A 115343-nucleotide genomic window follows, 5' to 3' on the forward strand; every position below is an offset into this window, starting at 1 on the left:
TTTCGTCCGGAAAAACGATTTTTGGTTGGAAGTCTTTGGCTTCCTCAGGAGTCATCTGTGCGTAGGCAATGATAATGATAGTGTCGTTTTTCTGGACTTTTCTCGCAGCAGGACCATTGAGACAGATTTCGCCAGACTTTCTTTTTCCTTTGATAACATAAGTGTCAAAACGCTCACCATTGTTAACATTTACAATGTAAACTCTTTCGCCTACTATCAAACCAGCAGCCTCAATAAGGTCTTCGTCAATAGTAATACTTCCGATGTAGTCAAGATCCGATGCAGTTACACGGACTCTGTGAATTTTCGATTTAAAAACTTCGATTAACATAGGTGCAAATTTACGCTAATAAATAAAATTGGAAAAGAAGATTTTATTTTAATTAATGTTTTTTCAAAAAAACAGATTGGTTTTCGGTATTATTAATTGTTTTAAAATTGAGTTATGTTTTTATGAAATTACAAATTTGGCACGATTTTGTATAAATTGTTTGTAGTTGATGATGGATATTAGATTATTTTGAAATATTATCATCTTTAAATCGACTATTTTCGTCAAAAGTCAATTTGTTAAAAAAACAATGTTTTTGAAAAAAAGATAAACACTTCGCTATTTTTTTTAAATTTATTTGCATGATATCAAAATTGTCTTATATTTGCTATAACAACATAACTTTAATTAATAAATATTATGAACAAGTCCGAATTAATCGACGCTATTGCGAAAGATGCAGAAATCACAAAGGCTGCTGCAAAAAAAGCTTTGGAATCATTTGTTGCTAACGTAACAGAAACACTTAAGAAAAAAGACGGTAAAGTATCTCTAGTAGGATTCGGTACTTTCTCAGTGTCTGAAAGAGCTGCTAGACAAGGTATCAACCCTGCAACTAAGAAGCCAATCAAAATTGAGGCTAAAACTGTTGCTAAGTTCAAGGCTGGAGCAGATTTAGCTACTGCTGTATCTGGAGCTAAGAAAAAATAATTTGATTTGAGTTTATTCAAATAAAAAACCGTCATAAGACGGTTTTTTTGTTTTTTATTATTTAAGACTTAATCATTTTCATCATCCAATAGATGTCCAAAGTAGCTCTTTTTGGTTTTTAAGTAACCAAGGCTAGAGTCATTAGATTTGATTTGTAAAGGTATCCGGGAATTGAACTGAATCTTACTATCTTTTATGATCTGGATTTTTTCTGGATTATTGGTCATTAGATTTAGAGACTTTACATTCAATTGCTCCAACATTTCTATAGCTATTCCAAAATCTCGATCATCTGCAGGTAAACCTAGTTCTAGATTAGCTTGTACAGTATCCAAGCCTCTTTCCTGCAAAGCATAGGCTTTCAGTTTATTAATAATTCCGATATTCCTTCCTTCCTGTCTCAGGTATATGATTATACCTCCATTTTCTTGCATATATTGCATTGCAGAATTTAGTTGTTGTCCACACTCACATTTTTGTGAATGAAAAACTTCTCCAGTAATACATTCTGAATGGATTCTTACATTGACTGGTTGGCTGAGATCTGTGTTTTTAGCAATCAAAGCTATGTGAGGCATCCAGTCTTTTTCGTTTTCAGAAAAAGCCATCATTCTAAATTCCCCGAAATCTGTGGCAACGTTTGATTCTGCTTGTATTTGTAACATGAAGTGAGCGGTCGTGAAGATTAATTAGATGACATAGAAGTACCTTCTGTTCTTGATTGAGATGCTTCTAGAAGATTGATATTAGTTTTAATCTTAACCATGTATCTGTTCAAGACCTCGTCATCATCTTTTATCATAAATTTTCTCAATTTTTGAATCTTTTTATAATATCTTTCAAAAGCTTCTAAAGATTTGTGCTTGGATGATTGGTTGAAGTCGCGAACCGCACCCAGATAATCTGAAAGTGAAACTTTCAATGAAGAAACTTCTCTGTTGACCGCATCATTCCTGAATTTTGGAAATGTTGCAATCAAATTGGAAATAGAAGAGGCGTAAACTATAGCTTCCGGAGAAAGATATGCATAAGTATCTGAAACAGCACCATAATGTAACTCATCTGATGCTGCCGAACTTGTAGAACAAGAATCTATAACCGTAATTATTGTTAATATTGCTAAAAGTTTACTGAAACTTTTCATTTTTTCTGCATTTTTTGATACAGGATTGGGTTAAGACTTTCGTCGTTATACATTTTCATTTGCTTATAAAGCTTCATCTTAACTTTACCGTTTTCAATGTCAGAAAGCAATTGGTCTATTGCTGTAGAGAGATCTTTTTTCTGTTCCAAAAGTACATTTAGCTTTTGGGTACATTGTGATTTATGTTCTTCTGAAGCGTCTTCACGAGATGCCTCTATAGACATGTGATATATTTTCAAAGATAAAATCGAAAATCTATCTATACACCAAGCTGGAGTTTCGCTATTGATTCTTGCGTCTTTATTAGGAGTAATATTTTCGAAGCTTTTATAAAACCAAAAATCAATTTGTTCTACCAAATCTGTTCTTTTTTGATTCAGTTTGTCAATTCTTCTTTTGATTTTTAAAGCTTCTGAAGGATCTATATCTTCTTCTCTGATAATATCTTCCAAGTGCCATTGAACGGTATCAATCCAATTCTTAGAATACAAAATCCATTCCAAACTATTAGCTTGGAATGGATTGATTTCTTCAGAATTAACATCGTCATTAATATGATAATCATTAACCGATTGGTTAAAAATTTCCCAAGATTTTTCTGTTAAGCTCATTAATAATTCTTATTGGTTTTGGTCATTAGTTGTAGAAGAATTATCTTTCTTCTTGTTGTCATCTTCTTTTACAGCGTCTTTAAACTCTTTGATGCCAGAACCTAGACCCTTCATTAATTCAGGTATTTTTTTTCCTCCGAATAATAAAAGCAAAATCAAAGCAACGATTAATATATGTTGCCAAGATAGACTTAATATAACTGTTGATATTATCATCTTAATTTTTTTGCAAAGTTAAATTATTTTTTAATACGAAACCCAACCTAATGGATCTACTGGGGTTTGTCCATTCCATATCTGGAAGTCTAAAGTTACAGAATCATCAAAATCTGTTCCTACTTCTCCTATAAGAGTTCCAGCAGATACTTGTTGATTAGCTTTAACAAGCGTACTAGACAAATTTGAATAGATTGTAAAATAATTTCCATGTTTTACAAAAACAGTACGGCTGCCATTGATTACTTGGATAGTAGATACTACACCAGGGAAAACACATCTTGCTTTTGTTCCCGGTGATACCGCAATTTTAATTCCGGAATTATCCTCAATAATATTTTTGAAAACAGGGTGTGGTTGTCTACCAAACTTATGCGTTACTGTTCCTCTTTCAACAGGAAAACTAATCCTTCCTTTATTTTCTGCAAAATTATTACCTACAACCGATCCTACACCATAACTTTTCATTACCTTTTTCTCTGCTTCTTCTTTTGCATCTTCGTTCTTTTTGTTTATAGCATCTTCATTAGCTTTTGCTGTAGCCAATCTATCAGCTTTTTCTTTTGCTAATGCAGCTGCTTCTCTTGATGCTTTTTCCGCAGCCGATTTTCTCTCAGCCGTTTTGTTGGATTCTGCTAATTTTCTTTCTTCTTCAGCTCTTCTAGCAGAAAGTTCTGCTGCTTTTTTAGCTTCTGCTTCCGCCCTTTTTCTTTCTGCTTCAGCCGCCGCTATTTTAGCTCTATTTTCTGCTTCTATTCTTTCTTTTTCTTTTTTAGCAGCAATCTCCGCTAACCTTTTTCTTTCCGCTTCCGCTTTTTTCTCAGCTTCTTCTTTTGCTTTAGCAAGTCGTATTTCTTCAGCAATAATATTGGCAATCTGTCTTTGGAGTTCTTTCTGCTGAGTTTGCTTTTGTCTTAGTTCAGCAGTTAGTTTAGATTCATTTTTCTTGAACTCATTCAACAGATCCTGTTTTTGTTGTCTCTCGATTTCTATTGTAGCAAGATCTTTTTTCTGGGAAATTAGAAGGTTGTCCTTTTCTGAAACAGATCTTTTCTTGAGAGCAATGTTTTTCTTGATTTCGTTAGCTTTATTGGATATCTCAGCCGCTTTTTTGTCTTGATATTCTGAGTATCTTTTCAAATATTCTATCCTAGTCAAAGCTTCTCCCATATTTTTGGAAGAAAGAATGAAAGTTACTTTGTTTTGAACGCCTTTTGTTTTGTAAGCTTTTACAAGAATTTCAGCATAATTTTTTCTAAGAACTTCCAGCTCGCGATTGTTTTTATTGATTTCCAACTGACGTTTGTATATATCGTCTTCTATATATCTTTTTTCTTTCTGAGTGTTGTTGTAAACCTTCTCACGCAGTGTGAGTTTTAGATTTACAGCATTAAGATATGCAATGGAAAGTTTGGATTCTTTTTTGGTTTGGCTCAAAGTCGTATTGAGGGAAGAAATTTGCTTCTTCAAATCAGCATTTTGTTTTTGCAAAACCTCTTTGTCTTTCTGAGGGTTTTGTCCAAATACGCTTCCGAAAAGGATGATACTTATAAAAAAACTTAATTTCTTAATCATTTAATCTCTGTCTTTTTGTAATTGGCAGGAACGGAATAAGTAGTTTCCATCCGGGAAAAATCAAATTTCGTATTTTCTAATAATATTTCGTCTGTTTTATCGGCTTTTATAATTATTTTAACACTTTTTGGAAAGCTTTCATTATTGAGAATTTCTCGGTTAGAATAAGTAATATCAAGCTGATTGTTATTGCCAATGTTTGTTAATAAAACATGATTCAAATTCAACTCTTGGTCGTAATCCAATGATATCTTGTACTCGGTAGTTTTTCCATTTTCGGTGATTTTTTGAGTTTGTTTTGAAGTCAAATTAAAACCGTTGGCGTTTTGTGTCAAATAGTAATCATTATCTGAAACTGGGATGAATGTCTTTCCTAAAAGAAGATTCTGCAAAGCATTATAATCGATAAAATTAACATTCAAAAGCTTGTTGAGATAGCCAAAATCAGAATCGATGTAAGTTTTATCCAATTTATAATAACCTTTGATCCCTTCTGGAGTTGCAACACCTCTTGCAGCAGGGATAAATACTGCTACAAGATTCATCCATACTTTTTTACCATTTTCTATATAAATAACAGCATCTAAAGTTGGGATGAAAGAACCTGTTTTTGCATCTATTTTACTATTGATTTTAACAGCATCAAAATTGGATTTTTTTTCTATTGATGAGAAAAATTGGGCGTTGTTATCAATTGCTTTAGTCGTACTGACTGTATTATTTTGAGTCGTTTTCTTTTGAACACTACAAGAAGTGAAAGCTAGTGCAGAAAGTATAGTTAAAATATATGGTTTCATAAACTCTTTTTAAGGAAAGTCTAACAATATTAACGCCAAAAATAGGCTAATATTTTCAGATTGGTATCTAAAAAAAACTTTGCCAAAGTAATATACCTTGACAAAGCTGATATGTTATTAATTAGAAATTAATCTTTAGAAACGAAATCTAAAACTGAATAATCTCCCAAAGAAATCTCTCTTGCAACACCAAAGTACTTTGCAGAGTTTCCGATCATAGAATTACTTAAGTTTCCGTGGTCTATGATTGTGTTTTCCTGGATCAAAGAGTTATCAATATTTGAATTAATAATAACTGTGTTATTTCCAAGAGAAACATTTGGACCTATTTTGGAATTTAAAATTTTCACATTTTCACCAATGAAACAAGGTGGGATAATCATACAGTTTTCAATTACTGCAGACTCAGGATATTTTGCCATGCATTCCTTTTCGTACTCCAAGATTTTGCTATTGGTCTCAACTGTTGCTGTTTTGTTTCCACAGTCCATCCAATCGTCAACTTTCCCAAGAGAGAATTTAGCACCTTTAGCTCGAAGGTTTTCCAAAGCTGTTGTTAATTGATATTCGCCACCATCAGTAATATTATTTTCCATAATATAATCAATCTCGGCCATCAATTTTTCAGCAGAATTGAAGTAATAGATTCCTATAATCGCAAGGTCAGATACAAACTCTTTTGGTTTTTCTACAAAATCTGTAATGAAACCATAATCATCCAATTTTACAACACCGAAAGCAGATGGGTCATCTACTTTCTTAACCCAAATCACACCATCAGCATTGGTGTCAAGATGAAAATCTGCACGGAATAATGTGTCAGCAAATGCAATGATTACACGACCACTCATACTTTCTCTTGCACAATTGATTGCGTGAGCCGTTCCTAGTGGCTCGGTCTGAGCATAGATGGTTCCTTTTGCACCAAGGTTTTCAGCTACTTTTATTAGAGAAGCTTCTACTTCTGGCCCGAAATCACCAATGATGAAAGCAATTTCTTCGATTGGTTCATTTGCAACCTTTGCGATGTCTTCTACCAATCTTTGGACAATTGGTTTTCCGGCAATAGGAATGAGAGGTTTGGGAACTGTTAATGTGTGTGGTCTTAGTCTGGATCCGCGTCCAGCCATTGGAACTATTATTTTCATAACTTTTAGTTTGTATGTTGGTCGTTAGTTTGGTTTATAATTAGTTTGAGTTGTTATTTTATTCCAATTTTATTAAGGATTTTCTTAGGAATTAACTTTTCCTTTCTTAGCAAGAAGGTTGCCAAAATTAGAAATATAAGATTACCCAACCAAATGTTTTCTTTTAAATATTGATAACACACAAGCGATATCAACATAGTTATCAGAATAACAAGAGAATTTTTGTAAATATTGTAAGGAACTGGATATTTACATTGTCCCCAAATGTAGGATATCACCATCATTGTGAAATAACTCGCAATAGTCGCCCAAGTTGAAGCCCAATATCCATATTTTGGTATAAAATAAAAATTAATCAGAATTGTAATCAATACTCCAATTGCTGAAATATATGCTCCGATAATCGTTTTATCCGTCAACTTATACCAAATAGAAAGATTGAGATAAATTCCCAAAAATAAACTGGCGAAGAATAAAATCGGAAGGATTCCAATGCCTTCATAATATTCAGGATTGTTGATGTAAACTTTTGCAATCCAATCGAGATTGACTGATAAGAATAGAACTATTAAACAATTGATAGCAATGAAAATATCCATTAATTTGACATACATTTCTTTAGCATTTTCCTTTTTAGAATTACTGAAGAAAAATGGTTCTATTCCCAATGAATAGGCTTGTCTAAACAATATTACAAAAGTCACAACTTTGGCAACGCCTCCATAGATTCCTAATTGATGTCTTGCAATTTCTTCTGGTAAAAGGAATTTCAAAAATTGTCTGTCAAATGTTTCATTAATGATTCCAGCCAAACCTGCAATGGTAATCGGCCAGGAATATTTTATCATTTTTTTCCAAAGTTCCAAAGAGAAATATTTGATTCTTGCTATGAAAAGCTCTTTTGACAACATCAAAAAGGTAATTAAACTTGCAACCAGATTCGCTACAAAAACATAACCAATTCCAAATTCTGAACTGTATTTTAAACCGAAAAGTCCATCTGGATATTTTGGAAGAATAATGATGAAAAATACAACCAAAAGGAAGTTAACAATTCCGTTTGTAATTCTGATACCTGCATATTTTAACGGTCTCTCATTTTTTCTCAGCATTACAAAAGGCATCGCGCAAAAAGCATCCAAAGCCAAAGTCACAGTTAAGATTGCCAACAAGTCAACTTGATCTGGTGTTTTGAAAGCTTCCGCCAATGGTTGTCTATAAAATAATGTGAAAAATAGATAAACCAAAGTCACCGCCAAAACACTGAAAAATGAGGTTGAAATCAGCTTTCTATCATCTTTTTCGTCCAATGCAAAACGGAAGAAGGTGGTTTCCATTCCGTGAGTTAAAAGCACAGCGATAACACCTGCTACAGAATAAAAATCAGCAAAAGGAGAATAGGCTGTTGGTCCAAAAGTTCTCGTAATAATTGGATTGATAACGAATGGGAAAAGTCTGATAATCACAGTCGTTAATCCATAAAGAGCGGTTTGTCCGAGAAGTTTCTTCATTTTGATTTCAGTTCGAAAATTTTTGCAAAATTAATTGATTCTGTCAAAATCCAATTTTATTTCTTCGGTTTGTTGGTCATATAGAAGGTCAGTTTTCCACCATTCATAATATCCTGATGTTTGATAGTAAAATCTTTTAGTGCTTGTCCATTCAGTTCGATTTTTTCGATATAAACATTTTTATCAGACTGATTTTTAGCTTCGATTTCAAATGACTTTCCGTTTTCAAGATTCAAAGTTGCATTCTTCACACTTGGACTTCCAATCGAATATTCATCAGAACCCGGCGAAACAGGATAGAAACCTAAACTACTGAAAATATACCACGCACTCATTTGTCCGCAGTCATCATTTCCACCTAATCCATCAGGTTTTGCTTTGTATTGCATTGTCAGGATTTTTCGGATTTGAGCCTGAGTTTTCCAAGGTTGTCCTGCAAAATTGTAAAGATAAGCAACGTGATGCGCAGGTTCGTTTCCGTGAACATAACCGCCGATAATTCCTTCACGAGTAATGTCTTCCGTATCCGCAAAAAATTCGTCAGGCAAATGCATTGTGAATAATTGGTCAAGATTGTCTCCAAATTTCTTTTTTCCGCCCATTGCATCAATCAAACCATTTGGATTGTGAGGAACGAAGAAACTGTAATTCCAAGAATTTCCTTCAATAAAACCTTGTCCGTGCGTACTCAGCAAATCAAATTCTTTTTTGAAACTTCCATCAGACAATCTCGGTCTCATAAAACCAATTGATTTATCGAAGACATTTTTCCAGTTTTCTGAACGTTTTATATATTCATTATAGATTTCAGTTTTGCCTAATTTCTTAGCGATTTGAGCAATTGCCCAATCATCATAAGCATATTCTAAAGTGTTGGAAACTGATGTTCCATTTTTTTCTGCGGAGATGTAGCCTTTGTCAACATATTCGCCGATTCCTTCGTAGTTTCGTTTGTTGGAAGTTGCGATACAAGCTTGCAAAGCTTCTTCGGGATTTCCTGTAAATGTGTTTTTAATAATGGCGTCAGCAATCAAAGAAACCGAATGATAACCGCTCATACACCAGTTTTCATTAGCATAATGCGACCAAACCGGCAACATTTTCAAACTGAATTGGTCATAATGTGCTAACATAGATTTTACCATATCATCATTCCTTTTTGGTTGGATGATATTGAAAAACGGATGCAAAGCTCGATAAGTATCCCAAAGTGAAAATGTGGTGTAATTAGTAAAATCTTTAGCTTGATGAATATTCTGGTCAAGACCTTTATACTCGCCATTGCTATCCATATAAGTTGTCGGATTGATGAAAGTGTGATACATTGCTGTGTAAAAATTCACTTTATCATCTTCATTTAATGTATTGACAACTATTTTATTAAGTTCTTTATTCCAATCATTTTGAGCCTGATTTTTTACACTTTCAAAATTCCAATCTGGCGTTTCTTTTTGTAAATTTTCCAAAGCATTGGCTTGACTAACAGGCGAAAGTGCAAATTTGATTTGAACTTTTTCATTTTCTTGAGTATCGAAATCAAAATGCATTCTGATTTTCTTTCCTGCAATTTCCGGGAAATTCTCATCCTGATTCCATTTTCTCCAGAAACCTCTGTAAGCTTGTTTGGTATCAAAGTTTTTCTGGCCATAAGATTTGAAAGGCTTCGAAAATTCCATTGCAAAATAAACCGTTCTGGTTCTTGCCCAGCCGTTGGTTTGTCTGTAGCCTGTGATCCTGTGGTCGTTTTCAATCCTCACGTAAGTCCAGACATTCTTGTCGTTATAATTGTAAATTCCGGACATCAAATCCAAAATAATATGTGCGTCATCAGCTTTTGGAAAAGTATATTGATGAAATCCAACTCTTGTTGTTGCTGTTAATTCTGCTAAAATATTAGAATCATCGAGTTTCACTCTATAATATCCCGCTTCTGCTTTTTCGTTTTGATGAGAAAATCTAGAACGGAATCCACTTTCAGGATTTTGCGCAGTTCCGGGATTTAATTTTACTTTTCCAACTGTTGGCATTATCAAAAAATCTCCCAAATCCGAATGTCCTGTTCCACTGAAATGTGTGTGTGAAAATCCGACAATGGTTTTGTCTTCATAACGATAACCTGCACAATATTTATAAACATCGGGATTGTATTTTCCATTGATCTCGTAAGATAAAGTATCGGTTTCAGGACTCAATTGAACAGCTCCAAAAGGAACAGTCGCACCGGGAAAAGTATGTCCCATTTTTTCGGTTCCGATAATTGGGTTGACATATTTTGCAAGGTTCTGTATTTTTTGAGAATTGAATAATGAAGTAAATAGAACAAATAAAATCGCAATGTGGTTTTTCGAAAACATTCTAGGAATTTTGAAGCAATTTAATCAAATATTAATTATGATTGTATTAATCTCAACCACATAGATACATAGAAATATTTTAAATTTTAATTAGAAAAAATAGAATTAGAAAAAATAGAATTTGAAACTTTTTAATCTATGTGCCTACGTGGTTTAATTTTATCGATTCAAAAACTTAATTTTGTTTCTATCTAAAAAAGTAAAATGAAAATCCTAATAAAAAATGCCCAAATCGTCAATGAAGGAAAGATTATCCAAAGCGATATTCTCATCGAAAACGATTTGATTTCTAAAATTCAATCCAATATTTCCGAAGAAGCAGACCAGATTATAGATGCTTCCGGAAAATATCTTTTGCCAGGAGTGATTGATGATCAGGTTCATTTTCGCGAACCAGGTTTAACTCATAAAGGCGACATCGAATCTGAATCCCGTTCTGCAATCGCGGGTGGAACGACAAGTTTTATTGAACAGCCAAACACAGTTCCAAATGCAGTAACTCAGGAATTGTTGGCTGATAAATATGAAATCGCTTCCAAAAAATCATTTGCCAATTACGGTTTTATGATGGGTGGAACCAATGATAATCTTGAAGAAGTTTTAAAAACAAACCCAAGAAATGTTCCCGGAATTAAACTGTTTTTAGGTTCATCAACAGGAAATATGCTGGTTGATAATCCAGAAACTTTGGAAAATATTTTCAGTAATACCAAAATGTTAATTGCCGTTCATTGCGAAGATGAAGCTACAATCAGAGCCAATACCCAAAAATATCTGGATGAATATGGCGAAGATATTCCGGTGAAATTCCATCATTTAATAAGAAGCGAAGAAGCTTGTTATAAATCTTCCTCAAAAGCCATTGAATTAGCAAAGAAAACAGGAGCGAGACTTCACGTTTTCCATTTGTCGACGGCAATTGAAACGGAGCTTTTCAGAAATGACATTCCTTTAAAAGACAAAAAAATAACGGCGGAAGTTTGTGTTCATCATTTGACATTTACAAATGAAGATTACGAAACAAAAAGCGGATTAATCAAATGGAATCCAGCCGTAAAAACGCAAAAAGACAAAGACGGACTTTGGGAAGCGTTGTTGGATGACAGAATCGATGTGATTGCGACCGACCACGCACCACATACTTGGGAGGAAAAACAAAATGTTTACACAAAATGTCCTTCTGGAGCACCTTTGGTACAGCATTCTTTGGTAGTGATGTTGGAGAACTTTAAAAACGGGAAAATTTCATTGGAAAGAATCGTTGAAAAAATGGCTCACAATCCTGCGATTTTGTTCAGAATTGAAAAAAGAGGCTTCATTAGAGAAGGTTATAAAGCTGATTTGGTTTTGGTTGATTTAAATCAAAACTGGACAGTTGAAAAAGAAAATATCCTTTACAAATGTGGTTGGAGTCCGCTCGAAGGAACTGAATTTCATTCAAAAGTCACTCATACTTTTGTCAACGGAAATTTGGTTTACGAAAACGGAAAAATCAATGAAGAAAAATTCGGAGAGCGTTTGCTTTTTGAAGTGGAAGAATAAATGATAAGAAAGCGGACTTCGATTCGCTTTTTATTTTAAAATAATGTGTTCGTATTTCTCGCATAACTTTTGTTAATCCTCAACACAAAAAAAAATCTAAATTTACCACAAGCACAAATCCATAAAATTTAATTATGAATTTATATACACAACCAATGTTGCGTGAAGACGCACTAAAAGATAAAGTCGCTATCGTTACGGGTGGTGGAAGTGGTCTTGGAAAGGCAATGACCAGATATTTTCTCCAGTTGGGAGCAAAAGTCGTTATCACTTCCAGAAACTTGGAAAAACTTCAGGGAACGGCTAAAGAATTAGAAGATGAAACTGGTGGAAAAGTACTTTGCGTTGCTTGCGATGTGCGAAATTGGGAAGAAGTGGAAGCGATGAAAGAAGCGGCTTTGAAAGAATTCGGGAGAATTGACATTCTTTTGAATAATGCGGCAGGAAATTTTATTTCACCAACCGAAAGATTGACGCATTCTGCTTTTGATTCAATCTTAGATATTGTTTTGAAGGGAACTAAAAACTGTACATTGTCCATTGGTAAATATTGGATTGATAATAAAGTTCAAGGAACAGTTCTCAATATCGTAACGACTTATGCTTGGACAGGTTCTGCTTATGTTGTTCCATCGGCTTGTGCAAAAGCGGGTGTTTTGGCAATGACAAGAAGTTTGGCTGTAGAATGGGCAAAATACGGAATCCGTTTCAACGCCATTGCGCCGGGACCATTTCCAACAAAAGGAGCTTGGGACAGATTACTACCGGGGGATTTGCAGGAGAAATTTGATATGAGAAAAAAAGTACCGTTGAGAAGAGTAGGAGAACACCAGGAATTAGCGAATCTTGCAGCTTATTTGGTTTCTGATTATTCAGCTTATATGAATGGCGAAGTCGTAACTATTGATGGTGGAGAGTGGCTTCAAGGCGCTGGCGAATTCAATATGCTGGAAGATATTCCTCAGGAAATGTGGGATATGTTGGAAGCAATGATTAAGGCAAAGAAATCGAATTGATTTAAAAATAAACAATAATTAGTCTCAAGTTTGTAACAAATTTGAGATTTTTTTTACCTATTTTTAAATGTTATAAATCTTTTTACCTAATGAAATTGAAATTCCCTAATTTGATTTCTGCTATTGCGATATTTGCTTTTGTAGGCAATTCATACGCGCAGGAATCTCCAAAGTATGATTACACAGAAGCCTTTAAACCGTTTTTCTATCCGCAAACCGGAACCGAAACCCGTTCTGCAAGCGGACAACCAGGACACAAATATTGGCAGAATTCGGCAGATTATCAATTGAATGTCAGCCTTAATGAAGCAAACAATGAATTGACAGGTTCAGCAGAAATTACTTACACGAATAACAGTCCTGACCAGTTGAGTTTTCTTTGGCTTCAACTCGACCAAAATCTTTTTGCTAAGGATTCCAGAGGTAATGCAGTTGTTCCATTATCCGGAAGCAGAAATGGAGCTCACGGAGAAACTTTTGACGGTGGTTATAAAATCAAATCTGTAAAATATGACGGGAAAGATGTAAAATATACTGTTACCGATACAAGAATGCAGATTGACCTTCCAAATGATTTGAAAGCTAACGGAGGTGTTGCAAAATTGAAAATTGAATATTCTTTCTTATCTCCAAAATATGGTTCTGACAGAATGGGAGTTGAAGATACCAAGAATGGGAAAATCTTTACATTGGCGCAATGGTATCCGAGAATGTGTGTGTATGATGATGTAATGGGATGGAATACACTTCCTTATCTTGGAGCTTCAGAATTTTATTTAGAATACGGAACTTTATCAGCTAATATTACTGTTCCGGCTAATCATTACGTTGTGGCTTCAGGGGAATTATTAAACGAGAAAGAAGTTTATTCTAAAGAAGAAATCAACCGTTGGAACTCTGCAAGAAGCAGTGAAAAAACAGTGATGATTCATCCGGAATCTGAATTAGGTAAAGGAAATAATTCAGGTACAAAAACTTGGAAATTTAAAATTGAAAAAGCGAGAGATTTTGCTTGGGCTTCTTCGGCAGCTTTCATTATTGACGCAGCGAGAATCAATCTTCCAAGTGGTAAAAAATCTTTAGCAATCTCCGCTTACCCTGTGGAAAGTGCAGGTGACAAAGCTTGGGGGCGCTCAACTGAATATACAAAAGCCTCCATCGAACATTACTCAGGAAAATGGTTCGAATATCCTTATCCTGCTGCAACCAATGTTGCCGGAAATGAAGGTGGAATGGAATATCCTGGAATTGTTTTCTGCCACAGAAATTCTAAAGGAGAAAGTCTTTGGGGGGTGACTGACCACGAATTCGGACACACTTGGTTCCCAATGATTGTTGGTTCTAATGAAAGAGTTTTTGCTTGGATGGACGAAGGTTTTAATACATTTATTAATGAACTTTCGACGGAAGCTTTCAACAAAGGTGAGTATTACAAAAAACAAGATATTGGCAAAATTGGACCATTTGTTCAGAGTGATAATTTTGAGCAAATAATGGTTGGTCCGGACAATATGAAGGAAAGAAGTATTGGAGTTTTGGCTTATTTCAAACCGGGAGTTGGATTGGGAATCTTGAGAGAAACGATTCTTGGACCTGAAAAATTTGATAAAGCTTTTAAAACTTATGTTCACAGATGGGCTTTCAAACATCCTACGCCTTGGGATTTCTTCCACACAATGGAAAATGTTTCCGGTGAAGAGCTGAACTGGTTCTGGAGAGGTTGGTTTATGAACAAATGGAAAGTTGACCAAGCGGTGAAAAACGTAAAACCTGTGAATGGAGATTTCAAAAATGGAACTCAAATCACAGTTGAAAACATTGGACAATTACCAATGCCAACAACGGTTCTTGTAACCTTTAAAGATGGAACTACTCAAACGATGAAATTACCGGTTGAAGTTTGGAAACGTAATACAGAATGGACTTTCCAAATCGATTCTACAAAAGAAGTGACTAATGTAAAATTGGACCCGCAATCCATTGTTCCAGATATCAATCCTAAGAATAATGCTTGGCCTAATTAAGACTATTTAAGATAATAGACTAATAGATAATAGAAAAACGCTCCCGATTATTGGAGCGTTTTTTTATGTTTATTAAACAACAGATAAGATAATCTTTCATCTATCCGTCTATTATCTTTAAGTCTATTTCAAACAAATCATCTCAGTTACTTCCACATCGTAACCAGAAAGAATCGGTTTGATATTAGGATTTTGAGTAATGACTTTAAATTTATTAATGCCAAGATCTTTCAAGATTTGAGTTCCAATTCCATAATCACGGAAGTTAGGAGCGATCGTTGGTTGTTCGCTAGTTCCGTCTTGGAAATTAAGGAAATGTTTGATTCTACTCAATGTATTTTCTTTGTTAGAAACATTATTGATAAAAACTACAGCGCCTTTTCCTTCTGCATTGATGAGGTCAGTGATTTGTTGCATCAATGGGTGTTCACCATTCGATAATCTGCTGAAAACATCAAAATAAGTTCCCGTTGACTGAACTCTCACAAGCACAGATTCGTCTGCTGACCAAGTTCCCTTTGTCAAGGCATAATGGATTTGTTCCGTCGGTTTTTCTTCGAAAACGTAAAATTTAAAATCTCCATAATGCGTTTTGATATCACGCTCTTCGATTCTTTCCACAAGATCACCTTGTCTCATTCTGTAGTTGATAAGATCTTCGATAGAAATCACTTTCAAGTCGTGTTTTTCTCCGAATTTTAGAAGGTCAGGCAATCTAGACATACTTCCGTCCTCATTTAGGATTTCGCATATCACGCCACCTTCTTTCAACCCTGCTAATCTTGTTAAATCAATTGCAGCTTCTGTATGTCCCGCTCTTTTCAGAACACCGCCTTCTCTTGCACGAAGCGGGAAGATATGTCCGGGTCTCATCAAGTCGCCAGGCTTTGTTTCCTCATCCATTATTGCTTGGATAGTTTTTGCACGGTCACTTGCAGAGATTCCGGTAGTTGCACCTTTTCCAAGAAGATCAACAGAAATTGTAAAAGCTGTTTCTTTCGGATCGGTAGAATTAGCCACCATCGAGTGAAGTTCCAATTCGTCACATCTTTTCTCGGTAAGAGGCATACAAATTAAACCTCTTGCGTGCGTTACCATAAAATTGACAATCTCAGGCGTTGTCAGTTCAGCAGCTGCTAAAAGATCCCCTTCGTTTTCACGGTCTTCATCATCTACAACGATGACCATTTTACCATTTTTAAGGTCTTCTAGCGCTTCTTCTATTGTATTAAGTTGGAAATTATCCATTGTTTCAAAAAAATTTTTGCAAAGATACTTATTTAGAACCTAAATAAAGATTGTAATAATCAATTAAAAATATGCAGAAAATGTATTTTCAGGAGCCGGGAACCTGCTTTCCGCTACAATCTTTTTTGCAAGACGTTTTGTTTTCAAATATTATGAGTTTTCCGCAAAAAAGGATTTCCACTGCAATCAGGGCTATGACGCATTTGGTCATCAAATCAAGCTTTTACAATTCTAATTTACTTTTTTTGAAAAATAAAATCAGATAAAATTTGAATTCTAAAAAAAAACACTAAATTTGCAAACCAAACAAAACGGTGCTTTGGCCGAGTGGCTAGGCAGTGGTCTGCAACACCATCTACAGCGGTTCGAATCCGCTAGGCACCTCACTGGTAAACCCTAATTCATTGATAAGTAATGTTTTAGGGTTTTTTGTTATCTGTGTTTCTCGATAATTTGATAAAACCTTTTTATTTTCCTTTTTTCACACGTTCGAACATATAGTACAGAAGTATATTTTTATGAGTAAGAAATACTTAATCATTCAATAAAATATTTTCACTCTCATCAAATTATCACAAGTTCAAAACCTTTGACGGAAATATTGGGCTTGATCCATAATTACTTTATTTTAATGTTAATTTAGTGTCAAGTTGGCAAACGTTTTGTTAAGTAAGTTTTACACTCATCACAACTCATAAATCACAATTAATATGGAAGCGACAGAACTTAGACTCAACAATCTGCTTATGTATGAAGACTCGATTGTGCCAATTATCGGAATGGAAAATATTAATGAAGAAATCCTTGTGAAAATTGATTCGGAAACCGCTATTGATTCTAGAAAACTAAAACCAATTGCGTTAACTGCCGAATGGTTTTCAAAACTGGGGTTTAAGGAGGCTTATCGTTCTCAAAGCAGAATAAGATTCGACCTTCCAAACTATTGCCGATATGATTTTGATCTCAATTCTAATAAAATTTTAGAAGGTTTTTTGTTTTTCGGAAACTATATCAAATGTAGTTATCTTCACCAATTGCAGAATATCTACTTTACATTAACAGGCGAAGAACTGAAAATAGAATACGAACGTCCCAAGCTCCAAACCACTTTATCATAAATATCCTCGGAACCTGATTGTAAAAAATCAGGTTTTTTATTTCCAAAAATCTGGCTTCTAACTTCTGACATCTCACATCTTTCCTTACTTTTGTGTAAAATTATATTGAATTGAAAACCCATTTCATTGCCATTGGCGGTTCTGCGATGCACAATCTTGCCATTGCTCTCAAAGATAAAGGCTATCAGGTGACTGGTTCCGATGATGCTATTTTTGAACCTTCAAAATCCAGATTAGAAAGAAAAGGAATTCTTCCTGCAGAGTTAGGTTGGTTTCCCGAAAAACTGACTTCGGATATTGATGCGGTAATTCTCGGGATGCACGCACACGCAGACAATCCGGAATTGGCAAGAGCGAAAGAATTGGGATTGAAAATCTATTCTTATCCTGAGTTCCTTTACGAACAATCCAAAGAGAAAACGAGAGTGGTAATTGGAGGTTCTCACGGAAAAACGACGATTACATCAATGATTCTTCACGTTCTAAATTTCCATCAGAAAGACATCGATTATATGGTCGGCGCACAATTGGAAGGTTTTGATTGTATGGTGAAAATCACGAATGATAATGATTTTATGATTCTTGAAGGCGACGAATATCTGTCTTCTCCAATTGATTTACGTTCAAAATTTCTACTTTATCAACCGAATATTGCTTTGATTTCTGGAATTGCTTGGGACCACATTAATGTCTTTAAAACCTTTGATGATTATGTTGAGCAATTTAGAAAATTTGTGGCAAGTATAAAACCGGGCGGAGTTTTGGTTTATAACGAAGAAGATACTGAGGTTGTAAAAGTGGTTTTAAGTGCTGAAAATTATTTCAGAAAAATCCCTTACAAAACACCGGAATACGAAATCGTAAACGGAATTGTAAACTTGAAAACCGATATGGGAGATATTCCTTTATCCGTTTTCGGAAAACATAACCTTCTGAATATGGAAGGCGCAAGATTCATCTGTTCTCAGCTGGGAATTATGGAAGAGGAATTCTATGAGGCGATTATGAGTTTCAAAGGTGCTTCCAAAAGATTGGAAAAAGTGGAGAGGAAAGACGGCGGTTTGCTTTACAAAGATTTTGCTCACGCACCAAGTAAAGTGAAAGCGACTGTTTCCGCTTTTGCAGAACAATTTTCAAAGACGGAAACTTTTGGATTTTTAGAATTGCATACTTATTCCAGTCTCAATCCGGTTTTCTTAGAACAATATGACCTCGCAATGGACGGTTTGGATAATGCGGTTGTTTTCTATTCGGAAGATGCTTTGAAGATTAAAAGGATGGAACCGATTTCTCCAGAATTAATCAAAGAAAAATTCAAGAATGAAAATCTGAAAGTCTTTACCAATGCAGAAGATTTGCATAAATATTGGGAGAGTCTTGATAAAACCAAAGGCGCATTTGTAATGATGAGTTCCGGTAATTTCGGAGGTTTGGACTTGACGATTTAAAATAATATTCAATACAAATATTTATCAGAAATAATTTGCAACCACATAGACACATAGATTTTTAGAAATAAAGAATAAATAGAGTTGTAACTATTTTCCCTTTTTGAAACAAATAATCAATTTTCTTTGTGCCTATGTGGTTTTATTAATTTTAGCCATACTCTAACAATCCTTTTGAGAAATCGAGAGGATTTTATTTTCGGCTAATTTATTTGTTAGATTAATCTAACATTTATATATTTGTCAATGAAAATATTTGTTTTTATGATTGTTAAGTCTTCTTTATTCGTTTTTATCTTCCTTTTGACAGGTTTTGTTTTTATTAAATCTCAGGAAATAAAAGTGGACACAATTAATGTTAAAAAATCAGACAGCATCAGTTTTGAAGAAAAACAATCTAAAACTTCTAATATTGATGAAGTCGTTATTTCCGGAACAATGAAAGAAGTGAATCGATTGGAAAGTCCTGTTCCGGTTGAAGTTTATACACCAAAATTTTTCAGGAAAAACCCAACGCCAAGTATTTTTGACGCTTTACAAAATATCAATGGTGTTCGTCCTCAGCTCAATTGTAATATTTGTAACACGGGCGATATTCACATCAACGGTTTGGAAGGACCTTATACAATGGTTTTGATTGACGGAATGCCCATCGTGAGTTCATTGGGAACTGTTTACGGACTTTCCGGAATCCCCAATTCTCTGGTAGAAAGAATTGAAATTGTAAAAGGTCCGGCTTCATCACTTTACGGAAGTGAGGCTGTTGGCGGACTCATTAATATTATTACTAAAAAACCTCAAAATGCACCATTGGCAACGGCAGATTTGATGTCCACAACTTGGGGCGAATATAATGTGGATTTAGGTTTCAAATTCAATGTAGGGAAAAAAGCGAGTGTTTTGACGGGAATTAATTACTTTAATTTTCAGAATAAAATTGATAATAACCACGACAATTTCACAGACGTCACTTTACAAAACCGAATCTCCGTTTTCCAAAAATGGAATTTTGAAAGAAAAGAAAATCGTCTATTCACAATTGCAGGGCGATATATGTACGAAGACCGTTGGGGTGGCGACATCCGTTGGAACAAAACTTTCCGAGGAGGCGACCAAATCTATGGCGAAAGTATCAACACCAATCGAGCAGAGATTTTAGGGAATTACCAACTTCCTGTGAGTGAGAAAATGTTCTTTGCTTTTTCATTGATTAATCACGACCAAGACAGCCGTTACGGAATGACCTCTTACATTGCTAATCAGAAAATTGCTTTTGGACAACTGACTTGGGACAAGAAACTAGGTAATCACGATTTGTTGGCAGGAACAGCTTTGCGATATACTTATTATGATGACAACACGCCAGCAACACAATTCGAAGCTGAAAAAACTTGGCTTCCTGGGATTTTTATTCAGGATGAGATTACGTTGGCGGAGAAGCATAAACTTTTGCTAGGTTTCAGATATGACCATAATAATATACACGGGAATATTTTCACACCTAGATTGGCTTACAAATGGTCTGTAAATGATAATAATATTTTGAGATTCAATGCAGGAACAGGTTTTCGGGTGGTTAATCTTTTCACGGAAGACCACGCGGCTTTGACAGGTGCGAGAGATGTGATTATCCTTAATGATTTAAAACCTGAAAAATCCTACAATGCCAATTTGAATTTTGTTAAAAAAATCTATTTTGATTCAGGAAGTTTTATGGGATTGGAAGCTTCTGCTTTTTACACGTATTTCACCAACAGGATTGTTCCGGATTACAAAACAGATACCAATAAAATCATTTATGACAATTTAGACGGACACGCCGTGAGCAAAGGTATCAGCCTGAACGCAGATTTGACTTTCACCAACGGTTTGAAATTCATTCTCGGAGGAACTTTAATGGAAAATACGTTGACGGAAAACGGAATCACAGAACAACAAATGTTGACCGAAAAATTCACAGGAACTTGGACGGTTTCTTATAAAGTAAAACCTTTGAATTTATCAGTTGATTACACGGGGAATATTTACAGTACGATGCATTTGCCTTTGTTGGGAGAACTTGACCCGCGAAAACCGACGTCGCCTTGGTGGAGCATTCAGAATATTCAATTCACTTATGATGGTTTCAAGAAATTTGAAATTTATGCTGGTGTAAAAAACTTACTCAATTGGACCCCGAACAAAGGAAATCCATTTATTATTTCAAGGTCAAATGACCCTTTTGGAGAACCGACATCGGACAATCCTTTACCTTTTGATACTTCTTATGTTTATGCACCAAATCAAGGAATCAGAGGTTTTTTAGGAATTCGATTTAATTTTAATTAAAGTGAAAATTCTGAATACCATATTTAGATTTGCAATTCTGGGAAGTGTTTTACTTTCCGGAATTTGCTTTTCGCAGATTAAAAATCATCAGTTTGAGGAACTAGAAAATTTACAAAAATCGGAACTTCGAAATGTCATAATTTTCATCAAAACCGATTGGTGCAACTACTGCAAAGCAATGGAGAATACGACTTTCAAAAATCAAAAAGTTACCGAACCCGTTAACCAAAATTTCTATTTTATTAATTTCAATGCAGAAGAAAAAAGAGATATTAATTTCGTAGGAAAAACATTTCATTACAAACCAACAGGAATCAATACAGGAGTCCACGAGTTGGCAGAAACATTGACAGAAGGAAAAACAACTTATCCAAGCCTAATCATTTTAAATCCTCAAAACGAAATCATTTTTCAATATAACGGTTATTTAAAATCCTCGGAACTTTTAGAAATGATAAACAAATAAAACCACTTTTATAAGCAAAGCGCCTTTGTAAACCTAAAATATTTTCAATAATTAAATAAAAACCTTTGTAGACTTTGTGTTAAAATAATATAATAAAAAAGTGCCCAGATAATTCCGAACACTTCTATAATAATTGATATTGATTAAAACTTAATCTCTTCTGCTTAAGAAAATTCTCAAAATATACCAGAACAAAAGCATTATCGATGCAAACATCTGCAACGCCGCGCCAACATATTGTTCCTTGTTGTAGATATTTTTGATGTTGTAAGTCTCATAAAGAATACTCGCACTCGCTAATCCAACCATTGCCAGAGAGAACCAAAGTCCAAGATTGAAACCGAAAATCACACCTACAATAATAATTCCCAACGCAACAAATCCGCCAATCACGATGATATTTCTAAGAAAAGAAAAATCTTTGTTGGTAAAAAACACGGTTGCTGTTAATCCGGCGAACATAAATAACGTTACCAAACCAGCTTGAGTAATCACTTGTGGAGCGTACACACTTGCGATTCCCAACATTGGAAGGAAAATCACGGCTTCTATCAAAACGTATAATCCTAAACCAAGATATTGTGTATTTCTGGAAAGCGAGAATGATAATTTAGTAGCTAACATAGATGCCAACCAAAAAACGCCAATCACGGCTAACCAAATATATTTTCCGGTCAACATCGATAAAACCGTTTCCAAAGGAATCGTTTTCAATAAAAGATATTCCACCGCTCCGAAAGCCAAGATTGCCACCGCAACGTGCATATATGTTTTTCTGTAAAATTCTGCTTTTTCGATTTCTGACAACTGAGAAACCATTAATGAATCATTCATTTGTTGTAAAATTAGTTATTCTCAAAGATAACATTTTCTATTAAAAACACATCTTAAGGATTTCATAATTCTTGTTTAGGAGCCGGGAACCTGCTGTCCACTATATCTTTTTTGTTTTTCAGACGTTCTGTCATTTCGAACAAAGTAAGGAATCCAAAAAACAAAAAAGGATGCCGTTCCCATCAGGGCTAGGGTTTTCCACATCCAAACAACTTTCCACATCAAATATAATTTTTACCAATCCTTTTGCTGAGCGAAGCGTCTTTGTGAACCTTAAAATGTTTTCAATAATTAATAAAAATCTTTGCGGACTTTGCGTTCAAATAAAAAATATTACATTTGAGAAAAGCCAAATCTAATAAAATGAGATACGTTCAACTAGGGAAAGTTCCTCAAAAAAGACACACGATTTTCAAATCCGAAGATGACCAATTCTACTACGAGCAACTCTTTGGAACCGAAGGTTTTCACGGAATTGCGTCGTTGTTGTATCATACACATCGCCCGACTCAAATCAAATCGATTGGTAATGTAAAAGACATTACACCAAAAATTGCGGTAGAAAAAAACGTCACACCAAGAATGATAAAAGGTGCAAAAGTGACTGCTGAAGATGACTTTTTGGAAAGTAGAAAAATTTTGATGCTAAACAATGATTTGAAAATGGGTTTAGCAAAACCAAGAAAATCAACAGATTATTTCTACAAAAATGCAGAATGTGACGAGTTACTTTTCGTCCACGCTGGAAAAGGAACTCTAAAAACAATGCTTGGTAATATTGATTTCTCAGTCGGCGATTATCTTATCATTCCAAGAGGAACCATTTATCAGTTGGAAGTTGCATCGGAACAAAATGTTTTCTTTTTCATAGAAGCGCATTCACCAATTTATACTCCAAAACGTTACCGAAATGAATTTGGACAATTGTTGGAACATTCACCATTTTGTGAGAGAGATATTATTCCACCAACTTTTGTTGAACCTAAAAATGAAAAAGGCGATTTTCTTATCAAAGTTAAAAAAGAAAACCAAATCACGGATTTCGTTTACGACACACATCCATTTGATGTCGTTGGTTGGGACGGTTATTTTTATCCTTATAAATTCAATATCAAAAACTTTGAACCAATTACTGGTCGGGTTCACCAACCGCCTCCGGTTCATCAGAACTTTGAAGCGCACAATTTTGTAGTTTGTTCGTTCTGTGCAAGGATGTATGATTATCATCCACAAGCCATTCCGGCGCCTTACAATCATTCCAACATCGATTCTGATGAGGTTTTGTTTTACACAGAAGGAGATTTTATGAGCAGAAATCACGTGGATTTAATGGATTTTTCACTTCATCCTGGAGGCATTGTTCACGGTCCGCATCCAGGTGCAATGGAACGCAGTATCGGTAAAAAATTCACTGAAGAATATGCAGTAATGGTTGATCCTTTCCGTCCTTTGAAGCTTACAGAAGAAGCGATTAAAGTAGAAGACCCAACTTATAAAACGAGTTGGCTGGAATAAAAAATCAAAGCTAGCAAAAATGTTAGCTTTTTAATTTAGTTTCAATGTCAAATCATCAGCGTCCTGCAAACGGACTTCCAAAAATCCCAACCGCCAGTTCTACCCAAACTAACAACAGAATTACTAAAGTTTTTCCTATCAAAATCAATCTACTTTTTGTGGTTGTGAATTTTTTCAAAATCAAATTAATTGTAAATGCTGCTCCGAAAAGTATAAATCCTGCAATTGTAAAATCAAATAGTGACCAATTGACTTCTTTAGAAAACTGCATGGCAATAAACGGAATACTTAGTAACAAAACTGGAACTGAAAACAGGATCGTGCTTCTTTGGTTTTTAGTAATCATAATTTTAAACTTCAATCATAAAGAACTTTGAATTGCAAAGTAAAATATAATTTTTTAAATCTCAAAGAAAATCTGTGATTTTTATCATTTTGATTACAAAATAAAAGATATGTGATAATCATCATTAATTATAAGGTTGATTTTTAATTAAATTTGTGTGAGTTAAATAATCAGTTTTAGCACTGCCTTAAAATTGGTTTGTAAGTTCGGGAAAGATTGTTGTCATTGGGTTTTTATAGGGTTTATGGCAACAATTATATTATTAATGATTCTAAAAGTCTTTTAGTTTTGAGGTTGTAATTGTATTTTCTAAATTTAGATGTGCTAAAATCAGTGTTTAACACGTGTTTTAAAAGAAAATAAAAACTTTATATCTTCATGAAAATTGAGATTTAGGATTTATGTTATTGCATTCTTAAAGTCCAATTATAAAATTGATATTAAAAAAATTAAAATTAAATGTTAGAAAGAATACGATTAGAAAGTCTACGCCAAAAAGTGACTAGTGTTGAAAATGCTGTTAGCATTATAAAGGACGGAATGGTTGTAGGGTCCAGCGGTTTTACAAAAGCTGGGGATAGTAAAGCTATTTTACCTGCTTTGGCTGAGAGAGGAAAAAATGAAAATTTCAAGATCACATTAATGACCGGCGCTTCTTTGGGGCATGGAACAGATGGTAAATTAGCGGAAGCTAATGTTTTGAAAAAAAGGATGCCTTTCCAAGTAGACCCGATTTTACGAAATAAAATAAACACTGGAGAGATTCTATTCATAGACCAGCACTTAAGTGAAAGTGCAGAACTCTTACATACCAAAAACTTACTTAGTCTGGATGTAGCTGTTATAGAAGCGGCTTATATAGAGCGAGATGGAAGTATAGTTCCTACAACTTCTGTGGGTAACTCCGTTACTTTTGCAACAATGGCAAAAAAAGTCATAATAGAGATCAATACAGAAGTTCCAGAATCTGTTTATGGTATTCATGATATTTACCAAGCCGAAGATTATCCTTTCAGAAATGTAATTCCAATTGTTGCGCCATGGAACAAAATTGGAAGAAAAAGTATTCCGGTAGATCCCAATAAGATAGAAGCCATTGTTTTTACAAACCTGAAAGATAGCCCTGCTGATATTGCTGAGCCAGACGCTAAAACTACAGCAATTGCTGACCATCTTCTTAGGTTCTTTGAAAATGAGGTGCAGCTGGGAAGACTTACAGATCGTTTGTTGCCCCTGCAAGCTGGGATTGGCAAAGTTGCAAATGCTGTTCTTACAGGATTTAAGAAAAGTAATTTTTATGATTTGACCATGTTTTCCGAAGTGCTACAAGATAGTACCTTCGATTTGATAGATGCCGGGAAATTAAGTTTTGCTTCTGCATCATCTATAACAGTGTCTAAAGAATGCTATGATCGGGTTTTTGACAATTTGGCACATTACAAAGATAAGTTTGTTCTTAGACCTCAGAATATTTCCAATACACCAGGGCTGATAAGACGTCTAGGGGTTATTGCTATTAATACGGCGATAGAATTCGATATTTATGGAAATGTTAATTCAACACATATTTCTGGTACCAAGATTATGAATGGAATTGGAGGTTCGGGAGACTTTGCACGTAATGCTTACCTAAGTATTTTTGTAACGCAGGCAGCTTCCAAAGAAAATAAAATTTCTCATGTTTTGCCAATGGTTTCTCATACAGATCATACAGAACATGATGTGGATATTTTAGTTACAGATATTGGGTTGGCAGATTTAAGAGGTCTTGCTCCAAGAGAGAGGGCTCAGAAAATAATAGATAATTGTGTTCATCCGGATTATAGAGAGGAGCTTCAATCTTATTTTGATAGGGCTTGTGAGAGAGGAGGGCATACTCCACATCTATTAGAAGAGAGTTTTAGCTGGCATTTGAGACTTTCGGAAATTGGAAGTATGAAAAAATAGCTACATTGATTTTGCGACAATGACACGAAAAAACCACTAAACCGAATATGATTAAGTGGTTTTTTTATGTTTAGCTATTTAAATAGTCATAATTTGGAATTGGAAAATTAAAAACTTATTTAATTTTTGTATATAGCGAATACGGCTTTTTTCGTTATTTGTGTTTTTAAAATCGTGACAATTCTTTAACAAAAGTAACAATAGAAAATCAATGAAAATAAACTTAAGTGTACTTAAAAATTATCATTAATTAGGTTATGGAATTGTTTGCATTTTGTGAATTTTAATTACTTAAACATTTTGAATTACAATTTTGAATCGCAATAAAACTAACAATCGTTAGTTTATTTCCGAAAAAATATTATCTTGGCAAAACAGATAATAAAAAAAAAAGTAAAATGTCAACACTCACTTTTGCCGAGAAAATCGCACAAGCCGAGAATTTTCTCCCAATCAATGGAACCGATTTTATAGAGTTTTATGTCGGAAATGCCAAGCAAGCCGCCCATTTTTACAAAACAGCGTTCGGTTTTCAATCTGTTGCTTATGCTGGACCAGAAACTGGTGTTAGAGATAGAGCGTCTTATGTTCTTCAGCAAGGTAAAATCAGATTAGTTTTAACATCTGGACTCAAATCCGATTCTCCTATTTGTGAACATCAGAGAAAACACGGTGATGGTGTTAAGATTTTGGCGCTTTGGGTAGATGACGCTTACAAAGCTTTTGAAGAAACTACAAAACGTGGAGGAAAACCTTACTTAGAACCTCAAACTTTGACGGATGAATACGGAGAATTGAAAATGTCCGGTGTTTATACTTACGGCGAAACTGTTCATATGTTCATAGAACGCAAAAATTACAATGGTGCTTTTATGCCGGGTTACGAAAAGTGGGAAAGCGACTATAATCCTTCTGATGTTGGATTGTTATACGTTGATCATTGCGTAGGAAATGTCGGTTGGGATAGAATGATTCCCACAGTTGAGTGGTACGAAAAAGTAATGGGATTTGTTAATATTCTTTCATTCGATGATAAGCAAATTAATACAGAATATTCTGCATTGATGTCAAAAGTAATGTCCAATGGAAACGGCTATGCTAAATTCCCAATCAACGAACCAGCAGAAGGTCAGAAAAAATCTCAAGTAGAAGAATATCTGGATTTTTATGAAGGTGAAGGCGTTCAGCACATTGCAGTGGCGACAAAAGATATTGTAAAAACCGTGACAGAACTTAAAAAAAGAGGCGTGGAATTTCTTTCTCCACCACCGGAAGCCTATTACGAGATGATTCCGGAAAGAGTAGGAGATATTGATGAAGATATCAAAAAACTTCAGAATCTTGGGATTCTTGTGGATTGTGATGAAGAAGGTTACTTGCTTCAGATTTTCACAAAACCTGTTGAAGACAGACCAACTTTGTTCTACGAAATCATCGAGAGACACGGAGGTCAGAGCTTCGGAGCTGGGAATTTTAAAGCGCTTTTCGAAGCTTTGGAAAGAGAGCAGGAAAAACGTGGAAACCTATAAACCCAAATTATTTTCTTATATTTTTACAATTAAAGCATTATTTTTAATGCTTTAATTTTTTAATCTAATTCTAAATTCAAAAAATGAAATCCTTCATCAATCATCCTTCAGATTCCGATTTTTCAATTCATAATATTCCGTTTGGAGTTTGTGTTTTTAACAAAGAGTTTATTGCCTGTGCCACAAGAATTGGCGATATCGTCATCGATTTGGCAACTTTATTTGACCTTGGCTATTTTGAAGATATCAAAGGTTTTGAAGAGAATGTTTTCGAAGGCTATACAATCAATGAATTCATAGAACTCGGAAAATCGATTACGAATAAAGTTCGTGAAAGGATTCAGGAATTATTGTTAGAGGATTCATTGCTATCGAAAGACGAAAGAGCTTTGGAAGAATGTTTCTACAATCTGGATGAGATTCAAATGATGATGCCTTTGCATATCCCGAATTACACAGATTTTTATAGTAGTATTCAACACGCAACCAATGTTGGAATGATGTTCCGTGACCCTGCAAATGCATTGTTACCAAACTGGAGACATTTGCCGGTTGGTTATCACGGTCGTGCTTCGTCCATTGTTTTGGCTGGAATTGATATTACAAGACCTTGCGGACAAATCAAACCTGTTGATTCAGATCAACCAATTTTCAGTGCTTCAAAACAATTGGATTTCGAATTGGAAATGGCGTTTGTCGTTAATAAAAATACAGATTTGGGAGAACGGATTTCTGTTGCAGAAGCAGAAGATGCAATTTTCGGAATGATGATTTTCAACGATTGGTCAGCAAGAGATATCCAAAGTTGGGAATATGTTCCGTTGGGGCCATTTTTAGGTAAGAATTTTGGTTCATCTATCTCGCCTTGGATTGTGACTTTGGAGGCTTTAAAACCATTCAAAACTGAATCTCCAAAACAAGAACCAGAAGTTTTAGATTATCTAAAATTCGACGGCGATAAAAATTATGATATCAATCTTCAGGTTTATCTTAAGCCAGAAAATTCTGAAGAAAATCTAATTTCTGAAAGTAATTACAAGTTTATGTATTGGAATATGTTTCAGCAATTAGCACATCACACAATCGGAGGTTGTAATATAGAAGTTGGCGATGTTTATGCCAGCGGAACAATTTCTGGCGAGGATGAAAAATCTTACGGTTCTATGTTGGAATTGACTTGGAGGGGAACAAAACCTTTGCAACTCAAAAATGGAATCGAAAGAAAATTTATAGAAGATGGCGATACAATCACAATGAAAGCTTGGTCAGAAAAAGACGGAATCCGAGTTGGGTTTGGTGAGGTTTCTGGAAAGATTTTACCAGCTGTTCCATTTAATTAAACAACAACCGTAGACACAAAGATTTTCACAAGGCTAACAAATGATATAAACTAGTAATCTTTGTGAAAAAACCTTGTGTTCTTTGTGTTAAAAAAAACTTATGAAAACCATCATCCCTTCCGATGTTTCTGCAATGCAATTGCAACAAGTTATGCAAACCGCAATTGCCCCAAGACCAATAGCTTTGGCAAGTACAATTAACGCAAAAGGAGAAATCAATCTTTCGCCTTTCAGTTTTTTCAATATGTTCAGTACGGTTCCACCGGTTGTGATTATTTCGCCTTCCAGAAGAGTTCGTAACAATACCACAAAACATACTTTGGAGAACCTGAATGAAGTTCCAGAATTGGTGATTGGAAATGTGAATTTCGATATGGTTCAGCAGGTTTCTTTGGCGAGTACAGAATATGAAGACGGGGTGAATGAGTTCATCAAATCAGGTTTGACAATGAAATCAGCAGATATTGTAAAACCGCCTTTGATCGCCGAATCTCCCGTTAATTTCGAATGTAAAGTTTTGGAAATTAAATCGCTAGGAAATCTTGGAGGCTCAGGAAATCTTGTGATTGCGGAAATTGTCAAAATTCATGTCAACGAAAAATATCTGGATGAAGCCGGAAATCTTGACCAAAAACAATTGGATTTGGTGGCGAGATTGGGTAGTAATTTCTATTCCAGAAACAATGAAAATAATATCTTCGAAGTTCCTAAACCTTTGGTTACAAAAGGAATTGGTTACGACCAGCTTCCCAACGAAATCAAACAAAGTAATATTTTTACAGGCAACGACCTTGGAATGTTGGCAAATGTCGAAATTTTACCAAATGGAGAATTTTCTTCGGAAAAAGATGTACATTTATTAGCACAAAGTTTTTTAAAAAACAATGAAATAGGCAAGGCTTGGGAAATTTTAAAACTTTGAAAAATGATTTAAAACTAAAACTTGTAAACTAAAAACTAACCAATAAACTATGAGGAGGACGGTATATAATGCCATTATCAGTATTCTGATTTTGGTTATTTTGGTATCCGTTTTCGGTGTTATTAATACTCAAGTCAGTCTGAAATATGAAACCGAAAATCCAAAAGAATGTATTTCTGTCATTACAGGCAGAGACCTTTGTTTATGGATTAAAAGTCTCAAAATCATCATCATTGTTTGTCTGATATTGACTTCGGGATTAATTAGTTTTCGGTATAAAATTATTAAGGATTGAGGTGATTATTTTTCTCGTTCTATTTTTATAGGATTTTGACTAGTGTCGAAAATGTCAACGATTCTGATTTCATTTTTATAATAATAATCGAAAATATCTTTAAGATTTTGAATTGCAAAATCAGTCCAAATAATTTTCATTATTACCAGTTTGAAGAAATTTTCTCCAACTCTTCTTGAGTTTTGAATCTTCCATTTTCAAAATCTTCTTCAGATTTGGCGATTCTTTCTTGAAGTTCTTCAATCGTAAACGGCTTCAATTCTTTCTCAATCTGTTTAGCTTTTTTCAAAAGTTTTTCGAATTGAGAAATCAACTCCTCACTTTGAAGATTCAGAAAAGCCTGAACAAATTCTATTTTTCTCGTTTCGATATTCATTTTCAATAGGTTTTAATCAAAATTACAAATTTATTCTTAATCAAATTTGAAATTAATTAAATTGTCTTCTCTCCATCCTCGCTCACAACCTGAGCTTTATAAAGCACAGAATAATAACCATTCTTCGCCAGAAGTTCCTGATGCGTTCCTTCTTCCACAATCAGTCCGTGATCCATTACGATGATTTTATCTGCTTTTTCTATTGTAGAAAGTCGGTGCGCAATAATAATTGACGTTCTGTTTTTCGTGATTTTTTCAGTCGCTCTTTGGATTAATTTCTCACTTTCGTGGTCGATAGATGAAGTGGCTTCGTCGAGAATCAAGATTTTCGGGTCAGAAAGATAAGCTCTCAAAAATGATAACAACTGTCTTTGTCCCAAAGAAATAGAAGAACCTCTTTCGCTGACAACATAATCATAACCGTTAGGGAGTTTTTCTATGAACTCATCCACTTCAATTTCGCGCGCTGCTTTTTTGATATTTTCAAGCGTGATATCTTCATCACCCAAAGTCAGGTTTTCAAAAATACTGCCGTGGAAAAGGAAAACATCCTGAAGCACAACACCAATATGACTTCTCAGATTGTATAATTCATAATCTCTAATGTCCACATCGTCCAGCATTATTTTTCCGGAATTAATATCATATAATCTTGTAATCAGACTGATAATCGTGGATTTGCCGGCTCCAGTTGCTCCAACAATTGCGACAGTTTCACCTGGATTTACTTTGAAATCGATACCTTTTAGAACTTCTTGTTTTTCATCGTAAGCAAAATGGACTTTCTCAAACTCAATTTTTCCGTCAAAATGGTCTTTGGCAATTGTTCCGTTATTCGGCATTGCTTGGTCTTCGTCCATAACACCTAGAACTCTTTCCGCACCTACAATTCCTCTCTGGATATTATTAAATCTATCTGCAATCTGTCTCAACGGACGAATCAACATATTAATAAACTGAATAAACGCAATGATAACACCAGGTGTAGATTTGATAAATCCTCCATAAAACAAGATGAATCCAATGAAAAGTGAGGAAATCAATTCAACGACAGGAAAGAATAATGAAAAGATAAAAACTGTTTTTAGTAAAGCTTTTTTCAGTTCAATATTAATCGTATCAAATTTCTTAAACTCAGCTTCTTCTCTATTGAAAACTTGAATTAATGACATTCCAGCCAAACGTTCCTGAACAAAACTGTTTTGCGTAGAAGTCCAACTTCTTTCGGAACCAAATGCAACCTTCAATTTCTTTTGGAAAACTCTCGTAATCACGACCATTATCGGAAGAATTGCCAGAGAAATCAAGCTGAGATGAGTGTCAACCTGAAACATCGCAAAAAGAACCATCACGATTCTCAGAATATCTCCAAAAACCATTAAAAACCCGTCTGTATAAACCGTTGCAATGGTTTCAACATCACCGACAGCTCTTGTTACAAGATTCCCGATTGCAGTTTTGTCAAAAAAAGCAGTCTTGAAATAAATCAGTTTGTGATACAATCTTTCCCTGATATCACGGATTACATTCTGTGAAATAAAATTCGAGAAATAAACCAGGAAAAAATTAAGAACCGTTTCCGCAATTACCAATCCAATCAGCAGATAGATGTGCTTCATCAGCTGTGCTTTATCTTTCAGCTGAACAATGTCTATATCGACAACATTTTTAGTAAGAATCGGTCTGTAAGTGGAAACGATTGCCAATAAAATTGAAATAATCAGTGTGAAAATAAACCACGACCTAAATTTCATTCCGATTAAAAATAATCGTTTTACAATGTCCCAAGTATTTTGTTGCTTCATCTGTTTTTATTAATTTTTCTAAGGTCAGATGGAACACCTTTAATTATACAAGGATAATTAAAAGAAAATTTGGTGAAGGTGTTTCATTTTTATTCTTAGAATTCAGGTGATTTTTTCAGAATCGAAAAAAATCTTTGCAAAAATAAGACTTTAAAAATTGAAATCTCAGCTTAATGATTTAAATATAAATTAAAATTCATAGCCAACATCTACCAAAAAAAGACCTTGCGCAGGAGCAGAAACACCCGCAGAATTTCGGAATTTGTCTTCAATGATTTTTCGCAAATCGTTTGGTGTAATTTTTCCGCTTCCGACTTCAATCATCGTTCCGACAATTGCTCTCACCATATTTCTCAGGAATCGGTCAGCAGAAATTGTGAACTTCAATTGATTTCCAATCTGCTCCCATTCAGCTTTGTAGATTTTGCAGATATTGGTTTTGTTATCGGTGTGGAGTTTGGCAAAACTTGTAAAATCATCATATTTGAAAAGGATTTTACAGGCTTCATTCATCAAGTCAGTATTCAAAGGTTTTTGACGCCAATATTGCCAAGAAGAATCTTTCGAAAACGGATTTTTTTCTAACGAAATATAATATTCATAAGTCCTAAAAGTCGCACTGAATCTCGCGTGCATATCATCAGCAACTTCAAAAATTTGTTTAATCGCGATATTTTCTGACAAAAAAGAATTGAGTTTATGAACCAAGTTTACATCAAGGTTTTGTTGAGTTTCAAAATGCGCAAACATTTTCTTAGCGTGAACGCCTGTGTCCGTTCTTCCAGCTCCGGTTGTTTTAATGGGTTCACGAAGAATGGTGGACAACGCTTTTTCCAATTCCTCCTGAACAGAAATCTGTTTAGGCTGAATCTGATAACCAAAATATGCCGAACCGTTGTAAGAAAACTCTATAAAATATCTCATTTCGGCTGTAAATTTCCTGAAATTTTTTTAATTATAAAGAATTCTTAATTCGTAATTTCGTGATTCGAAAAATCCTAAAGAATGAAACCTCTCAAAACAAATAAGCTTTCCAATCCTGCCGAATTTATAAAACTAATGCTTATTATATTTGTGCTAGTTTCGGTCTTTCTTTTCAGTCAAGGGTTGTCTCAAACCCAGGTTATAGTCAACGTTGTTGTATTGCTGATACTTTTCATTGGTTTGCAACTCACATTTGTAATCCTCTATAAAAAAGGCGTCAGGACTTTAGCATTTTGGATTCTGATAATTTTGCTGTTATTGGGACTATCACTTGCAGGAGCCATTTGGTATTTCTCAAAATATGGAATTAGTTTTCAGCTTTAATAATTAATTTAAATCTAAAATGAAACGTATTCTTCTTTTATCAGACACACATTCTTACATTGATGACAGGATTATTGATTATGCAAAAGATGCCGATGAAGTTTGGCATTGCGGAGATTTTGGGAATATGAATGTGATTGAAGAAGTCGAAAAAATAAAACCTTTGCGAGGAGTTTACGGAAATATTGATGATGCTAAAATCCGAACGATTTTCCCAGAAGTTTTGAGTTTCAAATGCGAAGAAGTTGACGTTTTAATGATTCATATTGGAGGTTATCCTGATAAATATTCGCCTTTAGCAAAGAAAGAAATTGCAGAGAAAAAACCGAAATTATTCATTTCAGGACATTCTCATATTCTGAAAGCGATGTTTGATAAAAAGAATAATCTTCTTCATCTCAATCCTGGTGCTTGTGGAAAATCTGGCTGGCATAAGGTGAGAACAATGATGCGTTTCACGATTAATAAAGATGAAATCAAGGATCTGGAAATCATAGAACTCGGAAGCCGGGTTTGAGAGTTTTAGAATTAAAGAGTTTATGAGTTTTTTTAATCATTTATAAATCATCATTTATCAATTATAATTAAGGATGAAAGTTGGAGATTTAGTTTCTGTAATCGATGAAAATCTTAGAGGTAAGGTTCTGAAAATTATTGCTAATCAGGTGAAAATCGAGGATGAGCACGGTTTTACTTATAATTTTTCGAAAGATCAATTAACAATCATCGATTCCGATTTATACGAAAATTCTCCCATTATAAAGAAACAAGAAACTCTAAAAATTACTTCAAAAAAACATAACAAAGCACCTTTGAAATTGGATTTGCATTTTGAATTATTAGTCAAAAATCCTTCGGATTATGAAGCTTTTGAAAGATTGATGATCCAGAGAGAAAAATTGATGGAAACGATTGGTTTTTGCAGAAATAATAAAATCAAAACCTTACAAATCATCCACGGAATTGGCGATGGTGTTTTGCAGAAAATGGTTTATGACGTTTTGGAGGGTCTTACTAATATCGAATACGACAGCGATGGATTTTTCTACCATCAATCTGGGAATGTTGAAGTCCGATTTCTTTAATTATCACTTTTTTTTTCAAATTATTTGGGTTGTCACGATAGAGAATTGATTGATGATGTTCTCAAGTCGTAATGGTAAACTACAACTTTACGTATAGTTTGCGTAAAGGTATTGCTGTTAGAGATTTCTTGGTAAGGATGCATAATTCTTCGTTGTTATAATATTGTTTACTAAAGGTTATCTCACGTTTCCTTAAAATATCTAATGTTATCAGGTGGTTTTGGTGTATTTGATATGCTTTTTTTAATTTTAAGATATTAACATTGTTTAACTTGTTTATTTTATTATTGTTTTTGTTTTAATGTCGGTTTTATTGTTTAATTGATGAATTATTTATTTTTTTTTGTATTTATAATTATTAACATTGGAATAATATTAGAATAAGATTAAAATTTGATTAAAATTTATTTTATGGTTAAAATGTATTAAAAAAAACAACATCTTTGTTAAATATTGTTAATTATAAATAAGAAATTTTATGAATGTTAAACTTAAAATTTTGAGTGTAGGTGTTTTGTTTTTTACGGGACAAGCACTTTTATCCCAGACATCAGACTCTACAAAAACATCTAATATAGAGGAGGTAGTTGTTGTAGGTTATGGTACTCAAAAGAAAAGCCAGGTAACATCGTCAGTAACAACTGTTAAGGGAGATGCGATTACTAACCTTAATACACCAACTTTTGAAGCTCAACTCGCGGGTAGGTCTTCTGGGGTTCAGGTAGTGAACAACTCTGGTGAGCTGGGTAGAGCACCTGTGGTAAGAATACGAGGGGTTAACTCAATCAGCTCAGGAATATCACCATTATATGTTGTTGATGGAATACCTATGTGGTCTGGAGATACTGGAGGAGGAAGTACACCAGCCAATGCTCTTGCAGATATTAACCCAGCTGATATTGAAACGATGACGGTTTTGAAAGATGGTGCTGCAACAGCTATTTATGGTTCTAGAGCAGCAAATGGAGTTATCCTAATTACGACGAAAAAAGGTAAGAACGGAAAATTTGCAGTTAATTATAACAATCTATTTAGTGTTGCGAATGTTGTGAAAAAATATGATCTATTAGGAACACCGGATTTTTTAACTATTTCTAACGAAAAAGCAGCAGCCGTAAGTACCGTTTGGGCGAGAGGCAGTGAATATAATACAGACTGGCAAGATGCCGTACTAAGAACAGGTACACAAACAGATCATTTCTTATCTATGACTGGAGGTCTGGGCAAAGGTAATTATTATGCTTCATTAGGGTATACAAAGCAAGAGGGAGTTATAAAGCCAAATGAAATGGAAAGGATGTCTTTTCGTCTCAATGCTGATCAAAAAGTGACAAACTGGTTCAAGTTATCAACTAGTTTAAGCTATTCAGAAACAGGGTATAAAGGTTTAAATAATGGAGCGAGCTCCATTTCTGGAGCAATGTTCAGTGCAATAAGACAATTGCCAAATACTCCTATCTACAATCCTTCTACACCAACAGGATATAATATATTTACCTCAGGAACTCTAAGTAGAGTTGGACAATGGGAAAACCTTATCCCAATTACTAGTGATCTTACAAACATTGCATATGTTGTAAACAATAATAATTACACATCCAATCTTACTAGATTTATTGGGAATGTGAGGGGCGATATTAATCTTGCAAAATGGTTAACTTATAGTCTACAAGTAAGCAAAGATAGATCTGTAACTACTGGTTTCTTATATTGGGATAGAGTACACGGAGATGGATTCTCTAGAGGAGGTTATATTTATAATAATTATCTTAATCTAGACCGATGGAATATCCAAAATATTTTAAACTTTGACAAAACTTTTGGCGAGCATAACGTAAACCTAGTCTTAGTAAATGAATACCAAAAACAAAAATCGAACTATTTCTTTGCGGGAGGACAAGGCCTTTCCACAGATTTCTTTGGGTCAGAAAATGTTATAACTGGATCATATACAACACAACTGTCTCAGGGTAGTGCGAGTGAAAATGGTTTGATTTCTTATGCTGCAAGACTTAGCTATAATTTTGCAAACAAATACTTCATCCAAGGGACAATAAGAAGAGATGGTTTGTCGTCATTACCTTCAGCTAATAGATACGGTAATTTCCCAGGTGTATCACTAGGATATACGGTTTCGAATGAAGAATTTTTGAAAGGCAATAGAATTATTTCAGATTTAAAATTGAGAGCTTCCTATGGTAAAGTAGGGAATACAGATATAGGAAATTATCCATATTTAGGATTATATAATAGTTACAGATATGCGGATGCAAATGGTTGGGGTTTTTCTAATACGGGGAATCCTTTACTAAAATGGGAAACAAATATTAAGAAAAATATAGGAGCAGATTTTGGATTTCTTAACAATAGAATTACCTTCAGCGGAGAATACTTCCAAAATCAAAATAACGATTTAATATTAGCGGTTCCGGTAGCTCCATCATTAGGAGTGCCAGGAAACAGCTATAATGCAAACATTGGTAATATGGTGAACAAAGGTTGGGAATTTGCTTTGAATGCTGACATTATCAAGACAGATAACTTTACTTGGTCTATAACCGGTAATTTAACATCAATCAAAAATGAGGTGTTATCTCTTGTAGATGGTTCTGATATAATCCAATCACAGAACAGCGAAACAGCATACTTGATAAGACCAGGAGAGTCTCTACGTTCATTGTATGGCTATAAATATTGGGGCGTGAATATAGCTAATGGTAACCCAGTTTATTACAAAGCTGATGGTAGCCTGGTTCAGTTTGATGTTACAAGTGGAGCTTATAGATTGTACGACGCTGCTAACCCGGGGACTTTAGGAGCTGCATCATCATTAACTGGTAATGATCGTTTCATATTGGGTAATACACTACCTACTTATTATGGATCTTTCAATTCTACGTTCAAATACAAGGCATTTGATTTTGGATTTTTGGCAAGATTTAGTGGTGGTAATTATATTTATAATGTTAGTAGAAGAGAATTGCTGAATCAAGATTTCTATAACAATGGAACAGAGATACTTGGTAGATGGCAAAGTGCGAGTAATCCTGGAGATGGCTGGACACCAAAATTAAGAGGTGGATACACAAGTAATATTAACACTACTGGTGTAGCAAACTCTAGATTTGTCGAAAAAGGTGACTTTATCAAAATTGATAACATTACTCTTGGTTACTCTCTCGATAAAAACTTTATCGAAAAAGTTGGACTTTCCAAACTTAGAGTTTTCGGAGTTGTACAGAATGCAATTATTATTACAAAATATTCTGGGCTAGATCCTGAAATGGAAAGTAACGGTATGGATTATAATGGCGTACCTAGACAAATGACTGTATCATTAGGGCTTAATGCAACGTTTTAAAAATTAATAAAATGAATAAATTTATAAATAAATCAAAAATCTTTATAGCAATAACTAGTATAGCTTTATTAGCTTTTACTAGCTGTAATGAGGAGAATGTTCTTAATCTTGAACCATACAACCAAGCAAGTGAAGATGCTGCTTTTAGTACAAGAGAAAATGTAATCTTATCTCTTAATGGTATGTACCAAGCCGCACAGATCGGGCAATATAATAATGCAACACCATCGCAAGCTGGTAGGGGCTATCCATTCGGAGCTGCTTACTTCCAACAAAATGATATGCGTGGGGAGGATATGGTAAACACTGCTGCTTTCTATGCTGTCACTTATATTGGAAGTTGGGATCCGGCTGGTGCTTTGAATACGGTTTACTATTGGATAGATACGTATAGACTTGTTAATAGGGCTAATCTATTAATAGAAGGTGTTACAAAAGCAATTTCTAATGGGGTTATAACTCAGGCAGAGGGCAATGATTACATTGGTCAAGCTTTATTCTTCAGAGCATTTAGCCATTATGAATTGCTTAACTTTTTTGCTAGACCATATAAGCATACTGCAGATGCATCCCACTTAGGTGTTCCTTATAGAACCGTGGGAATTAATACTCCAGAATTAATAGAAGAAAACAAAAAGCAACCTAGAGGGACAGTTGCTAGTAATTATGTACAAATATTAGAAGATTTGAACAATGCGGAAACTTTTATGTATTCTAAAACACAAAGAAGTACTGCAAAAGCGGCCATTGTATATGCTACAAAAGAAGCGGCTATAGCTCTTAAAACAAGAGTATATATGAGCAAAGGAGATTATAGTAGCGTTATTACTGAAGCTAATAAACTTGATGGTAAATATACCTTAACTCCAGATCCGAATACACCTTTTGCAAATAACTATGGTAATTCAGAAAGTATTTTCTCTTTAGAGAATTCAGCAACCAATAATCCTGATGTTAATGGTGCATTAGCTTCGCAATACCTTGGTAGAAGTTTGATTGCAATTAGTCCAATTATTTGGAATAATGCTGGTTGGTTGGCTACCGATAAAAGAAGAGGGGCTAGTCTTGTAACCTTCAAAGGAACTGCTTATTATACAAATAAATACAAAGATACTTCTACACTTACAGATGCTTCTCCATTAATAAGATATTCTGAAGTTCTTCTTAATAGAGCAGAGGCTAAGGCAAGATTAGATAATTCTACATATTTGGAAGATCTTAATACTGTAAGAAATAGATCTCTTGCAAACCCTACTACGGAAGCTTATACTTTATTTGCCAATAAGACTTTGGCAGTAAACGCAATTTTACTTGAGAGAAGAATAGAATTTTTGGCAGAAGGACAACGATGGAACACCATTCACCGGTTACAGCAGGACGATATTGCTCCAACAGCAGGAATACCTGCTAAGTACAAAAATGGAGCCGCTCCTTTAGCGGCTGATTATAGTATTGGAACAACATATGTTATAAAAACAGGGGATGTTCCTGCTATTCCATATTCTGATTATAGATATGTTTGGCCAATTCCACTTTTGGAAACAAGTGCTAATCCAACTTTAGCAGCGCAACAAAATCCAGGATATTAATTAAAAAAACAACTTTATCAAATCATTTTCAAAAAAGAGAGATACCTAATTTTAGATATCTCTCTTCTTTTTCTCTAGTTAAGAGAAACATCTTCTGGCGCATTCGCCCAAAGAAGAAACTCGCCACCAAGATTTTGCATAATATTTTTCCAAAGATTCTGGTCATTAGGAAGGGTGTAATCCAGATTATAAACATCCACAATTGTCCACATTTTCCGTTGCAGTTCGCTTTCCAATTGCAGAGCGCCCCAACCCGAATAACCTGAAAAAACCTTGATGTCTGAGATATTAATTTCATTATTCACAATCGCAGAAACCACAGAATCAATATCTTCGGTCAGATAAAATTCCTGATTAATTTCTATAAAATTCTCCGTCACTTTTTCGCCTTTCAGGATAAAATAAACTCGGTCATTTTCCACAGGTCCGCCTTCGTAAAGCTCGACTGGGAAACCAAAAACATTCAGAAGCCTCGAACTCATATTCTGATTCTTCTTGTTCAGGATAAGACCAAATGCCCCATTTTCGTTGTGACTCACAATCAGCACCACCGAGCGCGAAAATATGTCGCCCGAAACATCAGGTGTTGATATTAAAATTTTACCTTTGTAAGAGTAATTCATCTATCAAAGCTATTAAAAAATATTTTTTTGAAAAAGAATTGAAGAAAAATTTAAGTTAAAATTACCAGAATTTAAATAATTTGGGCGCCTTTATCCGCCCTCCGTTCCCGCTTTTTTGTTTTTTTTAGGAAAAAAACAAAAAGAGCTCCACTCAGGTCGGGGCGCGCTTCGCAAAAAAGAAAAGTTGTCTATCAATTATAATTTTCTCATAATTTGAATTTTTATCTTTGATGAGTTTTACGTCTTTGTGAACTTAAAACAGTAATTATCTAAAAAAATCTTAGCGAACTTTGTGTTCAAATAATTTCCAGCATTCAAATAAAATGAACAACGAAAACCTCCACGATAAAAGAAAAGTTTACGACAAATCCCAACTCATCGAGACCGAAATCAAAGAAAATCCAATCGAGCAATTCCGTAATTGGTTTCTGGAAGCCGAAGAAAATCCACAAGTTTCCGAAGCCAACGCAATGGCAATTTCCACAGTCGAGGAAGACGGTTGTCCAAGAACCCGAATGGTTTTGCTGAAGTCTTACAATTGGGAAGGTTTTGTTTTCTATACCAACTACGACAGTCGAAAAGGAAAATCGTTGGAGAGAACTCAAAAAGCTTGTCTTAGTTTTTTCTGGCCAAGTCTGGAAAGACAAATCATCATCAAAGCCAATATTGAGAGAATTGCTGAAAATCTCAGCGACGGCTATTTCCATTCTCGTCCAAAAGGAAGTCAACTTGGAGCAGTTGTTTCGCCACAAAGTCAGGAAATCCCAAACCGAAATTTCCTCGAAAACAAACTAAAAGATTTAGAAACCGAATTCGAAAACAAAGAAATTCCAAGACCAGAAAACTGGGGCGGTTATATCGCAAAACCCTATGAAATAGAATTTTGGCAAGGCAGACCAAATCGTCTTCACGATAGAATTCTTTACTCGTTGACAGAAGATTTTGATTGGAAGATTTCCAGATTAGCACCGTAGTTTTAAAAAAAATAGAGCATATTTTTGTCATTCCGGAGGAAACCTAACAACGCGGTTCGACGAAGTCAATCCAGACAGTTTAGATTCCTTCAGAATGACAAATTTTATGTTTTATTAGATGATTTTCTACTTTTATTTGAAGATTTATAAAAAAATCAGACATACTATTTACTTCTCGACTTCAAAATTGCCTCAACATCTTCTATTCTAAAACCTTTCGCTTTCAGCAAAATCAAATAATGGTAAAGTAAATCTGCAGCTTCATTTAAGAAAAGATCATCGTTATCATCTTTCGCCTCAATAACCAATTCTACAGCTTCTTCACCTACTTTTTGCGCAACTTTGTTAATGCCCTTTTTATAAAGTTCATTGGTGTATGAATTTTCATCATTATTATCAATTTTGTCAGAAATGGTTTGTTGTAATTCATACAAAAATCCTTTGTCAGATTCTTCTGCAAAACAAGTCGTCGTTCCTTTGTGACAAGTTGGTCCAAGAGGATTCGCTTTGATGAGAATTGTATCGTTATCACAATCCAATTTCCAATCAATCAATTCCAAAAAGTTACCAGAAGATTCGCCTTTTGTCCAAAGTCTGTTTTTGGAACGCGAAAAAAAGGTTACTCGTTTTTCCTGCAAAGTTTTGTCAAAAGCTTCTTGATTCATATAACCCAGCATCAGAACTTTCAGGTTGAGGTAATTCTGAATAATAACGGGAACTAAGCCAGTATTTGTATCGAATTTTATAGTCATCGTATTGGTAAATTTTTAGATTTAAGATAATTTTTAAGTTCAGGAATTTCGATTTCATTAAAATGAAAAATGCTCGCCGCTAAAGCTCCTGTTGCTTTGGTTTCTGTAAAAACATCTTCAAAATGTTTCATTGTTCCCGCACCTCCGGAAGCAATCACAGGAATGTTCACCAATTCTGCAAGTTGTTTTGTGATTTCAATGGCGAATCCAGCTTTCGTTCCGTCTGTATTCATAGAGGTTAGGAGGATTTCGCCTGCTCCAAGATTTTCGACTTCTTTTGCCCAAGAAAATAATTCTTTTTCAGTTTCGATTTTTCCGCCGTTACTGAAAACTTTGTTTTGATTTTCAACCAATTTTGTATCAATTGCCACAACCATACATTGCGAACCAAAACGTTTGGCAACTTCGGTTATCAGATTCGGATTAGATAAAGATGCCGAATTTATAGTGATTTTATCAGCGCCGTTTTTCAAAAGTTCTTCCACATTTTCAAGCGCATTAATTCCACCTCCAACCGTAAACGGAATATTGATGTGTTTCGCAATATCTCTCACCAACGGAATCAAGGTTTTTCGTCTTTCTTCAGTTGCAGAAATATCCAGAAAAACCAATTCATCTGCGCCTTGATTAGAATATTTGATGGCCATTTCCACTGGATTTCCGACTTCTTTCAAATCCAGAAAATTAACGCCTTTTACCGTCTCACCGTTTTTGATGTCGAGACAAGGAATGATTCGTTTTGCTAACATTAGAGAAATGGTTTTAAATCGTTAAACGTGATTCTATTTTCGTACAAAGCTTTCCCAATAATTGCACCTTCACAACCGATTGATTTTACTTGAACTAAATCATTACTAGAAGTAATTCCGCCGGAAGCAATCAGTTTGATATCGGGATTTTCGCCAATGATTTTTTCATATAAATCAAAAGAAGGACCTTCCAACATTCCATCTTTATCGATGTCTGTCGAGATAACATATTGAATTCCGTCTTCTGTTTTTTCTTTGATGAAATCATAAATATTGGTTTGGCTTTCCTCTAACCAACCGGAAACTGCAATTTTTTCTCTCCTTGCATCTGCTCCCAAAATGATTTTTTCAGAACCATATTTTTCTAAAGACTTTAAAAATAATTCTGGATTTTTGACTGCGATACTTCCCAGTGTGACTTGTTTTGCGCCATTTCCAAAAGCAATTTTGATGTCTTCTTCAGATTTTAATCCACCTCCAAAATCTATGATTAAATTGGTTTGAGTGGAAATCTGTTCTAATATTTTATAATTAATAATTCGGTTTTGTTTGGCGCCATCCAAATCAACTAAATGCAGAAACTGAATTCCATTGTCTTCGAAGTTTTTAGCAACGTCCAAAACATTGGAGTTGTAAATGGTTTTCTGATTATAATCGCCTTTAGAAAGTCGAACACACTCTCCGTTGATGATATCTATTGCAGGGATAATTCTCATAATTTTAAAAAGTTTTCTAATATTTTACTTCCAAAGATTCCGCTTTTTTCAGGGTGAAACTGAACTCCGAAAAAATTGTCTTTTTGCAAAGCTGTGCTGTAAGATTCGGAATAATCTGTTGTGGCTATTGTATTTTCGTTTTTCTCAGCGTAATAACTGTGAACGAGATACATATAACTTTGCTCAGGAATGTTTTTAAACAAATCCGACTTCAAATCATAAATCTGATTCCAGCCAATCTGCGGAACCAAAACCGAATTTGGAAATCTCTTCACCAAAACATCAAAAATTCCCAAAGCTTTCGTATCACTTTCTTCCGAATCTTTACATAACAATTGCATCCCAAGACAAATTCCCAAAAGTGGTTGTTTGAGTTCTGGAATTAGCAAATCTAATCCGGTTTCTTTTAACGAACTCATTGCGAAAGATGCTTCTCCAACGCCGGGAAAAATCACTTTATCTGCTTTGGAAATTTCAGCGAAATTATCCGTGAGTTTAGCGGAAAATCCCAATCTTTCTATCGCAAATAGAAGACTTTGAACATTTCCAGCTTTATAATCTATAATAACTGTTTTCATTTTTAAAATAATTTATAATTCATCATTTATAATTAATAATTACAGCATTCCTTTTGTTGACGGTAAAATCATTTTCTCCGAATCTCGTTTTACAGCAGACTTCAGACATTTTGCAAAAGCTTTGAAAATCGATTCTATTTTGTGGTGTTCATTCTCGCCTTCGGCTTTGATGTTAAGGTTTGCTTTCGCCGAATCTGAAAACGATTTAAAGAAATGAAAGAACATTTCGGTTGGCATTTTTCCAATCATTTCGCGTTTGAATTCTGCATCCCAAACCATCCAATTTCGCCCTCCAAAATCTAGTGCAACCTGAGCCAGACAATCGTCCATTGGCAAAACAAAAGCATAACGTTCGATTCCTAATTTGTTTCCTAAAGCCTGATAAAAAGCTTCGCCAAGTGCAATTCCTGTGTCTTCAATCGTATGATGTTCATCAACTTCCAAATCGCCGTCAACCTTGATTTCCAAATCCATTTGACCGTGTTTCGCAATTTGGTCAAGCATATGGTCGAAGAATGCAATTCCTGTATCAATGTTGGATTTTCCTGTTCCGTCGAGATTTAGATTGATTTTGATATTGGTTTCGTGGGTATTTCTAATGATTTCTGAAGTTCTGTTTTCGAGTTTCAAGAATTCATAAATCTCTTTCCAAGAAGTTGTTTTTAGGGAAATCACTTTGTCCAAATCATCATTTTCCAAAATCTCATCTGCGCCCAGATTTTCATCATTATTAATAAAAATGGCTTTTGAATTAAGATTTTTCGCCAATTTTACGTCAGTGATTCGGTCACCAATTACGAATGAATTTTCTAAGTCATAAGTGTCTTTATCAAAATATTTTGTCAGCAAACCTATATTTGGTTTTCTGGTTGGCGCATTATCTTTTGCGAAAGTTTTATCAATGAAAATATCTTCGAATTTTACATCTTCATTTTTAAAAGCTTCGATAATGAAATTCTGAATTGGCCAGAAATTTTCTTCAGGATGAGAATCTGTTCCCAAACCGTCTTGATTCGTCACCATCACCAATTCGTAATCCAATTCTTTCGCGATTTTTGATAAATAAGTGAAGACTTGTGGATAGAATTTCAGTTTTTGAAAAGAATCAACCTGATAATCTTCGGGTTCAAGAACCAAAGTTCCGTCGCGATCTATAAATAGTAATTTTTTCATTTTTAAATTTTGATTGTTTGGAGATTTTCTATCAATTTTTGATTTTCTTCTGGAGAACCGACTGTAATTCTCAAACAGTTTTTTATAACCGAATTTCGGTTTCTAATAATCACTTTTTTCTTAACTAATTCTTGATAAACTGAATCTGCATTGTCAACTGCAATCAAAATGAAATTGGCATCTGAAGGGAAGATTTTCTTAACCAAGTCAAGTTTTTCTAAGTTTTGGATTAAGGATTTTTTCTCCTCCAAAATGATTTTAATATTTTCTGAAACCAGATTTATATTTTCATCATTAAGTGTGTTTAGAATCGCATCTTGATTAAGTTGACTGATATTGTAAGGCGGTTTTACTTTATTGTAAAATTTAATGATTTCTTCGGAAGCATAAGCAATTCCAACTCGAACAGAAGCCATTCCCCAAGCTTTGCTGAATGTTTGACTGACAATGAGATTAGGATAATTTTTGATTTGATTTCTGAAACTTTCTTCTGGACTAAAATCGATGTAAGCTTCATCAATAAAAACAATTCCGTTGAAGTTTTCCAGAATGTATTTTATATTTTTGATCGAATTTCCCGTCGGATTATTGGGTGAACAAATGAAAATTATTTTAAAATTTTCGTCATTTAAATATGGTTTTAAAGTTTCCAAATCGATTTGAAAATTCTCATTCAAATCTAGGTTGATTAATTCTACATCATTGATATTGGCAGAAACTTCATACATACCATAAGTTGGCAAAAATGTTAAAACCTTATCTTTTTTCGGTTCACAAAATATTCTGAAAGCTAAATCAATCACTTCATCACTTCCATTTCCCAAGAAAATATTTTCGGTTGGAATTTGATTTATTTCATCAAGTTTTTGTTTTATCTTTTTCTGATAAGGATCAGGATAACGATTCAGTTCCCCGTAAGGATTTTCATTCGCATCCAGAAAAATTCCATTTTCACCTTCAAACTCATCTCTTGCGGAAGAATATGGTTTCAGATTCAGGATGTTTTTTCGAACTAAATTTTTTATATCAATTGTCATTTTCTAAAGATTTTAATCGGATTGAAACTGCATTTTTGTGAGCGATTAATTCTTCTGCTTTTGCCATTACTTCAATGGTTTGTCCAAGATTTTTAATTCCAGTTTTTGTAATGTTTTGAAATGTAATTTTTTTAACAAAACTGTCTAGAGAAACACCACTGTAATTTTTAGCAAAACCGTTGGTCGGCAAAGTGTGATTGGTTCCGGAAGCATAGTCGCCCGCACTTTCCGGACTGTAATTTCCTAAGAAAACTGAGCCTGCATTTGTGATTTTGTTTGTGAAATTTTCAGCATTTTCAATCGCTAAAATCAAATGTTCAGGTGCATAATAATTTGAAAAATTAATTGCTTCATCGATGGAACTTAACAAAATTGATTTGCTGTTTTGTAATGCGATTTCAGCAATTTCTTTTCGTGGTAATTCTGCAAGTTGTTTCTCAATTTCAATATTAATTTCATTAATGATTATCTGAGAATTACTTAAAAGAATTACTTGAGAATCGGTTCCGTGTTCGGCTTGGGAAAGCAAATCTGAAGCGACAAAACTTGGAACAGAAGTTTCATCTGCAATCACCAAAACCTCACTTGGACCAGCTGGAATGTCAATGGCAACATTGTAGTTAAGAGCCAATTGTTTTGCAGTCGTCACGTATTGATTTCCAGGACCAAATATTTTATCAACTTTTGGTATTGTTTCTGTTCCAAAAGTCAAACCCGCAATCGCTTGACTTCCTCCAACTTTGAAAATGTTTTTAATTCCAATTAAATTTGCTGTGAACAAAATCGCTGGATTGATTTTTCCGTTTTTATCGGGAGGCGAACAAAGCGTAATATTCTTACAAGCTGCAATAGTCGCGGGAATTCCCAGCATCAAAACCGTAGAAAACAAAGGCGCTGTTCCTCCAGGAATATAGATTCCAATATTTTCTATCGCCCGATTTTCTCGCCAGCAGAAAACACCTTCGGTTGTCTCGATGATTTTTTTCTCTTTTTGTTGAGAACTGTGAAATTTTCTAATATTTTCACAAGCAATTTTAATAGCAGATTTTAATTCATCAGAAACTAATTTTCCTGCTTCAATGATTTCATTTTCAGAGACTTTTAAATCTTGAATTAAAACTTTATCAAATTGTTCTGTGAAGAATTTCAACGCATTGTCTCCATTATTTTTAACTTCAGAAAAAACTTCTTTAATTTGACTTTCAAGATTTTCTTGATTTTGCAAAGGTCTTTCGCAAAGGTCTTTCCATTCAGAAACTTTAGGATAATTAAACTGCTTCATCATGATATCATTTTTTCAATTTCTAAAACCAGAATTCCTTGTGCGCCTTCTTTTTTCAAGTTTTCAATCACGTCCCAAAATTTATCTTCTTTGATAACTGAATGGATTGATGACCAACCGCTTTCGGCTAGAGGAAGAACGGTTGGAGATTTCATTCCAGGTAAAAGATTGATGATTTTTTCGAGGTTTTCATTTGGAGCATTCAGAAGAATATATTTGCTTTCAGAAGCTTCTTTTACAGCATTAATTCTGAATAAAAGTTTCTTTAGAATTTCTTGATTTTCATTCGACAAATTCTCGCTGGAAATCAAAACGGCTTCGCTTTCCAAAACAGTTTCTACTTCTTTCAATCCATTAGTCAGTAGAGTAGAACCAGTGCTAATGATGTCGAAAATCGCATCGGAAAGTCCGATTCCAGGCGCAATTTCTACACTTCCACCGATTTTTTCGATTTGTACATTGATGTTATTTTCTTGGAAATAGCTTGAAAGAATCTCAGGATAAGAAGTTGCCACTTTTTTATTTTCGAAATATTGAATTCCGTTATAATTTTCTTCTTTTGGAATTGCCAAAGACAATCTGCATTGAGCAAAACCAAGCTTTTGAACTATCTCAATATTTTTCTTTTGTTCTAAGACTTCATTTAGCCCGATGATTCCAATGTCAGCAACGCCTTGCTCAACATATTGGGGAATATCGTCATCACGAAGAAATAGAATTTCTAATGGAAAATTAGAAGAAACTGCTTTCAGTTTTCTGGTTCCGTTGGAGATTTTGATGCCACATTCTTCCAGAAGTTTCAGAGACTTTTCGCTCAGTCTTCCGTTTTTTTGAATGGCTAATTTTAGTTTACTCATTTTTAATTTAATAGATAAAGCCTGAGTAAACAATGGAAAATTGGGAAACAAAAAACCGTCTGATTACTCAGACGGTTAATATTATTTTGAAGTTATGACATATCACTACCTTCCCGCCTGAACGTGAAAATGGTGATGATGATGCATAAGTTGTATAGACATTTCTTGCTTTTTGTTGAGACAAATGTAGAAATTATTTTTAAATAATTCTATTTTTTTGGAAATAATTATAGAAAACTATTTTTCCATTGAGTAACCATTTCGGTAAATTTGGTGTTTTCAAACGATTTATTTCTGATTTTAGAAACCGCATGAACGCCCTTTTCATCAGAAATTCTCAGGATTTCTTCAGCCTTTTGAGATTCGAAAGCGATGATTTCAGCTTCTTCAATTTCTGCCAATTTATTTTTATGGATAAAAGTCACGAAGTTTTCCATCAAAGGTGAAATGTATGCGCCTTCCGTTTGCTTAGGAATTTTAATCACATTCTCTTGAAGAAACAAAAGATTTCCGAAAATACTTCTTGCGATTTTCTTGTTCGGATTCAGAAGAATGACGTCATCCAAATCATTTTCTTTCGCATAGATTTCTGCATAGATATTCTCTGCAGAATGAACCCGGATGTTACTCAAAAGATTAGCATTCACATTGATTTCCTTAATCAAATCCAATTCGATATTACCTTTAATATCAAGGATGTCATTGGATTCTTCGATTTCAAAATAGAAAGCTGTTTCAGATTTGGGAAGAGGTTTGTCTTCTTGTTTTCTGTAAGCCATCAGTTGGATAATTCCGTTCTGGATGCCTTGGTCAAGAATTTCTCTTTGGAACAATTCCTGAAAAAATTCTAGAGTGTAACTTAATGGGATATTCAGCCTCATTTTCCTCATCGATGCCATTAGGAAAAAATAGGATTCTTCTGCCATTATGAGTTGTCCGTTTCTGACAAAGAACGACACCCAAACCGAATCTCCATAAAGAAAAGAACGGTTGATGAGTTGGAGATTATCTTCGGTATAAACTAATTTTTGCATTGTAGTATAAAAAAATAATGAACGATAAAATCGTTCATCTAAAAATATTAAGCTGCACCTAATTTTATCTGTAAATTTTCTATCAGGTTTTCCCAATAGAGTTTATTTTCTTCTTCGTCACCAGGTTCGCAAAAATCGGTGATATTAAGGGACAAGTCATCTGTAATTTCATCAATGATGATAGAAAGTTCGAAGAAATATTTAGTCCCTTCATCTTCTTCCCAACGGAAACGCACAAAACTTTCTGGCTTATAACGAATAAGTGTAGCTCTCTCAGCAGGACCACCGCCCCAGCTGAAAAAGAAATCGTCACCACGCTCTACAACGTCGTCTGCAAACCACTCTGATAATCCTTCTGCACTTGCCAAATACTCATACAAAATCTCCGAGAGACAATGCATATTGTATTCATACTGCACTTTCGTTTTCGCCATATTCTAATTCTAATTGTGGCGCAATATATAAATTAATTTTTTATTTCCAAATGAAAATGTCTATGGAAATTCAAAATTTTTATAGAAAATAAATATGATTTTTATTAGTTGATTTTAGACCATTGATGAATACTAAACTTTGCAATTATTATGGCAGCTTAATCCGCCTTCCACTCCCAATCTTTTTTGCAGACGATTTCAGTAAAAATAAAACTAGAGTCCAAGCAAAAAAGGATTTCCGCTCAAGTCGGGCTGCAGTTTCTGCAAAAAAAACAAGGGTTACTCTAAAAACGAAATTTGTCATTCCGTAGGAATCTCGACAGCGAAGTTTAGATTCCTACGGAATGACAAAGTGTATAATAAATTCTTCTTTAAGCGAAGCGCCTTTGTGAACTTAAAACATTTAGTTATCAAAAAATTTTAGTACGCTTTGTATTCAAAAATTATTCAACTTCATTCAAAGCTTCTAAAATAATCGCGCAACCTTTTCGGATTTCGTCTTCTGAGATTGTAAGTGGAGGAGAGATTCTCAGATATTCATTTCTATATAATTGTAAAAAAACAATTAATCCCTTTTCCATACATTTTGAAATGGTTTTTATCGTAATGTCAGGTGTTCCAAGATTCACAGCCAGCATCAATCCTTTTCCATTGATATTTTTGATTTTCGGGTGAACGAGTAGTTCTTTGAAAAGTTTTTCCTTTTTATCGGTTTCGTTCATCAGTCCGCTTTCCAAAACTTCTTTCAAAGTAGCGTGTGAAGCAGCAGCAATTAATGGATTTCCTCCAAACGTTGTAATATGTCCCAGCTTTGGTGAATGTGAAAGACTTGTCATAATTTCTTTCGAACTCATAAATGCACCCACAGGAACGCCGCCGCCCATTCCTTTTCCCATCACGAGAATATCAGGGACAATTCCGAAATGTTCAAATGCAAACAATTTTCCTGTTCTTCCAAACCCGGGCTGAATCTCATCCAAAATCAACAATGCTCCAACTTCTTCACAACGTTTTTTTAGATTGATGAAGTAATTGTCTTTCGGGATAATAAAACCCGCCGCACCTTGAATAGTTTCTACAATCACACAAGCGGTTTTCTCTGTAATTTTATCAAAATCATTTTCATTATTGAATTCGATAAAATTGACCATTGGCAACAACGGTCGGAATTCTCTTTTGTGAACTTCATTTCCTGCAACAGAAAGTGCGCCGTGCGTATTTCCATGATAAGCATCTTTGAAGGCAATGATTTCTTCTCTTCCTGTGTAACGTTTCGCCAATTTCAAACTTCCGTCAATGGCTTCTGCACCGGAATTCACAAGATAAGTAACTTCCAAAGGTTCGGGAGTCACTTCTGCCAAAAGTCTACAAAGTTCAACCGGTTTTTCCTGAGCATATTCGCCGTAAACCATTACGTGGAGATATTTGTCTGCTTGCTCTTTAATCGCGTTAACGACTTTCGGATGAGAGTGTCCCAAAGTATTGGCGGAAACCCCAGCTACAAAATCCAGATAAGCTTTTCCGTCTTTTCCGTAGATGTAACTACCTTCTGCTTTTTCCACTTCGAAACCAGATGCGAACGGTGTGGTTTGTGCTTGATATTGATAGAAATCTTGATTTATATTAGAAATTTTTTCTACATCAGATTTTAAAATCCATAATGAGTTTTTTACGGGATTATGATTGATTAAACCTAAAGAATCCAAATTTTTATCAAACAGAATCAAATATTTCGTTTCTTCGATTTCAATAATTTTTCCCGTTTCTCCTATAAGAATCCAATAATTTTCATCTTCATTTATAATTTTTGAAGGATGTGACGTTCCAAGAAAACTTTTTATTTTTATTTTAGAATTGATTTCCATTGCCTGAATTTTTCAACAAATTTAAAAAAGATAGCGTTCCTACAGAACGCCCTCTCAAATTGATTTATTCTATAGTACACAGATTTCATTCCTAAAGGAATGTTCTGTTATTTTTTTACCCTAACCGGTGTTTTGGGTTTGTTCTTTTCCTCGAGTTTTTTGCGTTCTGCTTCGGCCCGGTCAAAGAGAGAATTGTCCGATTCATAAACAATTTCGGGGTAATTTGGCGTGTCGAGAAAAATATCGCCCCATTTCTGTGGACGGTCTTTGGTATTCCAATTAAAATCTTTGAAGAAACGCTCTTGTTTTGAGATTTTGCTCATTGGATAAGTGTCTGTATTGGCGCCAATGTTACAAGAAACTATTTCCAAACGACGTTCTAGAAAATCGGCCACAATCTCACCACACGTGGAAAGTGCAACGCCAATTCTGGTGACTTCTTTCGTTTTTTGATTGGTATCATCTGCATATGTAATGGCTTGTGCATTACCAACGGTTTTGGCGCTGTCTATAGCATTATTCGTTAGATAAACAATCATTAATTTTCCTTTGATTTGATTGAACTCGTCTTTCAAATTCAGAGAGTCTGCTTTGCTGATGGCGAAGGCATTTCCGATGACTCTTATAGAGTCTGTAACTTCTTTTTCGGGATTGCTGTAAACTCTTATTTCGTCTCCGGTTATCTGTTTTACGCCCATCCAGAGAATTGGTTTTCTCATCAAGTGCATCTCGCCATCGGTCTCGTTAAAACTGAGAGAATCTGCACGACCTTGCATGTTTGTTTTGAAAATCCTCACTTTTCTGAAAGCGCGTAAAAAACTCTTTTTTTTGAGCTTATCAATAGAATCGGGTTTCTGAAATGTCAAGAATTTTTCTGCCGAGATATAAGCCGAATCTTTACTCAAGATTTTTACGGCATATGGTTTATCTGTAATCATAGCAGAATCTTTTTTCTCGTAGATTTCGCCGTAACCACCTTTTATGAAACGATTTTGTCTCGGGTCGTCCAACATTACGTTGCCTGTTCCTTTTCCGAAGCCTGTGTTTCGGTTGTAGTACAATTTATCGCCAGTAAGAACTTTGTCGTTATAATGGATTCTGGAGTTTTTATTCAGGAAAGATTCTCCAGTTTTGGAATTATGAGTTCCTAATTCTGTGTAAACATAGTTTCTTGGATTTTCTTTACTTCTGATTGTTGTTGGTCCAAAGAAATCGGAAACATTGGTGTTTTGATTGGTTTTGATATTATCGCTGACGATGGTGTACTTATCCGTTTCGATATTGGAACGACCAATGAAATCAATCATTTTTGTATTGAGATAATAAGTCGCCGATTTGGTGTACATCACACTTCCATCATTACTATAAATCGTTCCGCCAGTATTGAAATAAGCCGTGTTCGGGATTTTATCGTAATAGAGTGTTTCTGTTTTGATGGTTTGTTTCGGATCGGTGAGGACTACATTTTTTCTGGCGATTCCGCGTTCTGTGTTTCCGTCGTATTCCATTTCTTGGGCGGTGATTCTGTTTCCGTCGGCAGTTGTAAGAACAACATTTCCGATGGCTTTCAAGAAATTTTCTTTTTGAAAAAAAACAACTTCATTGGCTGTAAGAACAGAACCTTGATGTTCAAAAACAACATTCCCAGAGAACACCGGATTACCTTCATATTTTTCTTCTTTGATGCCGAAAGTATCAGCATGTTTATTAATTACTTTTTTAGAAGGCTGTGTTTGAGTATTTTGATTTTTGAAAAAAGGGTCTTTTACCAATCCCGGATTTTGGGCTGGCGGTGTGACCTGAGAAAATAGTCTAACAAAAATTAGAAGTAGAACTACAAAAAAGGATTTCTTCATTAATTTTCAGACTTCTTGTGTCCGTAGAAGTACAGAGAGTGCGTATCAATACTTACACCAAATGCTTTTTCGATAGAGTCTTTGATTCCCTGAATTCTCGGGTCGCAAAACTCAATGATTTCCTCGATTTCTTTGTCAGAATCTGCTTTGTAAATTACCAAGTGGTCGTGCTGTTTATCAAAATAAGACTTTTCATAAGAAGATGTACTCAAAGTTTTTTCCCCGAATTGGTGCTTTCTAATTAAGCCTGCATCCAAGAAAATCTCAATCGTATTGTAAATCGTCGCCTTACTTACGTGATACTTTTTTTGCATCATCAATAGGTAAAGGTCATCCACATTGAAGTGGTGCTCCATATTGTAAATCTCTTCCAGAATAGTGTAACGTTCCGGCGTGTTGCGGAAACCTTTATCCTGAAGATATTGTCTTAGAACGTCTTTTATAGTTGCGATATTCAACTCTTTTTGTTTCGTATCCATTGTACAAAAATAACGATTTTTTTGGATTAATCGAGATGATGATTTTCCACTTTTTCTATCTTCTCAATTTTGATTTTTTGATCAAGCAACGGAGCCGACTCTACAACAACGTTATGACTTGCAACGCCATAAGCTGTAAAGTCATTGCTCCCCAATTTTTTAACGAAATTATAAATGTTAAGAATGATTTTGTCTCGGATGGTCAACAAGAAGTCATTAATATAAACATTATCAATAATCACAAATTTCAAATCCGGCGGAATGTTATGTGCTCTCAAAGATGGGTGCGAACTTCTTGACGGGATAGTACCTTCTTCCATCATTTCGTTTAGAATCTGCTGGAAATAATCATTGATTCTTCTATCTCTCTTGAACCCAAGTAAGAAACTGATTTTATAAATTGTTCCAGGTAAAACCTCTTCCACGTGATATTTGAAACTGTAAGGATCTTCCTGATTGACAATGTTTAAAATAAAATAATGATCGGCTCTTTTAGGTTGTGCACGAATTATTGAATAAATAATTTTCGATTCCACTTCGTCGTCTCTCTTTGCACGACTGATGAAAGCAAGATTGGTCGCATACTTCGGAATCGTTTCATCCAGTTTCATATCTTTAATCGTGGAAACATATTTCTCCAGTTTTACGAATTTAATGAAAGTTGTTTTGATGATTCTACCGTTGTACCAAGCGTACATACAAACTCCGATAAAGCCGGCTAATAAAACAGACATCCAACCACCATCAAAGAATTTGATAATGTTGGCACTGAAAAACCCACCTTCTATCACGAGATAAATCAAAGCGAATAATGCAATGTAGATTTTTTTTGTTCTAGATTTTAAGAACCAGAAAATCAAAAGAATGGTTGTCATCAACATCGTAACTGTAATGGAAAGTCCATAAGCAGCTTCCATTTTGCTTGATTCTTTAAAGTAAATAACGACGATGAAACAAAGTAACAAAAGTCCCCAGTTAATTTTCGGAATGTACATTTGACCTTTGATTCCTGAAGGATATTCGATTTCTTGATTGGGCCAGAAGTTGAGCGACATTGCTTCTGAGAACATTGTGAAAGCTCCTGTGATTACAGCCTGACTTGCAATGATTGCCGCAGCGGTCGCCAAAACAACAGCAGGAATTATAAACCATTCTGGCATAATACCGAAGAATGGATTTTTTCCTTGGAAAACTTCGTGATAATTATTCAAAAGCCAAGCACCCTGACCTAAGTAATTAAGAATCAGCATTGCTTTCACGAAAATCCAGCTCACTCGGATATTCTTGATTCCACAATGTCCAAGATCAGAATACAATGCTTCCGCACCTGTTGTACAAAGGAAAACCGCACCAAGAATAATGATTGCGCTAGGCGAACTATAAATTAATTTAACTGCATAATAAGGATTGAAAGCTTTTAAAACCAAAGGATGATCTATCAAATGAACCAATCCAAATCCACCTAAAACAAGAAACCAAAGTACCATAATGGGGCCGAAAAACTTTCCGATAAAACTGGTTCCAAATTGCTGAACGACAAAAATGATAATTAGTATAATCAATGTTATAGGAACAACAGGTGGTTTATGTGTTACCAATTCTAAACCTTCAATCGCAGAAATAACGGTCATTGATGGTGTGATGATACTGTCAGCAACCAAAGTTGCAGCTCCGATTATTGCAACAATATAAAGCCATTTTTTCTTGAACCGTTTGACCAAAGAATAAAGCGACAAGATTCCACCTTCACCCTTGTTATCAGCTTTAAGAGCAATAATAACATATTTGATTGTCGTTTGTAAAGTCAATGTCCAAATAATGCAAGACAATGCACCTTCTATGTATTCCTCAGAGATGATTCCGCCTTCTTTTCCTGCATTGATGATGGCTTTCATCACATATAAAGGGGATGTTCCGATATCTCCGAAAACAATTCCCAATGAAACTAAAACGCCAACCCAGGAAAGTTTTTTGAGGTCAAAATGACCGCTGCTATCTTGCGACATAATTATGATATGTTGAAAAAATAATTCTGCAAATTTAGATTATTTTATATTCTGAGAAATTTTTTTCACGAAAATGTAATATTGGAGAAATGACCAATCCGAAAATTGAAACGTCTCAATCCTTTATGATAATGATTTTCAAAGATATTTAATGAAACTCCAGAATTTTCTTTTTTTGAGATAATTTGGGTTTTGGTCATTATCATAAGCTTCTCTTTCAAAGCTAATGTTTCGGTAAGCCAAGTGCGGATTTTTGTACTTCAAATATTTGAGATAATATTCTGACAAGTACCAAATGTAAAATGGAATAATCAATAATTCCAGCTGTTGACGGATGTGAATTTTCTCGTGATTGATGAGAATCTTATTCTGTCTGTATTCTTTTTTTCTCAGCAATATAAACGGAAATAGTGTTATCCCCGAAATTTTAGTATTTTTGAGTAATCTTTGACAGACAATAATTATCATAAATCAAAGATAAAAATTTTGGTACAGTTTTTTAACTTATGAAACTAAATGACATCAAAGAGAATGAAGACTTTTATTATAACGAGAAAGGTTATAAGGTTTTTACAGAAAAATTCCATTTGAAGCGTGGCTATTGCTGTAAAAGCGGTTGCAGACATTGCCCGTATGGCTATGATAAAAAGACGGATACTTTTATTAAAAAATCAAAAAATTGAATAAAATGAAATCGCATTGCGATTCCATAATTCTTTAAAAATATTAAAATCTACATTATGAAAAGATATTTCTTCATATTACTAGCTGCAGTTTCTTTGGGGGTGACTTCTTGTAGCCCTTTCCAAGTGAAATCTGATTATTCTGCAACAGCGAATTTTGCAAACTACAAAACGTATTTGCTAAGAACCGACGATTTGAAAATAAACGACCTTGACAAAGACAGAGTTTTGAATGAATTGTCAAAACAAGTTCAGGCAAAAGGATTGACTTCTTCTCAGAATCCTGATTTGATTATCAATGTGAAAGCATCTCACAAAAAAGTTCAGGACATTACGACTTCTTACGGAGGCGGTTTCGGCTGGGGAAGACCTTGTGGCTGGGGCTGGGGTGGAGGCTTCGGTATGGGAAATACTTGGACCAATAACTATAACAGCGGAACAATTGTGATTGACATCATCGATGCTAAAACTCAAAAATTGGTTTGGCAAGGCGCAGGAAGCGGAATTTCTGTAGATTCGCCAAAGTCAAAGCAAAAACAAATCCCACAAGTTGTAGCTGAAATAATGGCTAATTATCCACCGCAAAAAGGGAAATAGTTTTCAGACTAGAAGATGATAGACTGATAGAAAAAAGATAAAACCGTAGAATTTTCTGCGGTTTTTTTATTCTGATATTTTCGTTGTCATCAGTTCTTTTGCTTCTTTCAGAACTTCTGATTTCTTTTCTTGACTGAGTTCTAAAACATTCAACAAATTCTGATTCTGGAATAATTCTTTTACCAGAACACATTTGTTCTCCAACAATTTTTGTTTTTGTTTTCCGTCCAAAGTTGTAAGACAAGTGATTGGATAAAGTGCATTTTGGTCAACCAGATTTTTAATCGACATATTCACAGGAAAATCCCAAGACAATAATCTTAATCCATAATATTCTGAAAAAGCAACAGAATCTTTAGTAAAATAAGTATTCGTAATCAGCCAACCGTCTGTAAATTCAGTTTTAGTTCCGAAAAGATTATACTGAATATTAGAAATATCTTTGATTCTCGATAGAACATACATTGGCGTTGTGACGGAGATTTTTGTGTCTTCTGCATTTCGGAATTTGCATTCTACCCAATAAGTTTTATCATCTTTTTTAGCAATAACATCAGCTTCGTGAGTCACCGAATGTCCCTTTATCAATTGTCCAGTTTCCGTTTTATAACCAATGTTTTGAAACACTCTCGAAATCCACTGCTCAAAATAGAATCCTGCAGGTCCCAGTTCCAGCAAAGCTTTTTTCAGGCTGTATCTTGCAGCCGCAGAATTTGAGATTTTTTTCAATTCATCAAACGCCATTTTATACAACTCTCTCGTCGTGATTCCGTCAAAGCAATTGGGTAAAATATTTTGGAGTACTTTTTTGACAGAATGATTGTTCGCGCCAGAATTTCTAAGAGAACTTTCTAGTTTTCCAATTTCAAATTCTACCGTTTCGCCAGCATTATTTTTGATTTTCATATGATATGTGAAATTTTACTCTATGTCCTAATTATAGCTTAAGGGACTTAGTAAAAATAAAAAAAGTTTTATTACTAGTTAACTTATTAATAGATTCCCACCTCTTTCCAGAATCATTCTCTACATTTGTTGCATGAAAATCCTTGTTGTTGAAGACGAAAAAGAGCTTTTAAAATCGATTTGTGATTCGCTGGTTCAGGAGCAGTATCTTATTGAAACTGCCGAAGATTTTAATGCCGCAAGTGAAAAAATCGGCTTGTATAATTACGACTGTATCCTTCTCGATATCATGCTTCCCGGCGGAAACGGGCTCCAGCTTTTACAGCAGTTGAAGGACTTGGGTAAATCTGAAAACGTCATTATTATTTCCGCAAAAGATTCTCTGGATGACAAATTGAAAGGTCTTGAACTCGGAGCGGATGACTATTTAACCAAACCCTTTCACAATGCCGAACTCAACGCAAGAATAAAAGCCGTTCTGCGCAGAAAAAATCTCGACGGGAAAGATTCAATCATCATTTCCAATCTTGAAATGGATCTTACAGAACGTACATTGACGGTAAACGGAGAAAATCTCGCACTCAACAGAAAAGAGTTTGATATTCTGAATTATTTCCTGCTCAACAAAAACCGTTTGGTAACGAAAACTGCTTTGGCAGAACATGTTTGGGGCGACAATATCGATCAGGCAGATAATTTTGACTTTATTTATTATCAGATTAAAAATTTAAGAAAAAAACTTCAGCAAAGCGACGCTGAAATCGAAATCGAAGCCATCTACGGAATCGGCTACAAACTGAAAGAAAAATGAAACTCCTCAACCGATCTCTTCTCCACCTCATGTCGTGGCTATTGCTTATCGTAAGTCTTTGGTCGGTCGTGTTTTATTTTAATATGCTCGACGAAATCAAAGACAGCGTAGATGAAGAGCTCGAAAATTACAAGCGACAGATTGTTTCCAGAGCCGAAAAAGATTCCACCATTTTGCAGCAGAAAACGTTTGATGAAGGCTTTTTTTCGGTAAATCCTATCAGCAAAAAGGAAGCTCTGAATTTTAAAGACACCTACGAAGACACCGAAATTTACGCCCAGGATGCCGATGATGAAGCTCCCGAACTGGAACCTGTACGAGTTTTAACAACGGTTTTCGAACAGAATGGAAATTTTTATGAGCTGAAAATTTTCAACAATATGGTTGAAGAAGATGATCTTGTGAAAGAATTGCTTTGGGACGCCGCAGGATTGTATGTGCTTTTGATTTTCAGTATTTTGTTGATTAACAATTTAGTGCTTCAAAAATTATGGAAACCTTTCTACGACTTGCTTTATGACTTAAAAAAATACCGTCTCGGAACAGGAAAAAGTTTTCCAAAAGCAGAAACAAAAACCAAAGAATTTGCAGATTTACAGGAAGCCGTGACCACACTTTTAAATTACAGCGAAAAGACGTACGAGCAACAGAAAGAATTCATCGGAAACGCTTCCCACGAACTTCAGACTCCTTTAGCCATCGCCATCAGTAAGCTCGAACTGTTGATGGAAAGGGAAAATTTCACCGAAAATCAGGCAGAAAAAATTGCAGAAATTTTAGAAATCATTGAAAGGTTGGTTCGACTTAATAAATCACTTTTACTATTAACTAAAATTGAGAACAAACAGTTTTTTGATAACAAAGAAATTTCTGTAAACGAAATTGTAGCAAAAAACATCAGCGACCTTGAAGATATTGCTGATTTTAAAGAAGTTAAAATTTCATCTCAAGAAAATGCCCAACTTTCAGTCAATGCCGACTCAGCTTTGATGAATATTATTGTTTCCAATCTTTTGCGAAACGCCATTTTCCACAATATCAAAAACGGAAAAGTTGAAGTTGAAATTTCCGAAAATTATTTAACGGTAAAAAACACAGGAAATCTTCAATCTTTAGCACAGGAAAAAATCTTCACAAGATTCCAGAAAAATAAAGAAAATCAGTCAGGGACAGGTTTGGGGTTAGCGATTGTAAAAGCGATTGCCGAGTTGTACGGATTTTCTGTTTCGTATGAATTTAAAGGAGAAATGCACGAGTTTAATGTAAAGTTTTAGTAGTTAGACAAAATTGCTTTTTACCTTTCACTTCTCACTTTTTACTAAAATCCAAATTCCCATTTCTTTCCCGATTTCTTCCCAAAATTTTCCCGATTCGTACTGTTGATTTGCAGTATGAAAACACTGAAACATATTTTAATATTCGGAACTATTCAATTTTTGGGATGCTTTTTAGCTTTAGCACAAACTTCATCTAAACCCGTAAAAGTTTCTCATGCAGAACCAATTTTTCAGGATTTGGTGAGAGATCTCGGTGCGAGAAAAGGTGAAAAAGAATTCAACATCGGAGCCGATTTTTCAAGCACAAAAAATTACAGAGAAAACGGTTATTTAGCGGAATACGAATTTGCTCCCATCAACCGATTAGGACTTGAAGTGGAAACCGATTTTTCCTTTTTCAGTCCGAAAAACGGGACTGCAAAAGAACAAATTCCCGGAAACCGTTTGGATGGAATCAGATTTTCGGCGCAGTATTCTTTTTTTGTTTCAGAAAAGGCCAAAACTTCTTTAGCAATCGGTTATACACAGGTTTTGGAGTTTAATGATTTTAAAAATTATGGGAAAGGGAAATTTATTACGGGATTAACGTACAGTCCGTTTTTTGTTGCGGCAAAAAGATGGGGTTCTAGTATTCATACTTTGGTGTACGCATATCCAAAAATCCAACATCAATTTGGCGAAAGTAGAACTCCTGTGGATTGGGAAATCAACAGTTCTGTGATGTACACACTTCCCAATACAAGTCATTTTATTGGTGTGGAAGTAAATAAAGAAATCAGTCACGGGAAAATGGTGCTGACTTTACGACCGCAAGTTAAAATCAAGATGAATTCTCATTTTGCAGTTGGGGTAGTCATAGGAATTCCTTTGAATCATGATCAACAGAATAATTCTTCTTTCTTTAGATTGATTTATGAACCTTGATTCCCAAATGTTTCCCAAATCGTTTTAGATATTAGCAATATAAAATTTACATTATGAAAAATTTAATTTTAACAATCAGTGTTTTATGTTTAAGTTTTAATCACATTTCAGCGCAGGATATTCATCAGAATGAAGTTCCATCGGTTATTTTAAACCAGTTTCAAAAAAACTTCCCAAAAGCTTCGGATATCGATTGGGAGATCAAAGGTAACCTTTATGAAGTGGAATTTGAAACTGGATTTTTAGGCGATGATCATAAAATTCTCTATTCCAGAGATGGAAAAATGGTTAGGCATGATGAAGAAATCTCCAAAAATAAACTTCCAAAAACTGTTTTAGCAACTATTAACAAGTATTATGCGGGTTACAAAGTAGATGATGTAAAAAGAATTTTCAAAAATGGGAAAACGATTTACAAAGCCGAATTGAAAAATCATTCAATCGAATGGAAAATTGTTTTTGACAGTCAAGGAAGAATTTTACAGAAAAAAGAAGATTAAGATGAGATGTTTTTTGAGTGTTATAATTTTACTATTTTTTGACTTCAACCTTTCTGCACAGATCAGTCCGCCAGGTTTGGGACACGCCAAAACGGCGAGCTGGTTTGCTGCAGGGTTTAAACAAAAAATGAATGAAAATTGGGAGTCTATGACTTATTTCGGAATGGGAAGAACGAGTGAAAATGCTCTTGATTTTATAGGAAAACCTGCGATTTTGGTCCTCAATCAAGAATTTTATCATCAGTTGAAAAACAATTTGCAATATTCATTTGCTTTAAGTTTAAGAGATCAAAAAGTACAAAATTCTGAAAATAGAAAAACTATTGATCAGCAGGAAATAAGGTTGTACGGTAGATTGTCTTATGCTTTTAAAGGTGAGAAATTCAAAATCACACCAACTTTTAGACAAGAATTTAGAAAGTTTTTCGCCCCAAAAAGTTTGGAAGATGCAGAGTCTTTTGCATTTAGAAGTAGGTTTCGGTTGCAATTAAGTATAGATTTAAATCAAGACGCATCCAAAAAATTGATTTTGAGTTCGGAACAATTATTTTCAACAGAAAAAGGTGCAATTTCAAAAGAATGGAGTGACATGCAATACCACGAAAGTCGGTTTTTAGCCTATTATTCTGTCACTCCAAAAAATTCTTCTGTGACTTTTGATATTGGTTATATGAATAATCTTGTGGGCGGAAATCATCCATACGATGTGAGTTATCTTGCTTTGGACATAGTTTTTAATGGGAAACATAAAAATTAGTAATTCATTCCACAAACCAAATTTTAAATCGACTTCCTTGTTCCAAAGGTTTATAATTAAGATAACCTTTATGAGCTTCGATGATACTTTTGCTAAGCGTTAAACCAATTCCTGAGCCGTTACTTCTCGTCGTAAAAAATGGAAGGAAAATCTTATCCTTAATTTCCTTTTGGATTCCGATTCCGTTATTTTCTACACTCAGAATGATGCGTTTATTCTGAGTTTTAATTTCAGTTTTTGGAAATAATGAAAAATCTTTTTCTTAATCGCCAAAAGCAATTTTTCCGTTTTCTGAATGTAAGACAAGACCGAAGTCTGCGCCAAATCAAAACCAACAAAAATCAACAGTTAGGATTCGGTCTCAATATTCCGATTTTCAACAAACTGCAAGTGAAAAACAATGTTAAAATTGCCAAGCTGAATGTCATCAATTCCAATTACGATAAGGATATTGTCATCAATAATTTAACTCAAAGAATCAATTCCATCAAAGCACAATTCCTGAATGCCCAAGAAAAATATAATCTTTTGGAAGCCAATTTCGAAAATCAAAAATTATCATTCCAAAAATCCGAAGAAAAATACAAAGAAGGACTAATGGACGCTTATACATTTTTCGTCGTTATAAATACTTGGTTACAAGCGAATTATGACCTAATTAATAGTAAAAATGATGTTATCCAACAAACCGAATTACTCAAGGTTTTTGAAGCTGGATTGTAAAAAATACATTATTTTTTTCACGAATCCTTCCGAGGCTTAAAAGTCTGGAGGGATTTTTTATTAAAAAACAACTTTTCTGATTTTAAATTTTTCCGCAACTTTGCTTCCCTTTCTAAAGTGAAAAATCAATGAAACGTTTTAACGTTCCATTTGACCTTAAAGAAAATAAATATTCCAAATGAAACTTTGTATTGCCGAAAAACCAAGCGTTGCCCGTGATATAGCCAAAGTTTTGGGCGCTACAACTCCCAAAAGCGGTTATATGGAGGGAAACGGCTATTTCGTGACTTGGACTTTTGGTCATCTTTGCACTTTGAAAGAACCGCAGGATTATGCACCACATTTCAAATCGTGGGATTTAATTTTCTTACCAATTATTCCCAAAAATTTCGGAATCAAACTGATTGATAATAATGGCGTTGAGAAACAATTTAATACCATAGAAAAACTGGTTCAAGAGTGTGATGAGGTGATTAATTGTGGCGATGCTGGGCAAGAAGGAGAACTCATCCAGCGTTGGGTTTTGCAGAAAGCCAAATGTGATAAACCGATGAAACGTTTGTGGATTTCGTCCTTGACAGAAGATTCAATCAAAGAAGGTTTTGAAAATCTGAAACCTGCAGAAGATTATAAAAATCTTTATTTGGCAGGTAATGCAAGAGCAATTGGAGATTGGCTTTTGGGAATCAATGCAACGAGATTATTTACAAAGAAATTTGGTGGAAACAAAGGCGTTTTATCGATTGGGCGAGTTCAAACGCCAACTTTGGCAATGCTTGTTCAGCGTCAAAAAGAGATTGATGCGTTTTCTCAGGAAGAATATTGGGAACTGAAAACTAAATATCGGGATGTGCTTTTCAGTGCGTCGATTGATAGATTAAAAACCTTAGAAAAAGCAGAAAAAGGTTTAGAATATCTTAAACAAAATCAGTTTGAGATTGTCTCTTTTGAAATTAAAGAAGGAAAAGAAAAGAATCCGAGATTGTTCGATTTGACTGGACTTCAGGTAGAAGCCAACAAAAAATATGGCTTTTCAGCGGAACATACGCTTAATTATATTCAGAGTCTTTACGAAAAAAAACACACGACTTATCCGAGAGTTGATACGACTTATTTATCAGAAAATCTTTACCCCAAAATTGGTGGGATTTTGAGAAGTATGACAATTTATTCAGATTTGATTTCGCCATTATTGACTCAGCCGATTCCGAAAACTAAAGCGGTTTTTGATGATACAAAAGTAACGGATCACCACGCGATTATTCCCACAGAAATTCCGCCTTCATCTAATTTGACAAGAGAAGAAAAACTCATTTATGATTTGGTCGCAAGACGATTCATTGCTGTTTTTTATCCTGAATGTAAAATATCGAATACTTTGGTGGAAGGTCAAGTGGGAACAATTCCGTTCAAAGCTTCGGGAAAACAAATTCTCGAACCAGGCTGGCGAGCGGTTTACTTGAAAGATAAAAAAGAAGAAAAGGACGAAAAAGATAAAGACGAGGAACAAACCATTCCTGAGTTTGTTGCTGGCGAAAAAGGAGACCACGAACCTTTGATTCATCAAGGAAAAACTTCGCCTCCCAAACCTTACACAGAAGCGACTTTGCTGAGAGCAATGGAAACTGCAGGGAAACAGGTTGAAGATGAAGAATTACGAGAAATGTTGAAAAATAACGGAATCGGAAGACCATCAACACGAGCCAACATCATTGAGACTTTGTTCCGAAGAAAATACATCGAACGGAAAAAGAAAAATATTTTCGCTACTTCCATAGGTGTAGATTTGATTGATACAATAGAAGACGAAGTTCTCAAAAGCCCAGAACTCACAGGAGAATGGGAATCAAAACTGAGAAAAATTGAAAAAGGTGAATACGAAGCCAACCAATTCAAAGAAGAATTGATAGAAATGGTGACGGATTTGACTCAAAAAGTCATCAGTGGAAAAGGAAAAGTCATTAATTTCGAAGAAGAAAAACCTGTTCCAAAAGAAAAAAAACCGAGAGTCAAAACCGAAATTATTTGGGAAGAAACCCAATGTCCCAAATGTAAATCGAACAATTTAATGAAAGGTAAAACTGCCGTTGGATGTTCCGATTATAAAGGTTGTGGTTTCAAAGTTCCATTCGAGATATTCGGAAAAAAATTATCAGAGAAACAACTTCAGGATTTGATTCTGAAAAGTAAAACTTCCAAACTGAAAGGTTTTACTGGAAATCAGGAAGAAGGTTTTTTGATTATGAATGAAGATTTTTCAATTAGCATAAAATAACTACTAAAATAAAACCCTTCCAGAGTTTCAAACTCTGAAAGGGTTGAATCGTTTTACTCTCGCAGAATTTACAGATTAGGCTGATGAATCTGCAAAATCCGCTAAATCAGCGAGAAATAATCTACTTCACAACAATCGCTTTTTTCAGATTGCTGTCAATTTTATAATCTGTAGATTGATTGATTTTCACATTTTCAAAAACGATATTCTGTGCGTTCTTGCCAACAATTCCTTTTTTACTGGTGATATTCACGTTTTTAAAGAAAAGATTTTCAATCAGTTTTTCAGGAAGTCCACTGAAACTGAAAGCCGTTTCAGACGAAGAACAATTCACATTATTCACATAAAAATCGTGAAAATATGGCACTTTTTCACCTGTATGTTGCGCTGCTTCACTTTCTTTTGTGCTGCCAACTGGCGCATCAGCATAGAACGTATCAAATAAAACGGCCTCTTTGATAATGTTTTTCATTTCAATATTATCAATGAAAATTTGACTCACATCGCCACCTCTTCCCGAGTTGCTTTTCACACGGATTCCAATGTCTGTTCCGTCAAAAGTACAGTTGGTAACGTAGATATTTTTCATTCCGCCGTCTGTATTACTACCGATTACGAAACCGCCGTGACCTTCATTCACAGTACATTCTGCGATGATGACGTTTTGTAAATTAGCTTCGCCATTTTTCGGAGTTCCGCTGGATTTCATACAGATTCCGTCGTCGCCTGCGTTTACTTTGGTGTTGTAAATAATTACGTTTTTAGACGCACTAATGTCAATTCCGTCTCCGTTTTGAGCCCATTTTGGATTGTAAACCGTTGTATTTCTGATGACAAGATTGGTGATTTGTTTTGGATTGATGACAAATTTTGGAGAGTTTCTGAACGTTGGTCCATCAATCAAAAGATTCGTCACTTTTGATAAAGTGAACATCATTGGCCTTAAGAAATGATGAATTTGCTCATACATATCTATTGTTGCGCCTGGTGTTTTCGTAATCACTTTTGCTAATTCTTCGCCATTTTTTGCAGCTGCACTTGGCCACCAGATTTTCCCATCATCACTTAGGACGCTGCCTTGTTTTGCAAGTAATTCCTTCCATTGTGCAACCGTTGTTTTGAATTTCTTCACAGGTCTCCAAGCTTCGCCTGCGCCGTCAAAAATTCCTTTTCCTGTAAAAGAAACATCTTTCAAATTATTTCCCCAGATTGGCGCTGTCACTTCAAATTTTCCGGAAGAAGTTTCTCTCAAAGGAAATTGTTTAATATCTGAACTGAATTGCACAATCGCACCTTCCTCAACGTGAAAATCGATTTTACTTTTCAATTCAATTGGACCAGTCAAATAAGTTCCGGCTGGAACAATCAGTCTTCCGCCACCGTTTTGAGCAATCGTGGAAATCGCTTTTTCAAATGCTTTTGTATTCAAGGTTTTTCCGTCTCCCACACCTCCGAAATCCTTGAAGTTATAATCCTTTAGAGGGATTGTTGGCAAAACCATTTCTCCAAATTTGAAGGGTGCTTTCTGGATGTAGTAATTAATGTCATTTTTCTGAGCAGAAACTATTGCTGTCAAAGAAAATGCGATACCTATTAAAAGTTTTTTCATTGTTATTGATATGAGTTCTTTTGATTGATTTTAAATCTATTGGTTAAATTAAACTGTTGCTTAATAAAAAAAATCAGAATTTTACAGAAATACATTGTAGAAACATACTTTATTACAATTCCGAATGCAGGTAAAATTAAACAAAATAACGAAGTGCGCAATCGATTGCGCAAAATAAAAATAACTACTCTCGGAAAGTATTATTAATCCTAAGAAAACTAAAAATCAGAATACGCTTTTTTACAGATAATTCTTAATATTTGATTCAAATTTCTTTAATTTGCAATGCTAAAAATAATTTCAACAATGATTATTCAACCTAGAACAAGAGGATTTATTTGTTTGACAGCTCATCCGGACGGAGCGCTTCAGGCAGTTAAAAATCAGATAGAATATGTTAAGTCGAAAGGCGAAATCAAAAACGGACCTAAAAAAGTATTAGTAATAGGTGCTTCTACAGGTTTTGGTTTGTCTTCCAGAATTACTGCCGCTTTTGGTTCAGACGCCGCAACAATCGGAGTTTTCTTCGAAAAACCAGCTTCTGAAGGAAAAATGGGAACTGCAGGCTGGTATAATTCTGCAGCTTTTGAAAAAGAAGCGCACGAAGCAGGACTTTATGCAAAAAGTATCAATGGCGATGCATTTTCTGACGAAGTTAAAAAAGAAACAATCGAGTTGATTAAGAAAGACCTTGGTCAAGTTGATTTGGTGGTTTATAGTTTGGCTTCTCCTAGAAGAACACATCCAAAAACGGGTGTAGCGCATGCATCTGTTTTAAAACCAATTGGACAGCCTTATACCAACAAAACTGTAGATTTTCATACAGGTGTAGTTTCCGATGTAACTATTGCTCCGGTTGAAAACGACGTGGATATTCCTAACACTATTGCTGTAATGGGTGGTGAAGACTGGAAATTCTGGATAGAAGAATTGAAAGCAGCCGGCGTTTTGGCAGAAGGTGTTAAGACTGTGGCTTATTCTTACATCGGCCCAGAATTGACTTTCCCAATCTACAGAAACGGAACAATCGGACAGGCGAAAAATGACCTTGAAGCAACTGTTACCGTTTTGAATGACTTATTGAAAGACCTTAATGGCGTTTCTTATGTTTCTGTGAACAAAGCTTTGGTAACACAGTCTAGTTCTGCAATTCCTGTTGTTCCATTATATATTTCTCTACTTTATAAAGTGATGAAAGCGAAAGGAACTCACGAAGGAACTATCGAGCAAATGCAGAGACTTTTCGCAGACAGATTGTACACTGAAAATGGAGAAGTTGCTTTGGACGAAGCTGGCAGAATCCGTGTGGATGACTGGGAAATGGCTGATGATGTTCAGGCAGAAGTGGCAAAGTTATGGAACCAGATTACTACTGAAAATCTTTCTGAAATCAGTGATATCGAAGGTTACAGAAAAGAGTTCTTCAACTTATTTGGATTCGAAATCGACGGAATCGATTATGAAAAAGATGCTAATGAGAACGTACAAGTTCCAAGTATCGAAGCTTAGATTTTAGACTAAGAGATAATAGACTGAAAGATGATAGATTTTTCAGTCATTAATAATAACAAAAACGGCTACTTTTTCAGTAGCTGTTTTTTATTGTTGTTGAGATTGAGATTTTATCTCTTTCTGTTTTACATCATATTCGTGGAGAAGATTGTGCTCTGGAGTTTGTCCAATGGCGTGCATTATTTTGTCCAGAATCTCGTTTGCGGATTCGTTATCATAATCGATATCCAAAGCGGGTTGAAACTCCATTGTTGGTTTTACACCGGTTACTTTTATTTTTAATCCTTTTTTATCAAACGCTCTACGGAATCCATTGATTTTAATCGGAATCACAACTGGTCTTTGGTTCTTAATCAATTTCGCAGTTCCTTTTCTACCTTGTGCAAAAGCCGAGGTTGTTCCTTGAGGAAATGTAATGACCCAACCATTATCCAAAGCTGTCATAATATTTTCGATTTCACTCATATCAACCATTCGGTTAACATTTTTACCTTCTGCTCTCCAAGTTCTTTTTACGGTAACTGCTCCAGCAATTTTAAAAATTCTCGCCAAAATCCCTTTATTCATAGTTTCTTCCGCAGCTACGTAATAGAAATCTACTTTTGGATTCAGAAGATAAACAGGATTTTTAATCGTGTTGTGATAGCCGTTATTAACAGCACAAAAAGCGTGATACATTGCAGCAACATCGGCAAAATAAGTCTGATGATTGGATACAAAAAGCACATTGCTGTCTGGCAAATCGGTGAGATTTTCTGTTCCGGTAATTTTCAATTTATTAAAACCATTGAATCTTCTGTAAGAAACAACTCCCAGAATGAAAATAATAATCCTTTTCAGAATATAGATATTTCCAAAGGAATCTGTGAAAATGTTTTTTTTCGGCATTGATTGTTAATTATAATTTCTGTGGCTAGAAACTATTGCAAAATTAAACATTTTTTAACAAGTTACTAAATTCGCTCAAAATCATCGATGTAGCACCCCAAATGATATAACCATTGAAATCAATCACGGGAACCTCAGCACCATTAGTTGATGGTAAAACCATATTTTTTGGTCGGTTTGGAAGACTTAGTAAAGATGAAATAGGAAATTCTATCAATTCCACCGCCTCACTTTCTTGTAAAAAGAATTCCGGATTCTTTTTGGTGTAAGAAACAAAAGAATGGACGTAGAAATTACTCGGCGGAATATAAATTGGCGACATCTCGCGAATGATTCTCACATAATGCTCATCAATTCCTAATTCTTCAGAAGTTTCTCGTTTGGCTGTGTAAGAAAAATCTAGGTCTTCTTTTTCTCTTTTTCCGCCGGGTAAAGAGATTTGTCCACTGTGTCTGTCATTTTCGTTGATGCTTCTTACAATCAATGGAAAATGCCATTCATTATTTTTAAGATAGAGTAGAATGTTAACCGCTGCAAACTTCGGATTCTTGGTTAGAATATCTTCATAACTGAAGACAGGACGATAAGGCGGAGAATAAATTTTGTGTGCATTCTCTCCCAACAATTCGGCTTCTTTGATATCTCTGAGTAAATCTTTTCCAAAAATCTGCATATCTCAAAGATACGGAATTTTGTAAGATTTATTGTTGGAATTTAGGAAAACAATAAAGGGTAATTAATCTTTTATGATTGATTTAATTGTATTGGAAATTTCAAATAATTTTCCTTGGTAATTATTTCCGAGCAGGATAATTGTGAATTTTTTGTCGATATCAGAAACTACTAGTGCTTCATAATTTCCGGCTCTTCCGTCGTGTGAATGCTCAATAAGTTCTTTATTATTGAATTTTGCTTCACCCAAAGCAGATTGTGTGTCCTCAGATTTAAATTGTTGTCCAAGTTCGAAAAGAGAATTTTTACTAATGATTTTATTAGAATGAAGACTATTTATAAATTTTAATAAATCCATTGTTGTGATGAAAGTTCCACCGACCAAAAAATCAGGTTTGTCTTCCACTAATTTATTGTTAAATCCTTTCGTAATATTTTTATTATTCCGGATTGGGGTAATCTCAGCCGAATTCAGTTTCAAAGGGTTGAAAATGTTTTTTTGAACATAATCTTTGTAACTCATTCCCGTGATTTTTTCAATAATAAACTGCCTCATAAAGACATTGTTCATATTATAATCGTATTGAGATCCTGAAGCAAAATCTAGTTTTTCTACTAATTTTAAATCATCAAAAATATCTTTTTGACTTTTAATTTTTTTCCAATTTACATTAGGAATTCCACTTGTATATTGTAACAAATCTTTAATTGAAACTTCAGTTGCCCATTTTGGGAATTCAGGAAAAAAATTGGAAACTCTATCATCTAATTTGAGTTTACCTTTTTCGTGTAATTGCAATAAGGCTATTGCGCTAAACTCTTTTGTGATTGAACCAATGTTGAAACGGTACTCAGTAGTTAATTTATCCTTTTTTGTAGCATCAGTAAAACCAAATGCTGCGTTATAAATTATTTTATTGTTTTTTGAAACCAGTACATTGCCGTTGAAAAATCCAGCATCATTGTAATGTTTCATTAATGAATCTATCTGATTTGCTTTTTTATCTTGTGCAATTAAACTATTAGTCAGAATTAAAAAAATAGTAATTATGGAGAATAGTTTTTTTTGATATTGCATTTTTATAATGATAGATGATTTGTAATGATTTAATTTTTGGACAAAAAAGATTTACAATTTTAAAGTGCAATTCCACGTCCAGCATAGAAATCCAAAACTTTTATGCTAAACAGGTAATTATATTTTGCTTGAGCTACAGAACCTTGCGCATTCACATAATTGTTTCTGGCAATCGTTACGTCATAGATTGTAGAACGTCCAGCTGCGAAACTTTTCTCGGCAAAATCCAAAGCTAATCTCGTACTTTTTTCAGCTTCGATGGCAGAAATATAAATCTCATAATTAGAATCTGCATTGAACTGCGCCTGCTGAATATCTTGCTTCAATTGAAACTTCTGTTGATCGAGATTATTCTTAGCAATAACTTCATTGATTTTGGTCTGTTCAACTTGCAATTTTGTAATCCCTTTATTGAAAATCGGAATGTTTGCAGACAAACTCAATTGCTGACCAAAATTGTCGCTGTATTGCTGTGTGAAATTTCGTTCAGTGACTGCAACAGGATTACCAGCTGCATCTACTGTATAACCAATTGTATTTTTATTCAAAAGATTATTGTAAAAACTTCCGATTCCAGCAGTTGCAGAAATGGTTGGATAAAAATTAGTTTTAACCACTTCTGTCTGTGCCTCGGCAGCTTTTATTCTAGTTTCGGCAGCTTTAACAATGGGTTGATTTTCATAAGCAATATTGATTACCTCTTCTACAGTCTCGGTTTGAGGAGCTAATTCCTCCGGAACAGGAATGTCAACAACATCAAAGTCTTTATAATTTGGAAGTTGGAGAAGCTGAGCCATTGCAAACAAAGCTTTGTCAACATTGATTTGAGCTGTTTTTACATTTTGTTTTTCTCTTGCTAATGAAGCAGTTGCTTCCGCTAAAACTGTTTGAGCAGTAGTTCCTACTTCAGTCGTGATTTTTGCACGGTCGTATAATTTTTGAGCATTATCCATCGCACTTTCAGAGATTTTTTTGATTTCTCTGTTCAGTATTACGTTGAGATATTGCTGAGCGATTTGAAGCGAAATATTATTTTTAATGGTCTCGATATCCTGTAAGCTAGCTTCTACATCAAAACCTGTTTTTCGGATGGTTTTTTCGAGTCTTCCGTTATTGTAAACTAAAACACTCGCGCCAACATTAGCTCCGTTGTAATAGCTGTCATTTCTTATACTGCTTGTTCCAACCAAGGTTTGACCAAAGTTGGCGTTATTAGAAATTGTTCCAGAAACCGAAGGCAGATATTCTCTTTTTGCCATTTCCAGATTTTTTGTCTGTACATCTTTGTTGTAAGCTTGTGCTTGGATTTGCAAATTGTTTTTAATTGCATAATCCACACATTCCTGAATTGTCCATTTCTTCTGAGAAAATCCCAAAACTCCAATAGACAAAAGCGAAATACAAAAAACTTTTTTAAGCATAAAAGAAAAATTATATACAATAAGACTTCGGAATTGTAAAAATGTTACGCCAGCAATTAAATTTTTTTCAAATTTAATTAATGAAAAAAAATCATAAAATATTTTTAATGTGGATGTAACAATTCGATATTCGGATTTACTTATCATGTAAAATCCAGACAATGTCTCATCCGATTCTGAAAATAGAAGATGTCAACAAATCTTACGATACAGGTAAGAGCAAACTCCATGTGCTGAAAGGTATTAATCTTAATATTAATCAAGGTGAGTTTGTTTCTATTATGGGAAGTTCCGGTTCCGGAAAATCGACTTTGCTTAATATCATCGGAATCTTGGACGAAGCTGATAACGGGATTTATGAATTGGACGGATTTCCAATCAAACATCTTACGGAAGTAAAAGCGGCAGAATATAGAAGTCGTTTCATCGGATTTATTTTTCAGTCGTTTAATTTGATTAATTATAAAACGGCGTTGGAAAATGTGGCGCTTCCACTTTATTATCAAAATGTTTCCAGAAAAGAAAGAACGAAAAAAGCTTTGGAATATCTGGAAAAAGTTGGACTGAAGGAATGGGCAGAACATCTTCCTAGTGAACTTTCCGGAGGACAAAAACAAAGAGTTGCCATTGCAAGAGCTTTAATCTCTGAACCAAAATTAATCCTTGCCGATGAACCGACCGGAGCTTTGGATTCCAAAACAACTCACGATATTATGAAGCTGCTTCAGGAAATCAATAATGAGGGAAAAACAATTGTTGTCGTAACTCACGAAAATGATGTTGCAGCACAAACCAAAAGAAATGTTGTCCTGAAAGATGGCAGAATAGAAAGTGATGAATTCATCAATCAAATCGTATTATAATAAAGGCTTCGAGAGCCTCAGGCTGACAAAAAATAACCATTAACAATTCATCATTAATAATTAAAGAAAATGTTTGATTTAGACCGCTGGCAAGAGATATTTAGTTCTATTCGTAGTAATGTATTGCGAACGGTACTTTCTGGTTTTACGGTTGCGTTGGGTCTTTTCATTTTCATTGTTTTATTTGGAATTGGAAATGGACTTAATAATAGTTTTGCGAAAGCTTTTACAAGAGATGCCACTAATCTGATAATGATTTGGGGCGGAAAAACCACGATTCCTTACGCGGGTTTGCAGTCTGATAGAACCATCACTTTTAATAATGATGATTTTGATGCTATTGTAAAAGAAAGCGATGGTAAACTAGAATATGCTTCGCCAAGATATACAACCAGTCTTACGGTTAAATATGGTAAGGAAAGTGGCAGTTATCAAATCAATGGCGTTCTAGGAGACGAAAAATTTCTAGAAAACAGAACAATGATTGACGGACGTTATATCAACGAACGAGACAACGAGATGAAACAAAATGTAGCTTCCATTGGAAGAATGGTTTGGCGAGATCTAATCCGTGATGGAAATCCGATTGGAAAAGATTTAGAAATCAATGGAACGATGTTCAAAGTTGTTGGCGTTTTCTCTGATCCAGGAGGTGATTGGGACGAACGACATATTTCTATTCCACTCCATACATTGCAACAAATGAAGAAAAGTTCTGATACTATCAGCACGGTAATGCTTTCTTATAATCCAGCTATGACGCCGGACGAAGGTGTAAAATATGGAGACCAATTAGAGAAAAATATCAGAGCTAGACATAGTATTTCTCCTGATGACCAACAAGGAATAAGAGTGAGTAACAATGCGAAAAACACGCAAGATTCTTTCGCCTTCTTGTTTGTAATTACTGCTGTTGTTGGGTTTATTGGGCTTGGAACTTTGTTGGCGGGAATCATTGGAATCAGTAATATAATGGTTTACATCATCAAAGAAAGAACTAAGGAAATTGGTGTAAGAAAAGCAATTGGTGCAAAACCAGCAGGAATTGTGGCTTTGATTTTACAAGAAAGTATTGTGATTACTGTGATTTCTGGATTCGTTGGAGTAGGATTAGGTGTTTTGGCTTTGAAATTAATTGGAAATAACCTAGAAGATTTCTTCATCACAGAGCCATCAGTAGGCTGGGGATTAATTGCTGCTGCATTCTTCTGTTTGGTGCTTTCCGGTGCTATCGCAGGATTTGTTCCGGCTTACAAAGCTTCTAAGATAAAACCAATTGAAGCACTTAGAACAGATTAAAAGAACCAAGAATAAAGAACCAAGATAAAAGAATCCTAAACTATCAACTAAAAACCATCAACTATCAACTAAAATGAATATACTTTTCAAAAGAGATACTTGGCAGGAAATTTATTACTCCCTTCGGAATAATAAGCTCCGAACGTTTCTTACAATGATAGGCGTAGGTTGGGGAATGTTTTTGTATGTGAGTTTATTAGGTGCGGCAAAAGGTATGGAGAATGGTTTTAATAAGTTATTTTCAGGCTTTGCAACCAACTCAATATTTCTTTGGCCACAAAGTACCAATATCCCTTACGAGGGCTTTGCAAAAGGTAGAAAAATGGATCTCCATCTGAAAGATATAGATTACATTACGAAGAAGATTCCGGAAGTAGATTATATCTCTCCTCAGAGTGTGAGAGGTAATTTTGGAACAGCAGGGGAGCAGATCTCCAGAAACGGAAAGAAAAATACGTATATGATTACCGGAGATTTTCCTGTAGGTAATCAGATTTCTAAGAAGAAATTATTGTTCGGAAGATTTATCAATGATGCGGATATCCAAGGGAAAAAGAAAGTAATTGTAATAGGAGAGGAGATTTATAAAAATCTATTTGATGCCAAAAAAAATGAAAATCCGATTGGTAAATTAGTCAATCTGAAAGGTATATTTTTCAACGTTATAGGTGTTTTCCGAGTTCCAAGAGGTGGAGGAATGGAAAGTGATAATGGTGCGTATATTCCGTTTTCTACTTATTCTGGGATGTACAATGAAGGGGATAAAATTGGCTTTATGGCTATCGTTGGTAAACCCAATGCAGAAGCTGCAATAGTTGAAACAAAAGTGAAAGACGAATTGAAAAAAATCAATCACGTTTCGCCAGAAGATACTAATGCTTTTGGGACTTTCAACCTCGCTAAAGAATTCAAAAAAGTAATAGGGTTTCTTACAGGAATGCAGTTACTGACAATAGTTGTAGGAACATTGACAATCCTAGCAGGTGTTATCGCTATTTCTAATATTTTATTAATTACAGTAAAAGAAAGAACCAAGGAAATAGGAATCAGAAGAGCTTTGGGTGCAAAACCGGCAGAAGTTCGAAATCAGATTTTGTTGGAAAGTGTGGTGATTACTTTGTCATCAGGTTTGTTGGGATTTTTATCGGGAATTTTCCTTCTAATAATCTTAAATATTGCAACAATGAACAATGATGCTTTCCCTTTCAGTAATCCAACTGTAGATTACGGGAATGTCTTTTCAGCAATGGGAATAATGATTTTTCTAGGATTGGTAATCGGATTGATTCCGGCACAACGAGCGGTAAAAATCAAACCCATCGAAGCATTAAGAACTGAATAAAAATTAATAATAAACAAACTATATTTCTATATAATGGAAAAAGAAAAAAAGAAATTTACATTCAAAAAATTGATGACCATCGTTTTGGGAATTATTTTTGTGCTGGCTTTTGTTGGCGGAATCGGTTATCTTATCAAGTCCAATTCAGCTGAGAACGAAGTCTTCCTGACTAGAAAACCAAGCATCAAAAACTTGGATGACAAAGTAATGGCGACAGGGAAAATAGAACCTCGTGAAGAAATCGAAATCAAACCAAACATTGCCGGAATTATCCAAAGCATCAATGTAGATGAAGGAGATAAAGTGGAAGCTGGACAATTGTTGGCAACGATCAGAATTGTGCCTAATATTACGGAAGTGAACAACGCAACAATGCAGGTTAATAATACTCAGATTCAGTTAGCCAATGCAAAAGTAAACGTTGATAATCAGCAGAAACAATACGAGATGCAAGCGAAGTTGTACAAGCAAGGTGTGATTTCTAAACAAGAATATATCACAGCTGAGCAACAATTGCAAACTACAATCCAACAACAAAAGCTAGCTGTTCAACAACTGAATGCCGCTCAGAAACAATTACAAATCGTAAGAACAGGAGCAACTCCGGAATTACAAAGTATGGCAACGACTCAGATTCGTGCGAAAGCGGCTGGAACTGTTTTGGAAATTCCTGTGAAAGTGGGTAGTCAGGTAATCGAGGCTAACTCTTTCAATGCGGGAACTACGATTTGTTCTATCGCAGACCTTAATTCATTGATTTTTAAAGGTGATATTGATGAAGCTCAAGCTGGAAAATTGAAGCAAGGGATGGATATGAGTGTCGTAATCGGTGCTCTTCAAAATAAATCTTTCCCAGGAAAATTAACCTTGATTGCGCCAAAAGGAACTGAGGAAAGCGGAACGATAAAATTCGCGGTAGAAGGCGATGTTTTCAACAAAACCGGAGAATACATCAGAGCAGGATTCAGTGCAAATGGAGAAATATTATTGAGTTCTCAGAAAAATGCATTACTTTTGGATGAGTCTCTTATTCAATATGAAAAGGGAAATAACAAAGCTTTTGTAGAAGTAAAACAACCGAATGGCGGTTTCAAAAAAGTATATGTTAAGCTAGGTTCAAGTGATGGAATCAATGTTCAAATCCTTTCTGGAATTGATAAAAATGCTGAGGTTAAAGTTTGGAACCCTTCTGACAAAGACAAAGAAGAGTTGAAAGAACAAAAGAAATAGACCTTTAAAATTATAATTGTTAAAAAAGTCCGTTTCGTTTTTATAGCGAGACGGATTTTTTTATAGAATAACAGTGTTGATCACAATCTATTTATATATCTATGACAATAAGAGGCTGTCCTTTTGAGACAGCCTCTTTGAATTTTACATTCTTCGGATGAATTATTACATTGGTCCCTGTTGGTCGTCGCCAGATGCATTCGAGTTGATATCTTTTTTACGTTTAGGTTGTTCAACTTTTTCTCCTTGCTTGAATCTGTAGGTTAATGACATTGTGAATTGTCTAGGTTGCCATTGCATATAGGAATCTCTCACGCTGTTTGCGGTATAAGTGGTAGACTGCATTGCTCTGGTATTGAACACATCCTGGATATTGAAAGCAATGGTACCATTTCCATTCCAAATAGTTTTAGATGCACCAAAGTTAATAGCATACATATCTTTTCTATGTTGATATTCTGTTTTTTGTCCACCTCTGAAAAACCCTTGCACCTGAAAGTTAAGAGTTTTGTCAACTTTGAAAGTAGTGGTCAGCCTTGATCTGGTAGAAACCCCATTACCTGTGAAATTGGCCGTGTCGGTAATTTCATTACCATCTTTATCTAAAGTTTGGTAAAGCGTACTACCTTTTGTATTGTAGCCAAATACATCTACGTTACCCATAAATTTTAACCAGCTTGTTGCATCCCAATTGAAGTTAAGGTCTAAACCAAATCTGTCATCAGTCCCCAAATTGATTGGTTTTGTGTGGAAAACAATTCTGTCTTTAAACACATCTGGAGTCACCTCATAACTTTCTTTTGTATTGTAAACCAACATTTTTACATCATCTTCTTGATGTCTGTAATATAGAGTTGGGTTGATAGTGAATTTCTTTTTAGAAATACTATAACCTACCTCGTAAGAATCTACATAGGAAGGATTAAGGTCTATATTTCCATCAAAGATGTTTTGGTTATCATTGTAGCTAGGATTCGGAATCAAAAAGAAACCTCTTGGTCTGTCAATCCTTCTTGTATAATTAACTAATAGTTGATTGTCTTTGGCAAACTCGTAGCTTAAGAATACACTTGGGAACAGGTTATTATAATTCTTCTTTCTGTCAACGACAGGCTCTGTGTAACCTATGGATCCTGGCGTTAAAAGATTTTGATAATCTATTGTTACATTGGATATCTCATCTCTCAGGCCTAACTGATAACCTACTTTGCCAATTTTACTTTTAAATTGTACATAAAATGCGTTGAACAATTCTTTGTATTGAGCATCATAAGTATAAAGTCCCAGATTTCTCAAAGTAGGGAACGCAGTTGTACTTTCCAGAACATTATTGTCATAACTATTGCTATTGGAATCCAAACGATAACCAGCCTCTAATCTTGAAATTTCACCGATTGGTAATTCATAATCTGCTTTTGCAACAATGTTTTTATTGACAGTTCTTTGACTGATAAGATTCTGTAGAGATGTTACAGTGTTATAATCATCATATTCCTTGATGTTTGTATTGTTGTTGGAGCGGTTTCTTTGTAAACTTAGGGATAAAGAAAGATTCTGTCCCTTATCATCAAATTTGTGATCTAAGCCAAAATCTCCTTGAAACGCAAGATTATTATTAGTTCCGGTAGTGTTTCTCAATGTGTAAGTATTCGGGGCATTGAATAATAGATAATTATAATCAATATTACCAATGTTGTCACTTTCAAATGTTCTTACAGTTCCAGATGCATTAACGGATGTTTTATCGGTTATGTCATAAACAATCCCTGCGGTAGCGTTATAATTGCTGTTTTTATTCTTTATTTCAGAATTTTGGTGAGATTCTGTTTCGTCCCCAATAGTAGTAATATTATTGTAGTAATTATCATTTCTATTGGTGTTTTTAGACTCTCTGTAACCGCCGCCACCGTTCAGAAACCAAGAAAAGTTTCCTTTTCTCCAGCTAAGACTTGTATTAAGGTTGGTTTGTGGAAGATATCCTAAAGTACCGATTACACTACCATTGAAGCCTGTTTTTTTATTTTTCTTAAGAATAATATTAAGGATACCAGCAGTTCCGCTTGCTTCGAATTTTGAAGAAGGATTGGTAATCACTTCTATTTTCTCGATTTGATCTGCCGGGATACTTTGTAAAGCATTTGCGCCGTCATCTATTCCAAGAAGTGCAGAAGGTTTTCCATTGATTAAAAATCTTACGTTAGAACTTCCTCTCATAGAAACTGTTCCGTCTGTATCTACCGAAACAGAAGGGACATTGGATAAAACATCTTGCAGACTTCCTCCTTTACTTACAATATCCTGTGAAGGATCATATGTTTTCTTATCAAGTTCAACTTTATAAGGTTTTGTAGATGTAGCTGTAATTACAACTCCTTGAATATCGGTTGTATTATTCAGATTTGCTTTTCCGTCTGAAACAATGACAAAAGGGGCAATCGCACCAGCTTTCTCCACTTGGATTGTTTGGGTGAATTTTTTATAGTCAACCGCTTCAATGTTCACATCGTAGTTTCCTGGAGCTAGATCCACTTTATAGTTCCCATCTACATCTGCTAATGCTGCATCACTCAATTGTGAATTTTGTTGATTTTTGAAAGTTATTGATGCATATCCAACTCCGCCATTTGCATCTTTTACGTTTCCAGAAATAGTCACTTTTTGCTGAGCCATAACGAAGCTTGCTGCTCCGATAGTTAATGCCAGTCCAAAGATTCGTTTCTGAAATACACTTACAATTTCCGTTCGTTTCATTCTAGTTTATTTTTCGCTTTTTGCTCTTTATTTATTTTATTTGTTTGCTGTTCAGCCAGTCCTGATAGGCTTTTGCATTCTTGGCGTGTTCAGCATCATTATCTGTGAATTTATGATAACCAAATCTCGCAGGATCGGCGCACATAAAAATATAGTTGTTGTTTTCCGCTTCCAAAACTGCATCTATTGAGTTTTTATCAACAATACAAATCGGTCCTGGTGGGATTCCTTTGTTCGCATAAGTATTATATGGAGAAGGTTCTTTCAAGTGTTTATAATAAACTCTCTTGATTTGTTGAGTGAAATTACTCGCTTTGTTCACTGCGTAGATTACCGTTGGGTCACTTTGCAACTTCATTCCTTTTTTATAGCGATTGAGATATAATCCTGCGATTGTTCTTTGTTCGTCAGGTTTTCCGCCAGATTCTTTATAAACAATTGAAGCTAATGCGTAAATCTGGTCTCTTGTTAATCCTGATTTTTTTTCCTTCTGGATTCTGTCAGCAGTCCAAAAATCCTTGTAATCATTTTCGAATTTATCAAAGAATTCTTTCGGCGTTACGGTCCAGAAAAAATCATAAGTATTATTGAAGAAATATTTTTTGAGGTCTTCAGCATTTTTATAACCTTTATTAATGGCTATTTCGTCCAGTTTTTTAACAAATTTCAAAGAATCAATTTCTGTTTTCTTGGTCACGCGTCCAATCATTTGATAAACGTCATCAAAGTCTTTAATTCTGAAAGAATTCGGAGTTTGATTTCCAGCGATAATCATATTGGTGATTTCTCGGTTGTTCATTCCGGATTTGATTTCGTATCGTCCAGCTTTGTAGTTTTCTTTCAAGTTTTTATCATCAGCAATACTTGCAAAATTTTCTTTATTTTTAATGAAAGGTGAAATAGAATCCAAAATCTGCTTATAACTCGAATGATGCGGAATCAGAACAAAGCCTTCTTTTTCCACATTATTTCCAAGATATTTATTATAAAATCTCAATCCAAAGAAACAAAGGATTGCAATTATAACAACAAAAATGATAAGAATTGTTTTTTTCATAACTTTAAAATATCAGGCTTTGTCTAGATTAATATCTCCTTTAAAAACCTGAACAGCAGGACCTTCTAACCAAATGTTTTTGAATCCTTCTCCCTCTTTTTCAGCATAAACCTTTAGTTGTCCGCCCATAACTTTGACTCCAACAAACGTTTGATTATTATTTTTCATAAAAGTTAAAGCCACAGCCGTAACTCCGGTTCCGCAACTGTAAGTTTCGTCTTCAACGCCGCGCTCGTATGTTCTTACAAAAAGTTCATTGTCAGATAATTTCTCAACAAAGTTCACATTGATTCCTTCTTTCTTATAAGTTTCAGAATTTCGGATTTCGTTACCAATTTTGTAAACATTATAATTATTTAACATTTCAACGTACTTAACATAATGTGGAGAACCTGTATTCAAAACAAAATCATCTCCGTATGTATCAATGGATTTTACATCGCCCATTTTTAGTTTGATGATTCCGTTTTTGATTTCCGCTTCGTGGATTCCGTCAATAGCCGTGAAAGTGGTTTTATCTTCAATAATATCTAAGAAATGTGCAAATGCAACAGAACAACGAGCGCCATTTCCACAGAAACTTTTGGAACCGTCAGAATTGTAATAATCGACTTCAAAATCAACACCTTCTGCTGAATTGATTTTAATTAATCCGTCTGCGCCAATCCCAAATCTGCGGTCACAAAGCTTTTGTATGTTCTCGATAGATAAGTCGTCCCATTCTCCTAAACGGTTGTCGATCATTACAAAATCATTTCCTGTACCTTGATATTTATAAAATTTCATTATTTATTTGTCTGATATTTAATTGTTTATTGTGATTTTTCTATTCCAAAATCAAGCCAGTAAAAATACTTCTTTTAAAATAATTCAGCCTTGATATTTGTTATTTAAAATCACTCTAAATCTCAAAAGAATTACATTCAAAATAATAGAAATTCTCAATCTCTTGATATTCATATTTTTTAATAATATATAGCTATCTTTGTTCTTTGAAAAATGAAAGAAGACCAGTTACTCGCTCTCATCATCAAGGCTAGAGATAAGAATCAAAAAGCTCAAACAAAATTGATTAACCTGTTTTGGGTTGATGTTTTTTCTTTTGTGATGAACAGAGTGAAGGATGAAAATGATGCAGATGAGATTACGGTTTCGGTGTTTTCAAAAGTTCTTAACAAACTGGATTTATTCGATCCCAATTTTCAATTCAAGACTTGGATTTTGACAATTGCTCAAAATACAATCATCGATTTCTGGAGAAGAAAAAGCCGAGAAAACGAAGATGCAAGCGACGGATTGGAAAACGTAAAGAACGAATTTGCAAGGTCGCCGGAGGAATTATTGATTTCTGAAGAAGACCAGCAAAAGATTATCAAAATCATAGAAACAATGGATGCTAAAAATCAAGACATCATAAGATTAAGATTTTTTGAGGAAAAAAGCATCAAAGAAATAGCGGAAGAACTTAATCTTTCCGTAGCCAACACAAAAGTAAGAATAATGAGAGCTAAGAAAATCTTGGCCGAATTATTAAAAGAAGACGAAACAGATTTTTAATTTTAGAAAATCAGAATGGAAGAAACATTGACTCAAAAACCCAAATGGATTCGTGTAAAATTGCCAACAGGTAAGAATTACCGAGAACTTAGAAATTTGGTTGATAAATATAAACTGAACACAATTTGCCAAAGTGGAAGCTGTCCAAATATGGGCGAATGTTGGGGTGAAGGAACAGCAACCTTTATGATTCTGGGAAATATCTGTACCAGAAGTTGTGGTTTCTGCGGTGTGAAAACCGGAAAACCAATGGACGTGAATTGGGACGAGCCGGAAAAAGTGGCACGTTCTATCAAATTAATGAAAATCAAACACGCTGTTTTGACATCGGTTGACAGAGATGATTTGAAAGATATGGGCTCTATTCTTTGGGGCGAAACAGTGAATGCGGTTCGTAGAATTTCTCCCGGAACAACGATGGAAACTCTGATTCCAGATTTCCAAGGTATGACAAAGCATCTTGACAGATTGGTAGAAGTAGCTCCAGAAGTGATTTCTCACAATATGGAAACCGTAAAACGTTTGACAAGAGAAGTGAGAATTCAGGCAAAATATGAGCGTAGTTTGGATGTTTTGAGATATTTGAAAGAAGCAGGACAAAACCGCACAAAAACAGGAGTAATGCTTGGTTTGGGAGAAACTAAAGATGAGGTTTTCCAAACAATTGAGGATATCAGAAATGCCAATGTAGATGTGATTACGCTTGGGCAATATCTTCAGCCAACTAAAAAACATCTTCCTGTGAAAAGCTTTATTACACCGGAAGAATTTGATGAATTCGGAGATTTTGCAAGAAGCTTAGGTTTCCGTCACGTAGAAAGCTCACCTTTGGTAAGAAGTTCTTATCACGCTGAGAAACATATTCATTAAGAAAATAATTTTCGATTGATAAATATAAATGACTCCTAGATGGAGTCATTTATTGTTTGTTCAGTAGGCTGTACTTTGTCCGTTTGGTTCATCTGTTCCACTTGTTGTGGGATAAACATCATATAAACAAAATATCCTAAAAGGAATAAAACGACAATAATAATAATTGCCATCATTGGACCTTTGTTGGTTTCGCTGTCTGGTTTTGGAATATCTGGTCTCATAATTTATTTTTATTGATAATATATCAAAACTAATGCCTGATTATTTTCGAACTTTACGAGTTGTTTAATTTGGTTAAATTTTATTTTTAATAATAAAAAATTAGGGGTTTGTGTGTTAGTTTTTATAATTAATTCAAATTAACCCTTTATATTTGCAGGGTTAAAATTTTAAAATATGAAAATTGAAAAACGCTGGATAATATCATTCGTGATAATTAGTATCGTTTCAATTGTTGCACTTTTCTGGCCGGAACAGACTTCTTTACCAAAACCCGGAACTTTTCTTGGAGAAGATAGTATTGTAGGTTCAGATGTTGCTTGGATTCTTGCTTCTTCCGGTTTGGTTTTATTGATGACACCTGGACTTTCCTTTTTTTACGGCGGAATGGTCGGGAAAAAGAATATGATTTCAACAATGTTGCAGAGTTTCATTGCATTGGGTGTGATTAGCATTGTTTGGGTTGTTGTAGGATTCAGTTTATCGTTTGGAGATTCGATTGGGATTACAATTAATGGTGAACATTATGGACTCATTGGAAATCCAACATCATATTTGTTTTTTAATAACGTTGGGGTTTTGCCTCACAGTCAAATGGCTTCTACTATTCCGTTTGTTTTGTTTGCGTTGTTTCAAATGAAATTTGCGGTCATTACACCGGCTTTGATAACAGGTTCATTTGCGGAACGAGTAAGGTTTATTTCTTACTTATTATTTATGGTTTTGTTTCATTTAATTATTTACACACCGCTTTGTCATATGGTTTGGCATCCGGACGGATTGTTGAATAAATATTTCGGAGTGAAGGATTTTGCGGGTGGAACTGTGGTTCATATGAGTGCAGGATTCGCTGCTTTGGCAGGAGCAATGATGATTGGAAAAAGAAAGAATCCACATCACGAACCTTCTAATATTCCGTTTGTAATATTGGGAACAGGAATGCTTTGGTTTGGCTGGTTTGGTTTCAATGCGGGTTCAGCTTTGTCGGCTAATGCAACTGCGGCAATGGCATTTGGAACAACGACTATTGCATCAGGAACAGCAATGCTATCTTGGATTTTCTTTGATAGAGTCAATGGGCGCAAAGTTTCTGCTTTAGGCGCTTGTATTGGAGCTGTTGTCGGATTGGTTGCGATTACGCCTGCTGCAGGTTTTGTAACGATTCCTCACGCCATTTTCATCGGATTTATTTCTGCAATTGTTTCAAACTTGATGTGCAATTGGAAACGACTGAAAAAAGTAGATGATACTTTGGATGTTTTTGCTTGTCACGGTGTTGGCGGAATTATGGGAATGATTCTTACGGCAATTCTAGCTCAAGGCGAAAATGCAAGTCTTCTTCACGGTGGATTCGAAGTATTTGCGCATCATATGATGGCTTTGGTTTTGGTGTCAGCGTTTACTTTTTTAGGTGCGTTGATTTTATACAAATTGACGGATATGATAATTCCATTGAGAGTTACAGAAGATTCGGAGAGTATAGGTCTGGATTTGTCGCAACACGATGAAAGCCTTATTTAATTAGAAATTTGATTTTGTTTTGATATGAAGAGAACCTCGTTTGTTTTTTAACAGCGAGGTTTTTTATTTGACTGTGTCGAACCACTTTGTTAGGTTTGGGCAGCTTAATCCGCCTTCCGCTCCCAATCTTTTCACTCCACTTTGTTGCGTAAAAAGGATTTCCGCTCAAGTCGGGCTGCATAAGATTCCACGTTTTAAAAGTTGATATTAATTTTAGATTTCAATAATTAAAATTCCGAAATTTTCTATACAATTCACACCCAAAATCCGCCAAAAAAGCCCTAAATTCGTGTCTTAAAATTTTTAAAATGACGAAATTCGGAGTTGATGCGGCCAGTTTTTATGTGCCTTCTTTATATTTAGAAATCAAAGACCTTGCTGAGAAAAGAGGAATAGAACCGGCAAAATTGGAAAAAGGTTTGGGCTTACACAAAATGGCTTTGCCTGATGTTCACGAGGATGCAGCGACTTTTGCAGCGGAAGCTTTGCTAAAATTAATTCAAGATTATAACATCAATCCGAAAGAAATTTCCAGAGTTTACCTTGGAACCGAAAGTGCTTTAGACGCCGCAAAACCAACAGCAACTTATGCGGTTCAAATGGTAGAAGAATTTCTAAGTGAAGAATTTGGGGAAAGAAGTTTTAAAAACTGCGATGTCGTTGATCTGACTTTTGCCTGTGTTGGAGCAGTTGATGCGCTTCATAACTCATTGGATTTTGTAAGAGCAAATCCTACAAAAAAAGCAGTTGTGATTGCAAGCGATTATGCAAAATATGAATTAGCTTCTTCTGGAGAATATACGCAAGGTGGAGGAGCAGTGGCTTTATTGGTTTCTGCAAATCCAAAATTGATTGAAATTGATAACAATTGGGGCGTTGCAACAGAAAGTGTTTTCGATTTCTTCAAACCTAGACGTCATCATTCAAAATCTGAATTTAATTCTGCGCCGGAAAATTATCCTGATAAAATCGAAGTTTTTACAGACGAACCTGTCTTCGACGGTCAATATTCTAATGTTTGTTATCAAGACAGAATTCGTGAAGCTTATCAGCATTATAAAGAACAGACTTTCACAGTTAGACCTTATGAAGATTGGAGATATTTGATTTTCCATTTGCCTTATGCATTTCACGGGAAAAGAGTATTTACTGAGATTTATAGTTTAGAAAATAATCTAGATTTTTCTGATGCTGAGAAGCAGAAAGCAATTGCAAAATCTGAGGATTACATCAATTTTATTAATGAAAAAATTGAGAAATCTCAACGCGCTTCTTCCGAAATTGGAAATATGTACACGGCTTCTATTTTTATGGCGCTGTTGTCTGCACTACAAACTTCGTTTAATGAAAATGAAGAGTTGACTGAGAAAGAAATTGGTTTCTTAGCTTACGGAAGTGGTTCTAAATCAAAAGTTTTTGTGGGGAAAATCTCTCCTGAATGGAAATCTGTTGTGGAAAAATGGAACGTTTTCGAAAACCTGAAAAACAGATTAGCAATTGATTTCGAAACTTATGAGAAATTGCACCGTAAACAGTTGGATTCTTCGGTAAATCCTAATTATAAAGGATTTGGATTGACAAGAATTGAAAAAGAAAGTCCGGTTCTGAAAGGCGCAAGATATTATTCTTATCAGAAGTAAAAATTGATTAACCACATAGGCACATAGTTCTACAATTAAAGGAATAAATAGAAAATACAGACTATTGACTATTTATTCTTTTACATAAAACTAAATTTTCATTAAATCTTATGTGCCTATGTGGTTCAATATAAAATCGAAGACGAGCAAATAATCATTTGCTCGTCTTCTTTTTGAAAATATCTATAACTAACTATTTAACTCAAATTAATTTTTTATTCTGAAAGATTTTTGGCGTTACACCTTCCATTTGTTTAAAAACCCGGATGAAATAATTCGTATCCGAAAATCCTGTACTGAAGGCTGTTTCACTCACAGAACTGTTATGAATCAACATTTGTTTCGCTCTCTTGATTCTTTCTTGAATGATAAACTCATTTGGCGAAATCCCCAATTCTTCTTTGAACATTTTGAAGAAATTCGATTTGCTGAGATAAGCCATTTTCGCAATCGCATCAATTGATAATTTCTGATGAAGATTTTTCTTGATGTAATCTGCAACAAAACCAATTCTCGATTTATTTTTCAATGTATTCTTTTCAACGAGATTTCTCGCTTGAGTCTGCATCAATCTTATCAAAAGTTCCTTCAAAGCAAAATCAGCAATTACATCTTTATAAGAATTATCGTCCATCGCAATTCTCATAATATTGTTAGTTGCAGAAGCCAAAGCTTTACTATTCAATAAATAAAATTCTTCCAAAGAAATATTCCATTGCGAAGAATCATCCACTTTTTTTGCATTGAAGTTCAAAAGGTCAAGCGATTCCTGTACAAATTCGGGATTCAAAGTCAACGAAATACACTGCGAAGCATCTTTATCAGCATCAGGAAAATCAATTACCATTGTCTCTCCAGGTGCTACTAAAACACTTTCTCCAGGCAGATATTCGAAGTAATTACTTTTATCTTGGAGTTTCATCCATTTTTTTCCTCTCAACATTCCTGTAAACGCCAAATGTTCAAAGTGCAATTTCACGTCATATGCACTCTGATGCGTCTCATAGATACTGAATTCACAATTATTTAAACTGAACTTGGTCTGATTTTCCACCAATGTGTTCAGTTTATTTTCCTGTGTCAGATTAGGTTTGTTAAGTTGAAAATGATTTGGATTCATTGTTCAAGATTTTTATAACATCTTGTTTCTCAAATATAATAAAATTAAAATTACAGCCAAACATAATTTTTTCTTAATAATTATAAAGAATCTTAAAAGTAGGATTTTACTATTTTTTTGGAGAATTGTGCTATTCTATTCATTTGATATCGGATTATCTTAGCATTAATCAAATGTTAACTGATTATTAATAAAAAAAGAATATTATTATGAGCACAACAGTAGCAAAACAAAACTCGACTACTTTAGCTTGGCCAGAATTCAAAGCTAAATATGATAATTACATCGGAGGAAAATTTGTTCCATCGACTGGCGGACAATATTTCGATGTAGTTTCTCCTATTAACGGAAAAGTTTTCACACAGGCAGCACATTCCAACAAAGAAGATTTGGAAGCAGCAGTTAATGCAGCAACAGAAGCTTTCAAAACTTGGAAAGATACTTCTCCAACAGAACGTAGCATTATTCTAAATAAAATTGCCGATAGAATGGAGCAAAACTTAGAATATATTGCGACTGTAGAAACGATTGACAACGGAAAAGCGGTAAGAGAAACTTTAGCGGCAGATATTCCTTTGGCGATTGACCATTTCAGATATTTTGCATCGGTAATTAGAGCTGAGGAAGGTTCGCATAACGAGTTGGATAAAGATACAGTTTCATTAATTGTTCACGAACCACTTGGAGTTATTGCGCAAATCATCCCTTGGAATTTTCCAATCTTGATGGCAGTTTGGAAACTTGCTCCGGCTTTGGCTGCAGGTAACTGCGTCGTTCTGAAACCGGCAGAAAGTACACCAATTTCAATTATGGTTTTGATGGAACTAATAGGGGATTTGCTTCCTGCAGGTGTTATAAATGTCGTAAACGGTTTCGGAGCAGAATTAGGAAGAGCTTTGGTAACCAATCCAAAAGTGAACAAAGCTGCTTTCACAGGTTCTACAGCAACAGGTCGTTTGGTAATGCAATATGCAACAGAAAACATCATTCCTGTAACGTTGGAATTAGGTGGAAAATCGCCTAACATTTTCTTCAATTCGGTGATGGATGCAGATGATGAGTTCCTTGACAAAGCAATCGAAGGCGCAGTTCTTTTCGCATTGAATCAAGGTGAAATTTGTACTTGTCCTTCAAGATTATTGGTTCAGGAAGACATTGCGGATGCTTTCATCGCAAAAGTAATTGAAAGAACTGAAGCCATTAAGGTTGGAAATCCTTTAGACAAAACGGTGATGATGGGAGCACAGGCTTCTAAAATCCAAAAAGACAAAATCGAAGGTTATTTGAAACTCGGTAAAGAAGAAGGTGCAGAAGTGCTAACCGGAGGAGAAGCTAACCACATCGAAGGCTTGGAAGACGGTTACTACATCAAGCCAACCATTTTCAAAGGAAACAACAAAATGAGAATTTTCCAAGAGGAGATTTTCGGACCTGTGGTAGCGTTTACGACTTTCAAAGATGAAGCAGAGGCTTTAGAAATTGCAAATGATACGATTTATGGTCTTGGAGCCGGTGTTTGGACAAGAGATGCGCATCAGTTGTATCAGATTCCTCGCCACGTGCAGGCTGGTAGAGTTTGGGTGAATCAGTATCACGCTTATCCTGCTGGAGCACCTTTTGGAGGTTACAAACAGTCCGGAGTTGGTAGAGAAAATCACAAAATGATGCTTGACCACTACCGTCAAACCAAAAATATGCTGATATCCTATAACAAAAACAAACTAGGATTCTTCTAATAGATTTAAGTTTATTTCTCTCGCTGATTTTACGGATTTAGTTGATAAATATGTTATAAAATCTGCCTGATCTGTATAACCAGTGAGAGATAATAAAAATAATACATCAAAATTTGGAACATCAAAATAACAATAAAAACAACAGTAATTAACCATTAAAAAAGTAAATTATGATTCCAAAAACAATGAAAGCGGCCGTTGTACAAGGTTACGGACAGCCATTGAAAATTATGGAAGTTCCGGTAAGAGAACCCGGACGCTATGAAGTATTAGTAAAAGTAATTGCCTGTGGTGTTTGCCATACAGACTTACACGCTGTAGATGGAGACTGGCCCGCAAAACCAAAAATGCCATTGATTCCCGGACACGAAGGTGTAGGAATTGTGGTCGCTTGCGGACCCGAAGCTCAGGTAAAAGAAGGCGATGCAGTAGGCGTTCCTTGGTTGTATTCGGCTTGTGGGTGCTGCGATTATTGTATCACGGGATGGGAAACATTATGTGAAGCTCAGCAAAACGGAGGTTACAGCGTAGATGGAGGTTTTGCAGAATATGTGATTGCAGATTCCAGATATGTAGGACATTTGAAAGATAATGTAAACTTCCTTGAAATCGCTCCGATTCTTTGCGCTGGTGTAACAGTTTACAAAGGTCTTAAAGAAACCGAAACAAAACCTGGCGAATGGGTTGCCATTTCCGGAATCGGAGGATTAGGACACGTTGCAGTTCAGTATGCGAAAGCAATGGGAATGCACGTTGCAGCGATAGATGTTGCAGATGACAAATTGGAATTGGCGAAAAAACTAGGAGCGGATTTGGTTGTTAATGCAAAAGAAACCGACCCTGGAACTTATCTTCACAAAGAAGTTGGAGGAATGCACGGTGCATTAATTACCGCTGTTTCTCCAATTGCTTTTAAGCAGGGGATAGACGTTCTGAGAAGAAAAGGAACCATTGCACTGAATGGACTTCCGCCGGGTTCTTTTGAATTACCTATTTTCGAAACTGTTCTTAAGAGAATTACCGTAAGAGGTTCTATTGTTGGAACTAGAAAAGATTTACAGGAAGCACTTGATTTTGCTAATGAAGGTTTGGTAAAAGCAACAGTAACTTCTGCAAAACTGGAAGACATCAACGAAGTATTTGATAAGATGAAAGCCGGTCAAATAGACGGGCGTATCGTTTTGGATATTGCTGGACAAAATTAAATTATTGTTATTTTGAGTTTTTTATGCCCGGCAGATTTTATTTGTCGGGTTTTTGATTAATTTTAGAAGTAATGTTTTTATAATCGCAAAGGCGCAAAAATGGTTAACTTATTGATGTATTTAAGTCGCAAAGTAGACTTCGTGATGTAATAAATATTTGGGTTTTGCGACTTGAAACAGTTTAATAGAAAAATTAAATTGCGCCTTTGCGTTTAAAATAATAAGTAAGAAAAATAGAAAATATGGAAACCAAAGATAAAATCTCAAGACTTTCCGTAACCGAGAAAGCTTTGGAAGTGATTTGGGAATTAGAAAAAAAACACGGCGAACTGATGTTTTATCAAGCTGGTGGATGTTGCGAAGGAACTCAACCACAATGTTTCGAGAAAGGTGGCTATTTCCCAAGGATGAATGACGCAATGATTGGAACCATCAATGGACACGAGTTCTGGATAGACCGCGACTTGTTCGAATATTGGAAGTATTCTCATTTCACATTAGATGTTTTAGATGGTTGGGGACCTGGTGGATTTTCTTTGGAAACGCCTCTGGGTAAAACCTTCAAAGTTTATTATCGATTGTACACGCCGGAAGAATTGGAGAATCTTGAACCTGTTAAGCGAAGTGAGTAAATAGGAAATTGCTCCTAAAAAATTTAAACAACTTCGGTTTTTACAAATTTCGAGACAATCATACTTGCTAAAATATTCCCGACAGAATTGAGAACGGTTGCTAAAGGATCAACCAAAGTCCCAATAATGATAACTGCGGGAACAACATCAGGCGGTATTTTGTAAACCGAAATCATCAGCATTTCCCCGATGTAACCGCCATTCGGGATTCCACCAGCGACTGCACTTACAAAAACGGTGATTCCCAGAGCCATTATGAGATTCATTGGTTCGAAGAAATTCCAGCCAAGTAATTGGAAAGCGACATAAATCTTGATAATCGAAGAAATCGACGAACCGTTTTTATGAATCGTAGTTCCAATGGGAATTACAACGTTGGCGATGGAAGCAGGAATGCCCATTCTTTTTGCAGATTCAATAGCGACTGGCATTGTTGCGAGACTACTACAAGTACTGATAGCGGTTGCAGTTGGTAAAAGGCTTTCTTTCCAAAAAGCTTTTACACCATTTCCAGATTTCCAAATAAAAGCATAAAGACTGAAAAATACAATAAAATAAATAGTTCCGGCGATGTAATATAATCCCAAAGGTTTGGCATAAAATCCGAAAAGTTGAGGTCCAATCGTTCCGACTTGATAAGCAAAGTAAGCGCCTAATCCAATCGGTGCAACTTTCATTATCAATAACAAAAGCTGTTTCATCACTTCGTTTCCGGAAAGGATGAGGTTTTGGAATGCTTTCCCGTTTTCTCCTGACTTTCTGATGGAAATTCCAACTAAAAATGAAAAGACCAAAAGTGCGAGCATATTCTGTCTCGAGAACAAGTGATAAAACTCGCTAACAGTGAAGAATCCTACAATTTGGTCATTGATGTTAGCATTATTCTGAAGGTTTTCTGATATGGTTTCGCTGATATTTTTCGGAGTTTCGGTTGGGAAAAGATAAACCATTATGATGCAAAACGTGGCCGAAATCAAAATGGAACTCAAGAAAGTCAACACCATCGTTCCGATGATTTTGCCCAATTGATTTTGTTGTTCAATACCAGAAATTGCGGAAACAATCGCAAAAAATACCAATGGAATTACTGTTACAAACAACAGATTCAGGAAAATATCTCCCATCGGTTTCAGATAAGTTACAAAATCAGGGGCGAAAATCCCGACAAGACTTCCAATGAAAATCCCGATGAGAAGCAGAATAATGTTGCTGTAGTTTTTCCAGAAAGAAGAGTTCATGCGTAAGTTTTAATCAAAGATAAAATAAAACCATATAGTGACATAAAAGTAAATCATATTTTAGAAGAAAAAACAGTTGTGTAATTTCCAAATTAAATCTAAAAAAACTATGTGTTTATGTGGTTGAAAATATAAAATATTTCCGAGATTTGTCTCTATGAAAACAGCAGTTCTGATTACTATCGGTGACGAAATCCTTTCGGGAAATACCGTTGATACCAATTCCAATTTTATTGCCACTCAGCTCAAAGAAATAGGGATAAAAGTGCTTTCAATTTTTACAATTCCTGATGAGGAAAGTGCGATTGTTGCCACCTTAGGAAGAGCTTTTGAAATGGCTGATGTGGTTTTTACAACCGGTGGATTGGGTCCAACAAAAGATGATATTACCAAAAAAGCTTATGCTGATTTCTTCGAAGATGAAATGATTTTCTCAGACGAAATCTATGAACATCTCAGAATTTATCTTGAAAAAAGAAACCGACTTTGGATTCTGGAACATAACAAAGACCAAGCGATGGTTTTGTCTAAGACAAAGATTTTCCTCAATTATTTTGGAACCGCACCTTGTATGATTGTGGAGAAGAATGGAACTTATTTTTTCAGTTTACCAGGTGTTCCTTACGAAGTTAAACCTTTAGTAAAAGATCAGATTATTCCTTTTCTGAAGGAGAAATTATCGCTAGACCACATTGTAACCAGAATTGTTTCAGTCGTTGATATTCCGGAAAGTATTTTGTCAGAAACAATTGAAGAATGGGAATTGGCTTTACCCAAACATATCAGTTTGTCATATTTGCCGGTTGGAACAAGAGTAAAATTAAGACTGACAGCTTCGGGAAGTTCACAGGAATTACTGAATGCAGAACTGGAAAACGAAATCACAAAATTATTTCCATTAATAGGAGAAAATATCGTTGCCACTTACGAAGATAAAATCGAAAAAATTCTTGGTGAATTATTAACAGATAAAAAACTAACGATCTCGGTTTCGGAAAGTTGTACTGGAGGAGAATTGGCAAAACTCTTGACTTCGGTTGCAGGAAGTTCACAATATTTTATTGGTGGAATTGTGAGTTATGCCACAGAAAAAAAAGTTGATATTTTGAAAGTCAATCCAAAAACAATCGAAGAATTCACCGTTGTAAGTGAACGAGTTGCTTCGGAAATGGCAATGGGTTGTCAGAATTTATTCAAAACAGATATTGCAATTTCTACGACGGGCGTTGCTGGTCCTGGAAAAGGTGAAGATGGAAAAGATGTAGGAACGGTTTTCTATACTATTAGAATTGGAAATCAAGAAACAACTTCAAAACTATTTTTGCCACATCTGGAAAGATTGGATTTTATGAATTTTGTTTCTCAAAAAGTCATTCAAGACATCGTTTCTTTATTGAGTAAAAAGTAAAAAAAAGACAGCTCAAAAGGCTGTCTTTCTAATATCTAAGTTCTAAAACTAACTTCTATTTTAGAATTTCTTTCAAGAATAATAATGTATGATTCCAAGCACGTTTTGCCATTATTTCATTATAATCCGGAGATTCTGGATTGGTGAAAGTATGTTTCGAATTGGCATAAGTGATGATTTGAAAATCTGTTTTTCCTGTTTTTAATTCTGCGATTAGATTATTCATATCTTCTGGTTTTACACTTTCGTCATTGGCAGGATTCTCAACCAAAACTTTGGTTTTGATAGGGACATTCAATCGATCATTTCCTTTTGCCAAACCACCGTGGATTGATACAACGCCAGCAATTGGAAATCCTGCTCTAGCCGTTTCCAAAGCACCAGTTCCTCCAAAACAATAACCAATTACAGCTATTTTTTCAGGATTAGCGCCTTGTTTTTTTAATTCTTCTAAGGCTACAGAAATTCTTTGCTGGTAAGCTTTGTAATCCTGTTTATAGCTTCCTGCGATTTTTGCCGCTGCGGCATTGTCAGCAGGAATATTTCCTTCGCCATAGATGTCAGCAACAAAAGCAATGTAACCTTGTTTTTGTAATTCGGTTGCTGCGTTTTTTGCTTCATTATCGATTCCTTTCCAAGCGGGTAAAATCAAAACGCCCGGAAGTTTTTTTCCGGCATTGGACGTCACTAATCCACTTAGTTTTTGTTCACCGTCTTTGTAGGAAACGGGTTTTAAATTTTGAGCTATTGTTAGATTTAATCCTAAAAATAATGTTAATAATGTGATTGAACGTTTCATATTTTCTTTTTATTAATTTGATTTTATTGCTTTAAATAGATTCATCAAAAATACAATTAAACTAAAAGCCACGAGTTGAATTCCAACATAATGCCAGCCACCAGTTTCCCAACATTTCAAACCAATAAAAGTTCCAATCGCACCGCCTGCAAAATATGAAGTCATATAAATCGTGTTGATTCGGCTGTTCGCTTTTTGGTCTAATCTGTATATCAACGCAACATTGGTCACTTGAATCGATTGAACACCAACATCAATGAAAATCACAGCTAAAATAATGGATATTAGATAATTGGGGAACAGAAAGATAATAACCGAACCTGCTAATAGAATAATACTTGCAATCAACTGCGTTTTTCCAGAACTGCCTTTGTCAGAAGCTTTTCCAATCATTGGCGCGATTAAAGCTCCTGCAATTCCCAACATCCCGAAAAGCCCAATTGTATCAGAACTGTAATTGTAAGGTTTTTCTACCAAAAGAAAGGTCAATGTTGTCCAAAATGAGCAAAATATAGAGAAAGCAATTCCGCCCATCAATGCCAATAATCTTAGTTGTGGAAATCGTTTTAATTGATAAAATGATGATGAAATTAACTTAAAATAAGAATCTTTGAAAGTCGGTTTGACACTCGGTAATTTGAAATAAACAAAAGCCAAAGAGAAAATCGTAAATCCTGCCGATATGTAATACACCATTTTCCAATTGCTCCATTCAGAAATATAACCACTGAAAACTCTTGCCATCAAGATTCCGACAAGTATTCCTGTGAAAATAATTCCGACATTTTTTCCTTTTTCGTTACCTGATAATTCGGCAGCCATTGGTAAAATAACCTGTGCTGCAACTGCTGTCAAACCAAGTAGTAAACTGAATAAAAAGATGAAATTATAATTGGAAACCATTCCGATTCCTGCCAAAATACAAAATAGAATGGCTAATAAAATCAGGATTAATTTTTTACGGTTGACTTTATCGCCCAATGGAACCAAGGTTAATAATCCTGCTCCGTAACCAACTTGTCCCAAACCGACCATAATTCCCATTTTGCTTTCGGACACGTTGAAAGTCTCTGCAATCTGATGCAGAATTGGCTGTGCGTAATAGATATTTGAAACACAAATTCCTGCTACGACAGCCATTCCGAGAACCTGAACTTTGCTCAGTTTCGATTGTTCTTCTATCATTGATTATTTTGAAGCTTGATTAAGAATTTCCAAATCCTCCGAATCTAATTCTAACTTCGGAGCATCGAAAATTGTCTGCAATTGTCTTTCGCTGGTCGCGCTTACGATTGGAGCTGTAATTAATGGATTTGCTAACAACCAAGCCAAAGCAACTGTTGCTGGTTGAGACTGGTGCTTTTCAGAAACTTTATCCAACGCTGCTAAAACTGCTTTACCTTTATCATCAAAATATTTCTTGATTCCGCCACCTCTTGCTGTTGTTTCAAAATCTTCATCTGTTCTGTATTTTCCTGTTAGGAAACCTGCTGCCAAAGACCAATAAGGGAATGCACTTAATCCAAATTTTTCTACTAAAGGTGCATATTCCGTTTCAAATTTTTCTCTTTCCACCAAATTATAATGTGGCTGAAGTGCTACATATTTTGGGAAATTATTTTTCTCAGCCACTTCAAAAGATTCAATTAATCTTTCTGGGGAAACATTGGATGCTGCAATATATCTTACTTTTCCGGCTCTCACAATTTCGTCATAAGCAGATAAAGTTTCCTCCACAGGCGTTTTGTTATCATCAAAATGGGTATAATACAAATCGATATGGTCTGTTCCAAGACGTTTCAAAGATTCGTCAACAGATTTTAAAATATGTTTTTTACTGATATCAAAACCGTGTTCTTTGGTTTCAGAACCTACTTTTGTTGCGAGCACAATATCCTGACGATTTTTTCTTTCCTTCATCCATTTTCCGATGATTTCCTCAGATTGTCCGCCTTTTCCATTCACCCACCAAGAATAAGTGTCGGCTGTATCAATAAAATTAAATCCACCTTCTGTGAATTTATTAAGAATGTTGAATGATTCTTTCTCATCCAAAGTCCATCCGAAAACGTTTCCTCCAAAGTTGATTGGAGCAATTTCTAAATCTGTATTTTTAATTGTTACTTTTTTCATTATTAATAATTTAAGGTTTTAAAAATTCTTTAACTGGTTTGATGAATTGGTCAAAAACCTCGATGTGCGGAAGATGTCCTACATTCTCGATTTCTACCAATTTTGAACCTTTTATTTTTTGTTGAGTAGCTTTTCCCAATAAGTCGTATCGTCCCATCGTTTCAGCTATTTTCGGGTCTTTTACGTTGGCTTTTCCGATTGCAGTTCTGTCTCTTGTTCCGATGATTAATAATGTTGGAACATTCAGATTTTGAAATTCATAAACAACTGGTTGTGTGAAAATCATATCCGAAGTTTTGGCGTTTACCAGAGCGACTTTCGGATAATCTGGAGACTTTGTCCAGCCTGTTAAAAGATAAACCCATTCGTCATATTCTGGTTTCCATTGGTTGTCGTAGTAGAAATTACTTTGATATTTTTTGGTGGATTCGTAATCAGCTTTCAGTTCGGTTTCGTAATTTTTATCGATAGAAGTGTAAGGCGCAACCAATTTCCAATCTTCCAAACCGATTGGATTTTCGAGGATTAATTTTTCAACCACTTCGGGAAACATCAATGTAAATCTTGTCGCCAGCATTCCACCCATCGAATGCCCCAGAAGATAAATTTTATCGAGTTTCAATTCATCTAAAATCGCTTTCGTATTTTGAGCTAACTGCTGAAAACTAAATTGATATTCTGTAGGTTTTGATGATTTTCCAAATCCAATTTGGTCAGGAACAATCACTCGATAGCCTTCTTTTGTCAAAGCCTGAATCGTTGTTTTCCAATAAGCGCCATTGAAGTTTTTTCCGTGAAGCAGAACAACTGTTTTCCCATTGGGTTTTTCAGGTTTGATATCCATATAAGCCATTTTCAAATCCTGATTTTGATTTCTCAAATCGAGGAAATGAACAGGATAAGGGTAGTCATAATTCGTCAACATGATGTCCAAGACAGGACGATCTGTTTGGGCTTTTATATTATTACCAAAAATAATAAGCACAATTGTCAGGACTTGCAATATATTTTTCACTAATATTATTTTATTGAGTTTCATATTAAGATTTAATTAATCAATACCAAGAACATGGGTAAGTTTTTGATGCATCACGGTTGGATCTACATCCACATTTGTCCAATATTTGACTCCTATAACGCCTTGGTTAACCAGCATCTGCAATCCGTTTACGGTTTTACAACCTTTGGAGATTGCTGTTTTCAGAAAATGAGTGAGTGGAGGATTGTGTATTCCATCGGCAACAACCATTTGTGGAAAGATAGAATCAAAATTGATATCCAGTTTGTCGTCTACATTAGGGAAAAGCCCTATACTAGTTGCATTGATTACAATATCAGAATCTGGCTGGATAGAGTAATTCTGGGTCCACGGAACGTAAGACGATTGGGCGCCTGTGTTTTGACTCACCAATTTTGCCACCACATTTCCTCGCTCTTTGCTTCTGTTAACAATCAGGATTTCTTTAGCTCCAGCCAAAGCCATTTCTACTGCAACAGCTCGCGCTGCACCACCTGCGCCAAATAGGGTTATTTTTTTGCCTTTTGGATCAACAACTTCTTTCATTGCTTTTACAAAGCCTTTTCCGTCGGTATTTTCGCCAATCCATTGATCGCCTCTTTTAACAATTGTATTTACAGCGCCAATCAATTTGGCAGATTCTCCTAATCCGTCCAAATATTCGATAACATCTACCTTGTGCGGAATAGAGCAGTTGAAACCGGTCCAACCCATAGCTTTTGCACCTTCTACAGCGGATTTCAGATTTTCCGAAGTTACTTCGCAATTTAAGTAGCGGAAATGTAAATTGTGATGTTTATAAGCAGCTTCTATCATTGCAACGGTAGGATTTTCCGATGCCGGATTGGCAAACGAACCAGTTATCTGAGGTAAAAAATCTGTTGTCATTTTTCTTTTATTATTTTTTTTAATGTTCAAAATCGTAGAAATTCAATCCTACATCTTCGTTCTTGGTTTTAATAATTTTACTATCAATTGGGTAAATAATGAATTCGCCGGCACCTCTGATTTTCGCATCTAATAAATGCCCTGCCAAAGCTGTATAATCTTTTCTTCCCAGAGTAATATGCAGATGGAGCAGAGGTTTCCCTTCGTTTTCAGAAATGTTTCCAGAAATGTTGGCTATTTCCATTTGCTCATTAAAAGCTTTGTCAACGTATTTTTTTGTCTGAGGGTCAAAAAAACGAAGTGTTGCAGAATTTGTGGCACCAATACCAGTGATTTGTCCTGCTTTTATTTTCTGAGTGGTTACAAAATCCGTTAATGACTCCAAAATGCTTGCTTTGTCATTTATACTTATAACATAGGTGTTTTCAACTTTTTTGGCAGTCCATAGATTACCTTTTAAAACTTGTGCATTCATCATAAAAAAGTTTAATATGGCTAGAATAAAAGTGAAATATTTTTTCATTTTATGAGATTTAAAATTAGTTGGCTGGTTTGTATTTTTCATAAAACCAAAACAATCCTCCCAAATAAACAGAATGCAACAATTGCGCTTCAATCGCACTCCAATTCTCAATTGATGCACTTCCCAAAATCAAAATACTCATTAAAATTAATCCTGAATAAATAGTGTATTTGGTTTGAAACCCAATTAATAATAACAATCCAATCAAGAATTCTACAATCGGCAAAATGTAACTGAAAGGTACAATCAGAAAACTCGGAATTGCAGATTTTTCCATTGATGTTACCATACAATTGCTGAACATCTCAAGTTTGGGTAATCGAACGAGTCCGTGTCCTAAGAGTGAGATTGCTACAGGAAGTCGTAAAAAAAAGTAATTGGTTTTGAAATCTTTCATAGTATTAATTTAGCTGTTTTTCCAGATTTTTATGAGTCCGTTATCTTTTCCAATCAGAGGGTCTGCATTAGGAAACGGAACATTTTTAATGTTTTGTAGAGATTGTTCGTGTTTACTTTTCTCTTCTTTTATCAAGTCCCAATCCATCCCGTTCGGATAAGCACCCACAACTGTGAAATCATTGGAATGCGAAATACATTTGTGACCAACTCCGGCAGGAATTACAAGAATATCGCCGGCTTCTATCTTCATTATTTTACCATTTGGTCCTCCCATATGCACTTCTGCGTAGCCCTGAAAACATCCCAAAACCTCGTGCGTATTGCTGTGATAATGATGGAAAGGATAAATTCCCCATCGCCAGGAGTTATACCAATTATTGGCTTTGAATTTTTTTTCTAGCCAATCAGCACCATTGTTTCCTCTTTCGGAAAAAGCATTTTTGTAAACCAAAAGCGGATATGGGCTGTTGGGAATAATGCCGTCGTCTTTGAAATAAAATTCCGAAGGTGTTGTGCCAAGATTAAGCATAGCATTGAGTTTTATGAATGGAACAGATAAGAAAGCCAATGCCGAAGTCTTTACAAATGTACTCCTTTTCATATTATAGATTTTTCTGAGTGAATTTTACCAAATCCTGAATCTCTTCCTGCGAAATAGAATGAGACATCCCTTTGTAAGTGTGAAAATCAGATTGGTATTGGTGAGCATCCAGCCATTTTTTAGAAGACTCGGCTTCCGTAAATGGAATTCGATTGTCTTGGTCGCCGTGGGCAACAAAAATTTTCAGAGAACCTGCTTTGGTTTTGTCTTCAGCTTGTTTTAAAGTATTGAAAATCGTTCCGCTTAAAACACCGATTCCCTTGAACAAAGTAGGATATCTAAGTCCTAACTGATAACTCATATTCGCACCTTGACTAAAGCCTCCAATAAAAGTTCTATCAGCTTTTACATTATATTTTTTCTGTAAATCTTTTACCAGATTTTCAACTTTTGCAATGCTTGCGGTTAATTCTTCCTGTTTTCCCCCGAATCCTCCATCAGCATCTTTTTCACTTGTGTACCATTGATAATTTTGATTTCCGATTTTATAAGGTGCTTGTGGTGTTACAACAATATAATTTTCGGGAAGATATTCTGCCAAGGGTAAAAGGTCTTCCTCATTAGCTCCAAAACCGTGCATTAATATCAAGAGAACAGGTTTTTCCGCTCCTTTTGCTTCTCTTATTTTATAGAATAAAGAATCATTTTTGACATTCTGAATTTCGTTATTTTCAGATATAGGTTTTTCAGGTTCTTTGGCTTGGCAAGAAACTGTTAAGCTTAATACTAATGCAAGATTTAAGAGATATTTCATTATCCTATTTTGTTTAAAAGATAAACTTCCATTGGGCTTTCCAATTGAGATTTCAATTGTTCCTGAGCTTCTAAGAAATGGGAGGAAGCGGCGTGTGCATTCAGTTTTTCTTTGCTTTCCCAGATTTCATCAAAGAAAAATACTTCCGGATTTGTATTGTCTTGCAGGAGTTCATATTTAATACAACCCTCTTCTTTTATTGTAGGTTCTATTAAGGCTTCCAAAATCTTTTGCGTTTCTAGGATGTTCTCTTTTTTTGAAACGCTTTTAGCTAAAACGTATAACATTTTTTATTTTTTTAAATAATTAATAATTCCGATAACATCATCATCGCCAAAACCATTGTTGTGAGCAGATTGATATGATTCGAAGATTGTTTTTCCCAAAGGAAAATCTGCGCCGGCATTTTTTGCCAGCAAAACGTCTTTCAGCATCAAATCCAATGCGAAAGCAGGACTGAAATCATTGTTTAGTAACAAAGGTGTTTTCACTTTTGTAGCACCACTTCCACTGGCACTTTCGTTGATGATTTCCAACATATTTTCTCGCTCAATTCCTAATTTTTCGGAGAGCAGAACGGTTTCTGCAAGACCTTGATATATCATCGATAAGAAATAATTGATAGAGAGTTTGGCTGCAAGACCTTTTCCGTTGTTACCCAGATGTTTAATCAGTTTTCCTAATTTTTCCAAATAAGGCTGGGCTCTTTTTACATTTTTTTCATCACCACCAACCATAATGATAAGTGTTGCTTCTGCTGCTGGTTTCGTACTTCCTGCAACAGGCGCATCGATGAGCGAAGCTTCTTTTATCTGAAGCGCATTTTTGATTTCTATCGATGTTTCCTGTGCAATAGTGCTCATATCCACAAATAGTTTACCTGCAATATCTAGTTCCAGCAATTCATTATACACAGCTTTCACAGCTTTGTCGTTGGTCAACATAGTGAAAATAATATCACTATTCTCTGCTAACTCAAACAGACTTTCGCAAACTTTGGACTTTTCTTCAAAATCTTCTGCTCGTGAAATTGTCCGGTTATAAACAGATAGCGGAAACCCTGCTTTTTCAAGATTTTTTGCCATTGGATGTCCCATATTTCCAAGACCGATGAAACCGATTCTTTCCGTATTCATTATTTTATTTTTTGATTAAATCAACCCATTGTGTATTTAGAAAAAATTATCTTCTTGCGTTTATTTTAAATGAGAGTAAAAATCTGGTGTTGGATTCAGGCTTTTATTTTTCCATTGATGCCAATACGGATAAGTTGGTGGAACTTCACTGGCTTTGTCTAGTTTTTCAACTTGTTCACGAGTGAGATTCCAGCCGACAGCTTCCAAATTTTGTTTCAATTGTTCCTCGTTTCTTGCACCAATAATAATGCTGGAAACCGTCGGACGTTGTAAAAGCCAATTCAAAGCAACTTGAGCAACAGTTTTTCCAACTTCAGAAGCAACTTCCTCCAAAGCATCGATGGTATTGTAAAAAATCTCTTCCTGAACGACCGTTTCTGGGACAGGACTTCCACCTTGAGCAATTCTTCCGTCTTGTGGAATCGGTTTGTTTCGTCCGTGTTTTCCGCTTAATCGTCCTGAAGCCAATGGAGACCAAACAATTGCACCGACATTTTGGTCTAATCCAAGAGGCATCAATTCCCATTCGTAATCTCGGTTCGCTAAGGAATAATAAACTTGATGTGCAACATATTTGCTCCATCCATATTTTTCCGAAATCCCAATAGACTTCATCAGATGCCAGCCAGAAAAATTGGAACAGGCGATATAACGGACTTTTCCGCTTGTTACCAATTCATCCAAAACCTTCAAAGTTTCATCAATTGGCGTATTGCCATCAAAACCGTGCATATGATAAATATCGATGTAATCTGTTCCGAGACGTTTCAGACTTCCTTCAATTTGTTTCAGAATATGAAGTCGGGATGAACCTTGATTATTTGGTCCTTCGCCAAACGTGAAAGTTGATTTCGTTGATAAAATCAATTGGTCACGGGAAATTCCTTCAATCGCTTTTCCTAAAACTTCTTCCGATTTTCCGTCAGAATACATATCAGCTGTATCAAACAGATTAACGCCTGCATCCAAGCAAATATTGATGAGTTTTTTGGCTTCGTCAACCTGTGTGTTTCCCCAAGCTTTGAAGAAATCACCTTCTCCTCCAAAAGTCGCCGTTCCAAAACTGAGAACAGGAACTTTAAGTCCCGATTTTCCTAAAAATCTATATTCCATTTTTCTTTTTTTTATTAAATATATACAATGTCAGTCTGAGGCTCTCGAAGACTTGTTTTACTGACTTTTCAATTTCTTCATAAACTCAAGAATTGCAGGTCTCAGTTCTTCGAATAAAGGATGTTGTTTGTTCTTCAACATTACTTCTGTGAATAACTTTAGACCTAAAGCAAATTCCTGCGCTGTATTGTTATCTTCAAAGATTTTCTTTGACTTTATCACTTCAAAAATATTAAACAAATCATCGTGATTATCAAACTCGAAACTTAAATTTTTTGTGCCTTCAGAACCGTCTTTCAGTTTTATTTCCTTCAAATCTAATTGATAAGAATTATTTCTTTGTTCCATCATTTAAAAAGCATTGACTAATTCATTAATGTTTTCGATTTCTTCTTTTGAAAGATTGATTTCAATGGCCTTTGCATTTTGAACGGCTTGTTCTGCATTTCGAGCGCCTGCTAAAGCAATCGTAATTCCTGCTCTTTCGATTGTCCAACGTAAAACCAACTGTCCTAAAGTGGCGTTGTGTTTCTCTGCAATCGGTTTGATTTTATCTAAAAGAGCATTTGTTTTCTCGATAAATTCCGGTTGAAAATGTGGAAGTTTCGCTCTGTGGTCGCCATCTTGAAATTTATAATCAGAAGTGATTTTTCCTGTCAACAAACCTCTTTCCAAAGGACTGTAAGCTAGAATCGATTTGTTATTTTCGATGCAATAAGGAACAGTTTCTTCCTCAATTCCACGATTCACCATACTGAACGGAATTTGATTCGAAACTAATTTTAAAGTCTTTTCAGCTTCTGCCATTTGCTGAGCATTATAATTACAAACGCCTGCAAAACGAACTTTTCCTTGTTCAATCAATCTTGAAACTGCTTCAAACGTTTCATCAATCGACGTTGTAGAATCTGGCCAATGGATTTGGTACAAATCGATGTAATCTGTTCCCAGACGTTTCAAACTTTGTTCGCATTCGTAGATGATGCTGTCTTTTCCGGCATATTTGTAAACATCGATATCTTGTCCGTCGTTATTCTTGCTGTGCATCGCAAAATCGCCTTTTGCCAAATCCCAACGCATCCCAAATTTGGTCAAAATCTGAACTTTATCACGGGAAATTCCTTTAATCGCTTCACCAACAATTTCTTCACTCGTTCCTTGTCCGTAGATTGGAGCTGTATCAATAGAAGTTACGCCAACGTCATAAGATGCTTTTATCGCTTCGATAGCTTCGTTTCTGTCTGTGCTTCCCCACATCCAGCCGCCCGCAGCCCACGCTCCGAAAGTAATGGCTGAAACTTGTAAATCGCTGTTTCCTAATTTTCTATATTCCATAATTTTAGTAAAAGTGTCTGTTTTATTTAACTTTTTTTCCAGCTTTATAAACTGAAAATATTTTTCTTGTATCTTTAATATTAGTGGCAGGATTTCCGTCAACAACAATCAAATCAGCTGTTTTCCCCACTTCAATTGTTCCGAAATCTTTATCAATTTTTAAAGCTTTTGCTGAGTTTTTTGTAGCAACAGTTATAGCCTGAAGTGGAGTCAATCCAGATTCTGTCATCAGCTGTAATTCCAAGTGTTCTGAAAAACCTTGCGCTCTCAAAGGCATCGCACCGCTGTCTGTTCCCATTGCAACAAGAATTCCTGAATCAAAAACCTTTTTTAAGTTTTGTTTAGCCATTTCAAAAGCTTTCATATTTAATTTGAAATTGGGAGCGTTTTTTAAATCGTTCTGATATTTTTCAGAAGTTATCATTTCGTAAACACCTGGTTCAAGAGATTTTTTGAAAAATTCGTCATTAATCCATTCTGGTTTTTTAGCATAGACATAAGCGTATTCATCAAGCGAAAGAGTAGGAATATAAATGATATTTTTCGCTTTCATTTGAGCCAAAGTTGCATCATCAATCACTTCACTTCTTACGCTGTGACCGATGACATCAATGCCGTCTTCAACCAATTTTTTCAAATCTGAAAGATAATAAACGTGCGCAGCGACTCTCAGATTTCGCTTATGAGCTTCATCAATAATGGCTTTATAAATTTCAGGCTTCATTTTTTCTTTCATCTTTCCATTAAAATCATCTACCCAGATTTTTACCAATTCAGGTTTGGTTTTAGTAAGACTGTCCATTTCAGCAGGAATTTGCGAAACAGAATTCGGGCGAAACACTTTATCCATTGCAAAATCGAGTGGAGGAGCGCCATTAGCCACACCAAAACCGTAACCTGCAGAATGGATTCTCGCACCGTCGATTTCTCCTTTTGCCGATTTGTCTCTCAATCCGCTTTCAAAGAGAAAAGGGCGGTCAGTTCCCATTGACATTACATTCAAGACACCGTAATCCTGATATTTTTTAAGCTGAGAAAGAATATTTTCTTCGGTGTAATTTTCGGGAACGGTCGTTGTTCCTTTCAACGTTCCAACGTGAGAATGCGCGGAAATCAAAGCTGGAATGATTGTTTTTCCTTTTAAATCTACAATCTGCGCGTCTTTCTCTGAAATGTCAGTTCCGATTTGAGCGATTTTTCCGTTTTTAATCAGAATTTTGGTATTCTCGATTGGAGTTCCGCCGTTTCCGTCGATTAATCGGACATTTTCCAGAAGTAAAATTTGGCTGTCAGATATTTTTTTGTCTTTCTGATTGCAGGAAAACATAAGAATTGAAGTCAAAAGAATTCCTGAGATTTTTTTGATGATATTCATATCAAGTTTTTTCGTGTGTGAAGTGATTCCGATAAGATTTTGATTCTGAAGCTAAAATGATTCCAAAACATTACCGAGGCTTTTACAAATTTCGTTTTTTGATATGTGAAAACAGATGTAGTATTTTGATATATTATTGTAAATTTACAATATGAAGAGAAAGCAATTTAATCCGTTAGAAATCGATTGTTTCGAAGTTGAAGAATATCCATTTCCAAAACACAGCCATACTTATTATGAGTTGGTTTACATCTTCAAAGGCTGTGGAAATCACCATTTGAACAAGCTGATTGTTCCTTACAAAGCCGGAGATTTGTTGCTGATTTCTCCTGATGATGAACATTATTTCGATATTAAGAAGCAGACAAAATTTGCTTTTATCAAATTCAATGACAGTTTTTTTGAGAGCAACAAACATCTTGCGCCTGACACTTTGATGACGGCTTCTCCGATTGATATTATGCGAAATCCGATGTTGAAGGAAATCAAACTCTGCTTCGATGAACCTTGCAAAACGATTCTGAGAAAAACAGTTGAAAACATTGTGGATTATGATAAAATCTGCGATGTGACGACTTCTCCGATTATGTTTTTCCAAGTCTTGTCATTATTTGGATTGATTCGTGAAGCTTCTGCCAAACTGAATGTAAGAATTGATAATGGCGTTCCGAGTCAGGAAGATTTGATTTCATACATTCATCAGAATATTTATCGTCCGGAATTGATTAGAATCAATACGATTGCATTGCATTTTAATATTTCACCGACTTATTTCAGTGCTTATTTTAAGCGGAATTTCGAAATGTCTTACCGAACTTACATCAACAATTATCGATTGGCTCTCATAGAAAAACGAATAGAATCAGGACAAAACACAATCAAGCAAATTGCTTATGAATTCGGTTTTACAGATGAAAGTCACCTTTCACATTACTTCAAAAATAAAAAAAGTAAAACGCTGGGTTCTTATAAAATGAAGAGTAAAAATCTAGCTCAAAGCTTGGATACACAGTTCACGAATGTACAGTAACTTCAAAAATTGATTTATTTGTCATTGTAATGTCCCCAAAAAGAAAGGACCAAAACAATTACTTTTTCATCTTGGATTCTGTAAATCAATCTGTGTTTGTCAGAAATTCTTCTAGACCAAGTTTCGGTTTTATAGTGTTTTAGCTTTTCTGGTTTTCAAGTTCCCGAAGTTGGATGTTCCCTTAATTCATCCAAAAGTTTACTAATTTTCAAGAGCGTTTTCTTATCTCCTGCTTTTTTGTGTTTTAGAATGTCAGAGCTCGCATCATCAGTTAACTCGATTTCGTAACTCATAATCCTAAAAGCTCTTTTTGCTTCTCTTTTGACAGAGTTTTGGTTTTGCCAGCTTCGGATTGTGCTATTGATTTATCAATTTTTGCATAAAAATCTTCTTCAGAAAGTAATGGATTTTCTATTTCTGCCACTTCAAAACGAACTTTTAATTCTTCTAACAAAGATTTGAGCAAAGATTTTTGCTTCTCATTTTTTGGGTAAATAGTGATGCTTTCCATAATTCAATATTAAATTCTGATGATGTAATTACAAATTTAATAAAATTAGATTCAAAATAATCATAATTAATTTGGAGTGATAAAAGCTAATAAATTTCAGTCTGAGCTTTATACGTTGTCAGGCTGAGGCTCTCGAAGCCTTTACGCAATGTCAGTCTGAGCGGAGTCGAAGACTTTTCTTATGAAGACTGAACTTGTTTCGAATAACCAATAAAATGCACACTGTCAGGCTGAGGTGAAGTTTATCCTGAGCTTGACGAAGGGAAGCTCTTTAAACAAATCATTTCTTAGACTTCATCGCCTTAACTTTCTTCACAGAATCATCCTTCAACAACTGTTGATATTCCTCCGACTCAGCAGGAATTAATTTAACTTTCGAATCCTGATTATGAAAAATCCCAAATCCATTTTTCTTGGCTAAAGGCGACGTTCGTAGACAAGCTTGACCTTTTGAAAAATAATTCTGTTTCTCTTCTTCCAATTCTGAAGACGAAATATCATTTCGTTCCGCAAAAATTTCGAAAAGCAATTCGTCGGAAGTATATTTCAGTGGATGTTTGGAAAGTTTCTCGTATTGATAATTGGCAATCGTTTTTTTATCATTTTTCACAACCGGAATCACCGATGCCAAAACCGGAGAATCTTCCGCGATTTCTATCAAAGTATTGGTGTAATTGGTTGTGTGGGTTTTCAATGAACTATTTTTTTGAAAATTTTGATTCTTTAAAGGCTTTAATCAATTCTTGAGATTCTTTACTTGGATTTAAATAGACAATTAAAAAATTTGAATTGAAATCATTAATTAGAGAATTGTATATGAGAAAATTTTGAAAAATATTGTTTCCTAAATCAATTTTTATCTCATTTCTGTAGAAATTTAGACTATCAATAATTTCTTGTGTTGAAGTTATTTCGAATTTTGCTTTGGGCATTTGTTTCTTTAAACCTTCCACTAAATCATCCGTTTGTCTTTTAACAAAATCAGAATACTTTAATTCAGATTTATATTTTTCTAAAGTTGAAAATAGAAACGTTTTATTTTTTCCTTGAAATGTAATACTTTCAGATGTTTCGGATGAGTTTTTGTTAGCTTCTTTTTTTACTTCTGTTTTATTTTTTGTTTCTACGATTTGAACAGGTCCTTTACTTTTATTTGTAAAATCTTTAGGTAAATTAATACTCCAACCAATAGAAGGGTTGTTATAAAGATTTTGTTCTTGAGACTTTAATAAATTTAACGTAAAGACAAAACAAATTGTAATTAGAAGTTTTATTTTCATTTTAATTAAATGTTTTTAAGTTCAACCTTACCAGCTTTCACCAGCCACAACCCAACAAAAGTCAAAAATCCATTCAGGATAATCAGTTCTACACCAATTCTGTAATCTGTGTTATTCGTTACCAGATAATTAATCAAATAAGTCACAACAGGCGCCAAAATCGTCACTGCCAAGATGGAATATTTCTTCGTGATTTGATATTTTGTCAAGATTCCGAAAGCAAATAATCCCAACAATGGACCATAAGTATAACCCGCAATTTCCATGATTAGATAAACAATCGATTTATCATTAATTGCTTTGAAAACCATTATCAAGGCAAAGAAAATCACAGTGAAAGTCAAATGAACTTTCATTCTCAGATGTTTCTTTTGTTTCTCTGTTTTTTGTTGGTCTTCGTTCAGGTTTAATAAGTCCACACAATAAGAACTCGTAACCGCCGTCAAAGCACCATCAGCAGAAGGAAACAGAGCGGAAATCAAACCAATAATGAAAATCACAGAAAGCGCCATTGGAAAATGACCTTGTAGCGATAGAGCAGGGAACAAATCGTCGCCCATTATATTTTTGATTTGACCTGCAGAATCTTTGAATCCAAAAGTATTCGTAATCACTTCTTTTCCGTCCACCATAGTTGAGATTTGTCCGTAATCTGCGCCGTGTTGCATCGCAAAAAGATAAAGCAGACCGCCTAAAAACAAGAACGCCAGATTTACAAAAAGCAAAGTCCCTGCAAAAGTCAGCATATTCTTTTTCGAATTTTGTAGGTTGTCAACCGAAATGTTTTTTTGCATCATTTCTTGGTCAAGACCCGTCATTGCAATTGTGATGAACATCCCGCCCAGAATCGTTTTCAGGAAAAATGTTTTAGAATTCACATCCGTATTGATAAAATGCGTGTATTGCTTCTGTTCCAGAATAGAGAACGCTTCCCCAAAAGACAGATTAAGATTCGATAAAATATAAACAATGCAGGCAATCAAACTGATAATCATAAACGACGTTTGCAAAGTATCCGTAATCACAATCGTTTTTACACCACCTTCAAATGTGTAAAGTAAAATCATCAAAAGCAACACAAAAGCCGTTACCCAAAACGGAACACCAAGTGCTTCCAAAAGGAAAATCTGAAGAATATTCACCACCAGATATAATCTTGCAGTTGCACCAATAGCTCTCGAAATAATGAAAAATACAGAACCGATTTTATGCGCTTCAACATTGAAACGTTTCCCCAGATAAGTATAAATCGAGGTCAAATTCATTTTATAATAAAGCGGAAGCAAGATACCAGCCACGATGAAGTAACCGATGAAAAACCCAATTACCATCATATAATATTCGAAACCGCCAAAAGGATTTTCGCCTCCTAAAAATTTTCCAACCGTTCCCGGAACCGAGATAAAAGTTACGCCAGAAAGTGATGTTCCAATCATCCCAAACGCTACCAACCACCATTTGCTTTTCTTATTCCCAATAAAAAAAGACTGGTTGTCTGAGTTGCGGCTTGTAAAATAAGAGATGACCAAAAGCCCGATAAAATAGGCAAAAACGAATAAAAGTAGAATAGTTCCCGAGTTCATTGTTCAAAATTGAATGGAGCAAAAATAGTTTTTTTTATGAACAAAGCTTTTATTAACTTACATCAATCAATTAAAACTTTTATGATTATACCTTTGTACCATCAATAATTAAAAAAAAATCATTATGAAAAAGTTATTCTTATCATTTTTGTTTGCAACTATCAGTATTTTAGGATTTTCGCAAACCACTTGGAGTATAGATCCAATGCACTCTTCATTTAATTTTAACATCAAACATATGGGAATCAGTTTTGTACAAGGACGTTTCGATAAATTTGAAGGAAATGTTGTGACAAAAGCTGAGGATTTGACCAATGCTAAATTTGATTTTGCAGTTAACACAGCTTCTGTAAATACAGGTGTTGAGATGCGTGATAACCATTTGAAAAGTGCAGATTTCTTTGATGTAGAAAAATTTCCTACTATGAAATTTGAAAGTAAATCTATCAAAAAATTAAAAGGGAATACTTATCAACTGACTGGTAAACTTACAATAAAAGATGTAACAAAACCAGTAACTGTAACGGCTGTTTACGGAGGACAAACCAAAGATCAACAAGGGAATGAAAAACTTGGTTTCCAAACGACTTTTAAAATTAATAGATTAGACTACAACGTAAGCTACGATCCAACAGGAGCTGGTGTTGCAAAAGATGTGGATGTTGCGGTTTATGTAGAGTTTGTTAAAAATAAATAACGGATTTTGCTAAAATAAAGTAAGAGCCTTTTCGTAATTGAGAAGGCTTTTATTTTATCATTTTTTTAACGACAACAAAAAGCAAAAATGATGTGATTGTGAGGACAGCAAAAGAACCAATCCACAAACTATCGAATCCAAATCGACTCACTATATAAGTGCCCAGAAACGGTGTAATAATGAATGAAAAGGAATACGCAATGCCGTTAACTCCCATATAGGCTCCTTTGTTTCCATTTTCTGACCTAAGTGCCGTCACAGTTGACATAAATGGTAGCGCCCAAATCTCCGCAATACAAAGAATCGTCATTGATAAAATCAGCCAAGAAATATTACTTCCAAATATCAACATCAGGTACGATAATCCAGCCAGTACAGCTCCTAAAAATAAAATCTGAGGAACTTTCAACGTTCTTTCTGCAATACTTACCAAAGGCATTTCTAATAATACAATGATAAATCCGCTGTAACCTAAAATAAAACCAATTGTACTTTGATTCAACTTAGCAACATCTTTATAAAACAAAGGAATTGTGTTGAAAAACTGAAAAAAGCAGATTGCAAAAATGGTACATAAAAAGCTGAAAACTAGAAAAGGATAATCTTTGTATGGTGATTTTCCTGTTTTCTTTACAACTTCAAAAGTTTCTGATTTCTTTTTCTCACGGAAGATTTTGTTTCTTTTTCTGAAAAAGAATACATAAATGATTCCGGCAATCAAAGCACCTGTGAAATTGAAAACGAATAGAAAATTATAAGAGATTCCTGATAAAACGCCACCCAAAGCAGGACCAATAGAGAATCCAAGATTGACAGCCATTCGGTTAAGGGAAAAAGCTTTCGTTAGATTTTCCGGTCTTGCATATTTTGTAATCGCTACAGAATTCGCTGGTCGGAAAGTATCACTTATTGTACTTTGAAGAAAAATCAAAACAGCCATCATCTCCACACTCGGGAAAAATGGTATTATTAGAAATATCGGCGCACTGAGAAACAAACTCCAACTTTGAATATAATATTCCCCGAATTTATCTGTCAAATAGCCACCTAACCAAGAACCGAGAACCGAACCAATTCCGTAAAAACTTAAAACAATTCCTGCATTTTCTAAAGAAAACTTCAAATGGTCTGTCATATAAACGCCCAAAAACGGCAATACCATAGAACCAGAACGATTGATGAGCATTACAATGGACAGCATCCAGGCTTCTCTGGAAAGTCCCTTAAAAGTGTTGATATAAGAGTTAAAAAGTTTCATTTTGATTTTCGAACCGCAAATTTACCCAAAAAAGAAAGCCATCCGTAAAGAATGGCTCTCAAAATTTATAATTTTAGAATTAGTCTAAAATCTAGAGTCTAATATCTAAGGTCTAATTTTATTGTAATTTGAAACCTCTTGTAGTGATTCTTCCGTAAGCATCTACATATTTTACTTGTACATTTCCTTTGAAACCGTTCAAGATTTTCTCAACATCTTTTTGAGAATTGACTGGTTTTCCATTGATTTCCATTACGATGTAGTTGTCAACTACACCAATTTTGTCCATTTCGCCACCTTCAGTCACATTTTTGGCCAAAACACCACTTTCCAATCCGTAGTCAGTTTTCACTCTTTCGCTAAGAGGTTCAAACTCAGAACCGATTTTTTCCGTCACAGTTAGGTCATCTTTGCTTCTGGAAGAAGTTCCACCTTTTTGGTCTTTCAACGTAACAGTCACGGTGTTTGGTTTTCCATTTCTTGTGTAAGTTACAGTTACTTTGTCACCAGGTCTTCTGCTTCCAATAGCAAAAGAAAGGTCAGCAAAACTTCCAATGTCAGTATTATCAATTTTTGTTACGATATCACCTTGTTTGATTCCTGCATCTTCAGCACCACTTTTCGCTGTAGTTTCTGTGACGTAAACTCCGTTACCAACTTTTAGATTAGCTTTGTTTTTCTGATTGTAAGCCGCAACCTGCATATCATTAGACAAATCTAAACTTCCAATTCCAAGGAAACCTCTCTGTACCAAACCAAATTTCTTGATATCCTCAACAATTTTTCTTGCTAAGTTAGAAGGAACCGCAAATCCATAACCTTCATAATATCCAGTTTTAGATTGAATAGCAGTATTAATTCCAATCAAATCTCCATTTACATTCACCAACGCACCACCACTGTTTCCAGGGTTGATGGCCGCATCTGTTTGGATAAAACTTTCAATTGGTGTTCTGGATTGCTGGCTAAGGATATCAATACTTCTTCCTTTTGCAGAAACGATTCCCGCAGTTACAGTAGAGTTAAGTCCAAGCGGATTTCCTACAGCCAAAACCCATTGTCCAACTTCTACCATATCCGAGTTAGCAAAGTTGAGGTAAGGCAAACCTTTTTCTTCAATTTTAAGAAGAGAGATATCTGTGTTTGGGTCAGTTCCAATTAGAGTTGCGATGTAAGATTTTTTATTGCTCAACACCACTTCCAATTTATTAGCACCAGCTACAACGTGATTATTTGAAATAATATAACCGTCTGGCGAAATAATAACTCCTGAACCTAATCCAGAAGGCATATTTTTAGGTGTCTGCTGTTGTTGTCTTTGCTGATTTCCACCACCAAAAGGACTGTTGCCTGGTCCGAAGAAAAAATCGAACATATCGTTGTCAGGTATTCTTTGAGAAGATGCACGATCTTGATAATTTTTAATTGTTACAACTGCAGGAACTGTAGTTTTTGAAGCTTTTACAAAATCGTCTCCCATTGCAGAATTCATTCCTACAAAAGATGACTTTTTAGAAGCTGTTGTAAAGTATGAGAAATCTTCTCCATTATTTTCGTTGCTGAAATATTGACTAGCTCCGAAAACCGTTGCACCAGAGATAACTCCAGTCAATGCAAAAGGCATTAGTTTTTTTAATGTATTCTTCATTTTGATATTCATTTCTTTATTCTGAGATTTTTGTTACACAAATTTAATGCTAAATTAGTATGAACTAAAAACTTAGTGTTACACTTTTAACGAAGTTTAACCATTTTTAAAAATTTATTAATAAAATTCAATATTGGTTAAGAATTGATTCGATTAATGAATTACAAAGTCTTTTCAATTATCTTAATTTTTATTGATTGATAATCAATTTGATAAAAAGTATGAAAAGTACTTACTCAACGAAATTGAAACTTGTCTTTTGGATTCAATTATTTGTTTAAAGTCAAATTCTGATATTGGATTTTCTTAAAATTTGGATAAAAATCGTTTGGCAAAAATTTTGTTTTTCAATTCTAATAAAATAAAAGAATATGAAAAATAGTATAAAAGTAGCTTTAGGGTTTCTTGCAGGAGGAAGCTTAATTTTAGCAAGTCAAATTATCAGAAATAAAAGAAATAAGGGAAAATCTTTTACAGCTCCAGACGGAAATTCTTATAAGGAAAACGAAATGTATAGAAATTCTCAAGGCGAGATTTTCAAAAATGGAAAACAACTCCATTTCGACACACCAGAGATTTTGTCTCAAGCGAATCATCATATTGACACACAGTTTAATCAAGGTAATTTGAAAATCAATCAGACAATTCCAAAAGAGGTGAATTATCATCAGAAAGGTGTAAGACATCATTGATTAGATATTTAAAACCTTGATGGCAGACAAATTGTATTTCAATATAAAAAT

At 35.0% G+C, this 115343-nt stretch carries 114 protein-coding genes, 1 tRNA gene and 1 pseudogene (1 of these 116 only partly in view); 46 read left to right on the top strand and 70 right to left on the bottom strand.

Annotated elements, in window-relative coordinates:
* A protein-coding gene (gene panD, locus RTY06_RS06635) for an aspartate 1-decarboxylase (RefSeq protein ID WP_116035234.1) crosses the window boundary here: on the bottom strand, positions 1 to 331 show its 5' portion. The gene continues 20 nt to the left of window position 1, outside the view; 331 of the gene's 351 nt are visible here — the first part of the coding sequence; it begins with the start codon at positions 329 to 331; its stop codon lies beyond the left edge, outside the window.
* Between the two features lie 360 nt (positions 332 to 691).
* On the opposite strand from panD, the gene RTY06_RS06640 reads away from it, so the two are divergent.
* Positions 692 to 982: an HU family DNA-binding protein gene (locus RTY06_RS06640; RefSeq protein WP_116035236.1), complete on the top strand. Its 291-nt coding sequence runs from the start codon at positions 692 to 694 to the stop codon at positions 980 to 982.
* 68 nt (positions 983 to 1050) lie between these two features.
* On the opposite strand, the gene ribA is transcribed toward RTY06_RS06640, so the two are convergent.
* From ribA to RTY06_RS06685, 9 genes are all read right to left on the bottom strand, one after another.
* Positions 1051 to 1647, bottom strand: coding sequence for a GTP cyclohydrolase II (gene ribA, locus RTY06_RS06645; RefSeq protein WP_312823725.1), 597 nt, complete (start codon positions 1645 to 1647; stop codon positions 1051 to 1053).
* A 20-nt stretch (positions 1648 to 1667) separates the two neighbouring features.
* Positions 1668 to 2126, bottom strand: a complete 459-nt coding sequence (locus RTY06_RS06650; protein ID WP_312823727.1) for a hypothetical protein — start codon at positions 2124 to 2126, stop codon at positions 1668 to 1670.
* A complete protein-coding gene (locus tag RTY06_RS06655; protein ID WP_312823729.1) occupies positions 2123 to 2737 on the bottom strand; it encodes a DUF4254 domain-containing protein in 615 nt (204 codons plus the stop codon). Before RTY06_RS06655 ends, RTY06_RS06650 begins: the two co-directional genes overlap by 4 nt.
* Before the next feature lie 9 nt (positions 2738 to 2746).
* Positions 2747 to 2953, bottom strand: a complete 207-nt coding sequence (tatA, locus tag RTY06_RS06660; RefSeq protein ID WP_312823731.1) for a twin-arginine translocase TatA/TatE family subunit — start codon at positions 2951 to 2953, stop codon at positions 2747 to 2749.
* Positions 2954 to 2983: 30 nt separating this feature from the next.
* On the bottom strand, positions 2984 to 4528 hold the full coding sequence (locus RTY06_RS06665) for a peptidoglycan DD-metalloendopeptidase family protein (RefSeq protein WP_312823733.1): 1545 nt from the start codon (positions 4526 to 4528) through the stop codon (positions 2984 to 2986).
* Positions 4525 to 5325: a DUF4292 domain-containing protein gene (locus tag RTY06_RS06670; RefSeq protein ID WP_312823734.1), complete on the bottom strand. Its 801-nt coding sequence runs from the start codon at positions 5323 to 5325 to the stop codon at positions 4525 to 4527. The genes RTY06_RS06665 and RTY06_RS06670 overlap by 4 nt, the downstream gene beginning before the upstream one ends.
* A 128-nt stretch (positions 5326 to 5453) precedes the next feature.
* On the bottom strand, positions 5454 to 6473 hold the full coding sequence (locus RTY06_RS06675; protein WP_312823735.1) for a sugar phosphate nucleotidyltransferase: 1020 nt from the start codon (positions 6471 to 6473) through the stop codon (positions 5454 to 5456).
* 53 nt (positions 6474 to 6526) lie between these two features.
* Positions 6527 to 7984 (bottom strand): oligosaccharide flippase family protein, encoded by a 1458-nt coding sequence (locus RTY06_RS06680; RefSeq protein ID WP_312823736.1) that lies wholly within the window; start codon positions 7982 to 7984, stop codon positions 6527 to 6529.
* A 56-nt stretch (positions 7985 to 8040) separates the two neighbouring features.
* Positions 8041 to 10338 carry a GH92 family glycosyl hydrolase gene (locus tag RTY06_RS06685; protein WP_312823737.1) on the bottom strand — a complete coding sequence of 766 codons (2298 nt, stop codon included), beginning with the start codon at positions 10336 to 10338 and terminating at the stop codon, positions 8041 to 8043.
* 204 nt (positions 10339 to 10542) lie between these two features.
* Between RTY06_RS06685 and RTY06_RS06690 the strand changes: the two genes are divergently transcribed.
* From RTY06_RS06690 to RTY06_RS06700, 3 genes are all read left to right on the top strand, one after another.
* Entirely contained in the window at positions 10543 to 11880 is a 1338-nt protein-coding gene (locus tag RTY06_RS06690; protein ID WP_312823739.1) for a dihydroorotase, read from the top strand.
* Between the two features lie 134 nt (positions 11881 to 12014).
* Positions 12015 to 12896, top strand: a complete 882-nt coding sequence (locus RTY06_RS06695; protein WP_312823741.1) for an SDR family oxidoreductase — start codon at positions 12015 to 12017, stop codon at positions 12894 to 12896.
* Between the two features lie 89 nt (positions 12897 to 12985).
* Positions 12986 to 14920, top strand: coding sequence for a M1 family aminopeptidase (locus tag RTY06_RS06700; protein ID WP_312823743.1), 1935 nt, complete (start codon positions 12986 to 12988; stop codon positions 14918 to 14920).
* 123 nt (positions 14921 to 15043) lie between these two features.
* Here the strand turns inward: RTY06_RS06700 and ribB are convergent, their stop codons facing one another.
* Positions 15044 to 16168, bottom strand: a complete 1125-nt coding sequence (gene ribB, locus RTY06_RS06705) for a 3,4-dihydroxy-2-butanone-4-phosphate synthase (protein WP_312823745.1) — start codon at positions 16166 to 16168, stop codon at positions 15044 to 15046.
* Between the two features lie 313 nt (positions 16169 to 16481).
* Here ribB and RTY06_RS06710 point away from each other — a divergent pair.
* The 5 genes from RTY06_RS06710 to RTY06_RS06730 all read left to right on the top strand — a co-directional run bounded on the left by RTY06_RS06710 (position 16482) and on the right by RTY06_RS06730 (position 21528).
* Positions 16482 to 16552 (top strand) — tRNA-Cys (locus RTY06_RS06710).
* Positions 16553 to 16878: 326 nt separating this feature from the next.
* Positions 16879 to 17286 (top strand): hypothetical protein, encoded by a 408-nt coding sequence (locus RTY06_RS06715; RefSeq protein WP_089769046.1) that lies wholly within the window; start codon positions 16879 to 16881, stop codon positions 17284 to 17286.
* A 110-nt stretch (positions 17287 to 17396) separates the two neighbouring features.
* Positions 17397 to 18734, top strand: a complete 1338-nt coding sequence (gene murC / locus RTY06_RS06720) for a UDP-N-acetylmuramate--L-alanine ligase (RefSeq protein ID WP_312823747.1) — start codon at positions 17397 to 17399, stop codon at positions 18732 to 18734.
* 246 nt (positions 18735 to 18980) lie between these two features.
* Entirely contained in the window at positions 18981 to 21062 is a 2082-nt protein-coding gene (locus RTY06_RS06725; RefSeq protein ID WP_312823749.1) for a TonB-dependent receptor domain-containing protein, read from the top strand.
* Between the two features lies 1 nt (position 21063).
* A complete protein-coding gene (locus tag RTY06_RS06730; protein ID WP_312823750.1) occupies positions 21064 to 21528 on the top strand; it encodes a thioredoxin family protein in 465 nt (154 codons plus the stop codon).
* 150 nt (positions 21529 to 21678) lie between these two features.
* Here the strand turns inward: RTY06_RS06730 and RTY06_RS06735 are convergent, their stop codons facing one another.
* The gene (locus tag RTY06_RS06735; RefSeq protein WP_312823751.1) at positions 21679 to 22362 is read right to left on the bottom strand and encodes a Bax inhibitor-1 family protein; all 684 of its coding nucleotides are present in this window, start codon (positions 22360 to 22362) and stop codon (positions 21679 to 21681) included.
* Positions 22363 to 22437: 75 nt separating this feature from the next.
* The gene (locus RTY06_RS06740; RefSeq protein WP_312823752.1) at positions 22438 to 22584 is read right to left on the bottom strand and encodes a hypothetical protein; all 147 of its coding nucleotides are present in this window, start codon (positions 22582 to 22584) and stop codon (positions 22438 to 22440) included.
* Between the two features lie 141 nt (positions 22585 to 22725).
* Between RTY06_RS06740 and RTY06_RS06745 the strand changes: the two genes are divergently transcribed.
* Entirely contained in the window at positions 22726 to 23877 is a 1152-nt protein-coding gene (locus RTY06_RS06745) for a homogentisate 1,2-dioxygenase (RefSeq protein WP_312823754.1), read from the top strand.
* A 55-nt stretch (positions 23878 to 23932) separates the two neighbouring features.
* On the opposite strand, the gene RTY06_RS06750 is transcribed toward RTY06_RS06745, so the two are convergent.
* Positions 23933 to 24223, bottom strand: a complete 291-nt coding sequence (locus tag RTY06_RS06750) for a hypothetical protein (RefSeq protein WP_312823756.1) — start codon at positions 24221 to 24223, stop codon at positions 23933 to 23935.
* Positions 24224 to 24682: 459 nt separating this feature from the next.
* On the opposite strand from RTY06_RS06750, the gene RTY06_RS06755 reads away from it, so the two are divergent.
* The 5 genes from RTY06_RS06755 (at position 24683) to RTY06_RS06775 (ending at position 30256) form a co-directional block, all read left to right on the top strand.
* On the top strand, positions 24683 to 26170 hold the full coding sequence (locus RTY06_RS06755) for a succinate CoA transferase (protein WP_312823758.1): 1488 nt from the start codon (positions 24683 to 24685) through the stop codon (positions 26168 to 26170).
* A gap of 398 nt (positions 26171 to 26568) precedes the next feature.
* Complete coding sequence (hppD, locus tag RTY06_RS06760) at positions 26569 to 27699, top strand: 4-hydroxyphenylpyruvate dioxygenase (protein ID WP_312823760.1); 1131 nt, start codon at positions 26569 to 26571, stop codon at positions 27697 to 27699.
* Between the two features lie 83 nt (positions 27700 to 27782).
* Positions 27783 to 29039: a fumarylacetoacetase gene (fahA, locus tag RTY06_RS06765; protein ID WP_312823761.1), complete on the top strand. Its 1257-nt coding sequence runs from the start codon at positions 27783 to 27785 to the stop codon at positions 29037 to 29039.
* Between the two features lie 100 nt (positions 29040 to 29139).
* The gene (locus RTY06_RS06770; RefSeq protein ID WP_312823762.1) at positions 29140 to 29961 is read left to right on the top strand and encodes a flavin reductase family protein; all 822 of its coding nucleotides are present in this window, start codon (positions 29140 to 29142) and stop codon (positions 29959 to 29961) included.
* Positions 29962 to 30010: 49 nt separating this feature from the next.
* Positions 30011 to 30256: a hypothetical protein gene (locus RTY06_RS06775; protein WP_312823763.1), complete on the top strand. Its 246-nt coding sequence runs from the start codon at positions 30011 to 30013 to the stop codon at positions 30254 to 30256.
* 5 nt (positions 30257 to 30261) lie between these two features.
* Here the strand turns inward: RTY06_RS06775 and RTY06_RS06780 are convergent, their stop codons facing one another.
* The 4 genes from RTY06_RS06780 to truA all read right to left on the bottom strand — a co-directional run bounded on the left by RTY06_RS06780 (position 30262) and on the right by truA (position 33361).
* On the bottom strand, positions 30262 to 30396 hold the full coding sequence (locus RTY06_RS06780) for a hypothetical protein (protein WP_312823765.1): 135 nt from the start codon (positions 30394 to 30396) through the stop codon (positions 30262 to 30264).
* A 2-nt stretch (positions 30397 to 30398) separates the two neighbouring features.
* Positions 30399 to 30632, bottom strand: a complete 234-nt coding sequence (locus RTY06_RS06785) for a hypothetical protein (RefSeq protein ID WP_312823766.1) — start codon at positions 30630 to 30632, stop codon at positions 30399 to 30401.
* Positions 30633 to 30688: 56 nt separating this feature from the next.
* On the bottom strand, positions 30689 to 32437 hold the full coding sequence (locus tag RTY06_RS06790; RefSeq protein ID WP_312823768.1) for an ABC transporter ATP-binding protein: 1749 nt from the start codon (positions 32435 to 32437) through the stop codon (positions 30689 to 30691).
* A gap of 189 nt (positions 32438 to 32626) precedes the next feature.
* Complete coding sequence (truA, locus tag RTY06_RS06795; RefSeq protein WP_312823769.1) at positions 32627 to 33361, bottom strand: tRNA pseudouridine(38-40) synthase TruA; 735 nt, start codon at positions 33359 to 33361, stop codon at positions 32627 to 32629.
* An 81-nt stretch (positions 33362 to 33442) separates the two neighbouring features.
* Between truA and RTY06_RS06800 the strand changes: the two genes are divergently transcribed.
* The 5 genes from RTY06_RS06800 (at position 33443) to RTY06_RS06820 (ending at position 39780) form a co-directional block, all read left to right on the top strand.
* Positions 33443 to 33745, top strand: coding sequence for a hypothetical protein (locus RTY06_RS06800; RefSeq protein WP_312823771.1), 303 nt, complete (start codon positions 33443 to 33445; stop codon positions 33743 to 33745).
* Between the two features lie 19 nt (positions 33746 to 33764).
* The gene (locus tag RTY06_RS06805; protein ID WP_312823773.1) at positions 33765 to 34262 is read left to right on the top strand and encodes a metallophosphoesterase family protein; all 498 of its coding nucleotides are present in this window, start codon (positions 33765 to 33767) and stop codon (positions 34260 to 34262) included.
* Between the two features lie 73 nt (positions 34263 to 34335).
* Complete coding sequence (locus RTY06_RS06810; RefSeq protein WP_312823775.1) at positions 34336 to 34830, top strand: Smr/MutS family protein; 495 nt, start codon at positions 34336 to 34338, stop codon at positions 34828 to 34830.
* A 478-nt stretch (positions 34831 to 35308) separates the two neighbouring features.
* Positions 35309 to 38191, top strand: coding sequence for a SusC/RagA family TonB-linked outer membrane protein (locus RTY06_RS06815; RefSeq protein ID WP_312823777.1), 2883 nt, complete (start codon positions 35309 to 35311; stop codon positions 38189 to 38191).
* An 11-nt stretch (positions 38192 to 38202) separates the two neighbouring features.
* The gene (locus RTY06_RS06820; protein ID WP_409450831.1) at positions 38203 to 39780 is read left to right on the top strand and encodes a RagB/SusD family nutrient uptake outer membrane protein; all 1578 of its coding nucleotides are present in this window, start codon (positions 38203 to 38205) and stop codon (positions 39778 to 39780) included.
* Between the two features lie 74 nt (positions 39781 to 39854).
* Here RTY06_RS06820 and RTY06_RS06825 read toward each other — a convergent pair whose 3' ends face one another.
* Entirely contained in the window at positions 39855 to 40403 is a 549-nt protein-coding gene (locus tag RTY06_RS06825; protein WP_312823781.1) for a YqgE/AlgH family protein, read from the bottom strand.
* 323 nt (positions 40404 to 40726) lie between these two features.
* On the opposite strand from RTY06_RS06825, the gene pdxH reads away from it, so the two are divergent.
* Positions 40727 to 41377, top strand: a complete 651-nt coding sequence (pdxH, locus tag RTY06_RS06830; protein WP_312823783.1) for a pyridoxamine 5'-phosphate oxidase — start codon at positions 40727 to 40729, stop codon at positions 41375 to 41377.
* 164 nt (positions 41378 to 41541) lie between these two features.
* On the opposite strand, the gene hisIE is transcribed toward pdxH, so the two are convergent.
* The 15 genes from hisIE to RTY06_RS06905 form a co-directional block, all read right to left on the bottom strand.
* The gene (gene hisIE / locus RTY06_RS06835) at positions 41542 to 42129 is read right to left on the bottom strand and encodes a bifunctional phosphoribosyl-AMP cyclohydrolase/phosphoribosyl-ATP diphosphatase HisIE (RefSeq protein WP_312823785.1); all 588 of its coding nucleotides are present in this window, start codon (positions 42127 to 42129) and stop codon (positions 41542 to 41544) included.
* Positions 42126 to 42878: an imidazole glycerol phosphate synthase subunit HisF gene (gene hisF / locus RTY06_RS06840; RefSeq protein WP_312823786.1), complete on the bottom strand. Its 753-nt coding sequence runs from the start codon at positions 42876 to 42878 to the stop codon at positions 42126 to 42128. The genes hisIE and hisF overlap by 4 nt, the downstream gene beginning before the upstream one ends.
* Entirely contained in the window at positions 42878 to 43594 is a 717-nt protein-coding gene (hisA, locus tag RTY06_RS06845) for a 1-(5-phosphoribosyl)-5-[(5-phosphoribosylamino)methylideneamino]imidazole-4-carboxamide isomerase (protein WP_312823787.1), read from the bottom strand. The genes hisF and hisA overlap by 1 nt, the downstream gene beginning before the upstream one ends.
* On the bottom strand, positions 43591 to 44172 hold the full coding sequence (hisH, locus tag RTY06_RS06850) for an imidazole glycerol phosphate synthase subunit HisH (RefSeq protein WP_312823788.1): 582 nt from the start codon (positions 44170 to 44172) through the stop codon (positions 43591 to 43593). Before hisH ends, hisA begins: the two co-directional genes overlap by 4 nt.
* A gap of 39 nt (positions 44173 to 44211) precedes the next feature.
* A complete protein-coding gene (hisB, locus tag RTY06_RS06855; protein WP_312823789.1) occupies positions 44212 to 45345 on the bottom strand; it encodes a bifunctional histidinol-phosphatase/imidazoleglycerol-phosphate dehydratase HisB in 1134 nt (377 codons plus the stop codon).
* A gap of 2 nt (positions 45346 to 45347) precedes the next feature.
* Complete coding sequence (hisC, locus tag RTY06_RS06860; protein WP_312823790.1) at positions 45348 to 46382, bottom strand: histidinol-phosphate transaminase; 1035 nt, start codon at positions 46380 to 46382, stop codon at positions 45348 to 45350.
* Positions 46372 to 47664 (bottom strand): histidinol dehydrogenase, encoded by a 1293-nt coding sequence (gene hisD / locus RTY06_RS06865; RefSeq protein WP_312823920.1) that lies wholly within the window; start codon positions 47662 to 47664, stop codon positions 46372 to 46374. The genes hisC and hisD overlap by 11 nt, the downstream gene beginning before the upstream one ends.
* Complete coding sequence (gene hisG / locus RTY06_RS06870; RefSeq protein WP_312823791.1) at positions 47664 to 48521, bottom strand: ATP phosphoribosyltransferase; 858 nt, start codon at positions 48519 to 48521, stop codon at positions 47664 to 47666. The genes hisD and hisG overlap by 1 nt, the downstream gene beginning before the upstream one ends.
* Before the next feature lie 227 nt (positions 48522 to 48748).
* The gene (locus RTY06_RS06875) at positions 48749 to 49555 is read right to left on the bottom strand and encodes an aminotransferase class IV (RefSeq protein WP_312823792.1); all 807 of its coding nucleotides are present in this window, start codon (positions 49553 to 49555) and stop codon (positions 48749 to 48751) included.
* A gap of 47 nt (positions 49556 to 49602) precedes the next feature.
* The gene (locus RTY06_RS06880) at positions 49603 to 49989 is read right to left on the bottom strand and encodes an START-like domain-containing protein (RefSeq protein ID WP_312823793.1); all 387 of its coding nucleotides are present in this window, start codon (positions 49987 to 49989) and stop codon (positions 49603 to 49605) included.
* A 443-nt stretch (positions 49990 to 50432) separates the two neighbouring features.
* Positions 50433 to 51611 (bottom strand): aspartate aminotransferase family protein, encoded by a 1179-nt coding sequence (locus RTY06_RS06885; protein ID WP_312823922.1) that lies wholly within the window; start codon positions 51609 to 51611, stop codon positions 50433 to 50435.
* Between the two features lie 350 nt (positions 51612 to 51961).
* On the bottom strand, positions 51962 to 53710 hold the full coding sequence (locus RTY06_RS06890; protein WP_312823794.1) for an OstA-like protein: 1749 nt from the start codon (positions 53708 to 53710) through the stop codon (positions 51962 to 51964).
* On the bottom strand, positions 53710 to 54189 hold the full coding sequence (locus RTY06_RS06895; RefSeq protein WP_312823795.1) for a transcriptional repressor: 480 nt from the start codon (positions 54187 to 54189) through the stop codon (positions 53710 to 53712). The genes RTY06_RS06890 and RTY06_RS06895 overlap by 1 nt, the downstream gene beginning before the upstream one ends.
* A 26-nt stretch (positions 54190 to 54215) precedes the next feature.
* Positions 54216 to 56195, bottom strand: coding sequence for a KUP/HAK/KT family potassium transporter (locus RTY06_RS06900; RefSeq protein ID WP_312823796.1), 1980 nt, complete (start codon positions 56193 to 56195; stop codon positions 54216 to 54218).
* 138 nt (positions 56196 to 56333) lie between these two features.
* Positions 56334 to 56660, bottom strand: a complete 327-nt coding sequence (locus RTY06_RS06905) for a hypothetical protein (RefSeq protein WP_312823924.1) — start codon at positions 56658 to 56660, stop codon at positions 56334 to 56336.
* Between the two features lie 41 nt (positions 56661 to 56701).
* Here RTY06_RS06905 and RTY06_RS06910 point away from each other — a divergent pair, with 41 nt between their 5' ends.
* A complete protein-coding gene (locus tag RTY06_RS06910) occupies positions 56702 to 56878 on the top strand; it encodes a DUF5522 domain-containing protein (RefSeq protein ID WP_312823797.1) in 177 nt (58 codons plus the stop codon).
* Between the two features lie 57 nt (positions 56879 to 56935).
* Positions 56936 to 57475: a DUF4136 domain-containing protein gene (locus RTY06_RS06915; RefSeq protein ID WP_312823798.1), complete on the top strand. Its 540-nt coding sequence runs from the start codon at positions 56936 to 56938 to the stop codon at positions 57473 to 57475.
* Positions 57476 to 57541: 66 nt separating this feature from the next.
* On the opposite strand, the gene RTY06_RS06920 is transcribed toward RTY06_RS06915, so the two are convergent.
* Entirely contained in the window at positions 57542 to 58381 is an 840-nt protein-coding gene (locus tag RTY06_RS06920) for a restriction endonuclease (protein ID WP_312823799.1), read from the bottom strand.
* Positions 58382 to 58514: 133 nt separating this feature from the next.
* Between RTY06_RS06920 and RTY06_RS06925 the strand changes: the two genes are divergently transcribed.
* The 5 genes from RTY06_RS06925 to RTY06_RS06945 all read left to right on the top strand — a co-directional run bounded on the left by RTY06_RS06925 (position 58515) and on the right by RTY06_RS06945 (position 62650).
* The gene (locus RTY06_RS06925) at positions 58515 to 59192 is read left to right on the top strand and encodes a response regulator transcription factor (RefSeq protein ID WP_312823800.1); all 678 of its coding nucleotides are present in this window, start codon (positions 58515 to 58517) and stop codon (positions 59190 to 59192) included.
* Complete coding sequence (locus RTY06_RS06930; protein WP_312823801.1) at positions 59189 to 60466, top strand: HAMP domain-containing sensor histidine kinase; 1278 nt, start codon at positions 59189 to 59191, stop codon at positions 60464 to 60466. Before RTY06_RS06925 ends, RTY06_RS06930 begins: the two co-directional genes overlap by 4 nt.
* A 117-nt stretch (positions 60467 to 60583) precedes the next feature.
* On the top strand, positions 60584 to 61393 hold the full coding sequence (locus RTY06_RS06935; RefSeq protein ID WP_312823802.1) for an HAEPLYID family protein: 810 nt from the start codon (positions 60584 to 60586) through the stop codon (positions 61391 to 61393).
* A 53-nt stretch (positions 61394 to 61446) separates the two neighbouring features.
* Complete coding sequence (locus tag RTY06_RS06940; protein ID WP_312823804.1) at positions 61447 to 61893, top strand: PepSY-like domain-containing protein; 447 nt, start codon at positions 61447 to 61449, stop codon at positions 61891 to 61893.
* 13 nt (positions 61894 to 61906) lie between these two features.
* A complete protein-coding gene (locus RTY06_RS06945) occupies positions 61907 to 62650 on the top strand; it encodes a DUF2490 domain-containing protein (protein ID WP_312823805.1) in 744 nt (247 codons plus the stop codon).
* Between the two features lie 4 nt (positions 62651 to 62654).
* Here the strand turns inward: RTY06_RS06945 and RTY06_RS06950 are convergent, their stop codons facing one another.
* Entirely contained in the window at positions 62655 to 62879 is a 225-nt protein-coding gene (locus RTY06_RS06950) for a HAMP domain-containing sensor histidine kinase (RefSeq protein WP_312823925.1), read from the bottom strand.
* Positions 62880 to 62896: 17 nt separating this feature from the next.
* Between RTY06_RS06950 and RTY06_RS06955 the strand changes: the two genes are divergently transcribed.
* Positions 62897 to 63373 (top strand): TolC family protein, encoded by a 477-nt coding sequence (locus tag RTY06_RS06955; protein WP_312823807.1) that lies wholly within the window; start codon positions 62897 to 62899, stop codon positions 63371 to 63373.
* A 178-nt stretch (positions 63374 to 63551) separates the two neighbouring features.
* A complete protein-coding gene (locus tag RTY06_RS06960) occupies positions 63552 to 65648 on the top strand; it encodes a DNA topoisomerase 3 (protein WP_312823808.1) in 2097 nt (698 codons plus the stop codon).
* Positions 65649 to 65769: 121 nt separating this feature from the next.
* Here RTY06_RS06960 and RTY06_RS06965 read toward each other — a convergent pair whose 3' ends face one another.
* Entirely contained in the window at positions 65770 to 67257 is a 1488-nt protein-coding gene (locus RTY06_RS06965) for a glycoside hydrolase family 28 protein (protein ID WP_312823809.1), read from the bottom strand.
* Positions 67258 to 67563: 306 nt separating this feature from the next.
* Here RTY06_RS06965 and fabV point away from each other — a divergent pair, with 306 nt between their 5' ends.
* The gene (gene fabV, locus RTY06_RS06970; RefSeq protein WP_312823810.1) at positions 67564 to 68766 is read left to right on the top strand and encodes an enoyl-ACP reductase FabV; all 1203 of its coding nucleotides are present in this window, start codon (positions 67564 to 67566) and stop codon (positions 68764 to 68766) included.
* A gap of 90 nt (positions 68767 to 68856) precedes the next feature.
* Here the strand turns inward: fabV and RTY06_RS06975 are convergent, their stop codons facing one another.
* The 4 genes from RTY06_RS06975 to RTY06_RS06990 form a co-directional block, all read right to left on the bottom strand.
* Positions 68857 to 69657 carry a 1-acyl-sn-glycerol-3-phosphate acyltransferase gene (locus RTY06_RS06975; protein ID WP_116031899.1) on the bottom strand — a complete coding sequence of 267 codons (801 nt, stop codon included), beginning with the start codon at positions 69655 to 69657 and terminating at the stop codon, positions 68857 to 68859.
* Between the two features lie 43 nt (positions 69658 to 69700).
* The gene (locus RTY06_RS06980; RefSeq protein ID WP_312823811.1) at positions 69701 to 70330 is read right to left on the bottom strand and encodes a CoA pyrophosphatase; all 630 of its coding nucleotides are present in this window, start codon (positions 70328 to 70330) and stop codon (positions 69701 to 69703) included.
* 63 nt (positions 70331 to 70393) lie between these two features.
* The gene (locus RTY06_RS06985) at positions 70394 to 71305 is read right to left on the bottom strand and encodes a serine hydrolase domain-containing protein (protein WP_312823812.1); all 912 of its coding nucleotides are present in this window, start codon (positions 71303 to 71305) and stop codon (positions 70394 to 70396) included.
* Positions 71306 to 71466: 161 nt separating this feature from the next.
* Positions 71467 to 72828, bottom strand: coding sequence for a TolC family protein (locus tag RTY06_RS06990; protein WP_312823813.1), 1362 nt, complete (start codon positions 72826 to 72828; stop codon positions 71467 to 71469).
* A 173-nt stretch (positions 72829 to 73001) separates the two neighbouring features.
* Here RTY06_RS06990 and RTY06_RS06995 point away from each other — a divergent pair, with 173 nt between their 5' ends.
* The 4 genes from RTY06_RS06995 to RTY06_RS07010 all read left to right on the top strand — a co-directional run bounded on the left by RTY06_RS06995 (position 73002) and on the right by RTY06_RS07010 (position 77562).
* Positions 73002 to 73691, top strand: a complete 690-nt coding sequence (locus RTY06_RS06995; protein WP_312823926.1) for an ABC transporter ATP-binding protein — start codon at positions 73002 to 73004, stop codon at positions 73689 to 73691.
* Between the two features lie 69 nt (positions 73692 to 73760).
* Positions 73761 to 74990: an ABC transporter permease gene (locus RTY06_RS07000; RefSeq protein WP_312823814.1), complete on the top strand. Its 1230-nt coding sequence runs from the start codon at positions 73761 to 73763 to the stop codon at positions 74988 to 74990.
* 73 nt (positions 74991 to 75063) lie between these two features.
* Complete coding sequence (locus tag RTY06_RS07005; RefSeq protein ID WP_312823815.1) at positions 75064 to 76332, top strand: ABC transporter permease; 1269 nt, start codon at positions 75064 to 75066, stop codon at positions 76330 to 76332.
* Between the two features lie 33 nt (positions 76333 to 76365).
* On the top strand, positions 76366 to 77562 hold the full coding sequence (locus RTY06_RS07010) for an efflux RND transporter periplasmic adaptor subunit (RefSeq protein WP_312823816.1): 1197 nt from the start codon (positions 76366 to 76368) through the stop codon (positions 77560 to 77562).
* Positions 77563 to 77727: 165 nt separating this feature from the next.
* Here RTY06_RS07010 and RTY06_RS07015 read toward each other — a convergent pair whose 3' ends face one another.
* The 3 genes from RTY06_RS07015 to dapF are packed head-to-tail and all read right to left on the bottom strand — an operon-like array spanning position 77728 to position 82156.
* Positions 77728 to 80313, bottom strand: a complete 2586-nt coding sequence (locus tag RTY06_RS07015) for a TonB-dependent receptor domain-containing protein (RefSeq protein ID WP_312823818.1) — start codon at positions 80311 to 80313, stop codon at positions 77728 to 77730.
* Positions 80314 to 80344: 31 nt separating this feature from the next.
* Positions 80345 to 81370, bottom strand: a complete 1026-nt coding sequence (gene mltG, locus RTY06_RS07020) for an endolytic transglycosylase MltG (RefSeq protein WP_312823820.1) — start codon at positions 81368 to 81370, stop codon at positions 80345 to 80347.
* Positions 81371 to 81382: 12 nt separating this feature from the next.
* The gene (dapF, locus tag RTY06_RS07025; protein ID WP_312823821.1) at positions 81383 to 82156 is read right to left on the bottom strand and encodes a diaminopimelate epimerase; all 774 of its coding nucleotides are present in this window, start codon (positions 82154 to 82156) and stop codon (positions 81383 to 81385) included.
* A gap of 213 nt (positions 82157 to 82369) precedes the next feature.
* Here dapF and RTY06_RS07030 point away from each other — a divergent pair, with 213 nt between their 5' ends.
* Entirely contained in the window at positions 82370 to 82927 is a 558-nt protein-coding gene (locus RTY06_RS07030) for a sigma-70 family RNA polymerase sigma factor (protein WP_312823823.1), read from the top strand.
* 15 nt (positions 82928 to 82942) lie between these two features.
* Positions 82943 to 83797 carry a lipoyl synthase gene (lipA, locus tag RTY06_RS07035; protein ID WP_312823825.1) on the top strand — a complete coding sequence of 285 codons (855 nt, stop codon included), beginning with the start codon at positions 82943 to 82945 and terminating at the stop codon, positions 83795 to 83797.
* Between the two features lie 35 nt (positions 83798 to 83832).
* On the opposite strand, the gene RTY06_RS07040 is transcribed toward lipA, so the two are convergent.
* A complete protein-coding gene (locus tag RTY06_RS07040; protein ID WP_116031857.1) occupies positions 83833 to 84021 on the bottom strand; it encodes a hypothetical protein in 189 nt (62 codons plus the stop codon).
* Between the two features lie 175 nt (positions 84022 to 84196).
* On the opposite strand from RTY06_RS07040, the gene RTY06_RS07045 reads away from it, so the two are divergent.
* Together RTY06_RS07045 and RTY06_RS07050 are read left to right on the top strand one after the other, a co-directional pair.
* Positions 84197 to 85540, top strand: a complete 1344-nt coding sequence (locus tag RTY06_RS07045; RefSeq protein ID WP_312823827.1) for an ammonium transporter — start codon at positions 84197 to 84199, stop codon at positions 85538 to 85540.
* A 308-nt stretch (positions 85541 to 85848) separates the two neighbouring features.
* Entirely contained in the window at positions 85849 to 87180 is a 1332-nt protein-coding gene (locus RTY06_RS07050; protein WP_312823828.1) for a hydroxymethylglutaryl-CoA synthase, read from the top strand.
* Between the two features lie 202 nt (positions 87181 to 87382).
* Here the strand turns inward: RTY06_RS07050 and RTY06_RS07055 are convergent, their stop codons facing one another.
* A complete protein-coding gene (locus RTY06_RS07055; RefSeq protein ID WP_312823829.1) occupies positions 87383 to 88300 on the bottom strand; it encodes a helix-turn-helix domain-containing protein in 918 nt (305 codons plus the stop codon).
* 209 nt (positions 88301 to 88509) lie between these two features.
* On the opposite strand from RTY06_RS07055, the gene RTY06_RS07060 reads away from it, so the two are divergent.
* The 3 genes from RTY06_RS07060 to RTY06_RS07070 all read left to right on the top strand — a co-directional run bounded on the left by RTY06_RS07060 (position 88510) and on the right by RTY06_RS07070 (position 91873).
* Entirely contained in the window at positions 88510 to 90036 is a 1527-nt protein-coding gene (locus RTY06_RS07060) for an aldehyde dehydrogenase family protein (RefSeq protein ID WP_312823830.1), read from the top strand.
* Positions 90037 to 90206: 170 nt separating this feature from the next.
* Complete coding sequence (gene adhP / locus RTY06_RS07065; RefSeq protein ID WP_116031846.1) at positions 90207 to 91241, top strand: alcohol dehydrogenase AdhP; 1035 nt, start codon at positions 90207 to 90209, stop codon at positions 91239 to 91241.
* Positions 91242 to 91483: 242 nt separating this feature from the next.
* A complete protein-coding gene (locus RTY06_RS07070; RefSeq protein ID WP_312823831.1) occupies positions 91484 to 91873 on the top strand; it encodes a DUF779 domain-containing protein in 390 nt (129 codons plus the stop codon).
* A 23-nt stretch (positions 91874 to 91896) separates the two neighbouring features.
* Here the strand turns inward: RTY06_RS07070 and RTY06_RS07075 are convergent, their stop codons facing one another.
* Positions 91897 to 93111, bottom strand: a complete 1215-nt coding sequence (locus RTY06_RS07075) for a dicarboxylate/amino acid:cation symporter (protein ID WP_312823833.1) — start codon at positions 93109 to 93111, stop codon at positions 91897 to 91899.
* Positions 93112 to 93268: 157 nt separating this feature from the next.
* Here RTY06_RS07075 and RTY06_RS07080 point away from each other — a divergent pair, with 157 nt between their 5' ends.
* Positions 93269 to 94519 (top strand): CinA family nicotinamide mononucleotide deamidase-related protein, encoded by a 1251-nt coding sequence (locus RTY06_RS07080; protein ID WP_312823834.1) that lies wholly within the window; start codon positions 93269 to 93271, stop codon positions 94517 to 94519.
* A gap of 55 nt (positions 94520 to 94574) precedes the next feature.
* On the opposite strand, the gene RTY06_RS07085 is transcribed toward RTY06_RS07080, so the two are convergent.
* From RTY06_RS07085 to RTY06_RS07155, 15 genes are read right to left on the bottom strand one after another with little or no spacing between them, the layout of a single operon-like run.
* Positions 94575 to 95318: a dienelactone hydrolase family protein gene (locus tag RTY06_RS07085; protein ID WP_312823836.1), complete on the bottom strand. Its 744-nt coding sequence runs from the start codon at positions 95316 to 95318 to the stop codon at positions 94575 to 94577.
* A 12-nt stretch (positions 95319 to 95330) separates the two neighbouring features.
* Entirely contained in the window at positions 95331 to 96503 is a 1173-nt protein-coding gene (locus RTY06_RS07090) for an MFS transporter (protein WP_312823838.1), read from the bottom strand.
* Between the two features lie 3 nt (positions 96504 to 96506).
* On the bottom strand, positions 96507 to 97451 hold the full coding sequence (locus tag RTY06_RS07095; RefSeq protein WP_312823839.1) for an aldo/keto reductase: 945 nt from the start codon (positions 97449 to 97451) through the stop codon (positions 96507 to 96509).
* Positions 97452 to 97461: 10 nt separating this feature from the next.
* A complete protein-coding gene (locus tag RTY06_RS07100; protein WP_312823840.1) occupies positions 97462 to 98466 on the bottom strand; it encodes an alpha/beta hydrolase in 1005 nt (334 codons plus the stop codon).
* A 36-nt stretch (positions 98467 to 98502) separates the two neighbouring features.
* Positions 98503 to 99357: a shikimate dehydrogenase gene (aroE, locus tag RTY06_RS07105; RefSeq protein ID WP_312823842.1), complete on the bottom strand. Its 855-nt coding sequence runs from the start codon at positions 99355 to 99357 to the stop codon at positions 98503 to 98505.
* 19 nt (positions 99358 to 99376) lie between these two features.
* The gene (locus tag RTY06_RS07110) at positions 99377 to 99880 is read right to left on the bottom strand and encodes a DNA-binding protein (RefSeq protein WP_312823843.1); all 504 of its coding nucleotides are present in this window, start codon (positions 99878 to 99880) and stop codon (positions 99377 to 99379) included.
* 16 nt (positions 99881 to 99896) lie between these two features.
* On the bottom strand, positions 99897 to 100277 hold the full coding sequence (locus tag RTY06_RS07115; protein ID WP_312823844.1) for a MauE/DoxX family redox-associated membrane protein: 381 nt from the start codon (positions 100275 to 100277) through the stop codon (positions 99897 to 99899).
* A 9-nt stretch (positions 100278 to 100286) separates the two neighbouring features.
* On the bottom strand, positions 100287 to 100880 hold the full coding sequence (locus tag RTY06_RS07120) for a cupin domain-containing protein (RefSeq protein ID WP_312823845.1): 594 nt from the start codon (positions 100878 to 100880) through the stop codon (positions 100287 to 100289).
* 1 nt (position 100881) lies between these two features.
* Positions 100882 to 101634 (bottom strand): alpha/beta hydrolase, encoded by a 753-nt coding sequence (locus RTY06_RS07125; RefSeq protein WP_312823846.1) that lies wholly within the window; start codon positions 101632 to 101634, stop codon positions 100882 to 100884.
* Positions 101634 to 101921 (bottom strand): putative quinol monooxygenase, encoded by a 288-nt coding sequence (locus RTY06_RS07130; RefSeq protein ID WP_312823847.1) that lies wholly within the window; start codon positions 101919 to 101921, stop codon positions 101634 to 101636. Before RTY06_RS07130 ends, RTY06_RS07125 begins: the two co-directional genes overlap by 1 nt.
* 3 nt (positions 101922 to 101924) lie before the next feature.
* Complete coding sequence (locus RTY06_RS07135; RefSeq protein ID WP_312823848.1) at positions 101925 to 102770, bottom strand: NAD(P)-dependent oxidoreductase; 846 nt, start codon at positions 102768 to 102770, stop codon at positions 101925 to 101927.
* Between the two features lie 60 nt (positions 102771 to 102830).
* Entirely contained in the window at positions 102831 to 103883 is a 1053-nt protein-coding gene (locus tag RTY06_RS07140) for an aldo/keto reductase (RefSeq protein WP_312823850.1), read from the bottom strand.
* 57 nt (positions 103884 to 103940) lie between these two features.
* Positions 103941 to 104234, bottom strand: coding sequence for a DUF3861 domain-containing protein (locus RTY06_RS07145; RefSeq protein WP_312823852.1), 294 nt, complete (start codon positions 104232 to 104234; stop codon positions 103941 to 103943).
* Complete coding sequence (locus RTY06_RS07150; protein WP_312823854.1) at positions 104235 to 105218, bottom strand: aldo/keto reductase; 984 nt, start codon at positions 105216 to 105218, stop codon at positions 104235 to 104237.
* A 22-nt stretch (positions 105219 to 105240) separates the two neighbouring features.
* Positions 105241 to 106593, bottom strand: a complete 1353-nt coding sequence (locus RTY06_RS07155; protein WP_312823855.1) for an amidohydrolase family protein — start codon at positions 106591 to 106593, stop codon at positions 105241 to 105243.
* A gap of 151 nt (positions 106594 to 106744) precedes the next feature.
* Between RTY06_RS07155 and RTY06_RS07160 the strand changes: the two genes are divergently transcribed.
* Positions 106745 to 107623: an AraC family transcriptional regulator gene (locus tag RTY06_RS07160; protein WP_312823856.1), complete on the top strand. Its 879-nt coding sequence runs from the start codon at positions 106745 to 106747 to the stop codon at positions 107621 to 107623.
* 14 nt (positions 107624 to 107637) lie between these two features.
* Here RTY06_RS07160 and RTY06_RS07165 read toward each other — a convergent pair.
* From RTY06_RS07165 to RTY06_RS07190, 6 genes and pseudogenes are all read right to left on the bottom strand, one after another.
* Positions 107638 to 107766: pseudogene (locus RTY06_RS07165) on the bottom strand (type II toxin-antitoxin system YoeB family toxin); the annotation flags it as partial.
* A 12-nt stretch (positions 107767 to 107778) separates the two neighbouring features.
* Entirely contained in the window at positions 107779 to 107916 is a 138-nt protein-coding gene (locus RTY06_RS07170; protein WP_312823857.1) for a hypothetical protein, read from the bottom strand.
* On the bottom strand, positions 107913 to 108134 hold the full coding sequence (locus RTY06_RS07175) for a DUF2683 family protein (RefSeq protein ID WP_312823858.1): 222 nt from the start codon (positions 108132 to 108134) through the stop codon (positions 107913 to 107915). Before RTY06_RS07175 ends, RTY06_RS07170 begins: the two co-directional genes overlap by 4 nt.
* 280 nt (positions 108135 to 108414) lie before the next feature.
* On the bottom strand, positions 108415 to 108828 hold the full coding sequence (locus RTY06_RS07180) for a DUF6157 family protein (protein WP_312823859.1): 414 nt from the start codon (positions 108826 to 108828) through the stop codon (positions 108415 to 108417).
* 4 nt (positions 108829 to 108832) lie between these two features.
* Positions 108833 to 109414 carry a hypothetical protein gene (locus RTY06_RS07185; protein ID WP_312823860.1) on the bottom strand — a complete coding sequence of 194 codons (582 nt, stop codon included), beginning with the start codon at positions 109412 to 109414 and terminating at the stop codon, positions 108833 to 108835.
* Between the two features lie 5 nt (positions 109415 to 109419).
* Positions 109420 to 110997: a sodium:solute symporter gene (locus RTY06_RS07190; protein ID WP_312823862.1), complete on the bottom strand. Its 1578-nt coding sequence runs from the start codon at positions 110995 to 110997 to the stop codon at positions 109420 to 109422.
* A gap of 124 nt (positions 110998 to 111121) precedes the next feature.
* Between RTY06_RS07190 and RTY06_RS07195 the strand changes: the two genes are divergently transcribed.
* Positions 111122 to 111694 carry a YceI family protein gene (locus RTY06_RS07195; protein WP_312823864.1) on the top strand — a complete coding sequence of 191 codons (573 nt, stop codon included), beginning with the start codon at positions 111122 to 111124 and terminating at the stop codon, positions 111692 to 111694.
* A 49-nt stretch (positions 111695 to 111743) separates the two neighbouring features.
* Here RTY06_RS07195 and RTY06_RS07200 read toward each other — a convergent pair whose 3' ends face one another.
* Together RTY06_RS07200 and RTY06_RS07205 are read right to left on the bottom strand one after the other, a co-directional pair.
* Positions 111744 to 112952, bottom strand: a complete 1209-nt coding sequence (locus RTY06_RS07200) for an MFS transporter (protein ID WP_312823865.1) — start codon at positions 112950 to 112952, stop codon at positions 111744 to 111746.
* 118 nt (positions 112953 to 113070) lie between these two features.
* On the bottom strand, positions 113071 to 114600 hold the full coding sequence (locus tag RTY06_RS07205; protein ID WP_312823866.1) for a trypsin-like peptidase domain-containing protein: 1530 nt from the start codon (positions 114598 to 114600) through the stop codon (positions 113071 to 113073).
* A gap of 371 nt (positions 114601 to 114971) precedes the next feature.
* Between RTY06_RS07205 and RTY06_RS07210 the strand changes: the two genes are divergently transcribed.
* Positions 114972 to 115292 (top strand): hypothetical protein, encoded by a 321-nt coding sequence (locus RTY06_RS07210; protein WP_312823868.1) that lies wholly within the window; start codon positions 114972 to 114974, stop codon positions 115290 to 115292.
* Positions 115293 to 115343: the final 51 nt, after the last annotated feature.

The sequence above is a fragment of the Epilithonimonas sp. genome, from assembly GCF_032055105.1.
GTDB lineage: Bacteria > Bacteroidota > Bacteroidia > Flavobacteriales > Weeksellaceae > Epilithonimonas.

Bases quoted from the DNA above. Each gene is read 5' to 3' on its own strand.
- RTY06_RS06640 (WP_116035236.1), top strand. From the start codon at position 692: ATGAACAAGTCCGAATTAATCGACGCTATTGCGAAAGATGCAGAAATC.
- ribA (WP_312823725.1), bottom strand. From the start codon at position 1,647: ATGTTACAAATACAAGCAGAATCAAACGTTGCCACAGATTTCGGGGAA.
- RTY06_RS06650 (WP_312823727.1), bottom strand. From the start codon at position 2,126: ATGAAAAGTTTCAGTAAACTTTTAGCAATATTAACAATAATTACGGTT.
- RTY06_RS06655 (WP_312823729.1), bottom strand. From the start codon at position 2,737: ATGAGCTTAACAGAAAAATCTTGGGAAATTTTTAACCAATCGGTTAAT.
- tatA (WP_312823731.1), bottom strand. From the start codon at position 2,953: ATGATAATATCAACAGTTATATTAAGTCTATCTTGGCAACATATATTA.
- RTY06_RS06665 (WP_312823733.1), bottom strand. From the start codon at position 4,528: ATGATTAAGAAATTAAGTTTTTTTATAAGTATCATCCTTTTCGGAAGC.
- RTY06_RS06670 (WP_312823734.1), bottom strand. From the start codon at position 5,325: ATGAAACCATATATTTTAACTATACTTTCTGCACTAGCTTTCACTTCT.
- RTY06_RS06675 (WP_312823735.1), bottom strand. From the start codon at position 6,473: ATGAAAATAATAGTTCCAATGGCTGGACGCGGATCCAGACTAAGACCA.
- RTY06_RS06680 (WP_312823736.1), bottom strand. From the start codon at position 7,984: ATGAAGAAACTTCTCGGACAAACCGCTCTTTATGGATTAACGACTGTG.
- RTY06_RS06685 (WP_312823737.1), bottom strand. From the start codon at position 10,338: ATGTTTTCGAAAAACCACATTGCGATTTTATTTGTTCTATTTACTTCA.
- RTY06_RS06690 (WP_312823739.1), top strand. From the start codon at position 10,543: ATGAAAATCCTAATAAAAAATGCCCAAATCGTCAATGAAGGAAAGATT.
- RTY06_RS06695 (WP_312823741.1), top strand. From the start codon at position 12,015: ATGAATTTATATACACAACCAATGTTGCGTGAAGACGCACTAAAAGAT.
- RTY06_RS06700 (WP_312823743.1), top strand. From the start codon at position 12,986: ATGAAATTGAAATTCCCTAATTTGATTTCTGCTATTGCGATATTTGCT.
- ribB (WP_312823745.1), bottom strand. From the start codon at position 16,168: ATGGATAATTTCCAACTTAATACAATAGAAGAAGCGCTAGAAGACCTT.
- RTY06_RS06715 (WP_089769046.1), top strand. From the start codon at position 16,879: ATGGAAGCGACAGAACTTAGACTCAACAATCTGCTTATGTATGAAGAC.
- RTY06_RS06725 (WP_312823749.1), top strand. From the start codon at position 18,981: ATGAAAATATTTGTTTTTATGATTGTTAAGTCTTCTTTATTCGTTTTT.
- RTY06_RS06735 (WP_312823751.1), bottom strand. From the start codon at position 22,362: ATGAATGATTCATTAATGGTTTCTCAGTTGTCAGAAATCGAAAAAGCA.
- RTY06_RS06740 (WP_312823752.1), bottom strand. From the start codon at position 22,584: ATGTGGAAAGTTGTTTGGATGTGGAAAACCCTAGCCCTGATGGGAACG.
- RTY06_RS06745 (WP_312823754.1), top strand. From the start codon at position 22,726: ATGAGATACGTTCAACTAGGGAAAGTTCCTCAAAAAAGACACACGATT.
- RTY06_RS06750 (WP_312823756.1), bottom strand. From the start codon at position 24,223: ATGATTACTAAAAACCAAAGAAGCACGATCCTGTTTTCAGTTCCAGTT.
- RTY06_RS06755 (WP_312823758.1), top strand. From the start codon at position 24,683: ATGTTAGAAAGAATACGATTAGAAAGTCTACGCCAAAAAGTGACTAGT.
- hppD (WP_312823760.1), top strand. From the start codon at position 26,569: ATGTCAACACTCACTTTTGCCGAGAAAATCGCACAAGCCGAGAATTTT.
- fahA (WP_312823761.1), top strand. From the start codon at position 27,783: ATGAAATCCTTCATCAATCATCCTTCAGATTCCGATTTTTCAATTCAT.
- RTY06_RS06770 (WP_312823762.1), top strand. From the start codon at position 29,140: ATGAAAACCATCATCCCTTCCGATGTTTCTGCAATGCAATTGCAACAA.
- RTY06_RS06775 (WP_312823763.1), top strand. From the start codon at position 30,011: ATGAGGAGGACGGTATATAATGCCATTATCAGTATTCTGATTTTGGTT.
- RTY06_RS06780 (WP_312823765.1), bottom strand. From the start codon at position 30,396: ATGAAAATTATTTGGACTGATTTTGCAATTCAAAATCTTAAAGATATT.
- RTY06_RS06785 (WP_312823766.1), bottom strand. From the start codon at position 30,632: ATGAATATCGAAACGAGAAAAATAGAATTTGTTCAGGCTTTTCTGAAT.
- RTY06_RS06790 (WP_312823768.1), bottom strand. From the start codon at position 32,437: ATGAAGCAACAAAATACTTGGGACATTGTAAAACGATTATTTTTAATC.
- truA (WP_312823769.1), bottom strand. From the start codon at position 33,361: ATGAGATATTTTATAGAGTTTTCTTACAACGGTTCGGCATATTTTGGT.
- RTY06_RS06800 (WP_312823771.1), top strand. From the start codon at position 33,443: ATGAAACCTCTCAAAACAAATAAGCTTTCCAATCCTGCCGAATTTATA.
- RTY06_RS06805 (WP_312823773.1), top strand. From the start codon at position 33,765: ATGAAACGTATTCTTCTTTTATCAGACACACATTCTTACATTGATGAC.
- RTY06_RS06810 (WP_312823775.1), top strand. From the start codon at position 34,336: ATGAAAGTTGGAGATTTAGTTTCTGTAATCGATGAAAATCTTAGAGGT.
- RTY06_RS06815 (WP_312823777.1), top strand. From the start codon at position 35,309: ATGAATGTTAAACTTAAAATTTTGAGTGTAGGTGTTTTGTTTTTTACG.
- RTY06_RS06820 (WP_409450831.1), top strand. From the start codon at position 38,203: ATGAATAAATTTATAAATAAATCAAAAATCTTTATAGCAATAACTAGT.
- RTY06_RS06825 (WP_312823781.1), bottom strand. From the start codon at position 40,403: ATGAATTACTCTTACAAAGGTAAAATTTTAATATCAACACCTGATGTT.
- pdxH (WP_312823783.1), top strand. From the start codon at position 40,727: ATGAACAACGAAAACCTCCACGATAAAAGAAAAGTTTACGACAAATCC.
- hisIE (WP_312823785.1), bottom strand. From the start codon at position 42,129: ATGACTATAAAATTCGATACAAATACTGGCTTAGTTCCCGTTATTATT.
- hisF (WP_312823786.1), bottom strand. From the start codon at position 42,878: ATGTTAGCAAAACGAATCATTCCTTGTCTCGACATCAAAAACGGTGAG.
- hisA (WP_312823787.1), bottom strand. From the start codon at position 43,594: ATGAGAATTATCCCTGCAATAGATATCATCAACGGAGAGTGTGTTCGA.
- hisH (WP_312823788.1), bottom strand. From the start codon at position 44,172: ATGAAAACAGTTATTATAGATTATAAAGCTGGAAATGTTCAAAGTCTT.
- hisB (WP_312823789.1), bottom strand. From the start codon at position 45,345: ATGAAAAAATTACTATTTATAGATCGCGACGGAACTTTGGTTCTTGAA.
- hisC (WP_312823790.1), bottom strand. From the start codon at position 46,382: ATGACAATTGATATAAAAAATTTAGTTCGAAAAAACATCCTGAATCTG.
- hisD (WP_312823920.1), bottom strand. From the start codon at position 47,664: ATGAAGCAGTTTAATTATCCTAAAGTTTCTGAATGGAAAGACCTTTGC.
- hisG (WP_312823791.1), bottom strand. From the start codon at position 48,521: ATGAGTAAACTAAAATTAGCCATTCAAAAAAACGGAAGACTGAGCGAA.
- RTY06_RS06875 (WP_312823792.1), bottom strand. From the start codon at position 49,555: ATGCAAAAATTAGTTTATACCGAAGATAATCTCCAACTCATCAACCGT.
- RTY06_RS06880 (WP_312823793.1), bottom strand. From the start codon at position 49,989: ATGGCGAAAACGAAAGTGCAGTATGAATACAATATGCATTGTCTCTCG.
- RTY06_RS06890 (WP_312823794.1), bottom strand. From the start codon at position 53,710: ATGAAGAAATCCTTTTTTGTAGTTCTACTTCTAATTTTTGTTAGACTA.
- RTY06_RS06895 (WP_312823795.1), bottom strand. From the start codon at position 54,189: ATGGATACGAAACAAAAAGAGTTGAATATCGCAACTATAAAAGACGTT.
- RTY06_RS06900 (WP_312823796.1), bottom strand. From the start codon at position 56,195: ATGTCGCAAGATAGCAGCGGTCATTTTGACCTCAAAAAACTTTCCTGG.
- RTY06_RS06910 (WP_312823797.1), top strand. From the start codon at position 56,702: ATGAAACTAAATGACATCAAAGAGAATGAAGACTTTTATTATAACGAG.
- RTY06_RS06915 (WP_312823798.1), top strand. From the start codon at position 56,936: ATGAAAAGATATTTCTTCATATTACTAGCTGCAGTTTCTTTGGGGGTG.
- RTY06_RS06920 (WP_312823799.1), bottom strand. From the start codon at position 58,381: ATGAAAATCAAAAATAATGCTGGCGAAACGGTAGAATTTGAAATTGGA.
- RTY06_RS06925 (WP_312823800.1), top strand. From the start codon at position 58,515: ATGAAAATCCTTGTTGTTGAAGACGAAAAAGAGCTTTTAAAATCGATT.
- RTY06_RS06930 (WP_312823801.1), top strand. From the start codon at position 59,189: ATGAAACTCCTCAACCGATCTCTTCTCCACCTCATGTCGTGGCTATTG.
- RTY06_RS06935 (WP_312823802.1), top strand. From the start codon at position 60,584: ATGAAAACACTGAAACATATTTTAATATTCGGAACTATTCAATTTTTG.
- RTY06_RS06940 (WP_312823804.1), top strand. From the start codon at position 61,447: ATGAAAAATTTAATTTTAACAATCAGTGTTTTATGTTTAAGTTTTAAT.
- RTY06_RS06955 (WP_312823807.1), top strand. From the start codon at position 62,897: ATGAAAAATCTTTTTCTTAATCGCCAAAAGCAATTTTTCCGTTTTCTG.
- RTY06_RS06960 (WP_312823808.1), top strand. From the start codon at position 63,552: ATGAAACTTTGTATTGCCGAAAAACCAAGCGTTGCCCGTGATATAGCC.
- RTY06_RS06965 (WP_312823809.1), bottom strand. From the start codon at position 67,257: ATGAAAAAACTTTTAATAGGTATCGCATTTTCTTTGACAGCAATAGTT.
- fabV (WP_312823810.1), top strand. From the start codon at position 67,564: ATGATTATTCAACCTAGAACAAGAGGATTTATTTGTTTGACAGCTCAT.
- RTY06_RS06975 (WP_116031899.1), bottom strand. From the start codon at position 69,657: ATGCCGAAAAAAAACATTTTCACAGATTCCTTTGGAAATATCTATATT.
- RTY06_RS06980 (WP_312823811.1), bottom strand. From the start codon at position 70,330: ATGCAGATTTTTGGAAAAGATTTACTCAGAGATATCAAAGAAGCCGAA.
- RTY06_RS06985 (WP_312823812.1), bottom strand. From the start codon at position 71,305: ATGAAACATTACAATGATGCTGGATTTTTCAACGGCAATGTACTGGTT.
- RTY06_RS06990 (WP_312823813.1), bottom strand. From the start codon at position 72,828: ATGCTTAAAAAAGTTTTTTGTATTTCGCTTTTGTCTATTGGAGTTTTG.
- RTY06_RS07000 (WP_312823814.1), top strand. From the start codon at position 73,761: ATGTTTGATTTAGACCGCTGGCAAGAGATATTTAGTTCTATTCGTAGT.
- RTY06_RS07005 (WP_312823815.1), top strand. From the start codon at position 75,064: ATGAATATACTTTTCAAAAGAGATACTTGGCAGGAAATTTATTACTCC.
- RTY06_RS07010 (WP_312823816.1), top strand. From the start codon at position 76,366: ATGGAAAAAGAAAAAAAGAAATTTACATTCAAAAAATTGATGACCATC.
- RTY06_RS07015 (WP_312823818.1), bottom strand. From the start codon at position 80,313: ATGAAACGAACGGAAATTGTAAGTGTATTTCAGAAACGAATCTTTGGA.
- mltG (WP_312823820.1), bottom strand. From the start codon at position 81,370: ATGAAAAAAACAATTCTTATCATTTTTGTTGTTATAATTGCAATCCTT.
- dapF (WP_312823821.1), bottom strand. From the start codon at position 82,156: ATGAAATTTTATAAATATCAAGGTACAGGAAATGATTTTGTAATGATC.
- RTY06_RS07030 (WP_312823823.1), top strand. From the start codon at position 82,370: ATGAAAGAAGACCAGTTACTCGCTCTCATCATCAAGGCTAGAGATAAG.
- lipA (WP_312823825.1), top strand. From the start codon at position 82,943: ATGGAAGAAACATTGACTCAAAAACCCAAATGGATTCGTGTAAAATTG.
- RTY06_RS07040 (WP_116031857.1), bottom strand. From the start codon at position 84,021: ATGAGACCAGATATTCCAAAACCAGACAGCGAAACCAACAAAGGTCCA.
- RTY06_RS07045 (WP_312823827.1), top strand. From the start codon at position 84,197: ATGAAAATTGAAAAACGCTGGATAATATCATTCGTGATAATTAGTATC.
- RTY06_RS07050 (WP_312823828.1), top strand. From the start codon at position 85,849: ATGACGAAATTCGGAGTTGATGCGGCCAGTTTTTATGTGCCTTCTTTA.
- RTY06_RS07055 (WP_312823829.1), bottom strand. From the start codon at position 88,300: ATGAATCCAAATCATTTTCAACTTAACAAACCTAATCTGACACAGGAA.
- RTY06_RS07060 (WP_312823830.1), top strand. From the start codon at position 88,510: ATGAGCACAACAGTAGCAAAACAAAACTCGACTACTTTAGCTTGGCCA.
- adhP (WP_116031846.1), top strand. From the start codon at position 90,207: ATGATTCCAAAAACAATGAAAGCGGCCGTTGTACAAGGTTACGGACAG.
- RTY06_RS07070 (WP_312823831.1), top strand. From the start codon at position 91,484: ATGGAAACCAAAGATAAAATCTCAAGACTTTCCGTAACCGAGAAAGCT.
- RTY06_RS07075 (WP_312823833.1), bottom strand. From the start codon at position 93,111: ATGAACTCTTCTTTCTGGAAAAACTACAGCAACATTATTCTGCTTCTC.
- RTY06_RS07080 (WP_312823834.1), top strand. From the start codon at position 93,269: ATGAAAACAGCAGTTCTGATTACTATCGGTGACGAAATCCTTTCGGGA.
- RTY06_RS07085 (WP_312823836.1), bottom strand. From the start codon at position 95,318: ATGAAACGTTCAATCACATTATTAACATTATTTTTAGGATTAAATCTA.
- RTY06_RS07090 (WP_312823838.1), bottom strand. From the start codon at position 96,503: ATGATAGAAGAACAATCGAAACTGAGCAAAGTTCAGGTTCTCGGAATG.
- RTY06_RS07095 (WP_312823839.1), bottom strand. From the start codon at position 97,451: ATGAAAAAAGTAACAATTAAAAATACAGATTTAGAAATTGCTCCAATC.
- aroE (WP_312823842.1), bottom strand. From the start codon at position 99,357: ATGACAACAGATTTTTTACCTCAGATAACTGGTTCGTTTGCCAATCCG.
- RTY06_RS07110 (WP_312823843.1), bottom strand. From the start codon at position 99,880: ATGAAAAAATATTTCACTTTTATTCTAGCCATATTAAACTTTTTTATG.
- RTY06_RS07115 (WP_312823844.1), bottom strand. From the start codon at position 100,277: ATGAAAGATTTCAAAACCAATTACTTTTTTTTACGACTTCCTGTAGCA.
- RTY06_RS07120 (WP_312823845.1), bottom strand. From the start codon at position 100,880: ATGAAAAGGAGTACATTTGTAAAGACTTCGGCATTGGCTTTCTTATCT.
- RTY06_RS07125 (WP_312823846.1), bottom strand. From the start codon at position 101,634: ATGAAATATCTCTTAAATCTTGCATTAGTATTAAGCTTAACAGTTTCT.
- RTY06_RS07130 (WP_312823847.1), bottom strand. From the start codon at position 101,921: ATGTTATACGTTTTAGCTAAAAGCGTTTCAAAAAAAGAGAACATCCTA.
- RTY06_RS07135 (WP_312823848.1), bottom strand. From the start codon at position 102,770: ATGAATACGGAAAGAATCGGTTTCATCGGTCTTGGAAATATGGGACAT.
- RTY06_RS07140 (WP_312823850.1), bottom strand. From the start codon at position 103,883: ATGGAATATAGATTTTTAGGAAAATCGGGACTTAAAGTTCCTGTTCTC.
- RTY06_RS07145 (WP_312823852.1), bottom strand. From the start codon at position 104,234: ATGATGGAACAAAGAAATAATTCTTATCAATTAGATTTGAAGGAAATA.
- RTY06_RS07150 (WP_312823854.1), bottom strand. From the start codon at position 105,218: ATGGAATATAGAAAATTAGGAAACAGCGATTTACAAGTTTCAGCCATT.
- RTY06_RS07155 (WP_312823855.1), bottom strand. From the start codon at position 106,593: ATGAATATCATCAAAAAAATCTCAGGAATTCTTTTGACTTCAATTCTT.
- RTY06_RS07160 (WP_312823856.1), top strand. From the start codon at position 106,745: ATGAAGAGAAAGCAATTTAATCCGTTAGAAATCGATTGTTTCGAAGTT.
- RTY06_RS07170 (WP_312823857.1), bottom strand. From the start codon at position 107,916: ATGAGTTACGAAATCGAGTTAACTGATGATGCGAGCTCTGACATTCTA.
- RTY06_RS07175 (WP_312823858.1), bottom strand. From the start codon at position 108,134: ATGGAAAGCATCACTATTTACCCAAAAAATGAGAAGCAAAAATCTTTG.
- RTY06_RS07185 (WP_312823860.1), bottom strand. From the start codon at position 109,414: ATGAAAATAAAACTTCTAATTACAATTTGTTTTGTCTTTACGTTAAAT.
- RTY06_RS07190 (WP_312823862.1), bottom strand. From the start codon at position 110,997: ATGAACTCGGGAACTATTCTACTTTTATTCGTTTTTGCCTATTTTATC.
- RTY06_RS07195 (WP_312823864.1), top strand. From the start codon at position 111,122: ATGAAAAAGTTATTCTTATCATTTTTGTTTGCAACTATCAGTATTTTA.
- RTY06_RS07200 (WP_312823865.1), bottom strand. From the start codon at position 112,952: ATGAAACTTTTTAACTCTTATATCAACACTTTTAAGGGACTTTCCAGA.
- RTY06_RS07205 (WP_312823866.1), bottom strand. From the start codon at position 114,600: ATGAAGAATACATTAAAAAAACTAATGCCTTTTGCATTGACTGGAGTT.
- RTY06_RS07210 (WP_312823868.1), top strand. From the start codon at position 114,972: ATGAAAAATAGTATAAAAGTAGCTTTAGGGTTTCTTGCAGGAGGAAGC.